General features: G+C 71.8%; 117 protein-coding genes and 1 tRNA gene (2 of these 118 only partly in view). 45 read left to right on the top strand and 73 right to left on the bottom strand.

All coding sequences use genetic code 11. The features are described from left to right. The 12 genes from BLT21_RS07545 to BLT21_RS07600 all read right to left on the bottom strand — a co-directional run. Positions 1–312 carry the 5' portion of a dipeptide ABC transporter ATP-binding protein gene (locus tag BLT21_RS07545; protein ID WP_091500834.1) on the bottom strand. The gene continues 1,362 nt to the left of window position 1, outside the view, so 312 of the gene's 1,674 nt are visible here — the first part of the coding sequence; it begins with the start codon at positions 310–312; its stop codon lies off the left edge, out of view. Then, positions 309–1,154, bottom strand: coding sequence for an ABC transporter permease (locus BLT21_RS07550; RefSeq protein WP_091500835.1), 846 nt, complete (start codon positions 1,152–1,154; stop codon positions 309–311). Before BLT21_RS07550 ends, BLT21_RS07545 begins: the two co-directional genes overlap by 4 nt. Beyond that, the gene (locus tag BLT21_RS07555; protein WP_091502139.1) at positions 1,151–2,203 is read right to left on the bottom strand and encodes an ABC transporter permease; all 1,053 of its coding nucleotides are present in this window, start codon (positions 2,201–2,203) and stop codon (positions 1,151–1,153) included. Before BLT21_RS07555 ends, BLT21_RS07550 begins: the two co-directional genes overlap by 4 nt. 55 nt (positions 2,204–2,258) lie before the next feature. Next, positions 2,259–3,914: a TIGR04028 family ABC transporter substrate-binding protein gene (locus tag BLT21_RS07560; protein ID WP_091500836.1), complete on the bottom strand. Its 1,656-nt coding sequence runs from the start codon at positions 3,912–3,914 to the stop codon at positions 2,259–2,261. 160 nt (positions 3,915–4,074) lie between these two features. After that, positions 4,075–6,456 (bottom strand): malto-oligosyltrehalose synthase, encoded by a 2,382-nt coding sequence (gene treY / locus BLT21_RS07565; RefSeq protein ID WP_091500837.1) that lies wholly within the window; start codon positions 6,454–6,456, stop codon positions 4,075–4,077. Continuing rightward, complete coding sequence (glgX, locus tag BLT21_RS07570) at positions 6,453–8,666, bottom strand: glycogen debranching protein GlgX (RefSeq protein WP_091500838.1); 2,214 nt, start codon at positions 8,664–8,666, stop codon at positions 6,453–6,455. The genes treY and glgX overlap by 4 nt, the downstream gene beginning before the upstream one ends. An 86-nt stretch (positions 8,667–8,752) precedes the next feature. Beyond that, positions 8,753–9,517: a hypothetical protein gene (locus BLT21_RS07575; RefSeq protein WP_143024953.1), complete on the bottom strand. Its 765-nt coding sequence runs from the start codon at positions 9,515–9,517 to the stop codon at positions 8,753–8,755. Continuing rightward, positions 9,514–10,143, bottom strand: a complete 630-nt coding sequence (locus BLT21_RS07580; protein WP_091500840.1) for a hypothetical protein — start codon at positions 10,141–10,143, stop codon at positions 9,514–9,516. The genes BLT21_RS07575 and BLT21_RS07580 overlap by 4 nt, the downstream gene beginning before the upstream one ends. Beyond that, entirely contained in the window at positions 10,140–10,757 is a 618-nt protein-coding gene (locus BLT21_RS07585) for a hypothetical protein (protein ID WP_091500841.1), read from the bottom strand. The genes BLT21_RS07580 and BLT21_RS07585 overlap by 4 nt, the downstream gene beginning before the upstream one ends. A gap of 43 nt (positions 10,758–10,800) precedes the next feature. Then, complete coding sequence (locus BLT21_RS07590; protein ID WP_091500842.1) at positions 10,801–12,045, bottom strand: hypothetical protein; 1,245 nt, start codon at positions 12,043–12,045, stop codon at positions 10,801–10,803. 10 nt (positions 12,046–12,055) lie between these two features. Beyond that, the gene (locus tag BLT21_RS07595) at positions 12,056–12,364 is read right to left on the bottom strand and encodes a hypothetical protein (RefSeq protein WP_091500843.1); all 309 of its coding nucleotides are present in this window, start codon (positions 12,362–12,364) and stop codon (positions 12,056–12,058) included. Positions 12,365–12,371: 7 nt separating this feature from the next. Further along, positions 12,372–12,659, bottom strand: coding sequence for a WXG100 family type VII secretion target (locus tag BLT21_RS07600; protein WP_091500844.1), 288 nt, complete (start codon positions 12,657–12,659; stop codon positions 12,372–12,374). Positions 12,660–12,952: 293 nt separating this feature from the next. On the opposite strand from BLT21_RS07600, the gene BLT21_RS07605 reads away from it, so the two are divergent. The 4 genes from BLT21_RS07605 to BLT21_RS07620 all read left to right on the top strand — a co-directional run bounded on the left by BLT21_RS07605 (position 12,953) and on the right by BLT21_RS07620 (position 15,937). Beyond that, positions 12,953–13,786 (top strand): hypothetical protein, encoded by an 834-nt coding sequence (locus tag BLT21_RS07605; protein ID WP_091500845.1) that lies wholly within the window; start codon positions 12,953–12,955, stop codon positions 13,784–13,786. Continuing rightward, positions 13,776–14,192 (top strand): phage holin family protein, encoded by a 417-nt coding sequence (locus BLT21_RS07610; protein WP_091500846.1) that lies wholly within the window; start codon positions 13,776–13,778, stop codon positions 14,190–14,192. Before BLT21_RS07605 ends, BLT21_RS07610 begins: the two co-directional genes overlap by 11 nt. Further along, entirely contained in the window at positions 14,189–14,764 is a 576-nt protein-coding gene (locus BLT21_RS07615) for a DUF3618 domain-containing protein (RefSeq protein WP_091500847.1), read from the top strand. The genes BLT21_RS07610 and BLT21_RS07615 overlap by 4 nt, the downstream gene beginning before the upstream one ends. A 129-nt stretch (positions 14,765–14,893) precedes the next feature. Then, positions 14,894–15,937: a YihY/virulence factor BrkB family protein gene (locus tag BLT21_RS07620; protein ID WP_091500848.1), complete on the top strand. Its 1,044-nt coding sequence runs from the start codon at positions 14,894–14,896 to the stop codon at positions 15,935–15,937. Positions 15,938–15,974: 37 nt separating this feature from the next. On the opposite strand, the gene BLT21_RS07625 is transcribed toward BLT21_RS07620, so the two are convergent. The 3 genes from BLT21_RS07625 to BLT21_RS15630 are packed head-to-tail and all read right to left on the bottom strand — an operon-like array spanning position 15,975 to position 17,488. Then, a complete protein-coding gene (locus tag BLT21_RS07625) occupies positions 15,975–16,445 on the bottom strand; it encodes a glutaminase (RefSeq protein ID WP_091500849.1) in 471 nt (156 codons plus the stop codon). Positions 16,446–16,454: 9 nt separating this feature from the next. Next, positions 16,455–17,351 (bottom strand): transposase, encoded by an 897-nt coding sequence (locus BLT21_RS15625; RefSeq protein ID WP_256335982.1) that lies wholly within the window; start codon positions 17,349–17,351, stop codon positions 16,455–16,457. Further along, on the bottom strand, positions 17,348–17,488 hold the full coding sequence (locus tag BLT21_RS15630; RefSeq protein ID WP_176786838.1) for a hypothetical protein: 141 nt from the start codon (positions 17,486–17,488) through the stop codon (positions 17,348–17,350). Before BLT21_RS15630 ends, BLT21_RS15625 begins: the two co-directional genes overlap by 4 nt. 89 nt (positions 17,489–17,577) lie before the next feature. Between BLT21_RS15630 and BLT21_RS07635 the strand changes: the two genes are divergently transcribed. Beyond that, positions 17,578–17,922, top strand: coding sequence for a DUF7882 family protein (locus BLT21_RS07635; protein ID WP_091502141.1), 345 nt, complete (start codon positions 17,578–17,580; stop codon positions 17,920–17,922). A 14-nt stretch (positions 17,923–17,936) separates the two neighbouring features. On the opposite strand, the gene BLT21_RS07640 is transcribed toward BLT21_RS07635, so the two are convergent. From BLT21_RS07640 to BLT21_RS07660, 5 genes are all read right to left on the bottom strand, one after another. Beyond that, on the bottom strand, positions 17,937–18,254 hold the full coding sequence (locus BLT21_RS07640) for a DUF7882 family protein (RefSeq protein ID WP_091500851.1): 318 nt from the start codon (positions 18,252–18,254) through the stop codon (positions 17,937–17,939). A 61-nt stretch (positions 18,255–18,315) separates the two neighbouring features. After that, a complete protein-coding gene (locus BLT21_RS07645) occupies positions 18,316–18,567 on the bottom strand; it encodes a hypothetical protein (RefSeq protein WP_143024954.1) in 252 nt (83 codons plus the stop codon). Between the two features lie 74 nt (positions 18,568–18,641). After that, positions 18,642–19,196 carry a MarR family winged helix-turn-helix transcriptional regulator gene (locus BLT21_RS07650; RefSeq protein WP_256335983.1) on the bottom strand — a complete coding sequence of 185 codons (555 nt, stop codon included), beginning with the start codon at positions 19,194–19,196 and terminating at the stop codon, positions 18,642–18,644. A 97-nt stretch (positions 19,197–19,293) separates the two neighbouring features. After that, positions 19,294–20,559, bottom strand: coding sequence for a Na+/H+ antiporter NhaA (gene nhaA, locus BLT21_RS07655; protein WP_091500853.1), 1,266 nt, complete (start codon positions 20,557–20,559; stop codon positions 19,294–19,296). A 78-nt stretch (positions 20,560–20,637) separates the two neighbouring features. Then, positions 20,638–21,948, bottom strand: a complete 1,311-nt coding sequence (locus BLT21_RS07660) for a hemolysin family protein (protein WP_091500854.1) — start codon at positions 21,946–21,948, stop codon at positions 20,638–20,640. Between the two features lie 215 nt (positions 21,949–22,163). On the opposite strand from BLT21_RS07660, the gene BLT21_RS07665 reads away from it, so the two are divergent. Next, positions 22,164–23,102: a hypothetical protein gene (locus BLT21_RS07665; protein ID WP_091500855.1), complete on the top strand. Its 939-nt coding sequence runs from the start codon at positions 22,164–22,166 to the stop codon at positions 23,100–23,102. Here BLT21_RS07665 and BLT21_RS07670 read toward each other — a convergent pair. Beyond that, positions 23,087–23,626 (bottom strand): YaeQ family protein, encoded by a 540-nt coding sequence (locus BLT21_RS07670; protein WP_091500856.1) that lies wholly within the window; start codon positions 23,624–23,626, stop codon positions 23,087–23,089. The two genes, BLT21_RS07665 and BLT21_RS07670, sit on opposite strands and share 16 nt — an antisense overlap. A 53-nt stretch (positions 23,627–23,679) precedes the next feature. Here BLT21_RS07670 and BLT21_RS07675 point away from each other — a divergent pair, with 53 nt between their 5' ends. After that, positions 23,680–24,525, top strand: a complete 846-nt coding sequence (locus BLT21_RS07675; RefSeq protein ID WP_091500857.1) for an NAD-dependent epimerase/dehydratase family protein — start codon at positions 23,680–23,682, stop codon at positions 24,523–24,525. 63 nt (positions 24,526–24,588) lie between these two features. On the opposite strand, the gene xylB is transcribed toward BLT21_RS07675, so the two are convergent. Then, positions 24,589–25,884 carry a xylulokinase gene (gene xylB / locus BLT21_RS07680; RefSeq protein ID WP_176786839.1) on the bottom strand — a complete coding sequence of 432 codons (1,296 nt, stop codon included), beginning with the start codon at positions 25,882–25,884 and terminating at the stop codon, positions 24,589–24,591. Positions 25,885–26,004: 120 nt separating this feature from the next. Beyond that, positions 26,005–27,192 (bottom strand): xylose isomerase, encoded by a 1,188-nt coding sequence (xylA, locus tag BLT21_RS07685; protein ID WP_091500858.1) that lies wholly within the window; start codon positions 27,190–27,192, stop codon positions 26,005–26,007. Between the two features lie 88 nt (positions 27,193–27,280). Here xylA and BLT21_RS07690 point away from each other — a divergent pair, with 88 nt between their 5' ends. The 4 genes from BLT21_RS07690 to BLT21_RS07705 are packed head-to-tail and all read left to right on the top strand — an operon-like array spanning position 27,281 to position 29,647. Beyond that, positions 27,281–28,489, top strand: a complete 1,209-nt coding sequence (locus tag BLT21_RS07690; RefSeq protein ID WP_256335984.1) for an ROK family protein — start codon at positions 27,281–27,283, stop codon at positions 28,487–28,489. Positions 28,490–28,548: 59 nt separating this feature from the next. After that, positions 28,549–28,905: a DUF6804 family protein gene (locus tag BLT21_RS07695; RefSeq protein ID WP_091500859.1), complete on the top strand. Its 357-nt coding sequence runs from the start codon at positions 28,549–28,551 to the stop codon at positions 28,903–28,905. After that, a complete protein-coding gene (locus tag BLT21_RS07700; protein ID WP_091500860.1) occupies positions 28,902–29,183 on the top strand; it encodes a hypothetical protein in 282 nt (93 codons plus the stop codon). Before BLT21_RS07695 ends, BLT21_RS07700 begins: the two co-directional genes overlap by 4 nt. Beyond that, the gene (locus BLT21_RS07705; RefSeq protein ID WP_091500861.1) at positions 29,180–29,647 is read left to right on the top strand and encodes a BLUF domain-containing protein; all 468 of its coding nucleotides are present in this window, start codon (positions 29,180–29,182) and stop codon (positions 29,645–29,647) included. The genes BLT21_RS07700 and BLT21_RS07705 overlap by 4 nt, the downstream gene beginning before the upstream one ends. Before the next feature lie 54 nt (positions 29,648–29,701). On the opposite strand, the gene BLT21_RS15940 is transcribed toward BLT21_RS07705, so the two are convergent. Next, positions 29,702–30,064 carry a DUF3072 domain-containing protein gene (locus tag BLT21_RS15940; RefSeq protein WP_143024979.1) on the bottom strand — a complete coding sequence of 121 codons (363 nt, stop codon included), beginning with the start codon at positions 30,062–30,064 and terminating at the stop codon, positions 29,702–29,704. A 220-nt stretch (positions 30,065–30,284) separates the two neighbouring features. Continuing rightward, entirely contained in the window at positions 30,285–30,893 is a 609-nt protein-coding gene (locus BLT21_RS07715; RefSeq protein WP_091500863.1) for a TetR/AcrR family transcriptional regulator, read from the bottom strand. A 69-nt stretch (positions 30,894–30,962) separates the two neighbouring features. Here BLT21_RS07715 and BLT21_RS07720 point away from each other — a divergent pair, with 69 nt between their 5' ends. Next, positions 30,963–32,270, top strand: a complete 1,308-nt coding sequence (locus BLT21_RS07720) for an MFS transporter (RefSeq protein ID WP_256335985.1) — start codon at positions 30,963–30,965, stop codon at positions 32,268–32,270. Between the two features lie 70 nt (positions 32,271–32,340). On the opposite strand, the gene BLT21_RS07725 is transcribed toward BLT21_RS07720, so the two are convergent. Continuing rightward, on the bottom strand, positions 32,341–33,870 hold the full coding sequence (locus tag BLT21_RS07725; protein ID WP_091500864.1) for a catalase: 1,530 nt from the start codon (positions 33,868–33,870) through the stop codon (positions 32,341–32,343). Beyond that, positions 33,831–34,322, bottom strand: coding sequence for a hypothetical protein (locus BLT21_RS07730; protein WP_091500865.1), 492 nt, complete (start codon positions 34,320–34,322; stop codon positions 33,831–33,833). The genes BLT21_RS07725 and BLT21_RS07730 overlap by 40 nt, the downstream gene beginning before the upstream one ends. Positions 34,323–34,480: 158 nt before the next feature. Between BLT21_RS07730 and BLT21_RS07735 the strand changes: the two genes are divergently transcribed. Then, entirely contained in the window at positions 34,481–35,743 is a 1,263-nt protein-coding gene (locus BLT21_RS07735) for a maltokinase N-terminal cap-like domain-containing protein (protein ID WP_091500866.1), read from the top strand. Positions 35,744–35,747: 4 nt separating this feature from the next. On the opposite strand, the gene treS is transcribed toward BLT21_RS07735, so the two are convergent. Then, positions 35,748–38,045, bottom strand: coding sequence for a maltose alpha-D-glucosyltransferase (gene treS, locus BLT21_RS07740; RefSeq protein ID WP_091500867.1), 2,298 nt, complete (start codon positions 38,043–38,045; stop codon positions 35,748–35,750). A gap of 175 nt (positions 38,046–38,220) precedes the next feature. Between treS and BLT21_RS07745 the strand changes: the two genes are divergently transcribed. Both BLT21_RS07745 and BLT21_RS07750 read left to right on the top strand, forming a co-directional pair. Beyond that, positions 38,221–39,060: a helix-turn-helix transcriptional regulator gene (locus BLT21_RS07745; RefSeq protein ID WP_091500868.1), complete on the top strand. Its 840-nt coding sequence runs from the start codon at positions 38,221–38,223 to the stop codon at positions 39,058–39,060. 130 nt (positions 39,061–39,190) lie between these two features. After that, positions 39,191–40,117: an SDR family oxidoreductase gene (locus BLT21_RS07750; protein ID WP_091500869.1), complete on the top strand. Its 927-nt coding sequence runs from the start codon at positions 39,191–39,193 to the stop codon at positions 40,115–40,117. A 34-nt stretch (positions 40,118–40,151) separates the two neighbouring features. Here the strand turns inward: BLT21_RS07750 and BLT21_RS07755 are convergent, their stop codons facing one another. Then, positions 40,152–41,048, bottom strand: coding sequence for an oxidoreductase (locus tag BLT21_RS07755; RefSeq protein WP_091500870.1), 897 nt, complete (start codon positions 41,046–41,048; stop codon positions 40,152–40,154). A 67-nt stretch (positions 41,049–41,115) separates the two neighbouring features. On the opposite strand from BLT21_RS07755, the gene BLT21_RS15830 reads away from it, so the two are divergent. Then, a complete protein-coding gene (locus BLT21_RS15830) occupies positions 41,116–41,244 on the top strand; it encodes a hypothetical protein (protein ID WP_256335986.1) in 129 nt (42 codons plus the stop codon). Positions 41,245–41,300: 56 nt separating this feature from the next. Here the strand turns inward: BLT21_RS15830 and BLT21_RS07760 are convergent. Continuing rightward, positions 41,301–41,391 (bottom strand) — tRNA-Ser (locus BLT21_RS07760). A 71-nt stretch (positions 41,392–41,462) separates the two neighbouring features. Here BLT21_RS07760 and BLT21_RS07765 point away from each other — a divergent pair. Then, a complete protein-coding gene (locus BLT21_RS07765; protein WP_091500871.1) occupies positions 41,463–42,830 on the top strand; it encodes an MFS transporter in 1,368 nt (455 codons plus the stop codon). Between the two features lie 2 nt (positions 42,831–42,832). On the opposite strand, the gene BLT21_RS07770 is transcribed toward BLT21_RS07765, so the two are convergent. Then, positions 42,833–43,684: a helix-turn-helix transcriptional regulator gene (locus BLT21_RS07770; protein WP_091500872.1), complete on the bottom strand. Its 852-nt coding sequence runs from the start codon at positions 43,682–43,684 to the stop codon at positions 42,833–42,835. 101 nt (positions 43,685–43,785) lie between these two features. Between BLT21_RS07770 and BLT21_RS07775 the strand changes: the two genes are divergently transcribed. From BLT21_RS07775 to radA, 3 genes are all read left to right on the top strand, one after another. After that, positions 43,786–44,553, top strand: coding sequence for an SDR family oxidoreductase (locus BLT21_RS07775; protein WP_091500873.1), 768 nt, complete (start codon positions 43,786–43,788; stop codon positions 44,551–44,553). A gap of 43 nt (positions 44,554–44,596) precedes the next feature. Further along, on the top strand, positions 44,597–45,553 hold the full coding sequence (locus tag BLT21_RS07780; protein ID WP_091500874.1) for an L-lactate dehydrogenase: 957 nt from the start codon (positions 44,597–44,599) through the stop codon (positions 45,551–45,553). A 160-nt stretch (positions 45,554–45,713) separates the two neighbouring features. Next, positions 45,714–47,078, top strand: coding sequence for a DNA repair protein RadA (gene radA / locus BLT21_RS07785; protein WP_091500875.1), 1,365 nt, complete (start codon positions 45,714–45,716; stop codon positions 47,076–47,078). A gap of 113 nt (positions 47,079–47,191) precedes the next feature. On the opposite strand, the gene BLT21_RS07790 is transcribed toward radA, so the two are convergent. From BLT21_RS07790 to BLT21_RS07800, 3 genes are all read right to left on the bottom strand, one after another. After that, on the bottom strand, positions 47,192–47,599 hold the full coding sequence (locus tag BLT21_RS07790; protein WP_091500876.1) for a dehydrogenase: 408 nt from the start codon (positions 47,597–47,599) through the stop codon (positions 47,192–47,194). A 302-nt stretch (positions 47,600–47,901) separates the two neighbouring features. Further along, positions 47,902–48,582: a hypothetical protein gene (locus BLT21_RS07795; RefSeq protein ID WP_176786840.1), complete on the bottom strand. Its 681-nt coding sequence runs from the start codon at positions 48,580–48,582 to the stop codon at positions 47,902–47,904. 45 nt (positions 48,583–48,627) lie between these two features. Continuing rightward, complete coding sequence (locus BLT21_RS07800) at positions 48,628–49,140, bottom strand: amino-acid N-acetyltransferase (protein ID WP_091500877.1); 513 nt, start codon at positions 49,138–49,140, stop codon at positions 48,628–48,630. A gap of 68 nt (positions 49,141–49,208) precedes the next feature. Between BLT21_RS07800 and BLT21_RS07805 the strand changes: the two genes are divergently transcribed. Together BLT21_RS07805 and BLT21_RS07810 are read left to right on the top strand one after the other, a co-directional pair. Beyond that, a complete protein-coding gene (locus BLT21_RS07805; RefSeq protein WP_091500878.1) occupies positions 49,209–51,728 on the top strand; it encodes a circularly permuted type 2 ATP-grasp protein in 2,520 nt (839 codons plus the stop codon). Continuing rightward, complete coding sequence (locus BLT21_RS07810) at positions 51,725–52,609, top strand: transglutaminase family protein (protein WP_091500879.1); 885 nt, start codon at positions 51,725–51,727, stop codon at positions 52,607–52,609. The genes BLT21_RS07805 and BLT21_RS07810 overlap by 4 nt, the downstream gene beginning before the upstream one ends. Before the next feature lie 351 nt (positions 52,610–52,960). On the opposite strand, the gene BLT21_RS07815 is transcribed toward BLT21_RS07810, so the two are convergent. The 3 genes from BLT21_RS07815 to BLT21_RS07825 form a co-directional block, all read right to left on the bottom strand. After that, on the bottom strand, positions 52,961–53,713 hold the full coding sequence (locus tag BLT21_RS07815) for a gamma-glutamyl-gamma-aminobutyrate hydrolase family protein (RefSeq protein WP_256335987.1): 753 nt from the start codon (positions 53,711–53,713) through the stop codon (positions 52,961–52,963). 159 nt (positions 53,714–53,872) lie between these two features. Continuing rightward, positions 53,873–54,403 (bottom strand): GNAT family N-acetyltransferase, encoded by a 531-nt coding sequence (locus BLT21_RS07820; protein ID WP_256335988.1) that lies wholly within the window; start codon positions 54,401–54,403, stop codon positions 53,873–53,875. Between the two features lie 124 nt (positions 54,404–54,527). After that, the gene (locus BLT21_RS07825; protein ID WP_091500881.1) at positions 54,528–57,053 is read right to left on the bottom strand and encodes an ATP-dependent Clp protease ATP-binding subunit; all 2,526 of its coding nucleotides are present in this window, start codon (positions 57,051–57,053) and stop codon (positions 54,528–54,530) included. A 173-nt stretch (positions 57,054–57,226) separates the two neighbouring features. Here BLT21_RS07825 and BLT21_RS07830 point away from each other — a divergent pair, with 173 nt between their 5' ends. The 4 genes from BLT21_RS07830 (at position 57,227) to BLT21_RS07845 (ending at position 59,245) form a co-directional block, all read left to right on the top strand. After that, positions 57,227–57,988, top strand: coding sequence for a hypothetical protein (locus tag BLT21_RS07830; RefSeq protein ID WP_091500882.1), 762 nt, complete (start codon positions 57,227–57,229; stop codon positions 57,986–57,988). Continuing rightward, on the top strand, positions 57,988–58,584 hold the full coding sequence (locus BLT21_RS07835) for a DUF2975 domain-containing protein (RefSeq protein WP_091500883.1): 597 nt from the start codon (positions 57,988–57,990) through the stop codon (positions 58,582–58,584). The genes BLT21_RS07830 and BLT21_RS07835 overlap by 1 nt, the downstream gene beginning before the upstream one ends. Then, positions 58,581–58,811, top strand: a complete 231-nt coding sequence (locus BLT21_RS07840; RefSeq protein WP_091500884.1) for a helix-turn-helix domain-containing protein — start codon at positions 58,581–58,583, stop codon at positions 58,809–58,811. The genes BLT21_RS07835 and BLT21_RS07840 overlap by 4 nt, the downstream gene beginning before the upstream one ends. Positions 58,812–58,999: 188 nt before the next feature. Next, positions 59,000–59,245 carry a hypothetical protein gene (locus tag BLT21_RS07845; RefSeq protein WP_143024955.1) on the top strand — a complete coding sequence of 82 codons (246 nt, stop codon included), beginning with the start codon at positions 59,000–59,002 and terminating at the stop codon, positions 59,243–59,245. A gap of 24 nt (positions 59,246–59,269) precedes the next feature. On the opposite strand, the gene BLT21_RS07850 is transcribed toward BLT21_RS07845, so the two are convergent. Both BLT21_RS07850 and BLT21_RS07855 read right to left on the bottom strand, forming a co-directional pair. After that, a complete protein-coding gene (locus BLT21_RS07850) occupies positions 59,270–60,154 on the bottom strand; it encodes an SDR family oxidoreductase (protein ID WP_091500886.1) in 885 nt (294 codons plus the stop codon). Positions 60,155–60,285: 131 nt separating this feature from the next. Further along, positions 60,286–61,038 (bottom strand): DeoR/GlpR family DNA-binding transcription regulator, encoded by a 753-nt coding sequence (locus BLT21_RS07855; protein WP_091500887.1) that lies wholly within the window; start codon positions 61,036–61,038, stop codon positions 60,286–60,288. A 45-nt stretch (positions 61,039–61,083) separates the two neighbouring features. Between BLT21_RS07855 and BLT21_RS07860 the strand changes: the two genes are divergently transcribed. The 3 genes from BLT21_RS07860 (at position 61,084) to BLT21_RS07870 (ending at position 63,091) form a co-directional block, all read left to right on the top strand. Continuing rightward, positions 61,084–61,485 (top strand): DUF4406 domain-containing protein, encoded by a 402-nt coding sequence (locus BLT21_RS07860; protein ID WP_176786841.1) that lies wholly within the window; start codon positions 61,084–61,086, stop codon positions 61,483–61,485. 49 nt (positions 61,486–61,534) lie between these two features. After that, entirely contained in the window at positions 61,535–62,047 is a 513-nt protein-coding gene (locus tag BLT21_RS07865) for a septum formation family protein (protein WP_176786842.1), read from the top strand. Positions 62,048–62,128: 81 nt separating this feature from the next. Then, the gene (locus tag BLT21_RS07870; protein ID WP_091500890.1) at positions 62,129–63,091 is read left to right on the top strand and encodes an NAD-dependent epimerase/dehydratase family protein; all 963 of its coding nucleotides are present in this window, start codon (positions 62,129–62,131) and stop codon (positions 63,089–63,091) included. Between the two features lie 57 nt (positions 63,092–63,148). On the opposite strand, the gene BLT21_RS07875 is transcribed toward BLT21_RS07870, so the two are convergent. Next, positions 63,149–63,565: an arsenate reductase ArsC gene (locus tag BLT21_RS07875; protein ID WP_091500891.1), complete on the bottom strand. Its 417-nt coding sequence runs from the start codon at positions 63,563–63,565 to the stop codon at positions 63,149–63,151. Between the two features lie 81 nt (positions 63,566–63,646). On the opposite strand from BLT21_RS07875, the gene BLT21_RS07880 reads away from it, so the two are divergent. The 6 genes from BLT21_RS07880 (at position 63,647) to BLT21_RS07905 (ending at position 67,472) form a co-directional block, all read left to right on the top strand. Then, on the top strand, positions 63,647–64,021 hold the full coding sequence (locus tag BLT21_RS07880) for a GntR family transcriptional regulator (RefSeq protein WP_256335989.1): 375 nt from the start codon (positions 63,647–63,649) through the stop codon (positions 64,019–64,021). Continuing rightward, a complete protein-coding gene (locus BLT21_RS07885) occupies positions 64,018–64,869 on the top strand; it encodes an ATP-binding cassette domain-containing protein (protein WP_091500893.1) in 852 nt (283 codons plus the stop codon). The genes BLT21_RS07880 and BLT21_RS07885 overlap by 4 nt, the downstream gene beginning before the upstream one ends. Further along, on the top strand, positions 64,866–65,516 hold the full coding sequence (locus BLT21_RS07890) for an ABC-2 transporter permease (RefSeq protein WP_091500894.1): 651 nt from the start codon (positions 64,866–64,868) through the stop codon (positions 65,514–65,516). Before BLT21_RS07885 ends, BLT21_RS07890 begins: the two co-directional genes overlap by 4 nt. Before the next feature lie 24 nt (positions 65,517–65,540). Next, positions 65,541–66,149 carry a pyridoxamine 5'-phosphate oxidase family protein gene (locus tag BLT21_RS07895; RefSeq protein ID WP_091500895.1) on the top strand — a complete coding sequence of 203 codons (609 nt, stop codon included), beginning with the start codon at positions 65,541–65,543 and terminating at the stop codon, positions 66,147–66,149. A gap of 5 nt (positions 66,150–66,154) precedes the next feature. Then, on the top strand, positions 66,155–66,697 hold the full coding sequence (locus tag BLT21_RS07900) for a putative immunity protein (RefSeq protein WP_091500896.1): 543 nt from the start codon (positions 66,155–66,157) through the stop codon (positions 66,695–66,697). Between the two features lie 127 nt (positions 66,698–66,824). After that, positions 66,825–67,472, top strand: coding sequence for a TetR/AcrR family transcriptional regulator (locus BLT21_RS07905; protein WP_091500897.1), 648 nt, complete (start codon positions 66,825–66,827; stop codon positions 67,470–67,472). Positions 67,473–67,580: 108 nt separating this feature from the next. Here the strand turns inward: BLT21_RS07905 and BLT21_RS07910 are convergent, their stop codons facing one another. The 5 genes from BLT21_RS07910 to murQ form a co-directional block, all read right to left on the bottom strand. Continuing rightward, on the bottom strand, positions 67,581–67,982 hold the full coding sequence (locus BLT21_RS07910; protein WP_091500898.1) for a VOC family protein: 402 nt from the start codon (positions 67,980–67,982) through the stop codon (positions 67,581–67,583). A 156-nt stretch (positions 67,983–68,138) separates the two neighbouring features. Beyond that, the gene (locus tag BLT21_RS07915) at positions 68,139–68,912 is read right to left on the bottom strand and encodes a phosphotransferase (protein ID WP_256335990.1); all 774 of its coding nucleotides are present in this window, start codon (positions 68,910–68,912) and stop codon (positions 68,139–68,141) included. Positions 68,913–69,017: 105 nt separating this feature from the next. Next, positions 69,018–70,100, bottom strand: a complete 1,083-nt coding sequence (locus BLT21_RS07920; RefSeq protein ID WP_091500899.1) for a MupG family TIM beta-alpha barrel fold protein — start codon at positions 70,098–70,100, stop codon at positions 69,018–69,020. A 16-nt stretch (positions 70,101–70,116) separates the two neighbouring features. Continuing rightward, positions 70,117–71,652 (bottom strand): PTS transporter subunit EIIC, encoded by a 1,536-nt coding sequence (locus BLT21_RS07925; protein ID WP_091500900.1) that lies wholly within the window; start codon positions 71,650–71,652, stop codon positions 70,117–70,119. A gap of 115 nt (positions 71,653–71,767) precedes the next feature. Then, a complete protein-coding gene (murQ, locus tag BLT21_RS07930; RefSeq protein WP_256335991.1) occupies positions 71,768–72,673 on the bottom strand; it encodes an N-acetylmuramic acid 6-phosphate etherase in 906 nt (301 codons plus the stop codon). A 102-nt stretch (positions 72,674–72,775) separates the two neighbouring features. On the opposite strand from murQ, the gene BLT21_RS07935 reads away from it, so the two are divergent. Beyond that, complete coding sequence (locus tag BLT21_RS07935) at positions 72,776–73,654, top strand: MurR/RpiR family transcriptional regulator (RefSeq protein ID WP_091500901.1); 879 nt, start codon at positions 72,776–72,778, stop codon at positions 73,652–73,654. A gap of 104 nt (positions 73,655–73,758) precedes the next feature. Here BLT21_RS07935 and BLT21_RS07940 read toward each other — a convergent pair whose 3' ends face one another. The 8 genes from BLT21_RS07940 to BLT21_RS07975 form a co-directional block, all read right to left on the bottom strand. After that, positions 73,759–75,288 (bottom strand): aldehyde dehydrogenase (NADP(+)), encoded by a 1,530-nt coding sequence (locus tag BLT21_RS07940; RefSeq protein ID WP_091500902.1) that lies wholly within the window; start codon positions 75,286–75,288, stop codon positions 73,759–73,761. Then, complete coding sequence (locus tag BLT21_RS07945) at positions 75,285–76,814, bottom strand: FAD-dependent oxidoreductase (RefSeq protein WP_091500903.1); 1,530 nt, start codon at positions 76,812–76,814, stop codon at positions 75,285–75,287. Before BLT21_RS07945 ends, BLT21_RS07940 begins: the two co-directional genes overlap by 4 nt. Continuing rightward, positions 76,811–77,143, bottom strand: a complete 333-nt coding sequence (locus BLT21_RS07950; protein WP_091500904.1) for a (2Fe-2S)-binding protein — start codon at positions 77,141–77,143, stop codon at positions 76,811–76,813. The genes BLT21_RS07945 and BLT21_RS07950 overlap by 4 nt, the downstream gene beginning before the upstream one ends. After that, positions 77,140–78,306, bottom strand: a complete 1,167-nt coding sequence (locus tag BLT21_RS07955) for an NAD(P)/FAD-dependent oxidoreductase (RefSeq protein ID WP_091500905.1) — start codon at positions 78,304–78,306, stop codon at positions 77,140–77,142. The genes BLT21_RS07950 and BLT21_RS07955 overlap by 4 nt, the downstream gene beginning before the upstream one ends. Continuing rightward, the gene (locus BLT21_RS07960; protein WP_091500906.1) at positions 78,303–79,013 is read right to left on the bottom strand and encodes a GntR family transcriptional regulator; all 711 of its coding nucleotides are present in this window, start codon (positions 79,011–79,013) and stop codon (positions 78,303–78,305) included. Before BLT21_RS07960 ends, BLT21_RS07955 begins: the two co-directional genes overlap by 4 nt. Next, positions 79,010–80,011 (bottom strand): proline racemase family protein, encoded by a 1,002-nt coding sequence (locus BLT21_RS07965; protein ID WP_091500907.1) that lies wholly within the window; start codon positions 80,009–80,011, stop codon positions 79,010–79,012. The genes BLT21_RS07960 and BLT21_RS07965 overlap by 4 nt, the downstream gene beginning before the upstream one ends. Before the next feature lie 64 nt (positions 80,012–80,075). Continuing rightward, positions 80,076–80,978 carry a dihydrodipicolinate synthase family protein gene (locus BLT21_RS07970; RefSeq protein WP_091500908.1) on the bottom strand — a complete coding sequence of 301 codons (903 nt, stop codon included), beginning with the start codon at positions 80,976–80,978 and terminating at the stop codon, positions 80,076–80,078. 136 nt (positions 80,979–81,114) lie between these two features. Then, positions 81,115–82,362 carry a serine hydrolase domain-containing protein gene (locus BLT21_RS07975; RefSeq protein ID WP_091500909.1) on the bottom strand — a complete coding sequence of 416 codons (1,248 nt, stop codon included), beginning with the start codon at positions 82,360–82,362 and terminating at the stop codon, positions 81,115–81,117. 77 nt (positions 82,363–82,439) lie between these two features. Between BLT21_RS07975 and BLT21_RS07980 the strand changes: the two genes are divergently transcribed. Both BLT21_RS07980 and BLT21_RS07985 read left to right on the top strand, forming a co-directional pair. Next, positions 82,440–82,748, top strand: a complete 309-nt coding sequence (locus BLT21_RS07980; RefSeq protein ID WP_091500910.1) for a DUF2470 domain-containing protein — start codon at positions 82,440–82,442, stop codon at positions 82,746–82,748. Between the two features lie 71 nt (positions 82,749–82,819). Next, entirely contained in the window at positions 82,820–83,485 is a 666-nt protein-coding gene (locus BLT21_RS07985) for a biliverdin-producing heme oxygenase (RefSeq protein WP_091500911.1), read from the top strand. A 125-nt stretch (positions 83,486–83,610) separates the two neighbouring features. Here the strand turns inward: BLT21_RS07985 and BLT21_RS07990 are convergent, their stop codons facing one another. After that, a complete protein-coding gene (locus BLT21_RS07990) occupies positions 83,611–84,990 on the bottom strand; it encodes an ATP-dependent DNA helicase (RefSeq protein ID WP_091500912.1) in 1,380 nt (459 codons plus the stop codon). A gap of 42 nt (positions 84,991–85,032) precedes the next feature. Here BLT21_RS07990 and BLT21_RS07995 point away from each other — a divergent pair, with 42 nt between their 5' ends. Further along, a complete protein-coding gene (locus BLT21_RS07995) occupies positions 85,033–86,181 on the top strand; it encodes a hypothetical protein (RefSeq protein ID WP_256335992.1) in 1,149 nt (382 codons plus the stop codon). Between the two features lie 6 nt (positions 86,182–86,187). Here BLT21_RS07995 and BLT21_RS08000 read toward each other — a convergent pair whose 3' ends face one another. The 6 genes from BLT21_RS08000 to BLT21_RS08020 form a co-directional block, all read right to left on the bottom strand. Then, complete coding sequence (locus BLT21_RS08000) at positions 86,188–88,161, bottom strand: bifunctional copper resistance protein CopD/cytochrome c oxidase assembly protein (RefSeq protein ID WP_091500913.1); 1,974 nt, start codon at positions 88,159–88,161, stop codon at positions 86,188–86,190. A 95-nt stretch (positions 88,162–88,256) separates the two neighbouring features. After that, positions 88,257–88,544, bottom strand: a complete 288-nt coding sequence (locus BLT21_RS08005; protein WP_036304753.1) for an HU family DNA-binding protein — start codon at positions 88,542–88,544, stop codon at positions 88,257–88,259. Positions 88,545–88,754: 210 nt separating this feature from the next. Then, complete coding sequence (locus BLT21_RS08010; protein ID WP_091500914.1) at positions 88,755–89,885, bottom strand: alpha/beta hydrolase; 1,131 nt, start codon at positions 89,883–89,885, stop codon at positions 88,755–88,757. 2 nt (positions 89,886–89,887) lie between these two features. After that, positions 89,888–90,016 carry a hypothetical protein gene (locus tag BLT21_RS15835; RefSeq protein WP_256335993.1) on the bottom strand — a complete coding sequence of 43 codons (129 nt, stop codon included), beginning with the start codon at positions 90,014–90,016 and terminating at the stop codon, positions 89,888–89,890. A gap of 315 nt (positions 90,017–90,331) precedes the next feature. Further along, positions 90,332–91,648 (bottom strand): SLC13 family permease, encoded by a 1,317-nt coding sequence (locus tag BLT21_RS08015; RefSeq protein WP_091500915.1) that lies wholly within the window; start codon positions 91,646–91,648, stop codon positions 90,332–90,334. Positions 91,649–91,754: 106 nt separating this feature from the next. Next, entirely contained in the window at positions 91,755–93,116 is a 1,362-nt protein-coding gene (locus tag BLT21_RS08020; RefSeq protein ID WP_091500916.1) for a homoserine dehydrogenase, read from the bottom strand. Positions 93,117–93,317: 201 nt separating this feature from the next. On the opposite strand from BLT21_RS08020, the gene otnK reads away from it, so the two are divergent. The 3 genes from otnK to BLT21_RS08035 are packed head-to-tail and all read left to right on the top strand — an operon-like array spanning position 93,318 to position 95,999. Further along, positions 93,318–94,550, top strand: coding sequence for a 3-oxo-tetronate kinase (otnK, locus tag BLT21_RS08025; protein ID WP_091500917.1), 1,233 nt, complete (start codon positions 93,318–93,320; stop codon positions 94,548–94,550). Continuing rightward, positions 94,547–95,194, top strand: coding sequence for a class II aldolase/adducin family protein (locus BLT21_RS08030; RefSeq protein WP_091500918.1), 648 nt, complete (start codon positions 94,547–94,549; stop codon positions 95,192–95,194). The genes otnK and BLT21_RS08030 overlap by 4 nt, the downstream gene beginning before the upstream one ends. Positions 95,195–95,219: 25 nt before the next feature. Then, positions 95,220–95,999: a DeoR/GlpR family DNA-binding transcription regulator gene (locus BLT21_RS08035; RefSeq protein ID WP_091500919.1), complete on the top strand. Its 780-nt coding sequence runs from the start codon at positions 95,220–95,222 to the stop codon at positions 95,997–95,999. Positions 96,000–96,658: 659 nt separating this feature from the next. Here the strand turns inward: BLT21_RS08035 and rpsN are convergent. Genes rpsN through rpmB form a run of 3 tightly spaced genes read right to left on the bottom strand, consistent with a single transcriptional unit; the run spans position 96,659 to position 97,375 of the window. After that, the gene (rpsN, locus tag BLT21_RS08040; RefSeq protein WP_023953697.1) at positions 96,659–96,964 is read right to left on the bottom strand and encodes a 30S ribosomal protein S14; all 306 of its coding nucleotides are present in this window, start codon (positions 96,962–96,964) and stop codon (positions 96,659–96,661) included. Positions 96,965–96,968: 4 nt separating this feature from the next. Further along, entirely contained in the window at positions 96,969–97,139 is a 171-nt protein-coding gene (gene rpmG, locus BLT21_RS08045) for a 50S ribosomal protein L33 (protein WP_005051772.1), read from the bottom strand. Next, positions 97,139–97,375 (bottom strand): 50S ribosomal protein L28, encoded by a 237-nt coding sequence (gene rpmB, locus BLT21_RS08050; protein WP_091500920.1) that lies wholly within the window; start codon positions 97,373–97,375, stop codon positions 97,139–97,141. The genes rpmG and rpmB overlap by 1 nt, the downstream gene beginning before the upstream one ends. Before the next feature lie 224 nt (positions 97,376–97,599). On the opposite strand from rpmB, the gene BLT21_RS08055 reads away from it, so the two are divergent. Continuing rightward, the gene (locus tag BLT21_RS08055; protein ID WP_091500921.1) at positions 97,600–100,719 is read left to right on the top strand and encodes a DEAD/DEAH box helicase family protein; all 3,120 of its coding nucleotides are present in this window, start codon (positions 97,600–97,602) and stop codon (positions 100,717–100,719) included. Between the two features lie 107 nt (positions 100,720–100,826). On the opposite strand, the gene BLT21_RS08060 is transcribed toward BLT21_RS08055, so the two are convergent. The 7 genes from BLT21_RS08060 to BLT21_RS08090 form a co-directional block, all read right to left on the bottom strand. Then, positions 100,827–101,510, bottom strand: a complete 684-nt coding sequence (locus BLT21_RS08060) for a DNA-3-methyladenine glycosylase (protein WP_091502161.1) — start codon at positions 101,508–101,510, stop codon at positions 100,827–100,829. 65 nt (positions 101,511–101,575) lie between these two features. Next, positions 101,576–103,006, bottom strand: a complete 1,431-nt coding sequence (locus BLT21_RS08065; RefSeq protein WP_091500922.1) for a hypothetical protein — start codon at positions 103,004–103,006, stop codon at positions 101,576–101,578. Beyond that, a complete protein-coding gene (locus tag BLT21_RS08070; RefSeq protein ID WP_371113431.1) occupies positions 102,996–103,898 on the bottom strand; it encodes a TIGR03943 family putative permease subunit in 903 nt (300 codons plus the stop codon). The genes BLT21_RS08065 and BLT21_RS08070 overlap by 11 nt, the downstream gene beginning before the upstream one ends. Before the next feature lie 13 nt (positions 103,899–103,911). Further along, on the bottom strand, positions 103,912–104,922 hold the full coding sequence (locus BLT21_RS08075) for a permease (RefSeq protein ID WP_091500923.1): 1,011 nt from the start codon (positions 104,920–104,922) through the stop codon (positions 103,912–103,914). Next, positions 104,909–105,325, bottom strand: coding sequence for a Fur family transcriptional regulator (locus BLT21_RS08080; protein ID WP_091500924.1), 417 nt, complete (start codon positions 105,323–105,325; stop codon positions 104,909–104,911). Before BLT21_RS08080 ends, BLT21_RS08075 begins: the two co-directional genes overlap by 14 nt. A 10-nt stretch (positions 105,326–105,335) precedes the next feature. Next, positions 105,336–106,217 carry a metal ABC transporter permease gene (locus BLT21_RS08085; protein WP_091500925.1) on the bottom strand — a complete coding sequence of 294 codons (882 nt, stop codon included), beginning with the start codon at positions 106,215–106,217 and terminating at the stop codon, positions 105,336–105,338. Continuing rightward, positions 106,214–107,068: a metal ABC transporter ATP-binding protein gene (locus BLT21_RS08090; RefSeq protein WP_091502164.1), complete on the bottom strand. Its 855-nt coding sequence runs from the start codon at positions 107,066–107,068 to the stop codon at positions 106,214–106,216. Before BLT21_RS08090 ends, BLT21_RS08085 begins: the two co-directional genes overlap by 4 nt. Positions 107,069–107,140: 72 nt before the next feature. Here BLT21_RS08090 and BLT21_RS08095 point away from each other — a divergent pair, with 72 nt between their 5' ends. Next, positions 107,141–107,986, top strand: a complete 846-nt coding sequence (locus BLT21_RS08095; protein ID WP_218125755.1) for a flagellin N-terminal helical domain-containing protein — start codon at positions 107,141–107,143, stop codon at positions 107,984–107,986. Positions 107,987–108,083: 97 nt separating this feature from the next. Beyond that, positions 108,084–109,160: a sugar-transfer associated ATP-grasp domain-containing protein gene (locus BLT21_RS08100; protein ID WP_091500927.1), complete on the top strand. Its 1,077-nt coding sequence runs from the start codon at positions 108,084–108,086 to the stop codon at positions 109,158–109,160. Between the two features lie 24 nt (positions 109,161–109,184). Here the strand turns inward: BLT21_RS08100 and BLT21_RS08105 are convergent, their stop codons facing one another. The 3 genes in view from BLT21_RS08105 to flgK are tightly spaced (at most 13 nt apart) and all read right to left on the bottom strand, a layout consistent with a single transcriptional unit that may run on beyond the window. After that, positions 109,185–109,553: a flagellar assembly protein FliW gene (locus BLT21_RS08105; protein WP_091500928.1), complete on the bottom strand. Its 369-nt coding sequence runs from the start codon at positions 109,551–109,553 to the stop codon at positions 109,185–109,187. Further along, complete coding sequence (gene flgL / locus BLT21_RS08110; RefSeq protein ID WP_091500929.1) at positions 109,550–110,431, bottom strand: flagellar hook-associated protein FlgL; 882 nt, start codon at positions 110,429–110,431, stop codon at positions 109,550–109,552. Before flgL ends, BLT21_RS08105 begins: the two co-directional genes overlap by 4 nt. 13 nt (positions 110,432–110,444) lie before the next feature. Further along, positions 110,445–111,091 carry the end of a flagellar hook-associated protein FlgK gene (gene flgK / locus BLT21_RS08115; protein WP_091500930.1) on the bottom strand. It continues 757 nt past the right edge of the window, so 647 of the gene's 1,404 nt are visible here — the last part of the coding sequence; its start codon lies beyond the right edge, outside the window; it ends in the stop codon at positions 110,445–110,447.

Consider the following 111,091-nt stretch of genomic DNA (forward strand, 5'->3'; position numbering starts at 1 on the left):
CTGCGGGATGAGGCCGATGCACCGGCCGCGGAGCTGCCGCCACCGGCGCTCGGAGAGTCCGACGAGATCGACCGGCCCGCCCTGCCGTTCGTCGAGCCGGATCGTTCCGCCCGCGACGCGGCCGTTGCCGGCGAGGAGACCGATCACCGACTGTGCGACGGACGACTTGCCCGAGCCCGACTCGCCCACCAGAGCGGTGACGCCCCCGGCCGTGACATCGAGAGAGACGCCGCGCACGGCGTCGACCGGCCCGCGACGGGTGCGGTACCGGACGGCCAGGTCGCGGATCTCGAGCAGCGGTCGCGCGCTCATTCGGCGCCTCCCTGGATGGCGTGGCTGAGGCGGTTGGTGGCCAGCACGACCACCGCCACGACGGCGCCGGGAAGCACGGTGAGCCACCAGGCCGTGGCCACGTAGTCGCGCCCTTCGGCGATCAGCAGACCCCACTCGGGCGTGGGCGGCGGTGCGCCGTAGCCGAGGAAGCCCAGCGTGGAGATCTGCAGGATCGCCGATCCGAGCTGCAGCGCGGCGAGCGCGAGGACCGGGGTCAGCGAATTGGGCAGGATGTGGCGGAAGAGCACGCCCGCCGCCGACGACCCCGAGCCGTAAGCGGCCTCGACGAAGTCGCTGACCCGCACGCTCACGACCTGCGAGCGGGCGAGGCGTGCGAAGACGGCGATGGACGTCACGCCCACCGCGATGGCCGCGTTGGTAGTGCCGAACCCGAGCAGGATCACGACGCTGAGCGAGAGCAGCAGTCCCGGGATCGCCAGCAGCACGTCGACGAACCGCATGAGCACGTCGTCGACGGCCCCGCCGGCCGCACCGGCGGTGACACCGATCGCGCTGCCGACGACAAGGCCGACGAGCACGGCGACGAGAGCGCCGATGATCGACTGCGAGGCGCCGTGCACGACGCGGGCGAAGACGTCGCGCCCGGTCGCATCCGTCCCGAACCAGTGCGCGGCACTCGGTGCCTGCAGCGAGGGCGCGACCGTCTCGGTCGGGCTCTGCCCGGTGAAGAGCCCGGGCGCGAGCGCCCACGCGAGGGCGATCAGCACGACGAAGGCGGGGATGAGGATGCCCGGCCTCAGGAGCGCGCGCCACCGCGGCGGCGCGACGAGGGCGGTGGGCGACGGGGCGAGCGCGGTCATCGTCCGGCTCCGTTCGGGAGGATGTCTGCGGGGGTGTCGGCTGCCGCCGTGGTGGCGCCGGTCGCGGCGCCGGCGGTGATCGCCGCGGCGGTCGACGACGGGCTGCGGCGCGCGCGACCGCCGCCCGTGCGCAGCCGCGCATCGAGCACGGGGTAGAGCAGGTCGACGATCAGGTTGATCGTGACGAAGGCGACCGTCGAGATGACGACGACCGCGAGCAGCACGGGGGTGTCGCGGGTCTGCACCGCCTGGGCGGTGAGCTGGCCGATGCCGGCGCGAGCGAAGACGGTCTCGGTCACGACCGCTCCGCCCACGAGCTCACCGAACAGCAGCCCGCCCATCGTGAGGGTGGGCAGGAGCGCGTTCCGGGCGACGTTGCGCCACAGCAGCCACGAGGTGCTGGCGCCGCGGGCGCGGACCACGGTGACGAAGGGCTGCTCGCGCACCTCGTCGATGCTGCGTGTCAGCACCTGGGCGAGGGGCGCGGCGATCGGGATCGCGAGCGTCAGCACGGGCAGCACGAGCGCCTGCACCGGGTCGGCGCCGATCGCCGGGATGAGCCCGAGCCGGAACGAGAAGACCTGGATCAGGATGATGCCGATCCAGAAGACCGGCAGTGAGACGAACAGCGGCGGGAGGCCACGGAACAGCCGTCGCAGCCAGCGGCCGGCACCGTACGTCGCGGTGAAGGCGATCGTCACGGCAAGCACGACCGCGACGGCGAGACCGAGCACGGCGAGCACGAGGGTCGGGGGCAGCGCCGTCGCGATGAGATCGGAGACGGCGGCGCCGCTGCTGACCGAGTATCCGAACTCGCCTGTCAGGAATCCCGCGATCGAGCGGACGTACTGCACGATGAGGGGCTGGTCGGCTCCGAGCGCCTCGCGGATGGCCTGCACCTGCTCGGCGGTGAGCCCGAGCTCGGGGTTCGCGTACCGCGCGATGACGGCGTCGCCCGGCAGCGCGGCCAGCAGCAGGTAGGCGACCGTGTAGGCGAGCACCAGCACGAGCAGCGCCTGCCCGATGCGGCGCAGCACGTAGGTCGTCATGGGCGCCGCCCCCGCAGCGGCGGCGCCCACCCGTCGGCTTCCGCGACGGTTCGCGTCACTGGGCGAGCCAGGTCTGCGAGAACGAGGGCCGTCCGACCGATTCGGTCGAGAACCCCTGCACCCGCGGTCCGACGCCGAACACCTGCGGCTCCTCGAAGATCGGCAGGATGTACGCGTTCTCGGCGAGGTAGCGCTGCGCCGCCGCCGACGCCTCCTGACGCTGCTCGGTCGTGGGCTCGGAGGCGATCGCCGCGAGCAGGCTGTCGAGCTCGGGGTCGCGGACCGAGCCGCTCGCCGGGTCGCGGTTGAGCAGCGTGTTGCGGTTGCCCGAGAAGTACTGCGACTTCAGCACATCGAAGTCGGCTCGTCCCACCATCGAGTGGTACACCTGGATCTGATCGATGTCGGCCGACGCGGCCGTCTGCGCGGCCTGGTCTCCCGAGAACAGCTCGACCTGCACGCCGATCTTCGCCAGCTGCTCCTGAATGAGCGTCACGACCTCGCGCGAGCGCGGCTGCGGGAGCGCCTCGTTGAAGGTCAGCACGAGCTTCTCGCCGTCCTTCTCGCGCACGCCGTCGGAGCCGAGCGACCAGCCCGCCTCGTCGAGCAGCTCGGTCGCCGCGTCGGGGTCATACGCGTAGGACTCCGAGGTGTCGATGTAGCCGAGCGCGGTGGTGGCGAGCGCGCCCGTGGCGAGCGGGTAGTTGTCGGTGAAGAGGGTGTCGATGATCTCCTGGCGGTCGATGCCGGCGATGAGCGCCTGTCGCACGCGGATGTCGGAGAGGCGGTCATCGCCGAAGCGGAAGCTCAGCCCGTTGTTGACGCCGTTCGTCGCCGACGCGACGAGCGACAGTCCCCCGGCGCCGAACTGCGCCTCGTCGGGCGCCTCGATCTGGCGGGCGATGTCGGCCTGCCCCGCCACCACCGTGCCGACGCGCACGCTGTCCTCGGCGGCCACGATGAACTCGACGCCGTCCAGTCGTGCGGCCCCCTGGTGCTCGAACGACTCCGGAGCCCAGTCGTAGTCGTCGCGCGACGTCAGGGTCGTCTTCGCGCCCAGGTCCTCGCCCGAGATGACGAACGGTCCGCTGCCGACGATGTCCTCGGCGTTGCCGGGGCCGAAGCCTTCGCTCGCGCGGTCGAGCGTGTCGTCCGAGAGCAGCCCGGAGTTGATCGTCGACACCGCCTGCGCGAAGCCCGGCGACGGGGCGGTGAAGTGGAAGGTGACGGTGTCGTCGCCCGTGACCTCGCCGCGGTCGTAGTTGTTGATGGCTTCCGAGACCGGCAGCGCGCGATCGGTGTCGCCCCGCCCGTATAGGTCGAGGTTCTTCACGACGTTCTCGGGAGTCAGCTCGCTGCCGTCCGAGTAGGTGACGTCGTCTCGGATCGTGAAGGTGTACTCGGTGGCGTCGTCGTTGACGGTGTACGCCGTGGCGATCCAGGGCTCGAGGTCGAGGGTCTCGGGGTCCTGGTACAGCAGACGATCGGTGATGTTGTTGACGATGCCGCCGTTGGGGTAGAACCCCGCGCTCGGCGGGTACAGCGTGGTCCAGGCCTGGGGCTCGAGGTACGTGAGCGTCCCGCCGTCCTGCGGTTCGCCGACCTCTCCGCCCGCGGCGCCGGGGTTCGTGCCGGCGGAGCAGCCGGCGATGAGCGCGACGGTGGCGACGGCGGATGCCGCCGCGAGGAGCGCACGGGCGGAGCGAGGCATGGGGTCTCCTGAAGATGCAGAGCGACGAGGGATGCCCTCACCCCACCATGTCCGACCCCGCCGCACGAAACGGGCCTTCACAGTGCGTAAACAAGCACCCGCGACGGCGGGCGGGCGCGGTCGCACCGCGGGCGCATCCGGCCCGCGGCGCGACGGCGTCTCAGTGCTCCTGCCGCGCGAGCAGAGCCACGGGGTACGTGTCGAGCAGGTCGGCCAGGCGCACGGCCCCGCCCTCCCAGACCCGGCCCGTGAGCTGCTCCACGTATCGTCCCGGTGCGACCAGCACGACGGTGTCGTTCCATCCACCGCGCGCGGCGAGACCGACGGGCAGTCGCGTCGCGACGGTGACGGCGCCGCCGCGGTCGAAGGCGACCGCGTGATCTGCGGCGGCGCCGACGACGGGCAGCGCGGCGTAGCGCGTGAACAGCTCGGGGTGGTCGCGACGCAGGCGCAGCGCCCGCGATACGACGAGCAGCTTCACCGCCCCCGAGTCGTCGATCTCGGGATGCCACCCGCCGTCGAGCTTGGCGAGCAGCTCCCGCCGCTCGGCGAAGTCGACGTCGCGCCGGTTGTCCGGGTCCACGAGCGACAGGTCCCAGAGTTCGGTCCCCTGATAGACGTCCGGCACGCCGGGCGCGGTCAGCTGCAGCAGCTTCGCGGCGAGGGAGTTCGATCGGCCGGGCCCGGTCAGCTCGCCGACGATCTCTTCGACGATCGAGCGCGCGTCGCCGGTCGCGGCATCCACGAGGGCGGTGATGCGCTTCTCGGCGTCCTCGTCGGGATCGGACCAGGAGGTGACGATGCCCCCCTCGCGCGACGCCTTCTCGGCGTAGTCGCGCAGGCGTTCGGGCGACGCGGGCCAGGCACCGACGACGGCCTGCCAGAGCAGGTCGTCGAGGCGACCGTCGCCCGTCGAGGCGACCGCCCGCAGGCGTCCGAGGGCGTCGCTCCAGCGCTCGGGCACCTCGGCGATCACCGAGAGCCGGGCACGGACGTCCTCGCTGCGCTTGGTGTCGTGCGTGCTGAGCGAGGTCAGAGCGTGCGGCCAGGTCGCGTGACGGTGCGCCTGCGCGCGGTGATAGCCCGCGACGTCGAGAGAGAAGACCCCCGGGTCGCCGCCCACCTCGGTGAGCGTGCCGAGTCGGGGGAAGCGGTAGAACGCGCTGTCCTCGACGCCCTTCGCCATGACCGGGCCGGTCGTCTGACCGAACCGGCGGCTGAGCTCCGTGCCCTCCGCGGTGACGAGCGGGGCGATCGCGGCGATAGCGGGGGCGAGATCCGGGCGCGAGGCGGAGGCCGCGGCGACCGCTTCGGCGACCAGCTCGTCACCGACGGGCGGGTAGACGCGGTACACCGAGAAGCTCGTCAGCAGCTCTGCGAAGGCGTCGCGGGCGACGTCATCCCCGAGCTCGTCTCGGACGCCCGCGGGCAGGCCCCGGACCAGGCGGCCGACCTCGGCCGCCTGGATGGTGTCGGCGACGGCACGCTTCGCGTCGTGCACGATGTCCGCGTACGACGCGGGGGTCCCGTCGCTCCGCAGGGTCGCGTCGAGCTCGTCGAGCCGGCTCTCGCCCGACGGATCGATCAGCACCCGGTCGATCTCGGCCATCGCGTCGTATCCGGTCGTCCCCGCCGTCGCCCACCAGGTGGGGAGCTCCTCGGGATGATCGGTCGCGGCGTGCTCGAGGATCTTCTCGACGACGACGTAGGCGCCGCCGGTCGCCGCGGCGAGCTGCTCGAGGTACCCGCCGGGGTCGGCGAGGCCGTCGGGGTGGTCGATCCGCAGGCCGTCGGCGAGTCCCTCGCGCAGCCAGCGCAGGATCTCGGCGTGGCTCGCCTCGAACACCTCGGGCACGTCGACGCGGACACCGGCGAGGGTGTTCACGGCGAAGAAGCGCCGGTAGTTGAGCTCGGTCGCGTCGTCGCGCCAGAAGGCGGCACGCCAGTGCTGCGCGGCGAGCACGGCGTCGACGGTGGCCGGGTCGGTCGTCGCGGCCGCGGGGGCGGTTCCGTCGGCGAGCGGCAGCACATGGTCGAAGTAGCGCGCCGCGCCCTCGGCCCCGTGGGCCTCGTCCGCGGCGGCCGGCGCGATCTCGATCTCGCCCGCCGCGACGGCCTCGCGCAGGGTCTTGCCGAGGATCGGCAGGCCGACCTTGCCGGCGCCGTGATCCCAGTCGATGTCGAACGCCGCGGCGTGCGCCGAGTCCCGGCCGTGCCGGAGCACGTCCCACCACCAGGGGTTCTCCGCCGCGACCGCGACGCCCTGGTGGTTCGGCACGATGTCGACGAGCACGCCGAGGCCCGCGTCCCGCGCGGCGGCCGAGAAGCGGACGAGCCCCTCAGGGCCGCCGCGGCGCGGGTCGACGACGGTCGGGTCGACGACGTCGTAGCCGTGGTCCGACCCCTCCGCCGCGGCGAGCAGCGGCGAGAGGTAGGCCCAGTCGACCCCGAGGTCGCGCAGGTAATCGGCGATGCCGGCGGCCGCCGCGAGGTTGAAGGCGGGCCGGATCTGCAGGCGGTAAGTCGAGATCGGCGCGGTCATCGGCCCGGCAGCTCGGGGGTCGGCGCCTCGGCGGGGATGATGTCGATCGGCGTCGTGTACGCCGCGAGCGATGCCGCGACCGAGTGGTCGACCTCGGCCTCGGGCTCGACGTACTCGCCCAGCACGACGAGCGACTTCGCCCCGACATGCAGCGCGTTCCCGCCCTCGAGCGGCTCGGTCCCGACGAGCTCGCCGCTCGTGTCGATCAGCACCTCCCAGCGGTCGGCGTACTGATCCGACGGCACGGTGAACTCGACCTCGTCGTCACCCGCGTTGAAGAGCACGAAGAAGTGGCCGTCGGAGATGTCCTCGCCGCGGCGGTCGCGCTCGCGGATGCCGTCGCCGTTGAGGAAGACGCCGACCGCCCGGCCGAAGCCGGAATCCCAGTCCTCGGGCTGCATGGCGGTGCCGTCGGGGCGCAGCCACACGATGTCGGGCACCGGCGACCCCTCCTCGCGGCGCACCGGGCGACCGTCGAAGAAGCGGCTCCGACGGAACGTCGGGTGCAGGCGACGCAGCCGCGCCAGGGCGGCGGTGAACTCGATGAGCGGCTGGTCGACCTGATCCCAGTGGATCCAGGTCAGCTCGTTGTCCTGGGCGTAGCCGTTGTTGTTGCCCTGCTGCGTGCGTCCCAGCTCGTCGCCGTGGCAGATCATCGGCACGCCCTGGCTGAGCAGGAGGGTCGCGAGGAAGTTGCGCTGCTGGCGTGCGCGCATGGTCAGCACGTTCGGGTCGTCGGTGGGTCCCTCGACGCCCATGTTGTTGGAGCGGTTGTGCGACTCGCCGTCGTTGCCGTCCTCGCCGTTGGCGTCGTTGTGCTTCTCGTTGTACGACACGAGGTCGCGCAGGGTGAAGCCGTCGTGCGCGGTGACGAAGTTGATGGATGCCACCGGCCACCGGCCGTCGTGCTCGTACAGGTCGGCCGACCCCGTGAGGCGCGAGGCGAACTCGCCCAGCGTCGAGGCCTCGCCGCGCCAGAAGTCGCGGACGGTGTCGCGATACTTGCCGTTCCACTCCGTCCACTGGGGAGGGAAGTTGCCGACCTGGTAGCCACCCGGACCGATGTCCCACGGCTCGGCGATGAGCTTGACCTGCGAGACGATCGGGTCCTGCTGCACGAGCTCGAAGAACGCCGACAGGCGGTCGACGTCGTAGAACTCGCGGGCGAGCGTCGCCGCGAGGTCGAACCGGAAACCGTCGACGTGCATCTCGGTGACCCAGTACCGCAGCGAGTCCATGATCAGCTGCAGCGCGTGCGGGTTGCCGACGTTGAGGCTGTTGCCCGTGCCGGTGTAGTCGGTGTAGTAGCGCTTGTCGTCGTCCTCGAGCCGGTAGTAGGCCTCGTTGTCGATGCCGCGCATCGACAGGGTCGGACCCATGTGGTTGCCCTCGGCGGTGTGGTTGTAGACGACGTCGAGGATGACCTCGATGCCGGCGGCGTGCAGCGCCTTCACCATGGCCTTGAACTCCTGCACCTGCTGACCGTGGTCGCCCGTGGCCGAGTAGGTGTTCTGCGGCGCGAAGAAGGCGATGGTGTTGTAGCCCCAGTAGTTCGAGAGCCCCTTCTCCTGCAGCGTCGAGTCATTGACGAACTGGTGGACCGGCATGAGCTCGAGCGCCGTGACGCCGATCTTCTTGAGGTGATCGATGACCGCGGGGTGCGCGATGCCCGCGTAGGAGCCGCGGATGTCCTCGGGGATGTCGGGGTGGAGCTTCGTCAGGCCCTTGACGTGGGCCTCGTAGATCACGCTCTCGGCGTAGGGGATCTTCGGCAGCCGGTCGCCCGCCCAGTCGAAGAACGGGTTGATGACGACGCCCTTCATCATGTGGGCGGCCGAGTCCTCCTCGTTGAACGAGTCGGGCTCGCCGAAGTCGTAGCCGAATACGGGCTGACCCCAGTCGACCTGCCCCTCGACGGCCTTCGCGTACGGGTCGAGCAGCAGTTTGCTCGGGTTGAACCGCTTGCCGTCGGCGGGGTCGTTCGGTCCGTGCACGCGGTAGCCGTAGCGCTGTCCCGGCTGCACGTTCGGCAGGTACGCGTGCCACACGAACGCGTCGACGTCGCGCAGCTCGACGCACGTCTCGGTGCCGTCCTCGTCGAAGAGGCACAGCTCGACCTTCTCAGCTCCCTCGCTGAACAGGGCGAAATTCGTCCCGTTCCCGTCATAGGTCGCTCCGAGCGGATAAGCGGAACCCGGCCAAGCCTGCATGTGATCTCCCCTGTTCGTGACGCTCACACTACTCAGGCGGAATGTCACGTCCCGGTGCCCTTGACAAGCGCTGCCGCGGAGTCCGTTCAGGCTCCGCGCGGCGCGAAGCGGGCGCCGAGCATGCCGGGCGGCGTCTGCCGGGCGTCCGCCGCGAGGGACTCCGGGATGCGGCCGGCCGTCTCGAGCTCGTCGATGGCGTCGCCGAGGTCGGCGAGGATGCGGGCGCGCGTGTCTTCGTCGAGCGCCGAGACGGCGGCGGCGAGCCGATCCACGGTTCGCTTCCAGCGCTCGGAGCCATCGGTCGGCTTCCGCCGGAAGATCACGAAGTACAGCGCGCCGACGACGAGATCGGCCGCGATGAATGCGACGCCCCCGGCGCCCTCGGCCTCGTTCTGGACCACCGCGAGGATCGCGGCGATCAGGGCCGCACCAGCCGCGAGCACGTGCACCCACCCGATAGCGTGCGCGGAACCGGCGTCGACGCGGCCGGCATCCCGCCCGGTCGTCACGAGTCCGGCACCGGCGACGACGGCTCCCGCTGCGAAGGCGAATCCGGCGGCCCCGACGGCCGCGACATCGGCCCGCCCGAACACCCAGCCGAGCAGCAGCGCGGCACCGACGACGGGCGCACCCAGCCCGACGAGGTTCCAGACCAGCAGGAGGACCGTGACCGCCGGGTTCCGACCCGAGTGGACGGCGAGCTCGCGGAACACCGACGTCGGTGCGAAGACGGCGATGACCCGCCGCACCGCGGGCGCCTCCTGCCACGCCCGCGCCTCGAGCCGCCACCAGTCGATCGGCTCCCAGGTGCGGCGCGACGCCGCGAAGCGCGCCGCAGGTCCCGCCGTCATGCCGTCCACTCCGGCCAGCTGCGTCCCGCGGTGTCGAGGGGCGACGCGATCCGCTCGGGGTCGAACGCCGCAGACAGATCGCCCGCGACGCCCTCGATGCGCAGAGTCGAGAGGAACACCTCGGTCAGCGCTGCGACCGCCGTCACCGCGGGCGCGGCGACCGGCGTGATGTCGATACGGATGGCGCGGCCGGGCGGTACGAAGAGCCATCGCACCGCACCGAGCGCAGGGTCCGCGCTCACCAGGACGGTGGATGAGACCCCCCGCCCGACGGCAAGGTCGGGGGTGATCCGGACGTGGGGCGGCAGCAGGGCGGCAGGACGGACGAAAGCCTCGACCTCCTCCGGTGCCGGCTCGCGGTCGGCGACGGCGATGCGGACCGCGGTCCAGACCCGCCATGACGGCGCGTAGAGCAGCACGCCCGCCGCACCCTCGTGCGAGATGCGCGCCTGCGCGCGTGCCGCGAAGTCCACGGCCCGCTCCGAGCGGACGGCGTCGGCGCCGTGTCTGCTCGCGGTGGCACCGACGGCCTCGCGCGCCCAGTCCGCGCGAGCCGCATCGCCCATCCGGTCACCGGGCAGCGGAACGACGAACTCCGGATCATCGACGTAGCGGACGGCGATCACGAACGAACCCAGGCGAAGGTCGCGACCGAGGCGTCGATCATGTCGATCCAGTCCGCGATGCGGGCATCCGTCTCCCGGTCGCGTTCGACCGGCTGAACAATGGTGGCCGTCAACTGGAGAGCGCTCGACCTGCCGGTGCCCGGAATCGGCGTGAGGTAGACGAGGGTGCGCGTATCGGCCTCATCGCCGTCGATGCGGGCCCGCTTGTGGTGCTCCCACCGGAGGAAATGGCGACTCCCGCCGAGCACTCGCGCGCCATGATTCTCGATCGCCTCGGCCACCCGCGCATCGAGTGGCGCCGATGGGGCCGAACGCTGCAGCGAACCGATGATCGTGACGGGGGCCAGCAGACCGGCAGGGGTGTCGGCTCCCGGCATGATCATGAACAGCGCGCCCTGCGCACGGGCCGAGGCGAATGCCTCCGTGACGAGAGGCCCCAATCGGGCGAACAGCACCGGCTGGTGGGCTGCCATGAGACGCTCGCGTGCGCGGGCGACGAGCTGCTGCTCGGTCTCCGGAGCCATCTCGTGCAGCTCCCAGCCCGGCGGACCCATCATGCGGAACGCCGGGATCGACGGCACCCGGCCGAGCAGTTCGTCCCGCAGCGACATCATGAGATCACCCTGCCACAGCCGAGCCGCGTGATCCGGGCCGGCCTCACCAGCGGAGATCGGCCAGGTTCAGGAACGATCCGGAACCGACGTCGATGATGTTCTCGCCATAGCTGAAGATGTTCGCGACGTTCCCGACGAAGCTGCCCGCCGCATCCGTTGCGTAAGCGGCCTGCTGCGGCATCGTGCCGAGCTCGCCGACGACCCGCCACATGTCATTGTCGAAACCCGTCACCAGGTCCGACATGAACTCGAAGCTGTTCCCCCCGAGCGACAGGAAGCCCGCCCCGCTGCCGCCCAGACCGCGCATGTTCGACACGAAGTCGGGGAGACCGCCACTGAGGCTGAGGCTCCACCGCGCGGCGTCGTCCGCCACCGACAAGCCACCGCGCGACAGTCCCGTCCACGCACGCATACCCGATCCGATGCCGCCGGAGGCGAACTCGCCCAGGGCGCCGAACGGGAAGACACCGAGGATCGCGAGGCCGACCTCGACGGGGCCCGCGTCGCCGCGGGTCGCCTGATAGATGGTCAGCACGAGCGATAGCACCCCGACGGCGAGGGCGAGCATGGCGACGATCGGCCCGCCGACGACGAGCGCAAGCACCGCGAGGACCATGCCTGCGATCGCGAGGACGTCGAGGACGAACGACACGAGTCCGTCGAGGTTGTCCCAGAAGGAATCCTGCACACCATCCTGCGTGGCACCGCGGATCCCCGACACCGCGGTCTCGAAGGCCGATTCCCACGCGTCGTAATCGGCATCGAACGCGTCGCCCGCCGCCTCCCACAGGTCGTAGGCGGCGTCACGGGCCGCGAGCGCGTCCGCGGCGTCTTCGTCGGCCCGCTGCTGCGCCGCGTCCGACTCGGCCGGGTCGACGGAAGGCGTGGAGTTCGACTGGTTCAGCCGCGCGTTCTCCGCCTCCACCGCCTGATCACGACGCGATTGCAGGGTCGCCCACGCATCGTCGGCGGCGGGCACGCTCGACTGCATCCGACCCTGCACGTCGCCCAGCGCGGTGCCGTAATCGCGGATGAAGGGGCCGACCGCCACATACAGGTCGGCGGCGCGTCCGAGCTCGCGATAGACCTCTTCGCCGGCCTCGCGCAGCTTGTCGATCGCGGAGCCCTCCATGTCGGCTCCGTCCGCCACGAGGCGGTCGAGCAGCGCCGCGGCGTCCGACATGGCGGAACCCAGGTTGACGACCTGAGTCCCTCGGGCGTTGATCAGCCCGGCGTTTCCGACGACCACCTCGACCGGTCGGCCGCGCGGGGAATCGTGCGTAGCCATCTGCCTGTCCCTACCCGGTTTCCTGCATCTGCGCCGCCATCTGCGCCGCCGACTCGAGATCGAAGTCCCCGAACCCCTCGAGGACCGTCTTGGCACGGTTGATCACCGACTCCAGCCCGTCGTTGAGCTTGCCCCGGCGATCGTCCCACTGGCTCTCGAACGTGTTCGCCTCGTCGCGGAGCTCTCCGCGATCGTACGGACGGTCGATATCGGAAGCGAGATCGCTCGCGCGCGTCGAAGCGTTGTCGAACTCCGTCTGCGTTGCGATCAGATTGGTGTACAGCGCGCCGATCTCGTCGTACGAGAGCCGAACCGACATCTCGGCGTCAGCTGCCGGCGAGCTGCTGGTCCAGGTCCTGGATCGCGCGCATCATGCCCAGCAGCGAGTCGGACATGTCGTTGATGCCATCGACCGCGTTCTTCAGACCCGTCGTCAGCTCCGAATACCCCTCACCGAACTTGCCCGACGCGTGCTGGGTCTTGAAGTCATCACCCAGCAACGTGTCCACCTGCGACTTCAGGGTGTCGAGCTGACCCTGAATGTCATCACGAGCCTGCGACAGCGAGTTCGCAACCTGCTCCATCTCCGCATAAGACGCACCGAAATCAGCCATGACGGCCCTCCTGAAAGTAGATGTCCCGACCCCCCTCCGGAGCCGACACAGAAAACCTATCCGCCCGAGTCCCACCAGGTCGATGGGGAGAACTCCCCACCCCGCTGCGCGACCCGACGGGAACGGCGCCGCACCCGGTGCGGTGACGACCGTTCGCGTCGGGTCGTCGCTCGTCGGGATACCCGCGCGCTCATCCCACAGCGCTTCGGCCTCGTCAAGCCCCGAGCCCGATCGCCCGGCGCAGGCGTTACATCGGCACCCCGCGGAAGCAAGCGGTACCGAAAGGAGAACCGATGTCGCAGAACTACGGTGAGCCGACGTCCGGCTCGCAGGCAGGATCAGGATCCGGCACGGCCGAGACGGCGAAGGCCGAGGCCGGCGAGGTCGCCGGAACGGCGAAGGCCGAGGCCGGCCACGTCGTCGACACGGCGAAGCACGAGGCGGCGACCGTCGCCTCCGAGGCCAAGTCGCAGGCGAAACAGGTCTACTCCCAGACGAAGCACGAGCTCACGGAGCAAGCCGCGTCGCAGCAGCAGCGGGTCGCGGATGGCCTGCGCTCGATCGGCGACGAGCTCGAGTCGCTCGCGCAGGGGTCCGAGAACCCCGGCATCGCGACGGACCTCGTCCGCCAGGTCTCGAGCCGCGTCAGCGGCGCCTCCGACTGGCTCTCCCAGCGCGACCCCGGATCGCTCGTGAGCGAGGTGAAGAGCTTCGCCCGTCGCAAGCCGGGCGTCTTCATCGCCGGCGCCCTCCTGGCCGGTGCCGTCGCCGGCCGGCTGACCCGTGCTCTCGCCGAGGGCGCGAAGGAGGAGCACGACGCCGCGTCCGGACCGAGCACATCCACCCCCGCCGATTCCCCGTCCGGGGTGCCTGCACGCCCGTCGGCACCCTCACCGGCCCCGGTCGGCGCACCGCTCGACGAGCCCTTCGGCGTGCCGGGCGCCGCAGCCACGGGCATCCCCGCCGCGCCGTCCGCACCCTCACCGGCCCCGGTCGGCGCACCGCTCGACGAACCCTTCGGAGGTCCCGACGCGGCCGAGCCCACACCGCTGTACGACACCTCGCGCGAGCGGAGCTCGGACGAGCCTTACACCGAAGGCCTCGGGGAGACGCGCGATGACCGATAACCCGACGCCGTCCGAGCAGCAGGCGGCCACGACGTCGCTCGGCGACCTGCTGGGCGAGGTGACGCGCGACCTGTCGGAGCTGATGCGCCAGGAGATCAACCTCGCGAAGGCCGAGCTGAAGGAGTCCGGCTCCCGGGCGGGAAAGGGCGCCGGAATGCTCGGCGGCGCCGGATACGCCGCACTCATGGCCGTCTTCTTCCTGTCGGTGGCCCTGTGGTGGGCGATCGGACAGCTCGTCGGCCTCGGCTGGTCGGCGGTGATCGTCGCCGTCATCTGGGGCATCGTCGCCGCCGTCCTGTTCGTCGCCGGACGCGGCCAGCTGAAGAAGGTCCAGGGCGCGCCGAAGACCGCGGAGACCCTGGGCAGGATCCCCGACGCACTCAAGAGAAATGAGGAGAACCGATGACCGATTCACCGGAAGCGATCCGCGCCGACATCGAGCGCAAGCGTCGCGAGCTGAGCCAGGACACCGACGCGCTCGTCGACAAGGTGACGCCGTCGAAGATCGCCCAGCGACAGACCGACAAGATCAAGGGTGCGCTGGGCTCGGTCCGCGACCGCGTCATGGGCGCCGCCGACGACGCAGGCTCATCGATCCACGGTGCCGGCTCGTCCGTCGCCGAGGGTGTGTCGGGAGCGGTGCACAAGGTGGGCGCCAAGGCAGAGGGCAACCCGCTCGCCGTCGGGCTCATGGCGTTCGCGGGCGGCCTGCTCGTCGCATCGCTCATCCCGGCGTCCGCCAAGGAGAAGGGGCTCGCCGCCGACGTCAAGGAGCAGGCGCAGCCGCTCGTCGACGAGGTGAAGAGCGTCGCGCAGCAGGTGGGGTCCGACCTGACGGAGCCGGCGCAGGAAGCCGTGGCCGCGGTCAAGGACAGTGCCACCGAAGCCGTGTCCCACGTCACGAGCGAGGCGCGGGGCGGCGTCGACAGCGTCACCGACCGCGCGCACGAGGCGCGCGACAACGTCAGCGGCACCTGACGATCCGCGGCGGCCACCGCCGCCGCACCCCGTGCACCGGGACGGCATCGCCCGCCTCCCGGTGCACGGTCGCGTCACCCTGCACCCACGCCCGAGCCGACCGCGGCGCATCCGACCCCGAGGAGAGACATGAGCCACCAGAGAACCGACGGCCCCGACGCCGAGCACCCCGCCAAGCCGGACTCGATCACCGACGTCGAGAAGCCGTCGTGGAAGCACGTGCTCAAGCGCACGATCCGCGAGTTCAGCCGCGACCAGAGCCCCGACCTGGCCGCCGGCCTCACCTACTATGCGGTGCTGTCGGCGTTCCCCGCGCTCCTCGCCATCTTCTCGCTGCTCGGCGTGATCGGACAAGGGCAGCAGGCGGCGGACGCCGTGCTCGACATCGTCGGCCAGGTCGCTCCCGGCGGCGCCGCCGACACGCTCCGCGGCCCGATCGAGGAGATCGCCACCTCGCCGGCGGCAGGATTCGCGCTCGTGTCGGGCGTCGTGCTGGCGCTGTGGTCGGCCTCAGGCTATGTGGGAGCGTTCAGCCGGGCCATGAACCGCATCTGGGAGATCGACGAAGGCCGCCCCTTCCTCAAGCTCAAGCCGCTGCAGCTGGGCGTCACCCTGCTCGCCGTCGCGCTCGTCGTGATCGCCCTCGTGCTGCTCGTCGTGTCGGGCCCGGTGGCGGAGGCCATCGGCGCCGCGATCGGCCTCGGGAGCACGGCGGTGCTCATCTGGCAGATCGCGAAGTGGCCCGTCCTCGCCTTCCTCGTCGTCGTCCTCGTCGCCGTGCTCTACTACTTCGGTCCCAACGCGAAGCAGCCGAAGTTCCGCTGGATCAGCTGGGGCGCCGTCATCGCCATCGTCGTGCTCGCCGTCGCAACCCTGGGCTTCGGCGTCTACGTCGCCAACTTCTCGAACTACGAGCGCACCTACGGGTCGTTCGCCGGCGTCATCATCTTCCTGCTCTGGCTGTGGATCACGAACCTGGCGCTGCTGTTCGGCGCCGAGTTCGACGCCGAGCTCGAACGAGGCCGCGAGCTGCAGGCCGGCATGCCGGCCGAGGAGAGCATCCAGCTGCCGCCCCGCGACACGACGCGCATCGAGAAGACGGCGAAGAAGGAGGAGGAGGAGCGCGCCGAGGCGCGGCGGCTCCGACAGACCGGCGGTCGATCCGACACCTGAGACCGCGCGACGCACCTACCGGTCGACCGGGCCCGGATCAGGGCAGCAGTGCGATCCGATCGTCGAGGTAGGCCGCCAGCGGCATCCGCGCGCCCGCGGCGAAGGTCACCGTCACGACGCCGTCGATGCGAGCGAGTGGGCCCGAGGCCCCGCCCGCGTCGACGGCGTCGACGTCGATCTGCGTCCAGTCGAGGTGGGCCACCTCTCCCTCGGCGAATCCCCCGCGGAACGCCGCCGCAGCGCGCTCCGACCGAGCGCGCTGCGCCTCGGCGGTGTACCCGCGGATCGCCTCGGCGCGCGCCCGCAGCAGCTCGCCCGTCGCGAAGACCTCCTCATCGGCGATCAGCAGCACGCCGAGGTGCCAGGCGTCGCCGACCGGCAGGATGCGGGTGGCGCGGCCGAATCCGAGCAGGCGGCGTCCCTCGCTCCGCACCCCGAGCCGCTCACGGGGCACCCCCGCCAGGCGCGCGCGGGCATCGGCGATGAGTTCGATCGCGGTGGGCGCCATGCCTCGATGCTATTGATCGCCGTCGCCGGCCGCGGCCACCTTGCGCTCCGCCGCCGCGAGCGCAGCGCGCGCGTCGCCGACCTCCCGGTCGAGCTCGTCGACCGTCGCGTCCGCGCTCTCGGCATCGGCCATGACACGAGCGAGATCGCGCCGGAGCTCCTCGGCGCGATCGTGCAGCCGATCAGCCCTCTCACGCGCCGACGCGCCTCGCTCCTCCGCACGCGTCAGCGCCCGGCGTGCGTCGCTCGCGGCACGCTGCGCCTCGCGCCGCTCCTTCTCGGCCACACGCCGGGCACGGCGCTCGGCGAGGTCGTCTCGTGCCGGTGGGGCGACCTCCTGCACTCCCGGGATGGAGCCCGCCACGCGATCGGCAAGATCTCCGGACTCGACCGAGCCCGCCTCGAGCGTCCGCACGAGGCGCCCCGAGGCGACGATCGCTCCCGCGACCGCGTCGACGATGGCGGCGTTGATCGTGCGCTCGACCTCGTCCCGCGCAGCGGGCGCGAGCGCGACGCCGGCCTCGGCGGCGAGGTCGGTCGCGCGGCGCGCAAGAGCCGCGACGAGGGCGCGCCGTCGCCCCCCGAGCCGAGCCAGTTCCGCGGCATCGAGGTCGTCCTGCGCCTCGCGCAGCGCGGCCGACAGGTCGAGCGCCTCGCGGAACGTCGCGTCGTGGCTGATGAGATTGACCGCCCACGCCGCGACCGTCGGCTTCCGCACCGTGCGGATCCGAGCGGCGAGACCCGGGTCGGCGTCCCCGGCGCGGCGGGTGCGCGCCGGGATGAACTCCCGGGGCGCGACGCTCAGCAGCTCTGCCGCGGCGGCGTCGAACTGGTCCCCGTCGGATGCCGGATCGTCCCGGGCCGGGTCGTCGAGTGCCATGCCGTCAGAGCCGCCGACAGTCGTCACCGGCGAGGCTTGCGTGCCCGCGGCATCAGTTCGCCGTCGACGACGTCGAAGGCAGGCAGGTCCGCGAAGATGTCATCGTCGAGCGAGCCGGGGCTCATCGGCTCGGATTCTTCCTCGGGTCGCGGATCGATGCTCATCGCCGTCCACTCTCGTCCGCGATCCACCGGGCGTCGAGGCCTTGACAACCGCATTCCGGTTCGCCTCGATGCGGTTTAGTGTGGGGACCGTGGGCACGATCTACTACGGAGACGGCGCATCGCCGATCCACATCGACGACCGCACGCTGGCGCACCTCAAGGTCGTCATCGCTACGAAGCTGCGGCGCGGCGAGAGCTTCACGCTCTCGTGGCGACACCCCGACGGCGAGCCTGCCGGACGCAGCACGGTGTGGCTGCACCCCTCCATCCCGTTGCGCTTCGTCTTCGACGATCCCGAGCCCACGACGCTCAGCCGCGAGTGGGTCGAGGAGATGGCGAACTCCGCCAACTCCTCCGGCGGCATCATGGTGATCACCGAGCACCTCGACGATCCCGGCGCCGTCTCACGAGCCGAGAACGACGCCACCGCCTGACGCGGCGGACGGAGTCAGCCGAGCTCGGGCGCGCCGTCGTCGACGGGCTCGGGCACGATGCTCAGCCCGGCCGGACCGCTCGCGACCTGCATGAGCTCTTCGACCCAGTGGCGGTTGATGCGCGGCTGCCGGCTGCCCGAGAAGTGGAACTGCAGCGGCACCGACGGGTGGATCCAATAGCTGCGACGCTCACCCCCGCGCGGCAGGTCGATGTCGAACATGAACGGCTCCGAGCGGCGCAACTTGTTCATGATCACGATGCGCAGATGCGCCAGAGTCCGGTCGTCGATCTCGACGGAGTTCCCCAGCGTGTCGTAGATGAATCGGCCCACGCTGCGAGCCTAACCCGCCGAAGGCGGTCCAGAATACGACGGACCGGGTGATCGTCGAACGTTATCCGTCGACCTCGGCGGACGCCTCGATCTCGAGCATCTCCGTGGCACCCTCTTCGACGCCGATCGGAACGACGATCGGGCGGCTGCCGCTGAAGGCGTCCCACTCGCGCAGGACGACACGCTCCACATCGACGACGGCGAGGGAGGGATGGGCCGCCGCGAGGCGCGCGACGACACCGGAGAACGATGTCACCACCTGTCCCTCGATGGCGAACCGCTCCTCACTGGGGGTCACCGGAAGCGAACACATGTTCCCATGCTGTCACGCGTTCGATCGCCTGACGAATGTCAATTCGCGGGCTTTCTCCGTTGACTAGCTACCCGTCAGGCGCGGTCGCTCCGCGCCTGCTCCGCGCGCGGGTCGGGCGCGTGTGCGTCGACCTCGTCGACGGCCCGCTGCAGACGGCCGAGGCAGGCGATGACCGCTCGCGCCTCCTCCGGTGTCATACCGTCGACCGCGGCGATCATGCGCTCGTGCATCCGTCCGAGCGTCTCGCGCACCTCGTCGTCGGACTTCTCGGTCGCGACGACATGGACGCTCCGACGATCGCTCGGGTGGGCCTGACGTGTCACGTGGCCGGACTTCTGCAATCGGTCGATCAGCGCGGTCGTCGAGGCGGTCGAGATGCCGAGGTAGCGCGAGAGCTCGGTCGGTCCGACGAGGCGTCCCTCGCCGTGCGCCTTGATGAGGTAACGCAGGACGAGCAGCTCGTTCTCGCCCATCGACATCGAGTCCCGCGTCCGGCGGCGCATGGCCGCCTCGGCCGCCCGATACAGACGGAAGGCCTGCAGGACGGCGATGCCGCGCTCGCGAGGGTTGCCCGGAACGTCCGCGTCCGACGGATACCAGTAATGCGTGGGCGTCGGGACATCGGGCACCCCGGCATCCTAAGACGCGTTCCGGAGGGTGCGCGAGCGGCACGCGGGGCATTGACACGCCCACAGGTCCGTGGGCGCGCGCCCCGAGCGCCCGCCGTCACCGATCGCGGTCGAACCCGAGCGCGGGACCCTCGCCGTCGATCGCGTCGGCCGGCGCCCCGTCGTCCGCCGCCGCACGGGCGCGCCGAGCGCTGCGAGCGAGCAGCGCGGCCGCCCCCGTGGCGGAGAGGAGGGTGCCCAGCAGCACGCCGAGACGAGCGCCGTCGGTGTGCACGCCGTCGGTGAACGAGAGACCCGTGATGAGCAGCGAGACGGTGAAGCCGATGCCGCAGAGCAGCCCGATGGGCAGCAGGTCGCGCATACCGACGCCGTCCGGCAGCCGCAGCGGCGTGAGGCGGGTCACGAGCGCGGTCGTCGCGAGTACGCCCACCGCCTTGCCGACGACGAGACCGACCACGATCGCGAGCACCACCGGCTGCGCGACGACGGCGATCGGATCGCTCGTGCCGACGACACCGACGCCTGCGGCGAAGAAGGCGAAGACGGGCAGGGCGATGCCCGAGGAGAACGGCCGCACGAGATCGTCGTACGTGTCGGTGCGCGCGACGCTCTCGCCCCGGAGCGGCCGGGCCGGCACGGCGAAGCCGAGCAGCACCCCCGCGATCGTCGCGTGGACGCCTGACGCGTGCAGGAATCCCCACACGACGAGGCCGAGGGGCAGCAGCACCCACCAGCGGGCCCACCGCTGCCGGACGACGACCGCGAAGACGGCGGCGGCTGCCAGGGCGACCGCGAGCGCCAGCACGTGGATGGTGGCGGTGTAGAAGACCGCGATGATCACGATGGCGAGCAGGTCGTCGACGACGGCGAGCGTCAGGAGGAAGGTGCGCAATCCCGGCGGCAGGCCTCGGCCGAAGATCGCCAGGACGGCCAGCGCGAAGGCGATGTCGGTCGCGGTGGGGATCGCCCAGCCGCGCAGCGCGCCCGTGTCGCCCGCGACGAGCACGACCGCGGTGAACAGGATGGCCGGCAGCATCATGCCGCCGACGGCCGCGAGCACGGGCACGGCGGCCTCGCGCGGGCGCCGCAGGCTGCCGGCGACGAACTCGTGCTTGAGCTCGACGCCCACGACGAAGAAGAAGAGCGCCAGCAGACCGTCGGCCGCCCAGGCCGACAGCGACAGATCCAGGTGGAGTGCGGCGGGACCGATCGTGAACTGCGACAGGGCCCGGTACGAGTCAGCGAGGGGCGAGTTGGCCCAGATCAGCGCGAGGGCGGCAGCCCCGAGGAGCAGCGCGCCGCCTGTCGTCTCTCGCGACAGCCACCGGCGCAGGCGGGCTCGGCGGGGAAGTGCGTCGTACATAGGATGAAGCCTCTCGTCCTCCGCCGGCGATCGCCGGCGGATGTGTCGACCAGACTTCCCGACGCACCTCCCGCCAGTTTAGCCGTCCGACGGCATCGACTCCGCGGGGTCCGCCGGCGCGCGCGACACGTGCAGCTCGGCGATGCGGCGCCGGTCGAGCCGCGTGACCTCGATCGTCGCACCGTCGACCTCGATCCGATCGCCCACGCGGGCGAGGCGCCCGAGCTGCTCGATGACGAAGCCTGCGACGGTGTCGGAGGTGCCACGGGGGATGGAGATGCCGGTAGCCTCCTCGAAGTCCTGCAGGTTGAGCCGGCCGTCGACGGCGCCGCCTTCGCCGGCCAGCGGATGCGGCATCGCCTCGGTGTCGTACTCGTCGACGATCTCGCCGACGACCTCCTCGACCAGATCCTCGAGCGTCACGATGCCGTCGGTGCCGCCGTACTCGTCGACGACGACCGCGATCTGGCTGCCCTCCGCCCGCATCGACGTGAGCGTCGGCAGCAGGCGCGCGGTCGAGGGGAGGTAGCGGATGGGCCGCACGATCGACTCGAGCGCCTGCGTGTCGTCGGTGCTCGCGGCGTCGAGCAGGTCGCGCACGTGCACGAAGCCGACGACGTCGTCGATCGTCTGGTCGATGATCGGATACCGCGAGTGCGGCAGGTCGCGCACCAGCGCGGCGGCCTCGCCCACGGTGTCGCGGCCGGGCAGCGACACGACTTCGGGGCGAGGGCGCATGACCTCGCTGAGCTGGCGGTCGCGGAGCGAGAGGACGTCGTCGAGGATGCGGCGTTCGTCCTCCGGCAGCCCCTCGTGGCTCGAGACGATGTCGCGCAGCTCCTCGTCGCTGAGCTCCTCGCCCGTCTTGTTCGGGTCACCGCCGAGCAGGCGGACGAGGGCGTTCGTCGAGATGGAGAGGAGCCAGATCACCGGCCGCATCAGCGTCGCGAAGCCGTTCAGCACCGGCGCCACCCCGTAGGCGAAAGCGGCGTTCCGCTGGATCGCGAGCCGCTTGGGCACGAGCTCGCCCAGCACGAGCGAGAGGTAGGCGATGATCAGGGTCAGCACGATCGTCGCGACCGTCGGCGCGGCGGCCTCGTTCAGCCCCCACGACACCAGGAGCGGCGCCAGCGACGGCGCGATCGACGACGCGCCGTAGGCGGCCGAGGCGAAACCGGCGACCGTGACGCCGATCTGCACGGCCGAGAGGAACCGGTTCGGGTTGCGCGCGAGCGACGCGACCTTCTCGCCGCGCTTGCCGCGCAGCGCGAGAGCATTCACCTGGCTCTCGCGCAGTGTCACGAGCGCCATCTCGGTCGCGGCGAACACGCCGCCGATGAGGACGAAGACGACGACGAGGGCGATGTTGAGGAGGAGATCGCCGTTCATCGGCCGACCTCGCTCTCGAGGCGGGACGCGCCCGGGGTCACCCGGGCGCTGGGACTGTCGGAGTCGGAGGCCGGTACGGCTCGATGCATCATTGCACAAAGCTAGCGGCATCCGCTCGGGATCCGCTGGACGATCGACGCGGCGCCGGGGCCGTGCTAGCACCCGACTTGTCGTCGGCGGGTCCCGGGCGCCGCCGCGTGTGCCACGATTCAAGGATGGACGAGGGTGTCACCGCCGAACTCCGGACGCTCCGGTCCCGCGCGTACGCGCCGGGCGGCGACATCGCCGCGGATCCCGCCGCGCTGGCCCGCTTGGCAGAGCTCGAGGAGCGCGAGCGCCGACGTCGGGTCGCCGCGGCCCACGATCCCGAACCGGAGCCGGAGCCCGCCCCGCCGTCGATCGTCGACGCCGTGCCGACGTTCGGCGCGCTGCGGGCGGACCGCCGGGCCGCGCGTCCGGACGACGCGGAACCGGAAGACGGAGCGGATGCCTCCCACGACGGCGACGGGGCGGCGGCATCCGATGACGACGACGCCGGATCTCGCGCACGTGCGAGGCGGCGGCCACCGCTGCGGGCGGTCCTCACGTGGGCGGGCTCTCTCGTGGCGGTCGCCGTCCTCGCCGTCGGGGTCACCGCGTTCGCGACGGCGCGCACCGCTCGGACGGCCACGGCGCTCCCCGCCGACGCGAACGTGACCCATGTCACGACCCTGTTGCCCACCGGGGCGCAGCTCCCGGCGTTCTTCGGGAGCTACGCGGACGAGCAGCAGGGGCAGTCGTTCGAACCCTTCCTGGGTCTCGCCGTGTTCCAGACCGACATCATCTGGGCACCCGACGACAACGCCAACACCTGCGTCTTCGTCACCCGGGTCTCCGATGTCGAATCGTCGACGAACGACTCCTGGACGGGTTTCATGAACCAGGGCTGCTCGGCGGGGGCGTTCCCGGCGGCCGTCTCGTTCGTCGTCCGAGAGGATCAGCCCGAGGAGCTCCTCGAGCGCTACCCCGTCGGTACCGCGATGCAGTTCGTGCTGACGGAAGCGGGTGTCGACGTGTTCGTCTCCGACGCGCCCGAACCGCCGCGATCGTCCGCGGCATCCACCGGCACGGCCACCGACGCCGCGGCCGGGGCGGCGGCTCAGCCCGCCGGCTGAGAGATCACGTCGGACTCCGCGGTCACGCCGTTGAGCTCGACGTACAGATGACGCTCGGTCACCGAGACCGTCACGGTGTTCCGACGATCCAGCGCCGACACGAGCGTGTCGATGAAACCGGGCTCGAAGCTGTGCAGCTGGATCTCCGACACGCGGTGGATCTTCTTCCCCGCCCAGACGGCTGCGACCGGGCCGGGGTTGCGCTGGGTGTAGACCGCCACGCGCTCGGCCTGCTTGCTTCCCGTGTGCAGTCGTGCGGCATCCGGGGCTCCCACCTCGATCCAGGCGAGGATCGTGCCCGTGAGGTCGCGGACGAGCACGGCGGGCTCGTCCTTCGCGGCGATGCCCTCGGTGAAGTCGATGCCCTCCTCGTACTCGAGGCAGTAGGCGAGCAGCCGCGTCAGCATGAACGCGTCGGTCTCGGAGGGGTGCCGGGCGACGCGGAGGGCGAACGACTCGTACACGCCTCGATCGACGTCGGCGAGTGTCGCATCGAATGTGTGGATCGTCGCCCCGGCAGCCATGAGGATCGAGCCTAGCCGCCCGGGGGTGCCCCGCCGTGTGCGACGCTGGGGTCATGCGGATCGCACTGACGGGATCATCCGGAAAACTGGGGACGGTCGTCGCTCGTGAGCTCACGGCGGCCGGCCACGAGGTCATCGGCTTCGACGTGGTGGGAGCCCGCGGCCCCGCCTTCGTGCAGATCGACCTCACCGACTACGGACAGGTCGTCGACGCGTTCGGAGCGGTGGGCGACCGCCACGACGGCGTCGACGCGATCGTGCACCTCGGCGCCGTCCCGGCCCCCGGCATCCGTCCCGACATCGCGACCTTCCACAACAACATGGCCGCGACCTTCAACGTCTTCCACGCGGCGACGCGCCTCGGCGTCGACCGCATCGTCTACGCCTCGAGCGAGACCGTGCAAGGACTCCCGTTCGACGTGCCGCCGCCGTACCTCCCGGTCGACGAGGAGTACCCCGCGCGCCCCGAGTCGGTGTACTCGCTCGTGAAGCACCTCGAAGAGCAGCTCGCGATCGAACTCGTGCGGTGGCACCCGGGCCTGTCGATCACCGCGCTGCGCTTCTCGAACGTCATGGTGCCCGAGGATTACGCCGAGTTCCCCTCGTTCGACCCCGATGCGACGTCGCGCAAGTGGAACGCGTGGAGCTACATCGACGCCCGCGACGGCGCTCAGGCCGTGCAGCGCGCGCTCGAGAACGCCCCCGCCGGGTTCGACCGGTTCCTCATCGCGGCGGCCGACACCGTCATGTCGCGTCCGAACGCCGAGCTCGTGGCCGAGGTCTTCCCCGACGTCGAGGTGCGCGGCGACCTCGGCACGAACACGTCGCTCTTCTCCACCGAGAAGGCCCGGCGCCTGCTCGGGTACGTGCCGACCCACTCCTGGCGCGATCACGTCTGACCCGGGCCGCACGGCTGAGCGTCGAGAACCGGCGCTGCGCGGGGAACGCGTCGCGCCGGCGGGTCAGAGTGCGGCGAGCACGCGTCGTGCCTGTTCTGCAGCTCCGAGCGCGACGTACTCGCCGGGCTCCGGCACCTCGACCTCGAGACCGAACACGAGCGGTGCGATGCGCTGAACCGCCGCCGAGCGCGCCCCGCCGCCGACGAGCAGCACTCGGCGCAGCGGCACGCCCTGCTCGCGCAGCGCGTCGAGGCCGGCGCCGAGGCCCGACAGCATCCCCTCGACGGCTGCGCGCGCGAGGTTGGCGCGGGTCGTCGATGCGAGGGTCATACCGGTGACGGATGCCGTGGCGTCGGGCAGGTTCGGCGTGCGCTCGCCCTCGAAGTAGGGCACGAGCGCGAGACCGCCCGCGCCGGGCTCGGCCGACAACGCCAGGCGTGACAGCTCGTCGTGATCGACCGCCAGCAGCACCGCGGTCGCATCGAGCACCCGGGCGGCGTTGAGCGTGCACACCAGGGGCAGATGGTGGCCGTCGGCCGACGCGAACCCCGCGACCGTGCCGGTCGGGTCGACCGTGGCGGTCTCGCTGACGGCGAAGACCGTGCCCGACGTGCCGATCGAGACGACGACGTCGCCCACGCCCGCACCGACGCCCAGGGCGGACGCGGCGTTGTCCCCGGCTCCGGGCGCGACGCGGCGCCCGTCGGCGTCGACCACCCATTCGTCGGCGGCGAGCACGCGTGGCAGCCGCGCGTCGTGACCGAGCGCTGCGACGAGCAGCTCGCGGTCGTACGCGCCGGTCGCCGCGCTCCAATAGCCGGTCCCCGATGCGTCGGACCGGTCGGTCACGAGCTCGTCGAGCCGCGCGTCCGCACCGGGGCCGAAGCCCCGCAGACGCCAGGTGAGCCAGTCGTGGGGCAGGGCGACCGCGGCCGTGCGGGCCGCGTTGGCGGGCTCGTGGTCGCGGAGCCACCGCAGCTTGCTGATCGTGAACGACGCGACCGGAACGAGCCCCGTGCGCTCGGCGAGCCGCTCGGCGCCGAACTCGGCCACGAGGTCGGCCGCCGCCCGGGCCGAGCGGGTGTCGTTCCACAGCAGCGCGTCGCGCACGACGGTGCCGCGCTCGTCGAGGGCGACCATGCCGTGCTGCTGGCCGCCGATCGACCAGGCTGCGACGTCGGCCATGCCGCCCGCCGCGTCGATGGCCGTCCGGAGCGCGGCCCACCACGCTTCCGGGTCGACGCTTGTGCCCGCCGGGTGCGCCGCGCGCCCCTCTCGCACGAGCTCACCCGTGTCGGCATCGACGATCACGACCTTGCACGCCTGCGTCGACGAGTCCACGCCCATGACCAGCACCATGCCGGCATCCTCTCTCTCACGGCATCCGCGAGACCTCACTCGCGCCCCGAGACCGTGGGGCGAACCCAGCGTCTCGGGGCGCGAGTGGGGTCTCGCGGTTCAGACGGCGGATGCCGCGGGTCAGCGGGCGCCGAGCAGGTGCTCGGTCGCGAGCTGCTGCAGGCGCACGAAGCCGAAGCCCTTGCCGCCCAGGTACGCGTCGGTGTCGAAGTCCTCGTATGCCGAGCGGTCGGCGACGAAGTCGTCGTACGTCTCGCCCGCGCCGAAGGTCGGCTGTGCGAGCTCGGCGACACGAGCCGCTTCGAGCGCCTCCTGCACCTCGGGGTCGGCGCGGAACGCCGCGGCCCGCTCCTTGAGCAGCAGGTAGGTGCGCATGTTCGCAGCGGCCGAGTCCCAGACCCCGGTCTCGTCCTCGGTGCGGCTCGGCTTGTAGTCGAAGTGGCGCGGGCCCTCGTAGGCCGGACCTCCGTTCGGGCCGCCGTTCTCGAGCAGATCGACGAGCGCGAACGCGTTGTGCAGATCACCGTGGCCGAACACGAGGTCCTGGTCGTATTTGATGCCGCGCTGACCGTTGAGATCGATGTGGAAGAGCTTGCCGTGGTACAGCGCCTGCGCGATGCCGGCGGCGAAGTTGAGCCCCGCCATCTGCTCGTGGCCGACCTCGGGGTTCAGGCCCACCAGCTCGGGCCGCTCGAGCGACTCGATGAAGGCGAGCGCGTGACCGACGGTCGGAAGCAGGATGTCGCCGCGCGGTTCATTCGGCTTCGGCTCGATCGCGAAGCGCAGGTCGTAGCCTTTCTCGACGACGTAGTCACCGAGGAAGTTCACGGCCTCGCGATAGCGTTCGAGCGCTTGCCGTACGTCCTTCGCCGAGTCGTACTCCGCGCCCTCGCGGCCGCCCCACATGACGAAGGTCTCGGCACCGAGTTCCGCACCGAGATCGATCTGGCGCAGCACCTTGCGGATCGCGAATCGGCGCACAGCCCGGTCGTTCGAGGTAAAGCCGCCGTCCTTGAAGACGGGAGCGCTGAAGAGGTTGGTCGTGACCATGGGGACCGTGAGCCCCGTGTCGGCCAGCGCGCCCTTCAGGCGGTCGATCTGGGTCTGGCGCTCGCTGTCGCTCGAGCCGAACGCGAACAGGTCGTCGTCGTGGAAGGTCAGACCGGCGGCCCCGAGCTCCGCGAGCTTCTCGACCGCGTGGACGACATCGAGCGGGGGGCGCGTGGGCCCGCCGAAGGGGTCGGTGCCGTTGTAGCCGATCGTCCAGAGTCCGAACGTGAACTTGTCGGCGGGGGTCGGGGTGCGCATGCGTGCTCCTTCGCGTCGATTGCTGCGCCCTCACTGTAGGTCTATTTGTCTTGTGCGTCAACAAACTGCGTTCTCGTAGGCTGTGCGCGTGAGTGTCGCGCCCGGAACCGCTGAGCTCGTCCGGCGCGCCAACCTCGCCCGGATGCTCGTCACCGTCCACCGGGACGGGCCCATCTCGCGGGCCGCCCTGACCGCGGAGCTCGCGCTCAACCGCTCCACGATCGGGGCCCTCACCGCGGAGCTCGCGCGCCTCGATCTCGTCACCGAGACGGCCGGCGCAGCCGAGGGCCGGATCGGACGCCCCTCCCCCGTCATCACCGCACGTCCCGACGTCGTCGCGGTGGCCGTGAACCCCGAGGTCGACGCCGTCACACTCGCCGCCGTCGGCCTCGATCGCCGCGTGCACGCGCGCCGTCGCGCGGTCACCACGGGACTCATCGGCCCCGATGCGCTGGCCGGGCTCGTCGCCGCGACGCTCCGCGAGTGGCGCGACGGGCCGCTCGCGTCGGCGCACCTCGTCGGCGTCGGCATCGCGGTGCCCGGACTCGTCGAGCCCGCGGCGGGCCTCGTGGTGCACGCCCCCCATCTGCGCTGGACCGACGCACCGCTCGCCGACCTCGTCGTCGCGGCGACCGGCGTCACGACCACGGTCGGGAACGACGCCTCGTACGGCGCCCACGCCGAGTATCTGTTCGGCGCGGCGCGCGGGGCGACCGACGTCATCTACCTCAACGGCGGAGCGAGCGGCATCGGCGGCGGGCTCGTCGTGGGTGGCGCCCTCGTCGGCGGCGCGCGGGGGCTCGCGGGCGAATTCGGCCACAATCCCGCGATCTTCGAGGACGCCGCGGACCGCCGCTCGGGCGACCGCGCCGCCCTCGAGGACGAGGTCAGCCAGCACCGCCTCGTCGCGTCGCTCGGGCTGCCCGGCGCCGACGACGCCGAGCTCCGCGACGCGGTGCACGCCACCACGAACCCCGCTGCGCTCGACGAGATGCGACGTCAGCGCCGCATCCTCGCCTCGGCGGTCGCGAGCGCCGTCAACGTCCTCGACCCCGAGGTCGTGGTGCTCGGCGGGTTCCTCGCCCCGCTCGTCGAGAGCGACGTCGAGGAGTTCGCCGCGGCGATCGCCCGCCAGACCATCTCGGGTGCGGCGCCGATCGTCCGCACGGCGGAGCTCGGCGACGACCGCCTGCTGGTCGGAGCCGCCGAGACGGCCTTCGCCGCGCTCCTCGCCGATCCGGTCGCGGCCATGACGGTTTCCGACGCCGCGTCAAGCATGGCGTCCGCGACGGACTGACCTCCTACGATCGAACGACCGCGACCCGTCGCGCCGCCCACCCCGAGAGAAACGTCCGCATGGCCTCCAGATCCGTCCGCCCCGCCGCGCAGCCGCAGCGCCAGCGCAACGCGCTCGCCCCCGGCATCCTGGGAGCGGCTGCGCTCATCGCCGGCATCCCGCTGATCGGCGGCGAGTTCGCCATGGCCGTCTCGTTCGTCGTCGCGATCCTCGCCCTGATCATCGCGTGGTTCGCTGTGCAGGCCCGACAGTGGTGGTGGGCGCTTCCGATGGTCGCCGTCGCCGTTCTGTGGAATCCCGTCGTCCCCGTCGCCCTCGACGACGCGGTCTGGGTCGCGGCCCACGTCGTCGGCGCGGCGACCTTCATCGCGGCGGGAGCCCTCGTCTGGGTGCCCCGCGCCGTGGTGGCACGATGACCGCCGTCGGCGGGCACGCGCCGGAGGCCGGGCGGCGCCCCGCGAGCGGCATCGTCTGGGCACGCGTGGAGGACGGCTTCCACGTCGGCAGCCGCACGGGCGAGTTCGTGGGCTACATCGACCGGCAGCCCGACGGCCGCTACCTCGCATACGACTCACGCTCACGCTGCGTCGGCTCGTTCCCCGAGCTCACCGCCGCGATGCGCGCGCTGGCCACCCCCGCTCCTGCCGACGGTCTCGACGACCCGCAGCCCATCGAACTCCGGGAGATCCGATGACACCGACATCCGATGGCCTGCTCTCGGTCCTCTACACGAGCAACGCGCGCACGCCGTTCGGCGACGACGAGCTGGCCGAGCTGCTCGCCCAGAGCCGCGCCTCGAATGCGGCGAAGGATCTGACCGGGATGCTGCTCTACCGCGGCGGACGGTTCGTGCAGGTGCTCGAAGGGCCGGAGAAGACCGTCCGCGACCTTGTCGCCGTGATCGGCCGCGACGACCGCCACTCCGACATGCGGGTGCTCATCGAGCAGCCGATCGTGAGCCGCGAGTTCAGCGACTGGACCATGGGCTACCAGCCCATCGCCGAGACGACGGGTGCCGCGCCCGCCGGGTTCCGCGACACCTTCGACGATCTCGAGAACGCCCACGACCCGAGCGCCACGCTCCGCGCAGCGCGTGAGCTCAGCCTGTGGTTCCGTGTCCGCTCGGCACGACCGCAGCCGAGCGCGGACGCCGACTGACCGGCATCCGCGCTCTGCACGACGGGTCGCCGGTGCGACCGGCCCGAGCGGGTGCTACTCGCCGCGGCCGGTCGCGCCCTGGAGCCGGTCGATGTGCTCGGATGCCTCGGCCTTGGTGAGGTTGCCGGGCAGCTCCTCCCCCGCCTCGCGCGCGAGGGTGTCGAGGTAGCTGCGCTGGGGGCCGGTCATGGGCTCATCGCCGGTGACCCAGTTCTCGGGGTCCTTGACCGGCGAGCCCTGGCCGCCCCCCTCGGTTCCGCCGAGCGTGTCGCCGTCGGACGGGCCCGCAGCGTCGTCGCCGGCCGCGGTCGGCGTCGGGGCGCCCGGTTCGCCGGGGGCGGGCGCCGTCGGCTCGGTGGGAACGGGAACGGTCGGCTCGGCCGGGGCGGGGAACGTCGGCTCGTCGGGCGTGGGGATGGTCTGATCGCTCATGACTCGACGCTAGGCGGAGAGGCGCGTGAAACCGACCCACTTGCGCCCGCGCGGAAAACCCCTCAACGAGGGCACCCGGTCCCGTGAGCGCCGTTCGGGCAGCGTCCCCGGGACCGGGTGTGCTTCGATCATCGATCCGCTCGCGCAAGGAAGGCGCAACAGGTCCACGGGTGAACCTCAAGAAATGCGCAAGATCGCCCGGCGCTCAGCGGTCGACGACCCGCCGCTCGATGGCGCTCCAGCCGTTCTCGAGTACGGCGAACCCGGCCGCGAGGGTCTTCTCGGGCTGATCGCTCTCGTTGACCATGGTCTGGATCTGCAGCACGAAGCGCGCGAAGACCCGCACCTCGGCGCTCGGCTCACCCGCGCCGAGCTCCGCGGCGATGGCGTCGGCGAGGGCGCCCTCGTGCCGCAGCCACATCCGCGCCGCGTAGTCGCGGAGCGAGGGCGTGCGGTTCAGGAAGTCCAGGAAGATGCGCATGACGTCGTCGCCGTGTTCGGCGGCGTTCGTCGACGCCTCACGGGCGTAGTAGTCATGGATGGCCTGCGAGACGGTGGCACCGGGCGTCCGATCGCGGACTGCCGCGACGAGACGGTCGCGCTGCTCGTCCTCCTCGTCGAAGACGAGCGCCTCTTTCTGGCTGAAGTGCGCGAACACCGTCGTCGGCGACACATCGGCGGCCTCGGCGATCTCGCGGATGCTGACCTCGTCGAAGCCCCGATCGAGGAACATCCGTGTCGCGACGTCGGAGATGCGCTTGCGGGTCGCCGCCTTTTTGCGCTCGCGGCGCCCCGGTGGCGCGGTGTCGGTCATGTGGTCGATCCTACGAGGCGGATCGTGAAAGTGTATTGACTACGAAACTGGTATCGCTACAGTTATGGCATGACTTCACTTTTCTCGCGTCTCCGCGGCGGAGACATCGACCGGCGCTGGGTGATGCTGATCGTGCTCACGATGCTCACCACGGCGGGCATGACCGTCGTGCTGCCGGTGCTGCCCTTCGTCGTCCTGCGCTACGTCACCGGCGAGGGCGATCTGGCTCTCTGGGTCGGCATCCTCGAAGCGGTCAACGGCCTCTGCGCATTCATCGCCGCCCCGTTCCTCGGCCGCCTCTCCGACCGTTTCGGCCGGCGCCCGGTCATCATCGTCGCGGCGTTCGGAGCCGCGTTGAGCATGTGCCTGTTCGGCATCGGCGGCGCCCTGTGGGTCCTGCTGCTCGCGCGCGTCATCCAAGGTGCGACGGCCGGGGACCTCCCCGCCCTGTTCGCGTACCTCGCAGACATCACCCCGCCCGAGAAGCGCGCCCAGCGGTTCGGTCTGCTGGGCGCGCTGTCGGGCGTCGGGACGATGGTCGGACCGGCCGTCGGCGGGCTGCTCGCATCGGTCAGCCTGACCCTGCCGGTGTTCGTCACTGCCGGCATCTCGTTCGCGATCGCGACCCTGAGCATCTTCCTGCTGCCCGAGAGCCTCGAGCCGCGGAACCGCATCGCGACGATCGCCCTGTCGGATTTGCATCCGTTCGCGGCCTTCCGCCGCGCGTTCGCGCGTCGTGAGCTGCGCGGCCTGCTGATCGGCTTCGCGCTCCTCGCCCTGCCGTTCGGTTTCTTCGTCAACAACTTCAGCGTCCTCGCGCTGGACTCCATCGCCTGGGGCCCGACCGCGATCGGGCTGCTCATCGCGGTCGTCGGCGTCATCGACATCCTCGTGCAGGGCGTGCTCCTGCGGTTCCTCCTCCCCCGGATGGGCGAGCGCGGGGTCATCGTCGCCGGCATCGCGGCCCAGGCGGCCGGCCTCGTCGCGCTGGCGATCGTCGCCGCCGCCGTCGCCCAGCCGTGGCTGTTCGTGCTCGGCTCACTGGCCCTCGCGGCCGGTCAGGGCGCGTCTCAGGCCACGCTCGACGGCGTGATGTCGAACGCCGTCGGACCCGATGAACAGGGCTGGCTGGGCGGCGTGACCCAGTCACTGATGGCCGCGATGGGAACGATCGCGCCGATCATCGCCGGCATCCTCTACGCCGGCGTCTCCCACGCCGCCCCGTACGCGCTCGGCGCGGTCCTCATGGCGATCGCCGCCGTCGTCGTGCTGCGGGCACGCATCGACGACGCGGCACGACCTCATGCCGCTTCCGAGACCCGCGACCACGACGCCGCGCCCTCATCCGCCGGCCAGCCGACCGGGACCCCCGCGTGACGCGGATCGGCCGCGGCCCGCAGCTGTCGCGGACCGCGGCCGATGTCGACGCCGACGAATGCCGGTCCTGTCAGATGCGTCCGGCCACGTCCGTGCCGACGAGGTCGCCGTCCGGGTTCGGCTCGCTCAGCTGCTCGCCCGGCGCGGCGGATCCCTCGAGCGACGGCAGGCCCTCGGCGACCCGGGCGCCCAGCTCGGCGTCGACGCTCTTCCAGTACTGCACCGCACGGTCGCGCACCTCGGCGCGGGTCACACCGCCGACATGGCCCACGATCGTCTCGACGAGGCGGTCGCGCTCCGCATCCGACATCACCTCGCGCACGAGCGTGCCGGCCTGGCCGAAGTCATCGTCCTCGGCGTGGAGCGTCGCGGCCGTGCGCAGCAGCTCGCCGTCGCTGTGCCAGCCGCCGTCGCCGGCGCGAGCCGGGTCGGCCGCGGGGCCGCCGACCGAGTTCGGCGCGTACACCGGGATCTCGGGCGGGTTGTACTCGTAGCGCATCGCGCCCTCCTTCGAGTACGAGTGCACCTCGGTGCGCGGCCTGTTCACCGGCAGCTGCTGGTAGTTCGTGCCGACCCGGTAGCGATGTGCGTCGGCGTAGCTGAAGATGCGCGCCTGCAGCATCTTGTCGGGGCTCCCGTCGATCCCCGGGACGAAGTTCGAGGGCTCGAAGGCCGCCTGCTCGATCTCCGCGAAGTAGTTGCCGGGGTTACGGTTCAGCTCCATCGTGCCGACCTCGACCTCGGGATAGTCGCTGTGCGGCCACACCTTGGTGAGATCGAACGGGTTGAACCGGTACGTCTTCGCGTCCTCGTAGGGCATGATCTGGACCTTGAGCGTCCAGGTCGGGTACTCCTGGCGCTCGATGGCCGCGTAGAGGTCGCGGATGTGGAAGTCGGCGTCCTGACCGGCGATCTGGTCGGCCTCGTCCTGGGTGAGGGTGCGATGCCCCTGGTCGGTGTGGAAGTGGTACTTCACCCAGAAGCGCTCACCGGCGGCGTTGATCCACTGGTACGTGTGCGAGCCGTAGCCGTTCATATGACGCCATGACGCCGGGATGCCGCGGTCGCCCATCAGCCATGTCACCTGGTGGGCGCTCTCGGGCGACAGAGTCCAGAAGTCCCACTGCATCGTGTTGTCGCGCAGGTGACTGCCCGGCAGGCGCTTCTGCGAACGGATGAAGTCGGGGAACTTGATGCCGTCCTTCACGAAGAACACGGGGGTGTTGTTGCCGACGAGGTCGTAGTTCCCCTCGGTCGTGTAGAACTTCAGCGAGAAGCCCCGCGGGTCGCGCCAGGTGTCGGGGCTGCCCTGCTCGCCCGCGACAGACGAGAAGCGGGCCAGCATCTCGGTCTCGACCCCGGGCTGGAACAGCGCGGCGCGCGTGTATGCCGAGACGTCTCCCGTCGTGCGGAAGGTGCCGAACGCTCCGCCGCCCTTCGCGTGCACGACGCGCTCGGGCACGCGTTCACGGTTGAACTGCGCCAGCTTCTCGATCAGGTAGTGGTCGGTGAGAGCGATCGAGCCGTCGGCTCCCACGCTCTGGGAGTGCTCGTCGCTGGCTACGGGAGCTCCGTTGTTCGCGGTCGTGGCATCGGCCATGATTCCTCCTCACGTCGCAGCCCCGGCGTGACGGGGCCGTCGTCGTCGCCACGGTACGTGCGCATATCGGTCGAATCATCCGCTTGACGCATCCGGCCGGGCGTGCCGATCGGATCGGCGAGCACGCGGCGCCGCGACCAGAACAGGTGCGGATGCTGCTGCGGCAATGAGGCGCGCGCGTTGGCGACCGTCACCGCGACGGAGGCGAGCAGCAGGATCACCACCACGATCCCAGCGAATGCGAGCACCCGCAGCGGACGCAGATGCCAGCCGCCCACGAGCTGGACCGCGACCAGTGCGGCCACGACGACGCTCAGCACGAGGCCCGCGGCGATGCGGATGCGACAGGGACGACGCACGGCGCGCCACTGCGCGGGGGTGATCCGAGGGTTGACGACGATGTCGGCGTCCCAGCGCCGCACACGTCTGCTCACCTTGTCGTGAAGGGACATGCTCTCTCCGCGGGCGGGCTGTTCGGGCGTCCCGCCCCGCCGGTCACTATCGGTCGCGTCCCTGCGATCGTGCGCTCCGGCAGGAATGAGCATTACGCCTCCGCCCCTCGCTCGTCCAGCCCTTTTCGCAGGATGTCCGGAACCGACAGAGTGGCACCGTGCGATTGACAGACGAGCTCGGCGCCTGGGTGGTGCGACAGCGGTGGTATGCCGGCAAGAGCCACGAGCCGCGGTTCCGCATCCTCGACGCGCAACCCGCCCCCGGCACCGCGACCCGGTACCTCCTCATGGACGACGCCGGCGCCCTCCCGACCCTCTACAACGTTCCGTTGTCACGGGTGTCCGCACCCGGCGATGCCGACGAGGTCGTCGCCCGCGACGGCGACGCCTTCCTGGTCGACGCAGCGCGCCACACCGGCTTCACGGTCGGCACGCTCGCGCAGATGGGCGTCGACGTCGAACGCGTGACGGGATCACGCGTGCTCACGGGCGAGCAGTCAAACACCTCGATCGTCTACGACGTCGACGGCGAGCCGACGATCATCCTCAAGCTCTTCCGCACACTGCACCACGGCGAGAATCCCGATGTCACCGTGCAGCGGGTGCTGAGCGACGCCGGATCGCCGTTCGTGCCGCGGTTCTTCGGCAGCCTCGACGCCGAATGGCCCGATGTGGGACGCGAGACGGGCGCGGCACGGGGCACCCTGGGGTTCGCGCAGGAGTTCCTCCGCGGAGTCCGTGACGGCTGGGCGGTCGCCCTCGAGGCTGCGCGCGAGAACCGTGACTTCACCGACGCCGCCCGCGACCTCGGCATCGCCGTGGCGGGCGTGCACGGCGCGCTCGGCGCAGCGCTCGAGACGACGGATGCCGCAGGCGACGAGGTCGCGGCCACCGGGTCGGCCTGGCGCCGGCGCCTGCGGATCGCCGCGACCGAGGTGCCCGCGGTGGCCGATCGCGTCGACGCGATCGCGGCGGTGTACGACGCCGCGCTCGCGCGCCCGTGGCCCCGGCTGCAGCGCATCCACGGCGACCTGCACCTCGGCCAGGTGCTCGCCGTGCCCGCCGGGGGCTGGCGCATCGTCGACTTCGAGGGCGAGCCGCTGCGGCCGATGGCCGAGCGCGCGATCCCCGATCTGCCGCCCCGCGACGTCGCCGGCATGCTGCGGTCGTTCGACTACGCCGGCGCCGTCGGCGACGGACCCGACGCGAGCGGCTGGGCCGCGGCCTGCCGCGCCGCCTTCGTCGAGGCGTACGCCGGGGCGCCGGGCGCGATCGACCTCGACCCGGTGCTGCTGCGCGCTCTCGTCCTCGACAAGGCCGTCTACGAGTCGATCTACGAGGCCCGCAACCGCCCCGACTGGCTGCCCGTGCCGCTCGCCGGCATCGACGCGGCTCTGGCCGGCCTGGCCGGCCCCGCCTGACCCGTCAGTCGTCGGCCGGCTCGGGCGCGTTCAGCAGCAGGAAGGTCGCGCCGTAGCCCGGCAGCGAGACGCTGAAGCTCTGCAGGTCGTCGACACGACCGATGACGTCCCGCGTCGCGGCGTCGACCACCTCGGACTGGGGGGCGAGGTGCTCCGATCGCACGGTTCCCTCGATCGGCTCGGCCGAGAAGTTCAGCACCGTGACCTGCGTGACCGCCTCGGCACGCGGGTCGCCGTCGTCGAGCCGGTGCACGAGCACGAGCATGCCGGAGTGCGCGACCTCGGGGATGTCGACCTGCGATGCCGACGCGATGCCGTGCGCGCGGCGCAGGTCGAGGATGCCCGAGAGACGCGAGGCGAACGACTCGGGGTCGTCGAGCTGCGCCGGCAGGGCACCGTAGAGGGCCCGTCCGCGCGGCATCCCCGACGCCGACCGCGTCGCGGTCGGGTCTGAGTCGAGCAGGTCGTGCGCGCCGCGCTCGATCCAGCGCGTGTCGCCCGCGCCCAGCAGGTCGGACACCTCGTCGGCGGGAACCGTGAGCATGCCCACGAGGTCCCAGCCCGAGAGGGCGAAGACCCCGGGCTGCCAGGCGTTGTAGGCGCACAGCAGCAGGTGCGCATCGCGGATACCCGGGATGTCGTCGTCGCCGATGTCGTCGAGCCGGGCGATCCCGCGCGATGCCGCGATGAGCGAGGTGGTCGTGCAGGCGATGCCGTTCTGCGTGAAGACGCGGTTGTAGTCGGCCGTGCCGGTGAGGTGCTCCGTGAGGTCCGCGCGCACCTCCTCGGCGAGCTCGCTGCCAGTGATCTCGCGCCCGCGGAAGCGGTATTCGTCGTCGCCGTGACGGGTCGCCCAGTGCACCAGCTCGTACGTGAGCTCGTCGTGGTTCTGCATCCCGTGCACGAGCTGCACCGGGTGCACCCCCAGCTCGAGCGACGAGGTCAGCGCCAGGCGCAGGAACTCCGTCTGCCCGGTGGCGAGGGCGTGGTGGTAGCCCGGGCGGCCGATGAAGTCGTACGACAGGTCGGCCCCGACCGCACCGGTGTCGCGGATGTCCTCGATCGTGAGGTTGAGCTCCTGGAAGGTGAAGCCGCCCACCTTGCGCACCATGCCCGCGATGATGTGGTTCGCCGCGTGCGAGAGCGGGTGCCCCTCCGACCAGGCCGGCAGGCCCTCGGCGCTCTTCTCGACGCCGAGGAACCCGTTCGCGTCGAGGCGCAGCGCGCTGGTGCCGAGCTCGCCGAGCGAGTGCAGGGCGTCGCCGATGACCAGACGCATCCCGGCGAACGTCGGGTCGAGCCAGTTGATCGAGGGCTGACCCTGCTTGAAGTAGTGGAGGTAGACCCAGCGACGCGTCACGCCGTCGGGCCCGAGGACGGGGGCGGTCGCGCTCCAGTTCGTCTCCTTCACGCCGGGCGTGTAGAAGATGACGCGCTGCAGGGCGCCGATGATGTACCCGCGCTCGGCGAGCTCGTGCTCGGTGGCGGGGTCGAGATTGACGCTGTCGTACCCCTCGGCGACGTCGGGCAGCAGGTGCCAGTCCTCCGGGGGGATGTCGACCATGTGGTAGATGCCGGGATAGTCCTTGAAGCCCATCTCGGCCAGCCGGAAGTCGGCTCCCTTGCCGGTGTGGCCGGGAACGATGTCGTCGATGACGCTGCCGCCGTGAGCGTCGGCGACGTCGCAGAGGGTGCGGAACTCCTCCTCGGTGCCGAACGCGGGGTCGATCGACGTGCTGATGCGGTCGAAGTGACCGTCGACACTGGGGGTCTCGCGCCAGTCGGTGATGCCGCCGGCCCGCTTGACCGGACCGGTGTGGATGGCGGTGATCCCGATGCGCTCGAACACCGACCACAGCGCGTCGTCGCCGAGGGCCGCGAGGAACGACTGCCCCGGGCGTGTGATGAGCGAGATCGGGTAGGCCGTGAACCAGACGTCGGTCGTCGCGATCGCGCGACGGGCATCGGGCCGCGCGTACGGGTTGCGCCACATCGCGGGCTGGCCCGAGAGCTGACGTGCGAGCACGTCGGCGTCCTTGAGCATCGACTGCCGCACGAGCCACTCGATGTACGACGGGTTGCTGCCGTTCGCCGTGCGCGGGTCGGTCATGTTGCGTCGCACGCTGCCGCCGCGGAACTGGTCGCGTGGGCGCAGGCGCCGCGGCCGCGCGGGATAGCGCTGCTCGTCGTAGCTGATCTCGGGCATGTCGAGATCCGTGTCGTCACCGCCCGATCCCGCCGCCCCCGGCAGGGTGATCGGGGCGGTGTACAGGTCCTCCGGCTGTTCGTGGTCGCGCGCCATGACTCAACGCTAGGGGCGCCGACTTCCCGGCGGGAAGGGCTGGTGCCCGAACGGGCGAAGCATTATGGGACGACGGACGGCGAGCCCCGAGGGGTGGACCGGCGGGTCCTGGCTGCGCGGACCCGCGACCGGTAGAACGGATGCCGCACCGCGCGACCCGGAAGGCGAACGACACATGATCGATCGAGAGACCCTCGCCGCGTTCTTGCGGATGCGACGCGAAGCGCTGCAGCCGTCGGATGTCGGACTGCTCCGCGGCCAGCGCCGCCGCACGCCCGGGCTGCGACGCGAGGAGGTCGCCGCACTCTGCAACATGTCGGCGGACTACTACGCGCGGCTCGAGCGGGGCACCGGTCCCCGGCCGTCCGAGCAGATGCTGGCGGCGATCGCCCAGGGACTGCATCTGACCCTCGGCGAGCGCGACCACCTCTTCCGCCTCGCCGGTCACGTGCCGCCCGCTCGGGGACCCGCGAGCGACCACGTGAGCCCGGGACTGCTGCGGATCCTCGACCGCCTGCACGACACGCCCGCCGAGATCGTGACGGAACTCGGCGAGACCCTGCGCCAGACTCCGCTGAGCATCGCGCTCGTCGGCGACGCGACCCGGCGCACCGGCGACGCCCGCAGCCTCGGGTACCGCTGGTTCACCGACCCGTCGTCGCGCGCGCCGTACGACGAGGCCGAGCACGACGTGCTCTCGCGCGTGTACGCCGGCGGTCTCCGCGAGATCGTGGCGCTGCGCGGCCCGTCGTCGCGGGCCGCCGCGCTCGCGGCGTCGCTCCGGGAGCGCAGCGCCGAGTTCCGCGTGCTGTGGGACGGGCAGCAGGTCGGAATCGCCCCGCCCGAGGTCAAGCGGTTCCGGCATCCCGAGGTCGGTGCGCTCGAGCTGCAGTGCCAGACGCTGCTCGACCCGGACCAGTCGCACCGCCTGCTGGTCTACACCGCGGCCCCCGGCAGCGAGAGCCACGAGAAGCTGCAGCTGCTGGCCGTCATCGGTGCCGGCGCCGAGGTCTGAGCCCCGCCGCGCGCACCACTCCAGGGGTGACTCGGCGATCAGTGGATGATCCGGCTCTGGATGCCGCGGGCGGCGGCGCCCACCATGGGTCGGGCGGGCCACGACGGCTCGTCCGAACGATGGAGGAACCATGACCCGCGCCACTGCTCCCCTCGCCGATCTGCACGGACGGCTCGCCGTCGTCACCGGGGCGACCGACGGCATCGGCCGGGTCATCGCGACCCGCCTGGCCGCCGCCGGCGCGGCCGTCGTGCTGCCTGCGCGGTCGCCGGCGAAGGCCGACGCGGCCATCGACGGCATCCGTCGGGCAGTGCCGGGCGCCGACGTCACCACGCGTCCGCTCGATCTCGCCTCGCTCGACTCGGTCGCCGGCTTCACCCGCGACCTCGTCGCCGAGGGCCGGCCCGTGAATGTGCTGGTCAACAACGCCGGCGTCATGAACCCCGGCTCGCGGCAGCCCACCGCCGAGGGCTTCGAGCTGCAGTGGGGCGTCAACCACCTCGGTCACGTCGCACTCACCCTCGGTCTGCTGCCGCTGTTGCGCGCGGGGGGAGCGCGGGTGACGCACCAGACGAGCGTCGCGGCACGCTCGGGCGGCCTGCACTGGGACGACGTGGACTGGCGGCACGACTACGACGACATGGCGGCGTACCGGCAGTCGAAGATCGCCGTCGCCCTCTTCGCCCGCGAGCTCGATGCCCGTAGCCGCGCCGGCGGGTGGGGCGTGTCGAGCAACATCGCGCATCCCGGGGTCAGCCCCACCAACCTGCTCGCGGCGCAGCCCGGCATGGGGCGCGCGAGCGCGAAACGCGAGCGATCGCTCATCGTGGCCCTGTCGCGCGTGGGACTCGCCGGCACCGTGGCGAGCGCTGCCGAGCCCGCCCTGCTCGCGGCCGCCGGTCTGGACTCGCGCGGCGACGAGTTCTATGGCCCGCGGCGCGTCATCGCGGGCGCTCCGCGTCGGCAGCAGTTCTGGGCTCCGTTCCGCGACCTGACCGACGGGCCCCGTCTGTGGGACGTGTCGACGGAGATGATCGGCGGGCGCTTCGCAGTCTGACGGGGGCGGACCCGGCGCAGCCGTCACCCGCAGGTCAGCCGGGACCGTCGCTCGCGGCGGCGAGCAGAGGAACGAGCACGTCGCTGACCGGGGTGGGGATGCCGTGCTCGCGGCCGCGCCGTCGGATGACTGCGTTGCGCACGTCCCATTCGAGGGGTCGTCCGGCCTCGCGATCGGCCAGGATCGAGGTGCCCATATCGTCGGGGAATCCTCGGAACCGCTGCAACACCCGATCGGGCTCGTCGTCGGGGAGTGCTGCGCGGCAGGCGCGTGCCACCGCGAGGCACTCCCGGAGGTAGGCGAGCGCCAGGTCGGCGACGTCGTCCCGCCGGAACATCCCCGCGCGGCGGCCCGTCAGCGCCATGAGACCCGCCGCGGCGTTCTGCAAAAGCTTGCGCCACGCGAGCGTCGTGAAGTCGTCGGCGATGGTGAACTCGCACGCCGTCGCCTCGAGGACACGGCCGACGCGCTCCGCGCCGCCCACCCGCGGGACGGTGAAGCGCGGCTCGCCGCGCAGGCGGACGCTGCCGTCGGGCCGTCGCTCCGCGGGGGACCACACGATCGCGGGCACCACATCCGAGCCCGCGACGAGCGGTTGCACGCTCTCGACCTGCTCCACTCCGTTCTGGAGGACGCAGACGACGGTCGCGGGCCCGCACAACGCGGACAGCCACGCCGCGGTCGCGGCCGTCTGCGTCGCCTTCACCGCGAGGAACACGACATCCGCCGCCCCCGGCGATCGAGCGGGATCGGTCAGCACCGGACCGGGCACCACGATCGCGCCGCGTTCGGTGTCGAGGCGCAGATCAGGACGCGGCGATCGTCCGGCGACGAGAACCGGGGTCCCGGCCTCGTGAAGCAGCGCGGCGACCACCGTGCCGATGGCGCCGGGACCGACCACCGCGGTCCTCATGGTGTGCGATGAGACCATGTCGGCACGCTATCGCGCGGCGGCACGGCCACGGCGAAGGGTGGGTGGGCGCTGATAGCGTGCGGCTATGAGACTGAGCTTCGTCGTCGGCGAGCGCGAGCACGAGAAGCGCCGCGCAGCCCTCTTCGCCGGCTTCCGTCCGCAGCCGGTCTCCGCCTACGTCGACGGCGTGCTGGTCGCGCAGCATCCCGGGTGAGCCGGGGACGGCCGACTCCGGGCAAGAAAAAACCCCCGATCACTCGGGGGTCTTTCTGGCGGTGACGGTGGGATTTGAACCCACGGTAGGGGGTTACCCTACACAACTTTTCGAGAGTTGCACCTTCGGCCGCTCGGACACGTCACCGCCGACCAGCTTACGACATCTCGGGCGATGCCGCGAACCACGGTGCTCACGGGCGGGCGTAGCGTGGGGGCGTGACGCGATCCTCGACCCCCCGCACGGCCCTCGTCGTCGCGATCGCGTCGCTCGCATCGTCCGCGGCCTTCCTCGACTCGACCATCGTCAACGTCGCCCTCCCTGCGATCGAGCGCGAGCTCGGCGGGGGCCTCGCGACCCAGCAGTGGGCGGTCGACGCCTACCTGCTGACGCTGTCGTCGCTGATCCTGCTCGCCGGTTCGGTCAGTGACTCCTACGGGCGCCTGCTCGTGCTGCGCATCGGCCTCATCGGATTCGGCCTCGCCTCGATCGCCGTCGGGCTCGCGCAGGACCCGTTGTTCCTCATCGCAGCCCGTGCCGCGCAGGGCGCGGCCGGCGCCTTCCTCGTACCCAGCTCGCTCGCGTTGATCACCTCGCTGCTCCGGGGGCACGAGCGCTCCCGCGCGATCGGGCTGTGGACCGCGTTCACGACGGGAGCCTCGCTCGTCGGCCCCCTGCTGGGCGGGCTGTTCGTCGATCTGCTGTCGTGGCGGTACGCGTTCCTCATCAACGTCCTGCCCGTCGCGGTCACCCTGTGGCTCGTGACCCGACTGCCCGGCTACGACGAGCGCCGCGCCGACGCCGGCATCGACTGGCTCGGCGCCCTGCTCTGCACGGCCGGCCTCGGCGGCATGGTCTTCGCCCTCATCGAGCAGCCGAACCTCGGCTGGGGCTCCCCCGCCATCTGGATGCCGCTGGCAGCCGGCGTCGTGATGTTCGCGGCGTTCCTGCAGCGGCAGCGCACCGCGCAGCATCCGATCCTGCCTCTCGCACTGTTCCGGGCACGCAACTACTGGACGGGCAACCTCGCGACCCTGTTCGTCTATGCCGCGCTGTCTCTGAACGGCTTCGTCGTCGGCGTCTACCTGCAGCAGGGCGCGGGTCTCAGCGCAACCCTCGCGGGGCTCGCGAGCCTGCCCACCACGGTGCTGCTGATCGCGCTCAGCCCTTGGGCCGGTTCGCTCGCCGAGCGGTTCGGCGGACGCCTCCTCATGACCGTGGGCCCCCTGGTCATGGCGGGCGGGGCGCTGCTGCTCCTCCTCGTCGACGACTCGTTCGACTACTGGTGGCAGGTGCTCCCCGGGCTCGTGGTGTTCGGCCTCGGCCTGGGAGCGACCGTCTCGCCGCTGACCGCGACGATCCTCGGGGCGATCGACGCCGAACGCTCCGGTATCGCCTCGGCGGTCAACAACGCCGTCGCCCGCGTCGCGGGTCTCGTGATCATCGCGTTCCTCGCGCCGATCGTCGGCGGCGCACTCGACCTCGACGGATTCCACCGGTCCGCCCTCGTCACCGCCGCACTCATGACGGCGGGCGGCATCATCGCGTTCACCGGCATCCGGCGCGAGCGTTCGACGACCGCCTGATCTCAGCTCGGCGAGCGCTCCGACGCGAGCGGTCCGAGCACCGCCAGCATCCGCATCTTCTCGGCCGCCTCCGAACCGGGCGCGGGCGTCAGGGTCAGCAGGGCCTGCGAGCGGTCCTCGGTGAAGAGCACCTGGCAGTCGACCTCGATCTCGCCGACCGCCGGATGCACGACGACCTTGTGGTCGGCGAAGCGCTCCGCGACCTCCTCGAGCTCCCAGAGACGTGCGAACTCCTCGCTGCGAGCACGCAGATCGGCGACGAGGCGCGCGGCCCGCGACCCCGGCCCGCCGCGGCCGGCCACCGCGCGCAGGTTCGCCACGATCGCCCGGCTCTGCCGATCGTGTTCGGACGCGGGATAGACCGCGCGCTCGGTCTCGGGACGCACGAACCAGCACCAGGCGCCGCTGCGCTCCGCCCCCGTACGCAGCTCGCGCGGCCCGAACAGAACCCGGGCGAGATCGTTCTGGGCGAGGGTCTCGTCGAGCTCGGTGATGACGAGCGCCGGGGTGTCGCCCAGCCGGTCGAGCACGCGCTGCAGGGCGGGCGCGATGTGGTCGGCCGCACCCGACCGCTCGGGCGGCGTATGCCCGGCGAGGCGGTGCAGATGGTCGCGCTCCGAGCGCGACAGCCGCAGCGCCCGCGTCAGCGACGCGAGCATCTGCAGGCTCGGCTGCGGCCCCCGCTCCTGCTCGAGGCGCGTGTAGTAGTCCACGCTCATCAGCGCGAGCTGCGCGACCTCCTCCCGGCGCAGCCCCGAGACCCGACGGCGGGCACCCGAGGGCAGTCCGACGTCCTCCGGGCTCAGCCGCTCTCGGCGAGTACGGAGGAAACGGGCGAGAGCGGCGCGGTCCACCTGTCCATTCTGGTCGGGACGGCCCGCCCGAACCAGGGACCGCCACTCCCCCGTTCGGGCATGCCTGGATACCCGGCGACGCCGCGACCAGACTCATCGGCATGGACATCACCGGACGCACCGTCTTCATCCCCGGCGCCACGAGCGGCATCGGCCGCGCGCTCGCCATCGCCCTCGCCGAACGCGGCAACACCGTCATCGTCGGCGGCCGCCGCCGCGAGCTTATCGACGACCTGCGCGCCGCGCACCCCGCCATCGACGGCGTCGAGATCGACACGTCGGATGCGGCGTCCATCGACCGAGCCGCCGCCGAGGTGCTCGAGCGGCATCCTGGGCTCGACGTGCTCATCACGATGGCGGGCGTCATGGCCGCCGAGGACTGGACCTCGCCGGCCGGCTTCGTCGAGACCGCGGAGCGCACCGTCACGACGAACCTGCTCGGCCCGATCCGCCTGATCGGCGCCTTCATCGAGCACCTGCTCACGCGTCCCGCTGCGACGATCATGACCGTCTCGTCGGGCCTGGCCTTCGCGCCGCTGCGCGTCACGCCGACGTACAACGCCACGAAGGCGGCGATCCACATGCTCAGCGAGTCCCTGCGTCTGCAATACGCGGACACGCCCGTCTCGATCGTCGAGCTCGTGCCCCCGGCCGTGCAGACCGACCTCATGCCCGGCCACGCGGAGAACCCCCACGCGCAGCCGCTCGACGACTACATCGCCGAAGTGGTCGCCATCCTCGAACGGGATGCCGATGTGCGTGAGGTGCTCGTCGAGCGGGTGACGTTCCTGCGCCACGGCGAGGCACGCGGCGACTACGCCGACGTCGTCCGCGCACTCAACGCGAGCGACCCGCACGCGCAGCGGTGAGGGGGCGCTGGCAGCTCATAACCTCCCCTGCCAGACTGAGGTCATGAGCGCGATCGAGAACTCCAAACTCACCGTCGTCGGCGCGGGCGCCGTCGGATCCAGCGTCGCTTACGCGGCCCTCATCCGGGGATCGGCCCGCCACGTGGCGCTGTACGACATCGCCACCGAGAAGACCGAGGCCGAGGTGCTCGACCTCGCCCACGGCGCCCAGTTCACGGGGTCGAGCGACATCATCGGCGGCTCCGACATCTCGGTCGCCGAGGGCTCGCACGTCGTCGTGATCACCGCGGGCGCCAAGCAGAAGCCGGGCCAGACGCGCACCGAGCTCGCCGGGGTCAACGCGGGCATCATCGCCTCGATGATGCCGAAGCTGCTCGAGGTCGCGCCCAACGCGACGTTCGTGATCGTCACGAACCCGTGCGACGTGCTGACGGTGCTCGCCCAGGAGGCGACCGACCTGCCGCCGGAGCGCATCTTCGCCTCGGGCACGGTGCTCGACACCTCGCGCCTGCGCTGGAAGATCGCCCGGCGCGCGGGCGTGTCGATCTCGAGCGTGCACGCCTACATCGTCGGAGAGCACGGCGACACCGAGTTCCCGCTCTGGTCGCACGCCACGATCGGCACCGTCCCGATCCTCGACTGGGTGCCGCTCGACGGGCAGCCGAAGTTCACCACCGAGGAGCTCGACCAGATCGCGATCGACGTGCGCGACGCCGCGTACAAGGTGATCCAGGGCAAGGGCGCGACGAACTACGCGATCGGCCTCTCGAGCGCCCGCATCGTCGAGGCGATCCTGCGCGACGAGGACGCGGTGCTGCCCGTGTCGACGGTGCTGCGCGACTTCCACGGCGTCGACGGCATGGCCCTGTCGGTGCCGTCGGTCGTCAACCGCCGCGGCGCCTTCCCCGTGCGGGAGATCGAGTTCTCGGAGCGCGAGCTCGAGCTGTTCCGCCACTCCGCCAGCGCGCTCGGCGAGGTCGCGGCCTCCCTGCGCGGCTGACGGCTCGCGCCCCGTGCTCGCAGCACGGGGCGATGACACGCGTGTCGGACCGGCGGGGCCGGTGTCGTCCCGGCTGACCGGGGATGCGGCATCCGCACCGCCGGCCCGACGTCGGTGGCGGCGAGCCGGCGATGTCGGGGGTCGCGCCTACCCTGGACGCATGGCCTCTCGTCGTCCCTCTCCCACCACGGCCTTCAAGTGCACCGAGTGCGGATGGACGACGGCGAAGTGGGTCGGCCGCTGCGGCGAATGCCAGCAGTGGGGCACCGTGGTCGAGGCGGCGACGCAGACCGGACTCACCTCGACCGTCACGGCCGTCAGCCCCGGCGCCGCGCGCGCGGCGCGGCCGATCACCGAGATCGACACGACCGAGGCCCCGCGGCGCTCGAGCGGGGTCGGTGAGTTCGACCGCGTGCTCGGCGGCGGCGTCGTCCCGGGGGCGGCGATCCTGTTGTCGGGCGAGCCCGGCGTCGGCAAGTCGACCCTCCTGCTCGAGGTCGCGGCGCAGTCGGCCCGCTCCGGCCGGCGCGTGCTCTACGTCAGCGCCGAGGAGTCGCTCGGCCAGGTGCGGCTGCGGGCCGAACGCACGGGCGCGCTGCACGACGCGCTCTACCTGGCGAGCGAGACCGACCTCGCGACCGTGCTCGGCCACGTCGACGAGGTGCGGCCCGAGCTGCTGATCGTCGACTCGGTGCAGACGGTGTCGTCGTCCCTCTCCGACGGGGTCGCAGGGCAGCCCAGTCAGGTGCGCGAGGTGGCGTCGACGCTGATCCGGGTGGCGAAGGAGCGCGATCTGCCCGTGCTCATCGTCGGCCACGTCACGAAAGACGGCTCGATCGCCGGACCACGCGTGCTCGAGCACCTCGTCGACGTCGTCTGCCAGTTCGAGGGCGACCGGCAGACCTCGCTGCGCTTCGTCCGGGCGTTGAAGAACCGCTTCGGCCCCACCGACGAGGTCGGATGCTTCGACATGACCGGCGACGGCATCGCCGAGGTGCCCGACCCGAGCGCCCTGTTCCTGGGGCACGGCGACCCCGTGCCCGGCACATGCGTCACGATCGCGCTCGAGGGGCGGCGGGCGCTGCCCGTCGAGGTCCAGGCGCTGACCCTCAAGACCGGCGCCCCCAACCCCCGCCGGGTGGTCAGCGGTGTCGACAGTGCGCGGGTCGCGATGATCCTCGCGGTGCTCGAGAAGCGCGGGGTCGCGGTCACGAGCGACCAGGACGTGTACGTCTCGACCGTCGGCGGGGTACGCCTCGTCGAGCCGGCGGCCGACCTCGCCATCGCCATCGCCGTCGCCGGTGCCGTCGGGGGCAAGGCGGTGTCGCGCCAGGTCGCCGCGTTCGGCGAGCTGAGTCTCGCCGGCGAGATCCGTCCCGTCACGCAGTCGAGCCAGCGTCAGTCCGAGGCCAAGCGGATGGGATACCGCGCAGTGGTCGACGCCTCGTCGCGCACGATCGGCGGCGCCATGCGCGACCTGCAGGTCCGCCAGCCCGCCGCATCCGCCACCGACGCGGGCTTCTGACCCGCCCGGTCGGCTCGCGCACCCGTTCACCTGGCAGCTCGCGCCCTGACGACGGCGTTGAAGCGGCGCGAAGCGCCAACTCAAGCTCGCAGCACCAGCGCCCGACCCGAAGCTCAGGCGTCGAGAGCAGCGATGACGTCGGCGGGTGCGGCCTGCATGGGATGCGGGCCCGCGATGTCGAAGAAGACGGTGGTGATCTCCGCTTCGTGCACGCCCAGGAACGCCCGCAGCCCGCCCGGCGACTGCAGGGCCACGTGGGAGGGCAGCGCCTCGGGCTTGTTCGCCGCGTCGCTGAACAGCAGAAGCGCGACGTCGCCGGAGTTCGGGTCGCGGTACGTCCAGATCTCGCCGACGTCACGCGGGTCGTCGCGGTCGCCGGCGCGCATGAGCGGGACCACGGTCGGTCCATGACGCAGCGCGAAGGCGAGAGCGGCCATGTCCTGCGTCTGCAGTGCATCCGCGAGCTGCGGGTTGCGGAACTCGGGCACCGGCTTCTTCGCGCCGCGCTTCTTTCCAGCCATCACCTCAGCCTAGAAGACGCGGGGCCGGCTCCCGCAGTCGCGTCCGCAGCTCGCGCAGTTCCGCGACAGACGAGAAGGGGCCCTCTCGAACTCTTCATTGGGGACTGAGGAAATCGAGAGGGCCCATCGCTCACCGGAGCTGGGGATCCGTCGTCGCGATTCTGGGGGGTTTCACGACATCTCACTGCTGGGGACAGCGGATATATCTCCGGGAGCTGACACAAGGTTACGACTGCGCTGGGCGCCTGTCGCCCCCTCACAAGTGAGAAAAGTCTCACCCTGCAGCATCCGCCGGTCGCGGCTCACTGCAGGACGAACTGACGCTCCTGCTGTGCGGCGAGGCCACCGATCTCGACGGCGAGGTTGAAGTAGCCGGCGGGTGCCGTGGGGCGGTCGCCGTCGCAGCTGTCGACCGACGAGCGTGTGCGATCCCAGGTGATCGGCGTCACGCTCGACACCGTCTGACCGGGATCGATCTGCACGACCTGATCGCTCGACTCGCTCTGGCAGTCCGTCGAGCGCCACCAGACGTCGGGTCCGCTCGAGACCGTCAGCTTCTGCGTCGCCGTGCCCACGTTGAGCAGGCACGCGGAGTCACCCGAGTTCGTGAGCGAGATCGACAGCTGCGGCAGCTGGCCGGCGTCGTACGTCTCCTGGTCGGTCACGGCCGACACCTGCACCGATCGCGCCGAGCACGCTTCGACCTCTTCGGCCTCCGCATCGGCCGGAGGCTGCGTCGCGCCCGATGACGCCGAGGGGGATGCCGCGTCGTCCGAGGCCGTCGCCGAGGGAGAAGCGGGCGCCGCCGGGGTATCGGTCGAGGCCGCGGGCTGCGGTTGCCCGGACGCGGCCGACCCTTCCCAGGGCCGCCAGAAGGCGAGCACGACGACCGCGACGACCACGAGCACCGCGAGGAGCAGCACGAGACGTCGGCGGCGGTAGACCGCGGGCGACGGTCGGCGGCGGGGCGGCGTGTCGGTCATGAGCCCAGGGTAGGCCGACGCCCGGATGCCGCCGGGGCGGCACGCCTACAGGTGCTTGAGCATCCGGGTGTTGCCCAGGGTGTTCGGCTTGACGTGGGCGAGATCGAGGAATTCCGCGATGCCCTCGTCGGGGCTGCGGAGCAGCTGCGAGTACACGTCGGCGTCGACGACCTGCTCACCGATCGCCTCGAACCCACGCCGCGCGAAGAAGTCAACCTCGAAGGTGAGGCAGAACAGCCGCGAGAGCCCCAGCTCGCGCGCGCCCTGCTCGAGCCGGTCGACGATCGCCCCGCCGACACCGCGATGCAGCCACTCGTCGACGACGATGAGCGTGCGCACCTCGCCCAGGTCCTCCCACATGACGTGCAGCGCGCCGCATCCGACGAGCTTGCCGTCAGCCTCGGCGACGACGAACTCCTGCACCGACTCGAAGAGCACGACCAGGTCCTTGCCGAGCAGGATGCGGCGCTGGACCCACGGCTCGAGCATCTCGCGGATGCCGCGGACGTCGCTCGCACGTGCAGGGCGGACGACGAAGGCCGGGGCGTCGGAGGTCACGCCTCAACGATAGTCCGCGCCGGTAGTGTTACCTCAGCCCGAGATCCCTCCCTCTTTGGAGTGCCGACGTGAGCGTGCTCCGCGATTACGCAGCCGCAGTGTCCCAGCCGACACTGCCGTTGGCGTCTCTTCCGGGCGGTCTCCCCGACCTCTCCCGCTACGACGAGGTCGTCGACGCCGACGGCGGGCTGCGACCGGCATGGCAGTCTCTCGCGGGTCTCGCGCTCGCGCTGACGCCCGCCGAGCTCGCCCGCGTCGAGGGCGAGATCACGCGTTTCCTCGCCGACGACGGCGTCACCTACGTCCGCCCCGACACCGGCGCGCAGCCGTGGCAGCTCGACCCCGTCCCTCTCGTGGTGGATGCCGCGAGCTGGGCGCGGCTCGAGACGGGGCTGGCGCAGCGCGCAGAACTGCTGAACGCGGTCCTGGCCGACCTCTACGGGCCGCAGACACTGCTGTCGACCGGCATCATCCCGGCGGCGGCGGTGCTGGGCCATTCGGGCTTCCTCCGTCCCGTCGCGCGCGAGAGCGGCACCGACCGGCATCCACTGCTGCTGTCGGGCACCGACCTCGGCCGCGATGCCGACGGCGAGTGGCGGGTGCTGGCCGACCGGGTGCAGGCACCCTCGGGGCTCGGCTTCGCGATGGAGAACCGCCGCGTCATCTCCCAAGTGCTGCCCGACCTGTACCAGCAGAGCGACCCGCACCGCATGGAGCCCTACTTCTCGGCCCTGCACGCGACCCTCGCCGCGTCGGCTCCCGAGGGCGTGGCCGAGCCCCGCGTCGTCGTCCTCACGCCGGGCCCGCACTCCGAGACCTCCTTCGACCAGGCCTTCCTCGCGCGAGGCCTCGGTCTGCCGCTCGTGCAGGGGAGCGACCTGGTGGTGCGCAGCGGTCGCGTGTGGATGAAGCCCACGGGCTGGCCACACCGGGAGCCGACGGAGCAGGTCGACGTCATCCTCCGCCGCGTCGACGCCGAGTGGTGCGACCCGCTCGAGCTGCGCTCCGACTCGCGGCTGGGCGTCGCCGGTCTCACCGAGGCGGTGCGGCGCGGCACGGTGCGCCTGGTCAACGGGCTCGGTGCCGGCGTACTCGAGAACCCCGCCCTGCTGCCCTACCTCCCCGCCGCGAGCGAGGCGCTGCTCGGCGAGCAGTTGCGACTGCCCGGGGTGCCGACCTGGTGGTGCGGCGACGCCGCCGCGCGCGCCGTCGTGCTCGAGCGACTGCGGGCGGACGATCCCGGCCTGCTCGTCCGCCCGATCGACGGCTCGCGCCGCGACCTCGCCGACCTGGATGCCGCGACCGTCGCCGCCCGGATCGCGGACGCCCCGCACCGCTACGTCGGCCAGGAGCTCCTGCCGCTCTCGCAGGCACCGGTCTGGGCGGGTGACAGCGCACGCGCTCGAGCCCTGGTCTTCCGGGCCTTCACCCTCCGGCACGGATCGGCCTACCGCCCGCTGCTCGGCGGGCTCGCGACGGTGCGCGAGAGCGCCGCGGCCGCCCCCACGACGAAGGACGTGTGGGTGCTCAAGGCCGCCGAGGGCGATGCCGACCAGGGGCTCACCGACATCGGGCCGCTGCCCGGCGGCCGGAGCGCGCCGAGCGTCGCGCCGCGCGCCCTCGACGACATGTTCTGGTCGGGTCGGTACGCCGAGCGCGCCGAGGACCTGCTGCGTCTCGTGCTGACGGCGCAGCAGCAGCTCGATCTCGCGGGGGCCGGACGCGCCACCCACACGAGCGCCCGCGTGCTGCGCGACGCCATCCACCGTCTCGCCGGACCGGGACCGGATGCCGCGGACGCGGACTTCCGGTCGCTGCTCCTCGACCCCGCGCGCACCGGCTCCACGGCACACGCCCTGGCTCGCCTGCGCGATGTCCTCGAGGGCGTCCGCGACCAGCTCTCGGGCGACACCTGGCGCGTCTTCGCCGGCATCGAACGCGCGTCGCGTGCCCTGCGCGCCTCACCGCACGCCCATCGGACCGCCGAATCCGCGGGACGCATGCTCACCGTCATCCTGTCGCTGCAGGGCGTCACGGCGAACATGATGCGCGACACCGGATGGCGCTTCATCGAAGCGGGCCGCTTCATCGAGCGCGCACTGCAGGTCACCCACCTGCTGCGTGTCGTCGTCGACCGCCGCGATATCCGCACCGAGCACGCCGTGCTCGAGGCCGTGCTGACCGCGTCCGAGAGCATCGTCACCCACCGCCGTCGCTTCCGCGGCGCGGTGCGGCTGGGAGACGTCCTCGACCTGCTGCTGCGCGACCCCGACAACCCGCGGTCGCTCGCGTTCTCGCTCGCCGAGCTGCGCACGCACCTGGCGGCGGCTCCCGCATCGACGGGATCGACGCGCCCCGAGCGTCTGGTCGACGAGCTCGAGAGGCTCATCGACGCTCTCGACACCGAGGCGCTGACCGATGCCGTCGACGGCATCCGTTCACCGCTCGAGGGGCTGCTCGACGACCTCACGGCGCAGCTGGAGCAGCTCGGCGACGCGATCGACGCCCTGCACTTCGAGAGCGGCCCGCCGCCGGTCGCGCTGTCGTCGCTGGCCCTCATCGAAGAGCTGATGGAGGCGCGCGCGTGAAGCAGTACCGGGTGTGGCACCGCACCGCCTACACGTACAGCGACCCCGTCGAGGACAGCGTCGGCACGTTCCACCTGACCCCGCGCGAGCTGGTGGGACAGCAGGTGCGCGCAGCGGACGTCGTGGTCTCACCCGGCCCCGGCGACCTGCGCCGCGAGGTCGACTACTTCGGCAACTGGTCGACCTACTTCCACGTGACCGAGCCCCACGAGGCGCTCACGATCGAGTCGTCGAGCGAGGTCGCCGTCGTCGCGCCGCAGTACGACGCCGACGCTCTCGCACTGCCGTGGGAGCTCGCCCGCCCGCTGCACCATCCCGACCAGGAGGGCGCGTGGCGGGCTGCCGAGTTCGCGATGCCGTCGCCGCGCGTGGCCCAGTCCGAGGCGACCGCGAAGTACGGTGCGCTCTCGCTCACCCCGGGACGCCCCATCGGCGAGGCAGCGACCGACCTGATGCACCGCATCTTCACCGACTTCGACTACGACGGCACGGCCACCACGGTCACCAGCACGGTCGCAGACGCCCTGGAGAAGCGGGCGGGGGTGTGCCAGGACTTCGCCCATGTCGCCCTCGCGTGCCTGCGCTCGCACGGCGTCGCCGCCCGCTACGTCTCGGGATACCTCGCGACCCAGCCCCCGCCCGGCAAGGAGCGCGTCTTCGGCGCCGACGCGTCGCACGCCTGGCTCGCCGTCTGGCTGCCCGGCACCGACGAATGGCTCGCGATCGACCCGACCAACGACCAGTGGGCCAACGACCGCTACGTCACCGTCGCCTGGGGCCGGGACTACGGCGACGTCTCGCCCGTCCGGGGCATCATCTTCACCGAGGCCAAGACCTCGACTCTGCGCGTCTCGGTCGACGTCGCCCCGCTCGAGCCCTGACCCGCCTCGCCCCCGAGCGGGGCGGGCCGGGGCGGGCCGGGCCGGCGGGCCCCGCCCCGCATCCCACAGACCGCGATGCAATGGATCGGATGCGACACCCCGACGCCCCGCCCGCCGCACCCGCGTGTCGGCCACGAACCCTTGCATCCCGGATGGGGAAGACGGCCCGGAGCTGCCCCGACCTGCGCCGCTCCCCCGGGCCGGCCCATCCCGCATCCCACAGATCGCGACGCAATGGATCGGATGCGACACCCCGACGCCCGGCCGGCCGCACCCGAGTGTCGGCCACGAACCCTTGCATCCCGGACCGCCCGGCACGCAGCGACCGGCGGGGCGACAGCCGGCCCCGGGTCAGCGGCGGCGAGCTGCGTACTCGGTCGCAGCGGCGACGAGGCCGAGGAAGAGGCGGCGGTCGGCGGCATCCTGCTCGGGGTGCCACTGCACTGCCACGAGGTACTCGTCGCCGGGGGCCTCGATCGCCTGCGGCAGGCCCTCGCGACTGCGGGCGGACACGACGAGATCCTCGCCGAGGCGGTCGATGCCCTGGTGGTGGTAGCTGCTCACCGTGAGAGAACCCGTGCCGATGAGCTCGGCCAACAGGGTTCCGCTCGACACCGTCACCTCGTTGCGAGCGAACACCCCGTTTCCGAGCTGATATCGGTCGGTGCCCAGGGCGTCGGGAAGATGCTGGTGCAGCGAACCGCCCGCGGCCACGTTGATCAGCTGCAGCCCGCGGCAGATGCCGAAGACCGGGATGCCCCTCTCGCGGGCGCCTCGCAACAGCGCGAGCTCCCAGTCGTCGCGGTCGGGCCGGGCCGGATCCGTGAGCGGATGCCGCTCGGCCCCGTAGAGCTCGGGTTGCACATCGAGCCCACCCGTGAGCACGAGACCGTCGAGGCCATCGAGCACGACCTCGGCGGCCGGCTGCGGGGACGGCTGCGGCGGCAGCAGTGTCGCCGCCCCGCCCGACGAGGTGACCCCGTCGAAGTACTGCTGCGGCAGGAAACTCGCCCGCACGTCCCAGACCCCCTGCCGGGTGCGCTCGAGGTAGGTCGTCAATCCGATGACGGGTCGGGGCGCCGTCGTGGCGTCGTCGCTGCTCACGCGCCGATCGTAGGGCCATCGTGTTTCGCGCCGATCACACGCCGCGGATCCCCCCGCGCACACTCCCCGGGAGGACGCACGCGCGTCCCGTCGACAGGTTCGAGCCCTCCGAACTCGCCGCAGGAGCGGCATCCTGGGCGCTCATCCTGTCGACGGGACTCAACGCACGGGATGCCGCAGGCAGACCAGTCGCTCGCGGGACTCCCACGAGGGCACGACGACGAATCCCTGCGAGCGGTAGAGCCCGAGCGCGTCGGCGCGCCAGTCCCAGACCGACAGCCGCAGACCGCCGGCGACCGACCGCTCGGCATGCTCGCGCGCGTGCGACATGAGCGCTGCCGCGACGCCCCGACGCCGCCCGGCGGGAGCGACCCAGAGGCGCTTCAGCTCGACGTCACCGTCGGCCGCCTGCAGCACCACCATCCCGACCGGGCCGTCCTCGCCGTCGGCGACGACGACCTCCGCACCCGCGAAGGCGGACGCCGGGTCGTCGATCTCAGCCTGATACCGCGCAGGCAGCTCGCTGCCGCCTGGTGCGACCCCGTGCTGCGCCTTCTCGTGTTCCGTCTGCAGGTGGTAGTCGCGCAGGAGACCGGATACGGCCGTCCAATCGACTCTCATCCTGTCGACGGCACCACCCGCGGCGCGATCGACGGCGCGAACGACGACGGTGTTCGGCTGCGGCTGCATATCGCCATTCTGCCCCCGGAACCCCGAGGACCCAGTCCCCGGGAACGCCGACCCCCGGGAACGCCGGAGGGGCGGATGCCGCAGCATCCGCCCCTCCGTGTGTCCGTCGCTCGCGCGATCCCGGTCAGTCGCCGCTCGCGGCGATGTCGGGGGTCGCGGCGATCTCGCCCGCGGCGCCGACGCCCACAGCGACCTTGCCCTCGCGGGGTGCCGTCTCGAACACGAACTTCGTTCCCTCGGTGTCGACCTTGACGTGGTCGCCCGCGTTGAGCTGGCCGTGCAGGATCTTCTCACTGAGCTGGTCCTCGACCTCGCGCTGCATCGCACGGCGCAGCGGCCGGGCGCCGAGCGTCGGGTCGAAACCGATCTCGATGAGGCGGTCCTTCGCGGAGTCCGAGAGCTCGACGGTCATGTCGCGGTCGAGCAGACGGTCGCTCAGGCGCTTCGTGAACAGGTCGACGATCTGGCGGAGCTCGGACTTGTTCAGCTGCGGGAAGACGATGACGTCGTCGACGCGGTTGAGGAACTCGGGCTTGAAGTGCCGCTTGAGCTCCTCGTCGACCTTGCCCTTCATCCGCTCGTAGCTGGTCTGCGCGTTGCCCTCGACCTGGAAGCCGACCGGACCACCGGCGATCGCCGACGAGCCGAGGTTCGTCGTCATGATGATCACGGTGTTCTTGAAGTCGACGATGCGGCCCTGACCGTCCGTCAGACGTCCCTCTTCGAGGATCTGCAGGAGCGAGTTGAAGATGTCGGGGTGGGCCTTCTCGATCTCGTCGAAGAGCACGACCGAGAACGGCTTGCGGCGCACCTTCTCGGTGAGCTGGCCACCCTCCTCGAACCCGACGAATCCGGGAGGGGCGCCGAACAGGCGCGAGACCGTGTGCTTCTCACCGAACTCCGACATGTCGAGCGAGATCAGCGCGCCCTCGTCGTCGAAGAGGAACTCGGCGAGCGCCTTGGCCAGCTCCGTCTTACCGACACCGGTCGGACCGGCGAAGATGAACGAGCCCGAGGGCCGCTTGGGGTCCTTCAGACCGGCCCGCTGGCGGCGGATGGTGCGCGAGAGGGCCGCGATGGCCTCTTCCTGGCCGACGACGCGCTGGTGCAGCGCCTTCTCCATGAAGACGAGACGGCTGGTCTCCTCCTCGGTCAGCTTGAACACCGGGATGCCGGTGGCCTGGGCGAGCACTTCGGCGATGAGGCCTTCGTCGACCACCGCGTGCGACGCCACGTCGCCCGAACGCCACTGCTTCTCGAGGCGCAGCCGCTCGGCGAGCAGCGACTTCTCCTCGTCGCGCAGCGACGCGGCCTTCTCGAAGTCCTGCTCCTCGCTCGCGCGCTCCTTGTCCTCGCGGACCTTCGCGATCTTCTCGTCGAACTCGCGAAGCTCCGGCGGCGACGACAGGATCGACAGGCGAAGACGGGCGCCGGCCTCGTCGATCAGGTCGATGGCCTTGTCGGGAAGGAAGCGGTCGCTCACGTACCGGTCGGCGAGGTTCGCCGCGGCGACGAGCGCGCCGTCGGTGATCTGCACCTTGTGGTGCGCCTCGTAGCGGTCGCGCAGACCCTTCAGGATGTTGATCGCGTGAGGGATGCTGGGCTCGCCGACCTGGATCGGCTGGAACCGGCGCTCGAGGGCGGCGTCCTTCTCGAAGTGCTTGCGGTACTCGTCGAGGGTCGTGGCGCCGATCGTCTGGAGCTCGCCGCGAGCGAGCAGCGGCTTGAGGATCGAGGCGGCGTCGATCGCGCCCTCGGCCGCACCGGCTCCGACGAGCGAGTGGATCTCGTCGATGAAGACGATGATGTCGCCGCGGGTGCGGATCTCCTTCGTGACCTTCTTCAGGCGCTCCTCGAAGTCACCGCGGTAGCGGGAACCGGCGATGAGCGAGCCGAGGTCGAGCGAGTAGACCTGCTTGTCCTTGAGCGTCTCGGGGACATCGCCCTTGACGATCGCCTGGGCGAGACCCTCGACGACGGCGGTCTTGCCGACGCCGGGCTCACCGATCAGCACGGGGTTGTTCTTGGAGCGGCGCGAGAGGATCTGCATGACCCGCTCGATCTCCTTCTCGCGGCCGATCACCGGGTCGAGCTTGTTGTCGCGCGCGGCCTGGGTGAGGTTGCGTCCGAACTGGTCGAGCACGGCCGATCCGCCCTGGGGCGCCTGCGCCTGTTCGCCCGCCCCGACGGTCGCGCCGGCGGGCTCCTTGCCCTGGTAGCCGCTGAGCAGCTGGATGACCTGCTGGCGGACCTTGTTCAGGTCGGCGCCGAGCTTGACCAGCACCTGAGCCGCGACGCCCTCGCCCTCGCGGATGAGGCCGAGCAGGATGTGCTCGGTGCCGATGTAGTTGTGTCCGAGCTGCAGCGCTTCGCGCAGCGACAGCTCGAGCACCTTCTTCGCACGCGGCGTGAACGGGATGTGACCGGTGGGCTGCTGCTGGCCCTGGCCGATGATGTCCTGGACCTGCTCGCGCACCGCGTCGAGCGAGATGCCCAGGCTCTCGAGGGCCTTGGCGGCAACGCCTTCTCCCTCGTGGATCAGACCGAGGAGGATGTGCTCGGTCCCGATGTAGTTGTGGTTGAGCATCTTCGCCTCTTCTTGGGCGAGCACGACCACGCGACGGGCACGATCCGTGAATCTCTCGAACATCGTCAGCCTCCTTCGAGCGCCGGGAGTCCGGGCGCTTACGAAAGAGAGTAACCAGGCGGGGATACGGGTATGCCCGTGTTCGCCGTCGGCATAGCGCCGCCGGGCTTGCATCCGGGAGCCGCGGAACATAACGTTTGTCGATAATAACGATGATCGATAAGTAGAGGATGCGGATGTCGAACGTCTGGGCGGTCGGTCAGATCGTCGTCGTCGCAGGGATCGCCCTCGCCATCGCCGCCGCGCTGTTCGCGACGGCCGCGGCCCGGGCCCGTCGGCGGGGCGACCCGTCTCCGGTGGTGAGTCTCGCGCTGACGCTGTCCGCGCTGTGGGCGGTGTTCAGCCTCCTCGGGGCGATCGTCTCGGTGGTCCAGAACCTCGCGGCCGACGCACCGCGGATGAGTGTCCCCGTCGCGCCGTTCTGGCCGGAGCTCCTCCCCGGCGTCGTCATCGACACCGGGCCGACGGCGCAGGTCGCCGGCGGCGGGTTCTCGGTCGCCGAGGTGGACGTCGCGGGGATCAGCCCGCTCGCGCGCGGTCTGTGGACGACCGGCCAGGCGCTGTGGTCGCTGATCCCCGCGGCGGTCGCCGCGCTCATCGCCGTCGCGTGCTTCCAGCTGCTCGCCGGACGCGCCTTCGATCGCATCATCGTGCGGATGACGATGGCGACGGCGGTGATCGTCGCGGCGGGCGGCACCGCGGCGCAGCTGCTCTCCGACATCTCGGGCAGCATGGCGTCCCGGGAACTCTTCGAACGGGTCAGCGCCCACTGGACCGACATCCCCGGCATCGAGGATCCGCTGGCTTGGTGGCCGTCAGCCACGCTCGACATCACCCTGCCGTTCTGGCCGATCGCCGCCGGCCTCGGCCTCGCGGCGCTCGCCGCCGTCTTCCGCTACGGTTCGCGGCTGCAGCGCGACACCCAGGGACTGGTGTGATGAGCTCGTCCGAGCCGGCCTCCTGGCGCACCGGGGCACTCGACCTCCTCCTCTACACGGTCGCCGTCGCCATCGGTGCCGTCGGCTGGGCCGCATTCCGGATCGCCCGGATCGCAGGCGCCACGGGCCCGCGGGTGAGCGTGCCCGCGACCGACATCGTGTCGTTCGGCGGCGAGGACGCGACGGCCTCCGGCTTCGTCGACGTGACCGTCCTCGCTCCCGCCACCGATGCGCTCGGGCGCACCTGGCTCATCCTGGCGACGCTTCTCGTCGCCGTCGCGATCGTCGTGGCGATGCGCTCGCTCATGCTCATCGCGCTCGCCGTCCGCCGCGGCGAGGTCTTCAGCAGGCGGACGACACGGGCCCTGACGACGATCGGCGCGGCCCTCACCGCGACCGCGTTCGGCTGGCCGGTCCTCGACGGGCTCGGCCGCGAGCGGGCGCTCGACTCGTTGGGGGTGCCGTTCGAACCGCTTCACGTGATGGACCTGATCCCGCTGGCACCGGTCTTCGTCGCCGCACTCGCCGCGGCCGTGCTCGCCACTGCCTTCGCGCACGGCGAGCGCCTGCGGCGCGACACGGAGGGACTGGTGTGAGCCCTGCGGACGACGAGGGCCCGAGCGGAGTCCACTGCCGGCTCGACGAACTGCTCGCCGAGCGAGGGATGACGCTCACGCGCCTCTCCGAGATCGTCGGCGTCTCGGTAGTCAACCTCTCCGTGCTCAAGAACGACCGTGCCCGCGCCATCCGCTACTCGACGCTCTCGGCGATCTGCCGGGCGCTCGACTGCGAGATCGGCGACCTCCTCGTGCGCGCCGACTGAACGGCGCGGACGGCCGGGCCGCGTGCGCCCGACGGACACGCAGGACGCGCGCGATGACACGCAAGTCGGCTGTCTCGCCCACGCGTTCCGATCGCACCGCGGCGACGGCCGAGCCTCCCCTGCGAGCCTCGGATCGGAGCTGTGCGCGTGGCTGCGCGCGCCCGCTCTCACGGAGAGAGGGGTGCCGCGTGCCGCACGAAGAAGCGCCCACGTCGCGAGTGACGTCGACGGAGCCGGGCCCACGGTGGATCACGACGGCGACCGCGGCCGTCTGGGGACTGACGATCATATTTCTCCGCCTGTCGACGTTCTGGCTGGGCCCCTCACTGCTCATCTGTCTCGTCATCGTCGGGGGCCTGATCCACCGTCGGCGCGAGCGGTTCCGCGACGACCGCCGATTCCGGACCTCGCGGGCGGACGACGCCCCGGCATGACCGTCCGCGCGACGGCGGTCGCCCTCAGCCGAGCAGACTGAACCCGCCATCGCTCGTGATGACCTGTCCGACCATCCATCGGCCCGCGGGGGTGCAGAGCCAGGCGATCAGCTCGGCGGGATCGGTCGGACGCCCGACACGACCGAAGGGCGTGCTCGCGAGGTAGGCATCGAGGGCATCGAGCGACCGGTCGGTCGTATCGGGGTCGAGGTAGCCGGTGTTCACCGGGCCCGGGTTGAGCGTGTTGAGGATCACACCCAGCTCGAGCAGCTCCGCCGCGACCGACGCCGTGACTCCGGCGAGCGCGGCCTTGCTCGTGGCGTATGCGATCTCGCCGATCATCGGCCCGTGGATCTGGCCCGAGGTCATCCATACGACGTGACCGCGCGGAGCATCGTACGGCTTGCCGCCGGCGATGCGGTCTCCCGGCCGACGGGGCGATGCAGGCACCGCGGTGAAGCGGCGCGCGAAAGCCGCGGTCAGCAGCAGCGTCGCCCGGGCGTTGACGTCCCAGAAGGCGTCGAGACGCGCGGGCGTCATGTCGAGGATGCTGCCGTCATCGCCGCTCTTGGCGTGGTTGCAGACGAGGATGTCGAGCCCGCCGCTCGCCTGGGCTGCGGCTTCGACGAGTTCCTCCGCGGCGGTGGGGGCGGAGAGATCGGCCGCGAGGTCGGTGAGCACCGCGTCGCCGACGAGGTGTTCGCGGAGGCCGGCGCGCACGGCGTCGAGGTCGTCGCCGCCCCAGGGGAGGTCGAGGTCGTGCGGGCGGTGGTGGTGGATGACGATGCCGGCTCCGAGACCGGCGAGCTTCGCGGCGACGGCGAAGCCGATGCCGCGGCGGCGCGAGACGCCGGTGACGAGGGCGGTCTTCCCGGTGAGGGGAAGCGCGTGGACGGCGGACGAGTTCATGGGCAAGCCTTTCGATCGCGTCGACGTCGACGCGCGGATGGGGATCGAGAGCGACTCACCGGCATTGCATGCGGCACAGCCTAGCGACGGCGGGCGATCACGTCACCCGATCGGATGCCGTGGGACTCGTCTCACGCGCGCAGCAGCGGCATCCCGGCCGCCTCGAGTGCTCGCAGGCCGCTCGCCGACGCGCCGGTGTCGACCACGACCCCCGTGACGGCGTCGACGGGCAGCACGGCGAACGGCGAGACCGCGCCGATCTTCTCCTCGCTGCCCAGGACGTACGTCTCCGCCGCCCGTTCGGCGAGAACGCGTTTCATCGCCGCCTCGTCCGCATCACCCGTCGTCAGTCCCGCCTCGGCGTGGATGCCGGTGACCCCCAGCAGGAACCGGTCGGCGCGCACCCGCTGGGCGGCCTCGACGGCGGCGGCCCCGCTCGCGACGGCGGAGTGCTTGAACAGGCGCCCTCCGATGATGATGACCTCCGCCGCGTGGTCGAGCAGTGCGGCCGCCACGGTGGGGCTGTGCGTGACGATCGTGCAGGCGAGTGAGGGGTCGAGGGCTCGCACCGTCGCGAGCGCGGTCGTCCCACCATCGATGATGACCGTGCTGCCGGGTTCGATGAGCCCCGCCGCGAAACGGGCGACCCGCTGCTTGCTCTCGGTGGCCACACTCTGCCGTGCGGCGTAGGCGACGACGGCGGGCGACGCGGGCACGGCCCCGCCGTAGACGCGCGTGGCCAGGCCGGCGGCGTCCAGCTCTCGCAGGTCGCGCCGGATGCTGTCCTCGGAGATGCCGAGCTCGGCGGCGAGCTCCTTGGCGACGATGCGGCCGTCGGCGCGGAGGCGCGCGAGCAGGAGATCTTTGCGGGCGGCGGCAAGCATTCCGACTCCTTCACGTTGTTGCACGTTTATGCATACTATCGAATCATGACTGACACACTCATGATCCTCATCGCCGGCCCGTACGCGTCGGGCACGGGCGGCGATCCGGCGCTCATGCGGCGCAACCTCGGCCGCCTCGAAGAGGCGGCCTGGCCGTTGTTCGCCGCCGGGCACATCCCCATGATCGGCGAATGGGTCGCACTCCCCGTGCTCTCGAGTGCGGGCGCGAGCGGCCCGACGGATCCCCTCGCCGAGCGCGTGATGTACCCCGTGGCGCACCGGCTGCTGCAGCGATGCGACGCGGTCCTGCGCCTCTCGGGCGAGTCCCGGGGAGCGGACCAGGACGTCGCGATCGCCCGAGAGCGCGGCATCCCCGTGTACACCGCGCTCGAGGACGTACCGGGGGTGTCTCATCATCCGCTCGACGCGCACGGAACATTCAGCTGAATCATCAGGATTTCCCAGGAACGGCGCGATCTGGATAGAGTCGTTCGACGTGAACATTGGTCGTCGCCTCCTCGCCCTGCCCGCCGCCGCCATCGCCGTCGCCCTTCTCGCGACCGGCTGCTCCACGCTGAACGCGTTCTCCGGAGGGGCCGAGGCCCCGGTCCGCGACGAGTCCGGCGCGATCGCCGAATCGAACGAGAGCACGGACGTCTTCGCCATCCGCGTCGGCGATTGCATGCTCTTCTCGGACTCGGACGCCACCGAGGTCACGGAGGCGCCCACCGTGCCCTGCTCGGACCCGCACGACCTCGAGGCGTTCTACGCCGAGGACATCACGGGCGACGATTTCCCCGGGATCGAGGGCGCGCAGGCACAGGCCGAGCAGGTCTGCGCCGACGCGTTCTCGACCTTCGTCGGCACGGCGTACGAGGAGTCGGTGCTCGACTTCAACTACTACGTCCCCACCGCTGGCAGCTGGGACGCGGGAGACCGCGAGATCCTCTGCCTCATCGGTGACCCGCAGGGCCAGGTGACCGGCACGCTCAAGGCCGCCGCGCGCTGACGTCCGAGCGCCCCACGAATCGCCTTCTGCCCGTAGCGGACGCCCGTCCGCTACGGGCAGTCGTCTGTGTTGACTGGACACATGCGACGCGTACTGGTCCTCGGAGGCACCGGCTGGCTGGGACGGACGGTGGTGGAGCGACTCGTCTCGGACGGCGACGACGTCACATGCCTCGCCCGCGGCGAGTCGGGCGGGGTGCCCGCCGGGGCGCGCCTGGTCGCGGTCGATCGGCGCTCGGACGACGCGTACGCTGCGGTCCACGGCGACTGGGACGAGGTCGTCGAGATCGCCTACGAGCCCGACCTGGTCGGCCCGGCACTCGACGCTCTGGCTGCCCGCGCCGCGCACTGGACGCTCATCTCGAGCGTTTCGGCCTACGCCGGCAACACCGAGCCCGGTGCCGGCGAGACCGCCGCCCTCGTCGAGCCCGAGGACCTCAGCCGCTACCCAGACGCGAAGGTCGCCGCCGAGAGGGCGAGCGCCCGTCGGCTCGGCGACCGCCTCCTGATCGCGCGCCCCGGGCTGATCGTCGGACCCGGCGACCCCAGCGACCGGTTCGGCTACTGGCCCGCCCGCTTCACCCGTCCGGGGCCGGTTCTGGCCCCCTCGACGACCGGGCGGCACGTGCAGGTCATCGATGTGGACGACCTCGCCACGTGGATCGCCGCCGCCGCACGCGACGACGTGACCGGCACGGTCAACGCGGTCGGCGCCATCGTGCCCATGCGCGACGCCTTCTGCTCGATCGCGGAGATCGCAGGGTTCGGCGGCGACGTCGTCGAGGTGTCCGATGACACGCTGCAGGCCCACGACGTGCGCTACTGGGCCGGCCCCCGCTCGCTGCCGCTCTGGCTCCCCTCTACCGAGATCGGCTTCGCGCAGCGGTCGGGCCGTCGCTTCCTCGAGACCGGCGGACACCTCACGCCCCTCGCGGACACCGCAGCCAAGGTCCTGTCCGACGAGATGTCGCGGGGCGTCGCACGCGATCGCCGATCGGGGTTGAGCCCGGTCGACGAGGCGGTCGTCCTCGCCTCGGCGCGCTGACCACGGCGACGACGATCCTGCCGCCCGCGTCGCTCGGCGGTCAGATCAGCGCGGCGGTCAGATCAGCTCGGCGACCAGCCGCCGGATGCGGTCGCGGATCTCGTCGCGGATGGGGCGGACCGCCGCGATGCCCTGACCTGCGGGATCGTCGAGCTTCCAGTCCTCGTAGCGCTTCCCCGGAAAGTAGGGGCATGCGTCGCCGCACCCCATCGTGATGACGACGTCGGACGCCTGCACAGCCTCGGTCGTCAGCACCTTCGGCTGCTCAGCGGTGATGTCGATGCCGAGTTCGGCCATGGCCTCGACCGCTACCGGGTTGATCCGCTCCGCGGGCATCGAGCCGGCGGAGCGGACCTCGATGCGATCGCCGGCGATCTCACGAAGGAAGCCGGCCGCCATCTGCGAGCGCCCCGCGTTGTGCACGCACACGAAGAGCACGGTCGGCGTCGCATCGGAGGGCAGCGCACCAGTCATGCGCCGATGATACTCGGCGCCCCTTCCCTTCCCGCTCACGAGCCGCTACTGTTATGGTGTGTATATACAGCAGGTGACACGTTGAGGATCGTCCTCTCCACCGACTCGTCGACACCGATCTACGAGCAGGTCAAGGGGCAGGTCCGCGCCGCGATCCTCGCGGGCGACGCTGCGCCGGGAACGACCCTGCCGTCGTTGCGACAGCTCGCGGCCGACCTCCGGGTCAGCGTCATCACGATCACCCGCGCATACAACGACCTCGTCGCGGAAGGACTCGTGCGCAACGAGCACGGCCGCGGCTTCGTCGTCCTCGACGTCGATCCGCAGAGGGCGACGGCGGCCCTCCGCGGCCGTGTCGACGCCGCGCTGCGGGAGCTCCTTGCCGCCGCGCGAGACGCCCGGCTGACATCCGACGACATCCACCGACTGATCGATGAGACCTGGAGGGACTCATGACAGACGACCTGGCACGACTCGACCGCATCCGCATCCACCGGCCGTCCTTCGAGGTCGCCGACGTCTCGCTGCGCCTCCCGCGCGGCAGCGTCGTCGGCCTCGTCGGACCGAACGGGGCGGGCAAGACCACCATCATCCGCGCGCTGCTCGGTCTCGTCGCCCTCGATGGCGGCACCGCAGAAGTGCTCGGACACCCCGCCGGCGCACCCGAGGCCCGGGTACGCACGGGCGTCGTGCTCGACCGGCCCACGGCGGCACCCGAGTGGCGCGTGGCGAGCATCGGACGACGGCTGGCCCCGTTCTACGCCGGCTGGGACGAGGCGCGCTTCGTCGACCTGCTCGACCGGCTGCACGTTCCGCGGGAGCGTCGCGTCGGCGACCTCTCGCGCGGTCAGGGCGTCAAGCTGGCCCTCGCGACCGCGCTGGCCCAGCATCCGCGCCTGCTCGTGCTCGACGAGCCGTCGAGCGGACTCGACCCCGCCTCGCGTCGGGAGATCGTCGACGTGATCCGCGAGTTCATGGTCTCGCCCGAGAACGCCACCCTGTTCTCCACCCACATCACCACCGACCTCGACGATCTGGCCGACGACCTGGTCGTCGTGGTCGACGGGCGGATCGCGCACCAGGGCACCCTGCCCGACACCCGCGACGAGTTCGCCGTGGCCCGCGGCGCGGGACCGGTGCCCCGGTCCGGGCTGATCGGACCTCAGACATCGGGCGCGCAGTGGTCGGGTCTGATCCGAGCCGCCGACACGGCGGACTTCGGCGCGGACGTCGTGATCGACTCCGCCAGCCTCGACGACATCGTCATCCATCTCGCCGCCGCGAACGAGAGGACCCCCGCATGAGCACCGTCGCCTTCACCCGCTTCGACCTGCAGACCTGGCTGCCCCGCAAGCAGAGCCTGCTGCCGCTCGCATTCATCATCGTCGTCGGGGTCGCCGTTCCGGTTCCGGGCACCGCCGTGCTCGCCGCAGCGTTCGTCACCTCCTTCATGATCTCCGCTCCGTTCCTGTCGGACGAACGCGGCGGTCTCGACACGCTCTACGGCATCCTCCCGATCTCGCGTGCGCGCGTCGTCGCCGGTCGGACGACTGCGCTCGTCATCTACTACGTCATCTGCTGCGTCGTCGCGATCGTGACGACGGTGGGCGTGGCCTCGGTTCGGGGCAATCCCCTTCCCGCGGGGCTCCTCGGGCTCGTCGCGGTCGCGCTGGCGGCCGGGTTCGCCTTCGTCGGGCTCGCGCTCGCCCTGCAGCTGCCGGTGCTGTTCCGCGTCGGCTACACCCGCGGGCGTCTGGTCGCCTACGCCCCCGCCCTGGTGGTCGCCGCGCTCCTCTGGCTCAACCAGCTCACCGGCGCGGTCGAGATCACCTCGGAACTGACCGTCCCGGTCGGTGCGGTGATCGCGACGGCGATCGGTGTCGGCCTCGGCGGGCTGCTCGTCGGAGCATTCCTCGCCGGGCGGGTGTACCGGGCTCGCGAGATCCGGTGACGTCGCATCCGACAGGATGAGGGTATGACCTCTGCTCTGGGCGATTGGCTGCGGTCGCAGCCGTCGCTGACCGGCTCGCCGCCCGCGTTCGACGTCTCCGCACTGCCCGCCTCGCCGGCGGCGCTCTTCGAGGCTTGGATCCGCGAGGCGGCGGCCGCGGGCGTTCCCGAGCCGCACGCGGCGACGCTCGCGACCGCCGACGCGGACGGCCGCCCCGACGCGCGCACCCTCATCCTCAAAGACCTCGACGATCGGGGATGGGCCTTCGCGAGCACGCGATCCTCGGCCAAGGGCGCGCAGCTCGCGGCCAACCCCGCCGCCGCTCTCGACTTCTGGTGGCAGCCCCTGATGCGGGCCGTGCGGGTGCGCGGTGCCGTCTCGGAGGCGACCGCGGCAGACACGGCCGCCGACCTCGCCGCCCGATCAGCGGAGGCTCGACGGGGCGTCGCTCCGGGCGACTGGGCCCTCTGGCGCATCGAGGCCGACCGAGTCGAGTTCTGGCAGGGTGCCGCAGATCGCCGGCACGTCCGCGTCGTCTACGAGCGCGACGGCGCCGCGTGGCGACACAGTCCCCTGCACCACCCGGAGGCTCCCGGCGACAGCCCCGGCATGGACCTCCGCGTGGGCGGCTGAGCGGCATGGCTTCCCCCCAGTCGCTCACCGAGCACGACCGCCGTCTCGTCGCGGCGTGGGCCGCGGACTGCGCCGATCACGTGCTGCCGCTCTTCGAGGCAGCGGCGCCGGACGACGACCGGCCCCGCGACGCGATCGCCCGGGCTCGCGCCTACGCCCGGGGCGAGCTCGACTCGGCGGGCGAGATCCGCCGACGGTTCGTTGCCGGGCGAGCCGCCACGACGGCGTCGGATGCTGCCGCGATCGCCGCGGCACGCTCCGCCGCTCAGGCTGCCGGCGTGGCGCATATGGGCGCCCACGCTCTCGGGGCGGCGGGCTACGCGGCCGCGGCGGCCGAGCTCGCACAGCCCGGTGCCCTTCGGGACGAGGTCGCGCGACAGATCGAACGGATGCCCCCGGACGTGCGCTCCGCCCTGGCTCTCCTCCCCCGCGTCGGCGAGCACCCGTCCGGGCCGCTCGCGGCGGGCGGGCTCCTGGCGCGCGGGGCCGTCGGCACCGCCATCCGGTCCCTCCAGGCCGCGATCGGCAGCACGGATCCGGAGGCATAGCCCGCCGCAAGCCCTGGTCACCCGCTCGCGATTCCCGGCGGCTGATCCCCGCGGTTCGGCCGCGGTGCCGACATCCGGTTCGCGAGGGCGGTCGACAGCGCACGCCGCGGGACGGGAGGATGAAAACATGCCGAGCGCAACAAAAACGCCCCGCACCACCGCCCGAGGTCCCTACGCGAAGAGCGCGCGCACGCGAACGCTCATCCTGGACGCCGCGTTCGCCGTCTTCGCGGGGGCGGGCTATCGCAGCGGGTCGCTGCGGGAGATCGCCGAGCGCGTCGACATGAGCGAGGCAGGGCTGCTCCACCACTTCCGCAACAAGGCCGAGCTGCTGCTCGCCGTGCTCGACCACCGCGACGAGCTCGCGCGCGCCCAGTTCGAGTTCGGTGCGCACTCGGGCCGCGAGTCGCTGGCGGACCTCGTCGCGCTCGCCGACTACAACGCCACGATCCCCGGGGTGATCGAGCTGTTCTGCACGCTCTCCGCGGAGTCGACCTCGCCGGACCATCCGGCGCACGACTACTTCCGCCGTCGCTACGAGCAGTCCCGGCAGATCGTCGTCGACGCGCTCTCGGTCATCGCCGCGGACGGCGGGCTGCGCACGGGGGTCGACATCGCCAGCGCCGCGGCGCGCTCCATCGCCGTGTGGGACGGCTTGCAGATCCAATGGCTGCTCGACCGTTCGACGCTCGACATGGCCGACGAACTGCGCGCCTGCTTCGACGAGTTCTTGCTCGACGCCCTCCCGGCCCCCCGTCGCACCCCCGACGCCTGACGGCCCCGCTATGGGGTCGACTCGCCAGATTCTGCGGGTGTGGGGGCTGATGGACCCGCCTTTCTTGGCGAGTCGACGGTGCGGTGCGGGGCGGGGCGGGGCGGCGGGTCAGGCGGGGGTGAAGCCGATGAGCCAGGTGAGGCCGAAGCGGTCGCGCACCTGGCCGTCGTAGTCACCCCACCCCCGGAGCTGCAGCGGGTCGACCACCGTGCCGCCCGCCGCGAGCGCGTCGAACCACGCGCGCGAGGTGGGCTCGTCGGCCGCGCCGAGCAGCGCGAGCAGGATGCCGGCCGGGCGCGGCGCGACGTCCTCGCCGGCGGCCGCGTCGGCGCCGAACAGGTCGACCGCGCCGCGCAGCTCTCCGTGCGCGATAAGGTCGGCGTCGCCGTCATCCCGCCCGAAATCGCTGAAGGTGTGGAGCTGCAGGTCGCCGCCGAAGACGGATCGGTAGAAGCGCAGGGCCTCGGCGGCGTCGCCGCCGAAGTGGACGTAGGGCACCGGTGCGGGCATGCCCGAACGCTACGCGCTGTCTCCCGGCGCCGCCAGCCTCCTCTGTCCCCCGTCGACTCGCCAGATCTTGTGGATGCGGGAGCCCGCGCATCCGCAGAACGTGGCGAGTCGACGATGGGGGCGGAGGCCCGGGGCGGAGGGCGGAGGCCGGGCGGGTCAGGACAGCGCTCGAGCCCAGGCGAGCCGATGCCGGTCCACGAAGTCGTGGACCGCGGCCCAGTATGCGCCGTGCCCCTCGACGAACATCGTCGCCCAGGGCTCGCGTCCGGCTCGATGCGAGGTCTCGAGCAGCGCGTGCATCGCGGCGACGCGCTCGGTCATCTCGTCGGGCAGCGCGCCGCGCAGTACGGCGGACGCGCCGTAGCCGTCGACGAAGGCGCGCAGGCGTCCGGCGGCGACGTCCACGTCATCGCCGGGGTCGCCGAGCGCGAAGGACTGCGCGGCGTACGCGAGGTCCCACACGCGCGTGCTCGGCGCCGCGGCATCCCAGTCGATGAAGACCCAGCGCTCGCCCAGCACGAGGTTCCACGGGGCGTGGTCGTTGTGACAGACCAGTTCGGCGCCCGGAGCGGCGATCGCGGTCTCCCACCGCGCGTCGTCCGCGGGGGTGAATTCGGCAGCGGCATCGTGGATGCGGCGCACCATCGCGCCGACCCGGTGCAGCTGCGCCCGGTCGAGGGGCCCCGCGTCGATCGCGAGCGGGCCGTCGACGAACTCCGTGACCTGCCGGCCCCGCTCGTCGCGGCCCCGCGGCTCCGGGGCGTCGATCCCCTGGACCCGGAGCGCGTCGACGAACGCGACGACGCTCGGGGTCGACGCCGTCCACGCCTTGCGCACCGTGTCTCCGACGCGGACGACGCTCCCGCTCGCGTTGCCGCCCGCGAGCTGCTCCTCGCCCGCTTCCCCCGGCACCCGCCGCTCGTTCTGCACCCGCCCGATGCTAGCCCCGACCCATCCGTCGACTCGCCACGAACTGCGGATGCCGGGCGCCCCAAACCAGCTATTCCTGGCGAGTCGACGCCGGCCGCGAGGCCCTCAGGCCTCGAAGGGGACGAGGCGCACGGTCTGACCGGGACGCAGGTCGTCGACGATGCCCCGATAGGGCGCGGCGACCTCGCCGATGCGAGCCTGCCCGGCGTCGAGAGGACGATCCGCTCGCATGAGGTGCACTTCGCCCCGATACCGCCCATAGGCCTCGAGGTCGACCTGCAGGCTGCCCCGCTCGCGCACATCCGCGTTGCGAACGCGCGACGGTCGGATGCCGCCGCGTGTCTCATCGAGCCGGAAGGATGCCGCCGCCTCCTCGACCCGCAGCCGCCAGGGCCGATCGAGCAGCACGGATGCCGCGGCGTCCAGCCCCACGACCGGCAGGGTCACCGCGCCGGTGCGCTCGAACTCGGCGATCCACGCAGCGTGGTCGTCGGCCACCGCACCCTCGGCGCAGACGACGACCGCCTCGGGGACGAGCCGCCGAAGCTGCAGGTACGAACGCCAGGCGTTGCGGTGCCGCTGCTCCTCGAGCGTCGGCAGGCCGAGGTGCAGGGGCGCGCGCCACTCGCGTTCGCCGGGGAGGAACGCGAGCACCGGCATCCCCCGATCGAGGAACAGCCGCGACTGCGCAACGAGGAACCGCTCGGTCAGTCCGGTCTCGGGCCGCGGATAGAAGTTGTGCCACCCGACGACCGGCAGCCCCGCGAGGTCGTCGAGGAACCGCTGGTCGACGGTGCTGGCGTTGACGGCGATGCGGCACCCCGACGCCTCGGCGACCTGACGGATCTCGTCGGCGTCGAACCCGTAGTCGAGCCGCAGCATCGTGACGCCGCGGCGAGCGAGCCAGCTCCACCCCTCGTCGCCCCCCGCGACGTGTTCGAGCGCGGCCGGCGAGACGTCGGCGCAGAACGTCAGTCGGTCGTCGTCGTGCGCCGCGCGCAGCACGTCGCCGAACGCTGCGAGCTCACCGGTGTCGACCATATGCAGCGACGTGAACAGCATCCGCCCGTCGACGGGGTCTCCGGAGCCCGCGGAACCGCCCGGCGCGGCCGCGGTCGTCGCGAGCACCTGATCGATGACGTCCCGCCGCGTCCGTGCGGCGTCGGTGGGATAGATCGAGAACAGCATCCGGCGGCTCCCTGTCTCAGCCGAGCCGCTCGACCATGTGCTCCTTGAACCCGAAGAACCAGGTCAGGACGAAGCCCATGATGTACGAGATGACGAGGCCCCCGACGTACCAGAGCCACGCACCGTCGGTGATGACGGCGGTCATCAGCACGCCCGAGAGGCCGAGCGCCCCGGCCCCGAAACCACCCGTCGCCTGGATGCCGAAGGCCACGAAGGCGCCGCCGAATCCGCCGCCGAGGCACGCGGTGATGAGGGGGTAGAACAGTGGCAGCGAGACGCCGTAGATGAGCGGCTCCCCGACCCCCAGCACTCCGATGGGTAGAGCGGCACGGATGATGTTCTTCAACCGGGTGCTCTTGGTCTTCAGGAAGATCGCGATCGCCATGCCGACCTCGCCCGCGCCCGCCATCGCGAGCACCGGCAGCAGCTCGGTGAAGCCGTGGTCCGTGATGAGCTGGGCGTGGATCGGCGTCAGCCCCTGGTGGATGCCGAGCATGACGAGCGGCAGGAACAGCGACGACAGCAGGTATCCGCCGACGACGCCACCGCGCTCGAGGGCGAAGTCGATGAGCAGCCAGTTGATGCCCTGCATGAGCAGACCGGAGATCGGCATGATCACGAAGATGCAGATGACGGCGCCGGCGAGCAGCGTCACGACCGGCACGACGAACAGGTCGGCCCAGGCCGGCACGCGCTTGCGGATCCACTTCTCGATCACGGTGAACAGCCAGGCCGTGACCATCACGCCGATGATGCCGCCGAGCGCGGGCTTGAGCTCGCCGAAGAGCGGGAGCACGAGCGGCTGCGCGGGCGTGACCGTGCCGTCGGCGGCGGTCGTCGCGGCGATCCCGGCAAGCGCCGGAAGGTACGAGATGGCACCCGCGATGAGGCCCAGCACGGGGGTGCCGCCGAACTCCTTCGCCGTGTTCAGTCCCACGATGAGGTTGAGCGAGGCGACCACGATCGTGCCGAGTGCCGCGAAGACGAGGAACCAGGCGTTGGTCGCGACGCTCGGGTCGATGAGCTTCCAGATGTTGCCGATGGCCACGACGAGTCCGCACGCGATGAACCCCGGGATGATGGGCACGAAGATGTTCGCGATGTGCCGGAAGAGCCCGTGAACGCGCGAGGTGTGCCGCGACTTCACCTTCTGCGTGTTCTGCTGCTGCAGCGTGCGCAGGTCGGTCGCCGCGTCGACGGGCTCGCCTGCGCCGGAAGCCCGCGCGCCCGCGGCCCGGCTCCCCGCCGCAGCTGCCGCGATGTCGGCGACCTCGTCCGCCGGGTCGTCCACGGGGGCCGCGGCGGGGGCGTCCACCACCTCGGCGAAGGCGTCGCGCAGGCGCTGAGCGTGACCGGGACCGACGACGACCTGCAGCTGCGGCCCGTCCACGACGCCCATGACGCCGGTGAGGCGCCGGAGCGCGGCGACATCCGCCTGCGACGGATCGTGCAGGTTGAGTCGCAGCCGCGTCATGCAGTTCGTGTACGAGGCGATGTTCTGCGATCCTCCGACGAGCGGCAGGATCTCCTGGCTGAGTTCGGGGTAGTCCACGGTGAGTCCTTCCGGCGGACGGGTCGGGTTCGGGATGACGCGGGTGCGGAGCGGGGTGGTGAAGTGGGGACCGGCTGGGTCGCGGCCGGGCGGGGCTGGGTAGGGGTCTGTGGCGTCAGGTGCGGGGGCGCACGGCCTCGCGGACGAAGCCGGCGCCGGCGATGAGGCGGTCGCGCGCGGTCTCGGCGTCGACGCCGCAGAGGATCGCGACGATCGCGGTCTTGGCGTGCCCGTCGGCGTCATCGAGGGCCCGGCGCGCGGTCTCGGCGTCGCAGTCGGTGGCCGCCTGCACGATGCGCCGGGCGCGGGCGACGAGCTTCTCGTTGCTGGGCCGGACATCGACCATGAGGTTGCCGTAGACCTTCCCGAGCCGCACCATCGTGGCCGTCGAGATCATGTTGAGCACGAGCTTCTGACTCGTCCCGGCTTTCAATCGCGTCGAGCCGGTCAGCACCTCGGGGCCGTTGTCGATCTCGATCGCGACATCCGCATGGCCGCTGATTTCGGCGTCCGGGCTGCACGAGATGGCGACGGTAGACGCGCCCGCCGCGCGTGCGTGGTCGAGCGCGCCCAGCACGTAGGGGGTGCGGCCGGACGCGGCGATCCCGACGACCACGTCGCGGTCGGTGAGCCCGATGGTGACGAGGTCGTCGACACCCAGCTGCCGAGAGTCCTCGGCACCCTCGACCGCGCGGAACATGGCCTGGTGCCCGCCGGCGAGGAGCCCCACGACCTGGTCGGGATCGGTGCCGAAGGTGGGCGGGCACTCGGCGGCATCGAGCACGCCGAGACGGCCGCTCGTTCCCGCGCCCAGGTAGACGAGTCGACCGCCGGACGAGATCGCGGCCACCGCGAGATCGACGGCTCGTGCGATCTGCGGGACGGCGACGGCAACGGCGACGGGGACACCGGCATCCTCGTCGTTCATGACACGGAGGATCTCGGTCACGGACATGGCGTCGAGGCCGCCGGTGAGCGGGTTGGCGGTCTCCGTCGCCGGCGTCGGATGCGCGGTGGTCACAGAAGCTCCTCGGGTCGTGGCACTTTCTTTCAGACACAGTGGACTTTGAGGAATCTTTTGTCAAGAGCTGTGGAAGACTGAATCGACTTCCCGAGGAGGCACATGGACGGCGACGTCCTCGAAGCGATCCGAGCGATCATCCCGCGCCTGCGCCCCGCCGAGGTCCAGGTCGCGCAGGCGGTACTCGACGACCCGTCGTCGGCGGTCAGCGCGACCGTCACGACTCTCGCGGAGCGCGCCTCCGTCTCGCAGGCGTCGGTCGTGCGGTTCGCCAAGAGCCTCGGCTTCGCGGGGTACCCGGCATTCCGGGTCGAGCTCGCGCAGGAGGTGTCTCGGCGAGCCGTCGAGCTCGAGCGCTCGAACATCGCCGAGGGCGAGCTGAACCCCTCGGACACCCCCGCCGAGATGGTCGCGAAGGTGGCGTTCCACGAGGCGCGGACGATCGAGCAGACCGGACGGATGCTCGACCTCGACGCCCTCGAGCGCATCGCTCACGCCATCGCGGAGAGCGACCGCGTCGTGACCTTCGGCGTCGGTGCCTCGGGGCTCGCGGCGGCCGATCTGGCGCAGAAGCTGCAGCGCATCGGCATCATGTGCCTGAGCTCGCACGACACCCACGTGCAGCTCGTCCACGCCGCACTGGCCGATGATCGCACCACCGCGATCGCGTTCTCGTTCAGCGGCGGGACGATCGACGTGCTGCACGCGGTCGAGGTCGCCGCGGGCGCCGGCGCCTTCACCGTCGCCATCACGAACGACACCGACTCCCCCCTCGCCCGTGCAGCATCCGCGACGCTGCGGACCCCGGCGCGCGAGGCGACGCTGCGGGCGGCGGCGCTCGCGAGCCGGATGGCGCAGCTCGCCGTCGCCGACTTCGTCTTCATCCGCGTCGCCCAGCTGCGCTACCCCGACCTCGATGCGGCGCTCAGCGCCACCCGCGCCGCCGTCGGCGCCCAGCACCTCGCCCCCCGCCCCCGCTAGCCCCCTCCGTCGACTCGCCAAGATCTGCGGATCCGGGCGTGCCGACATCCGCAGATCTTGGCGAGTCGACGGGACCCGGCGGGGACCGGCGGGGCCGGCGGGGGTCAGGGCTGGAGGACGCCGTCGATGCGGCGGGGGATGCCGAGGGGGTTGGCGTCCTGGAGAGCAGCGGGCAGCAGGACGTCGGGGACGTTCTGGTACGCGACGGGGCGCAGGAACCGGGTGATGGCGGCCGTTCCGACGGATGTCGCCCCCACCGCCGTCGTCGCGGGGTACGGGCCACCGTGCTGCTGCGCCCACGTCACGGACACCCCGGTCGGCCACTGGTTCCACAACACGCGCCCGGCCTTCGTCGCCAGCACGGGGAGCAGCTCGGCGGCGACCGCGTCGCCCTCGTCCCCGACGATCGTGGCGGTGAGCTGGCCGTCGAGCAGCTTCGCCACGGCCACGAGCTCCGACTCGTCGTCGTACTCGGCCACGAGCGCGGCGGGCCCGAACATCTCCGAGACGAGGGCGTCGGGGTCGGCCACGACGGCGGCGGCGGTCGTCCGCAGCAGCACCGGCGCCGGGTCCCCGGCATCCGCCCCCTCCGCATCCACGTGCACGGTCGGCGCGCCGTCCGCGCCCCGCGCCCCCACGAGCGGCCCCACGCCGTCGTGCGCGGCGGTGGCGTCGACCGAACGACGGAAGCCGGCGGCGATCGAGGAGTTCAGCAGCGGCGCCGGCGCCGGCAGCACCGTCGCGGTGAGCGCGTCGACGACAGCCGACCCCGCCGGCACGAGCAGCAGCCCCGGCTTGGTGCACAGCTGGCCCGCGCTGCCGGTGACGGAGGCGACGAACTGCTCCGCGATCTCCGTCGCGCGCGCCCGGGCCGCCCCCGGCGTCACGAAGGCCGGGTTGACGCTGCCGAGCTCGCCGTAGAACGGGATGGGCTCGGGACGTGACATCGCGATGTCGAAGAGCGCTCGCCCGCCGGCGATCGAGCCGGTGAACGCGGCGGCACGCACGTCGGGATGCCGCAGGGCGTGCACACCGGCGTCGATGCCGTGCACGACCGTGAAGATGCCCGCGGGTGCTCCCGCCGCGGCGAGGGACGCGGCGACGATCTCGCCGGTGAGGTCGGAGAGATGCGGGTGTCCGGGATGCGCTTTCAGGACGACCGCGTTGCCCGCCGCGAGTGCGCTGGCGGTGTCGCCGCCGGCCACGGAGAACGCGAACGGGAAGTTGCTCGCCGCGAAGACGAGGACCGTGCCGATGCCCTCGAGCTGACGCCGGATGTCGGGACGCGGCGCCCCCATGGGATAGTCGGCGACCGCGTGGTCGATGCGCGCGTCGAGCCACGAACCCTCGGCGAGCACGTCGGCGAACAGCCGCAGCTGGAATGTCGTGCGGGTCAGTTCGCCGCGCAGCCGCGCCTCGGTCAGGTGGGTCTCCCGACGCGCGAGGAGCACGAGGTCGTCCGCACGCGCATCGAGCCCCTCGGCCACGGCCCGCAGCGCCTCGCCGCGCACCGCGATCGTCGCCGCGCGCCAGGCGGTCGACGCATCGACGGCGAGGCCGAGGAAGGCGTCGAGCTCGGCGATCGGCGTGTCGGCGACGGGTGTCGCGGTGGTGGGGGCTGCTGCGGTGCTCATGAGCGTTCCTTCCGGGGAGACAGGTCTGCGGGGCCAGCGGGCTCCGCGAGCGCGGCGAGATCCGCGACGCGGACGGGTGTGCCGATGGGCCGACGGACGAGAGGCTCGACGTCGACCGCCCGTCGGGTCCGCCCGGTCTCGTGCGCGACGAGGCAGGAGAGCGCGAAGCCGCACACCCGCCCCTGGCACATGCCCATTCCCGGCCGTGCGGTCACGCGCACGTCCCGCGCGTCGTCGGCGGCGAGGTCGGTCACGGTGGCGCGGACCGCCGACAGCGGTACCTCCTCGCACCGGCAGACGAGGGTGTCGTCGCGAAGCCAGGTCGCCCACTGCTCGGGAACGGGACTCGCCCGGTGCATCCCGACGGCGAAGCTCCGACCGCGCGCGAGCCGCCGACGCAGCCGACGCGCCGTCGCGGCGGAAATCGCGAGCCCCGCGTCGACGGCCGCCGCGAGGGCGGCCAGCTCACCCTCGGCGCACGATTGCACGGCACCGCCGATGCCGGTCACCTCGCCGGCGGCGTACAGCCCGGTGACGCTCGTGCGCTGGTCGACGTCGACGACAGCCACGAGCGACCCGTCGACGTCGATGCGGGTCTCGGCGCCGGCACCCACCACGAGTTCGATCTGCGGGGTGAAGCCCCAGCCGAAGGCGACGAGGTCGACGTCGGCGGTGCGCTCCGTGCCCGGTCGCACCCGTCCGGCGCTGTCCACGCGTGCGATCGTCGCGCCGGTCACGCGGCCCTCCCCCGTGACCGCCGTCACCACGGTGCGGGTGCGCACCGGGATGCGGTGGCGGACGAACGCCGCCGCGTACCCGGCTCCCTCGACGAGCTTGCCCGGCTCCTGCAGCGCGCGCAGCGGCGTCACCGCCCAGCGCGACAGCGCATTGGCCTCGCAGACGGCGACGACCTCGACGCCCGCCCGCACGAGCCCTGCGGCGACCGCGAGAAGGAACGGCCCCGTCCCCGCGACGACGGCGCGGCGCCCGGCCGCGACCTGGTCGGCCTTGAGCATCGCCTGCACACCGCCCGCCGCCATGACGCCGGGGAGCGTCCACCCCGGCACCGGCAGCTGACGGTCGTAGGCGCCGGGCGCGAGGACCACCCGCTCGGCGCGGATCGCGCGATCGTCGACAGCCGCGGCATCCGCACCGGCGACCGCGGTCGTCCGCAGCAGGAACCCGGACCGCGCGTCGCCGTCCATCCGCCACACCTGCCTCCCGGCGCGGTGGACGATGCGTCCCGCGTCGATGTGTCGACGGAGCCGCTCCCGCAGCCCCCGGTAACGAGCCCAGTGGTGGTGCCCGGTGTGCTCGGGCTCGGCGAACGCGTCGAGGTGCCACTCGTCGGGGTGGCGCCAGTACTGCCCGCCCGTCTGGATTCCGGCGTCGACGAGCACGACCCGCAGACCGGCCTCCGCGGCGACCACGGCGGCGGAGAGCCCCGCCGGGCCGGCCCCGATGACCGCGAGGTCTGCGGGGACGCCGGCAGCGGCCGGCTCGACCGCCCCGTCCGCGACGCTCACGAGTCCGTCCCCTCGGGCGCCGGCCGCGGCGCCGACCTCGCCGTGGGCGCCGGGAGGGGCGCGTCGGGGTCGTCGCTGCGGACATCCTGCCCCGGCCGCGCGCGAGTGACGCAGGCGCGCTGCGAGCGCAGGCCGTCGACGCTGAGCAGACAGTCGTAGCAGACCCCGATGCCGCAGAAGAGGCCGCGCGGTTCACCGCCGCCGCGGGTCGTGCGCCACGACACGACGCCGGATGCCGCGAGCGCGCCGCCCACCGTCTGCCCGGGGCGGAACGGCACAGTCCGGCCGTCGAAGCGGAAGGCGTCCTCGCTCGCCGTGTCCGGGCTCATGCGGCGCCCCTCTCCGCGAATCGCTCGGGCCGGAACGCGTCGAGCGGAAGGTCGGTCGGCTCGCCGCGCAGCGCCTGCACGATGAGAGCGGCCGTGCCGACGGAGAGTCCGATGCCGGCGCCCTCGTGTCCGGCGGCGTGCCAGAGCCCGGGAAGGCGGGCGTCGGGACCGATGACCGGCAGGTGGTCCGGGCAATAGGGCCGGAATCCCGAGTACGTGCGCAGGATCTGCACGTCGGCCAGCACGGGGAAGAGTTCGGCGCCCGCGCGCGCCACGCGGCCGACGGCCTCGGTCGAGAATGACGTGTCGAAGCCGACCCGCTCCCGACTCGCCCCCATCAGGATCGTGCCGCTGGGCGTGCCCTCGACGACCGACGACACCTGCAGCGCAGCATCCGACGACGCGACGTTCTGGACGTAGTCGGCCGCGTACACCTTGTGCCGCACCGTCACCGGCACCGGCTCGGTCACCAGGACGAACCCCCGCCGCGGCAGCACGGGCAGCTCGAGCCCGGCGAGCGCGGCGATCTCACCCGCCCACGGTCCGGCGCAGTTCACGACGACGCCCGCGTCGATGACGCCCGCGCTCGAGTCGACACCGATCGCCCGGCCCGAGCGGGTGCGGATGCCGGTGACCGTCACCCCCGTCATCAGTCGTGCCCCGCGGACGCGGGCGAGTCGCAAGAGATGGTGCGCGGCGAGCACCGGCTGCACCTGGGCGTCCTCCGGGTAGAAGACCCCGCCCGCCATCGCGGGATTGAGGTACGGCTCGACGCCGTGGAGCGCCACGATGTCGGGGACGTCGTCGGCGCGGATGCCGAGCGAGCGCTGGTGGTCGGCGAGCGCGTCGAGGGCCGTCTTGCCGGCCTCGCTCGCGGCCACCACGAGCCCGCCTTTCGCCTCGAACTCCCAGAGCGCGGCGTGCTCGGCGAGGGGGCCGCGCCAGATCCGCTGCGAGTGCAGGGCCAGCTCGAGCTCGGGACCGACCTCCTTGTCGGAGACCAGGAGATTGCCCTCGCACCGGCTCGTCGTGCCGGCCGCGATCGTGCCGCGCTCGACGACCGTGACCGAGAACCCGGCGGCGGTCGCGGCCTGCGCGACGGCGGCGCCGACGATGCCGGCCCCGATCACGAGGACGTCGGGACGTCCGGGGCGATCCGTCACGCGCCGACGCCCCCGCCCGCGGGATCCGGGCGCGACGGCGCCCGACCCGACCAGTCGGTCAGGACGTGCTCGATGTGCCGGTGCACGAGGTCGCGAGCTGCTGCCGCATCGCCGGCTTCGATCGCGTCGAGCATCAGGTCGTGCTCGTGGGCCGAGGCGACGAGGCGCCCCTGCTCGTGCAGTCCCGCCAGTCCGAACAGGCGCGTCTGCGAGCGGAGGCCCGCGACGAGGTCGACGAGGCGGGCGTTGTGCGCGTACCGCAGCAGTGCGAGGTGGAAGTCGCTGTCGGCAGCGAGGTACTCGACGAGGTCGCCCGACTCCGCACCCGCGACGATGGCCGCGGCCTTGCGCCGGAGATCGGGCAGCGCCGAGGCCGGGACGCGCGGGGTCGCACGCTCGACGGCGGGCGGCTCGAGCATCAGGCGCAGCTCGGTCACTTCGCGCAGGTCGCTCTCGGAGACCTCGGTGACCTGGAAGCCGCGGTTGGGCATCGTGACGACGAGCCCCTCGCGGGCGAGATCGAGCATCGCCTCGCGGATCGGAGTGGCCGAGACGCCGAACTGCTCGCCCAGGCTCGGCGCGGAGTACACCCGACCCGGCTGCAGCTCGCCGCTGATGACGGCCGCGCGGAGCGCGCGGGTGACGGTCGCACGGATGCTGGGCTGCTTGTCGAGCCGCACGACGTTCCGGACCTCGGGCGCGCTCACAGGACGAACCCCTCCGGGAAGGGGTCGGACGGGTCGAGCATGTACTGGGCGGTGCCGGTCACCCACGCCCGGCCGGTGACGGTCGGCACGACGGCGGGGATGCCGGCGACCTCCGTCTCGTCGACCAGCCTGCCGGTGAACGAGGTGCCGATGTACGACTCGTTGACGAAGTCGGTGTGCAGCGCGAGCTCGCCGCGCGCGTGGAGCTGCGCCATGCGGGCGCTGGTGCCGGTGCCGCAGGGCGACCGATCGAACCACCCGGGGTGGATGGCCATCGCGTGCCGCGAGTGCCGCGCGGTCGATCCCGGCGCCTCGAGGTACACATGGTGACAGCCGCGGATGGTGTCGTCGATCGGATGCACGGGGCTGTCGGCCTCGTCGACCGCGGCCATGATGGCCAGCCCCGCGCGCAGCAGGTCGTCCTTGCGCCCGCGCTCGAACGGCAGGCCGAGCTCAGCGAGACGCACGAACGCGTAGAAGTTCCCACCGAAGGCCAGGTCGTAGGTCACCGGCCCGAAACCGGGGACATCGATCGAGCGGCCGAGCGCGACGACGAACGAGGGTACGTTGCGGATGGTCACCCGCTCCGCATGCCCGTTTGCCACCTCGACCTCGGCGACGACGAGTCCCGCCGGGGTGTCGAGGCGAATCGTGGTGACCGGTTCGACCACGGGCACCATGCCGGTCTCGACGAGCACCGTGGCGACGCCGATCGTGCCGTGTCCGCACATCGGCAGACAGCCGGACACCTCGATGTAGAGCACGCCGACGTCGGCGTCCGGCCGGGTGGGCGGTTGCAGGATCGCGCCGCTCATCGCGCTGTGACCGCGCGGCTCGTTCATCAGCAGCCGGCGCAGTCCGTCGTTCTCGGCCATGAACCGCTGTCGGCGCTCCTCCATCGTCGCGCCGGGCAGGGTGCCCACGCCGCCGACGATCACACGCGTCGGCATCCCCTCGGTGTGGGAGTCGACGGCATGGAAGACGCGCGTCGTTCGCATGCGGAGCCTCTCGGTCGTCGGGCGGGTGGTGCTGAGATCCCCGGGGGATCAGCGGGGCCGTCGGTCAGCGGTAGCCCTTGCTCAGCACGGCCTCGGTGTCGGCGATGATACGCGCGGCAACCTCGTCGGGTAGGGCGAGGCGCGGCGGACGCGTCGTGGTGCTGGCGAGGACTCCGGCCACCTGCTGCGAGAGCTTGATGGCCTGGACGAACCAGGTCTTCGAGTCCCAGCGCAGCAGCGGGTGCAGGTCGCGGTAGATCTCCCGCGCGCGTACCCAGTCGCTCGGATCGTCGGAGGTCGACAGGGTGTACAGCTCGACCGTCGCCGCGGGAATGGCATTGGGATAGCCCGCGACCCAGCCGACGGCCCCCGTGAGGCCGAGCTCGAACACGACGTCGTCCGACCCGATCGAGATGTCGAGTCCCGGGGCGAGCTCGCGGATCTCGTACGCGTGTCGGACGTCGCCCGAGAACTCCTTGACCGAGACGATGAGGCCCTCGTCGAACAGGCGGGCCAGCAGATCGGGGCGCAGGTCGACCTTCGTGTCGATCGGGTTGTTGTACGCGAGGATCGGAAGGCCCACGGCCGCGACGCGGCGGTAGTGATCGACGACCTCGTCATCGCTCGCGCGGTAGGCGTTGGGCGGCAGGAGCATCACGGCGGGAGCTCCGTTCTCGGCGGCGTGCTCCGTGAAGCGCACGCTCTCGAGGGCGCCGTACGCTCCGACCCCGGGGATGACGGCGGAGCCCGGCGCGGCCTCGACGGCGGTGAGGAACACGCGCTTGCGCTCATCCTCGGTGAGCGTCTGGTACTCGCCGAGCGAGCCGTTCGGGATGATGCCGGTGACACCGTTGCGCGTCGCGAAGCCGACGAGTTCGGCGTAGGCGTCGTAGTCGACGGACAGGTCGTCGTGGAAGGGCAGCGTCGTCGCGAGGTTGACGCCGTGCCAGGGCTTGCGGTCGGTCATGGGTCGGTCTCCGATCGGTCGTGCGGGGCAGTCGAGCGGTCGAGCGGTGGAGCCTATGAAGAGGTGCAATGTGCAATTGTACTGACGGATGTCGAGAAGCGCAGCATCCGGGGCGATGCGCGCGCGACGGGTGGCGTCAGGGCACGGGGCAGATGGCGACGGACGCGAGGTCGCCGTCCATCTGCTCGGGCGTCCAGGGCAGGCCGGAGGGCGGTGCCGTCTCACCGGCGACCGCGGGAGCTTTCGACGCGATGGCCGCGAGTTGCCAGCCGAGCACGCGGATCGCCTCGGCGGAGGCACGGGAGTTGTTGAGCACGGCGACGACGGTGAGGCCGGTGTCGCGGTCGGCGAAGGCGACCGTCTGGTAGCCCGGCACCGCCCCGTACTGCCCGACGAGCGTTCCGGCCTGGAAGGTGCCGCCGTCGACGGTGTACCAGGTGGGGACCCCCTCGCCCACGGGGATCGGTGAGCCGAACCGGTCGTCGCCGTCGAACGGGCGCAGACCCGTCGCGAGCGCCCGGACGTACCGCCCCAGGTCGCCTGCGGTCGTCACGGCACCGGCAGCGGTGAAGCCCGCCGACGGTGAGAGCGAAGTGAGGTCGACCGCCGTCGCGCAGTCCGGCGCGCCCTCCGGGGTGAGCACCGACTGGGTGCCGCTCAGACCGACCTCGGCGGTGCGCAGCGGCAGCGACGACTCGGTCATCTCGAGCGGCGCGAACACGTAGCGCTGGAAGAGCTCCGCGGCGGTGTCGCCGGACGCACGCTCGAGCGCCATGCCGAGCAGCACGTACCCGGCGTCGGAGTTGACGAAGGTGCCGGCGCCGGTCGGCGGCGACGCGGCGAGCCCGTACGCGAGCAGCTCGTGCGGCGCCCACGGGCGCGTCGGATTCGCCTCCCATCGCGCCTGCAGCCGGGGCTGATACGAGCCGAGACCCGTCGTGCTGTCGCAGAGCTGCTCGAGGGTCACGACGGGGGTCGCGGGGAAGCCGACGATCCAGGTCGTGACCGGGTCGTCGAGGTCGACGATGCCGTCGTCCGCCATCCCGTAGAGGACGTCGCACGTCATCGCACGCGTGACCGGTCCCGCTTTGAAGGCGTCGGTCGTGGTCACCGCGGAGCCGTCGGGATTCGTGCCGAACGCCTGCACCCACTCCCCCGACCAGGGCACCCAGACACCGGCGATCGCGCCGGCGGAGCCGGTCAGAGCCATCGCGCGCTCGACGGCGGCGACGAGCTGCGCCTGCGTGTCGCCACCGAGGTCAGCCTCGACCTGCGGCGGCGCCGAGACGGTGTCGATCGCGCTGGGAGCACACGCGGAGAGCCCGAGCGCGAGGGTCAGCGCGGCGGCGATTCCCGCGCTCCGACGGCGTCGACTCGCACGCATCCTTCAGCCACCCCCTGATGTATGCCTCAAGTGAATCACACCGCTCTGCCGCATCCCGCGAACCTAGGGTGGGACGCATGACACACGCTTTCGACGCCGATGCCGTTTCCGGGGTGCTGGGCCACATGAACGCCGATCACCGCGACGACAATCTGCTCATCGTGCGCGCGTTCGGCGAGCCGGACGCCGCGTCCGCGACGATGACCTCCTTCGACGGCGATGGCGGCGACTGGCAGGCCACGCGTGCCGACGGCGGCATTCGCGAGGTCCGCGTCGCCTGGCCCGGAGGCGCCATCTCCGAGCGCCGCGAGGTGCGTCGCGAGATCGTCGCGCTCTACGACGCGGCCTGCGAACGGCTCGGCGTCGAGCCTCGACCGCACGACTAGGCGTTACGAATTCGTTAGGAGGTCGCCGAAAAACCTTCAGGTTAGCTGTACCTAAGTGCTACTGTCGGGCCATGTCCGAACCGATCCCGTTCTCGACCGCTCTCCGTGAGCGCTCCAGCTCTGCGCACTCCGGCAGCGAAGGCGCCGGCTTCATGACCGACCTCATGCGCGGAAAGGGCACCCGCGACGACTACGTCGCCCTCGTCGCGCAGCACTGGTTCATCTACGAGGCCCTGGAGCATGCGGCATCCCGCATGTTGATGGACCCGGTCGCCGCCACGTTCATCAGCGACAAGCTCACCCGCCTGCCCGCGCTCGAGATCGATCTCGAGTTCCTGATCGGTCCCGACTGGCGCGAGCGGATCGCACCCCTGCCGACGACGGAGCGCTACGTCGCCCGCATCCGCGAGGTCGCGGCGACGTGGCCCGGCGGTTTCGTGGCCCACCACTACACGCGCTACCTCGGCGACCTGTCGGGCGGGCTCTTCATCGGCAAGCTGATGGCGCGTCAGTTCGGCTTCGAGACCAACGGCATCGGCTTCTACCTGTTCGGCGACATCGCCGACCCGGCAGCCTTCAAGGATCGCTACCGCGCCCAGCTCGACGCGGCCCCCTGGGACGAGGCCGAGCAGCAGCGGGTGATCGACGAGGTGCTCGTCGCCTACCAGTTCAACACCGACCTGTTCGCCGACCTCGCCGCCGCCAAGGCCCGCGGGCACGCCTCGGTCGTCGCCTGAGCGGACCCCGTGCCACGCGATGCCCCGTCGCGCCCAGCCCACCCCTTCCCGCCGCCCCCTCGGGCGCCGCGCGCGTAGCGGGTGGGTTCGGCGCTGCCGGGTCGACTCGGCGACGGCGGACGAGGTCACATGCCGGCGGCGCGGACCGCGGCCATGAAGCGCCGCACGTCGTTGTCGACCAGGATGTCGCTCGGCCGGAGCGGCCGCGACAGGTAGAGGCCGTCGAGCGAGGTCAGGCGCGACAGCGCGACATAGGTCTGTCCGGGCGCGAACGCGCCCGACCCGAGGTCGACGACGGCCCGGTCGTACGTCTTGCCCTGCGACTTGTGGATCGTGACGGCCCACGCGAGCCGCAGCGGGAACTGGGTGAACTCCGCGACGATCTCACGGGTCAGCTTGCGCGACGCCGGGTCGTACGCGTACCGGAACCTCTCCCAGACCGCGGGCTCGACGTCGTGCTCCTCGCCGTCGAGCTCGACCCGCACCGACGAGCCGGCGATGCGGGTGACCGTCCCGATCGAGCCGTTCACCCAGCGCGGCCCGTCAGCCGCGTAGCCGGCCACGTCGTTGCGCAGGAACATCACCTGCGCGCCGACCTTGAGCTGCAGCTCGGGATCGGCCGGGTACGACGTCTCGCCGCGCCCGAAGTCGCCGCTGACATCGGCCTTCGCCGTCTGCACCGGCCCCGTGAGCGCGTCGAGGTGACGCTGGTTGATGCGGTTGACCGCGTCGTTGCGGGTCGCGAGCGTGATCACGGGCGGCTCGTCGCCGGTCGGCGGGGGCGGCGTCCGGGCGCCCGCGGCGTTGAGCGCGGCGGCGATGTCCGCCGTGACGACGCCGTAGCGCACGGCGTTGAGCATGTCCTTGAAGCCCGGATCGGCCTGGCGGTGGATCTCGCCGAGCTCGGCGATGTGCAGCGGCGCCCCGACCCGCCCGAGGTCGAGCAGACCGTCCGACCGGATGGCGCCGGCATCCGCCTTCGGCCCGGCCCACACCTGGGCGTCGAAGAACCAGAACGACCGGTAGTGGTCGCGGATGTACTTGAGCTCGTCGCCCCGCGGGGGCACGGGCGAGAGCTGATACGGGTCGCCGAACATCACGACCTGCACCCCGCCGAACGCATCGGACCGCCGTCGCCGCGCCTGGCGCAGCGACCGGTCGATCGCGTCCATGACGTCGGCGTTGACCATGGAGATCTCATCGATGACGAGCGTGTCGATCGCGTTGAGGATGCGGCGGGTCGGCTCGGACTGCTCGAGCTCGCTGTCTGCGACGAGTCCGATCGGCAGCCGGAAGAGCGAGTGGATCGTCTGCCCCTCGACGTTGAGCGCCGCGACGCCCGTGGGTGCGCAGATGGCGATCTGCTTGTCGGTATTCCAGGCGAGGTGCTGCAGGAGCGTGGACTTGCCGGTTCCGGCGCGACCCGTCACGAAAACGTGGTCGCGGGTGCTCTCGATCCGACGGAACAACGCCTCCTGCTCGGCGGAGAGAGGCGGCAAGGTCACCGATTCATGGTAGCCACAGGCGAGCCTTCCTAGACTTGTGCTGTGCACGAGGCGCAGACGACGCAGGATGCCGCGGTCGGCGGCGAGCCGTCGGGCGCGCCCGACGCCGCGCGACGCACCCCGCGACGTCCCGGTCGCCGCACCCGGCGGAGCGAGCGCGGGCGCCGCCGTCTCGCGCTCGACCTCACGGCGATCGGTATCCTCAGCGTGCTCGCCCTCGGTGCGCTCGGCGTCGGTGGCGTCGCCGTGTACCGCGCCCTGTACAGCCCCGCCGCGTTCGTGGAGCGGTACCTCGCGCTGCTGAGCTCGGGCAGCGCCGCCGACGCCCTGCTCCTGCCCGGCGTCGCGATGGACTCCGGCGAGCTCGCCGCCGCCGACCTGCCCTCGACGACGTCGGAGGTGCTGCTGCGCCGTGCGGCCCTGGCGCCGCTGTCGGAGGTGTCGGTCATCGGCGAGCGGGTGCGCGGCGACATCACCGAGATCACCGTCACGTACCTCGCCAACGGGCATCGCGGTCGCACGCAGTTCGACGTCGAGCAGGACGGCTGGGTCGGGGTCGCACCCGCCTGGCGCTTCGCGCACAGTCCCCTGTCGGCGATCGACCTCACCGTGCGGGGCGCCACGCGCTTCTCGGTGAACGGCTTCGAGCTCGACACCCGTCAGGTCGCCCCGGAGGGGACGGATGCCGACCCGCTCGTGCCCGTGTCGATGCTCGTCTTCTCGCCGGGTGCCTACTCGATCTCGGTCGACACCGCGACGGCCACCTCACCGGGCGTCGCGGTGCTCTCCGACGCGCCGCAGAAGGCCGTCCCCGTCGACCTGCAGACGCAGCCCACGCAGGAGTTCGTCGACGTTGTCCAGGAGCGCGTCGACGACTTCCTCGCCTCGTGCGCGACGCAGCAGGTGCTGCAGCCCACCGGCTGTCCCTTCGGATACTTCGTCCGCAACCGGGTCGAGGGCGCGCCGCAGTGGTCGATCGCGCAGAACCCCGAGATCGAGGTCGTGCCGGACGGGGCACAGTGGGCGATCCCGAGCACCCGCGCCGTCGCACACATCGACGTCGACATCCGCTCGCTCTACGACGGCCGCCTGAACGAGGTGTCGGAGGACGTCGAGTTCTTCCTGACCGGATCGATCACGATCCTGCCCGACGGCACGGCATCCATCCAGGTCTCGGCCGACCAGGACTGACCCGCGTCAGCTGCGGGCGGCGTCGCGCCGGGCGAGCTCCGCGAGACGCTCGTTGTACTGGTCGAGCTCGGTGTCGCCGGCACGGTCGACCTGTCGATCGCGACGGCGCTGCATCCGGTCGTCGGAGCGGCTCCACTGGATGGCGACCGTGATGGCGAGGATCAGGGTGGGGATCTCGCCCACCGACCAGGCGACGCCGCCGCCGATGTACTGGTCCTCGAGCGGGGTCGCCCCCCACGTCCGGCCCATCGAGCCGAACCACTCCGCAGCGAAGAGCCCCGACGACATCATGATCGCGATGCCGAAGAAGGCGTGCATGGCCATCACGGCGATGAGCGTGAGCAGGCGGAAGGGGTACGGCATCCGATACGGAACCGGATCGATGCCGATGAGCGACAGCACGAACAGGTAGCCCGAGATGAGGAAGTGCACGACCATCCACTCGTGCCCGATGTGGTCGTAGAGCGACCACCGGAAGAGGTCGGTGTAGTAGAAGACCCAGAGCGAGCCGATGAACATGATCGACGCGAACGCCGGATGCGTCACGACCCGCGAGAAGGGGGTGTGCACCGCCCACAGGATCCATTCGCGTCCGCCGCGCGAGCCGTCGTCGCGCTTGCGGATCGCCCTCGCCGCGAGGGTCACCGGTGCGCCCGCGACGAGGCACAGCGGGATCGCCATCGACAGCAGCATGTGCCCCACCATGTGCAGGCTGAACAGGTAGTCCTGGTACGCGTTGATGGGGCCGCAGGTGACCCAGAGCAGCAGGAGCAGACCGAAGACCCACAGGGCGGTGCGGTAGACCGGCCAGCGGTCGCCGCGGCGCCGCAGCCGCAGCACGCCCGCCAGATAGAAGAACAGGCCGAACCCGGCGACGAACACCCACAGCAGGTCGACGTCCCACATGGTGAACCAGCGGTCGATCGTCAACTCGGGCGGCAGGACGGTGCCTGTGAGCACCTGCGCCGGCGTCTGCTCCTCGGGCAGGGTGGTGTCGACCGGCGGCGGGGTGCGGGCGAGCGCCGCGGCGGCCCCGCTCGCGATGCCCATGAACACGATCTCGACCGTGACGAGCAGCCAGAAGATGCGGGCCGCCCCACTCGAGGCGAGCTTCGCGATGAGACGGCCGCGGTAAAGGGCGCCGAGCACCCCCATCCCGATCAGCGCGATGACCTTGACCAGCAGCAGCGCGCCGTACGGCGACAGCAGGTTCTCGGGCGAGACGACCGCCACCGCCGCCCGGACGCTGCCCGACACCGCGACGACGACGAACGCGGCGAGGGCGATGCTCGAGTAGCGCGAGACGACCGAGACCATGTCGGCACGGTCGACGACCGGGCGGATGACCACGAGCAGCAGCAGCCCCCCGAGCCACACCGCCGCCGCCACGATGTGCAGCGCGAGGGCGGTCACGGCGATGTTGTGGTTCGCCTCTGCACCCGAATGGCCCTGCGTCGCCATCGGGACGAGGGATGCCGCCGCCAAGATGCCGACGATCAGCGTCGAGGTCCAGCCGCGCACCGCGAAGGTGAGCACGGTGAGCACGGCGCCGGCGATCGTCGTGAGCAGCCACGCGCGCCCCGCCTCGGTGTCGACGAGGAAGCGCCCCAGCTGCTGTCCGAACTCGACGCCGGCGCTCGGCGCGGCGCCGAAGAGGTTGAGGAAGGTGAAGAACGCCGTCGCGGCGCTCGCGACGGTGAAGACCGCCGCCGAGATCGAGGCGGTGTCGAGGGCCGTGTCGAAGGGGCGCTCGCCGGCTCGCAGCGCGAAGAGCGCGACGACGAGGGACCCGACCATTCCCGCGGCCGCGAGATTGACGACGAGCTTGATGATCGGAAGGCCCCAACGCACGACCGGGCCGGGATCGAGCAGCTGCAGCGGAGCAGCTCCGCCGCCGGCCGCGAGGCCGATGAGGACGACGATGAGAGCCGACACAGCGAGGATCGCCGGTCCGGCGAGGCGCTGCGCTCGGGATTCCACCCGACAAGCCTACGGCGGTCGCGGGACCGCGGGCACAGGCGGGAACGACGGAGGGGGATGCCGTACGGCATCCCCCTCCGGTGAATCGTCGTCGATTACTTGACGGCGGCCTTCAGCTTCGAGCCGGCGGTCACCTTGACGCGCTTGCCTGCGGCGATCTTGATCTCTTCGCCGGTCTGCGGGTTGCGGCCGGTGCGAGCGGCGGTGTCGACCTGCTCGAAGGCGATCCAGCCCGGGATCGAGACCTTGCTGCCCTTGGCGACGGCCTCGGAGACGGTCGTGAAGAGCGAGTCGAGCACGCCCGAGACGGCGGCCTGGCTCTGACCGGTGGCGCTGGCGATGCTCGCGACGAGCTCGGTCTTGGTGATGGACTTGTCAGCCATAGGGTTGTCCTCCAGACGGCGGACGACGGACGCGCCGCCGACAGCGTGGGTGGTTCCCGGGGACTCGCGTCCCGCGGTTGGTCGTTCGACCGGTCCCGAATATACGCGGATTCCGCGGAATTTCGCGGATTTACCGGCTTCCAGGGGCGCTTTCACCCGGCGTGTCGCCCGTTTTCGGGGCGCATGGGACGAATGTGACGCCTGCGCGGCTCAGATCCGTCGCAGCGCGGCGACGACCTCGGCCTCCCAGCGGCGGGCGGCGGGCAGGGCTCCGACGAAGATCGGGGTGTCGTGCGTGACGCCGAGATACCGCGTCGCGCTCGCCTCGACTCCGGCCCGACGCAGCCTCGCGGCATAGGCAGCCCCGTCGCCGCGCAACGGGTCGTACTCGGCCGTGAGGATCACCGCGGGCGGCAGGTCGGCGAGCGAGTCGGCGCGCATCGGTGACGCGTACGATTCGTGCGCCCGCGATCGGTCGCCGAGGTACGTGCGCGCGACCGAGACCAGCTCGCGCACCGCGATGAACGCCGGGACGCCGAGCGCGTACGTCGCGCGCAGATCGATGTGGCGCCCCGTCAGGTCGGTCACGGGCACCTCGAGGATCTGCACCGCGACCGGCAGCCGAGCGCGGTCGCGGTTCATGAGCGTGAGGACCGCGGCGATGTTGCCGCCCGCCGACGAGCCCGAGATGCCCACGCGCCGGGGGTCGATGCCCAGCACCCCCGCCTCGTCGTGGAGCCACACCCACGCGGCGTAGGCCTGCTCGATCTGCGTCGGGTAGCGATGCTCGGGGGCGAGGGCGTAGTCGACGGCGACGAGGACGACGCCGGATGCCTCGGCCCGGCGCCGACAGGCCGCATCCGCCGTCGGGTAGTCGATGCCGCCGATGCGGAACGCGCCGCCGCCGAGGACGAGGCAGGCGGGTGCGGGCTCGCCGTCGACGACGGAGCTCGGCCGGTAGACGCGCACCCGCACCTCCGGGTAACCGGGCACCGGAACGCGGTGCTCGGTCGTCGCGATCGCGGGGCCCGGCGTGCCGACCGTGCGCAGCTCCTGGCGGTCCCACGACAGCGCCGCTTTGCGGTGGCGCTGCCGCGGGGTCAGCTGCCGCGCGGCGGTCGGCTTCGCGGGGGTGGGGGTGGACGGCGTCGGGGCGGGGGCGGCGGTCCCGGGCACGCCGTCCGCGGCGGGGGCTCGTGCCGGCACCGGCCGGGGCGCCTCCGGTCGCGTGGCGCGCGGCATCCGTTCGGCCACGGCCGACGTCACCGACCGCCACGCCTGACGCAGGAGGTACCGGCGGTGGGTGCGCAGCCGCTCGGCGAAGAACGGGTCGAGCGGCATCGTCAGTCCCCCGTCGCCTCGTCGCCGCGGCGGTCGAGTTCGTCGAGCCGCCGCAGCTTCGACCACGGCACGAGGGCGATCCACATGACCGACGCGATCGCGCCGCCCATGATCATCGAGCTGATGTCCATGCCCCGACGCTATTGCCGAACACCGCCGCGGCGCATCCCCGTGCGCGGGACGGTCCACTCCGTGTAGGGCACGGGTCGCCGGGTGTCGGGTGCCGGTCTCGGGCGGGCGGCGGTCTCGGGCGGGTTCTGTCCCGTCGACAGGTTCAGCGCGGACCAGGTCGGCAGGCGCGGCCCGCACACGACCCTGAACCTGTGGGCGGCACGGCCTCGGTCCGCGATAACCGCACACGGCGCCGGTCGGATGGCGGCAGACGGACGCGGCCCCCGTCCCGGCGAGGCCGAGCGGGGGCCGCGGAGGCGGATCCGGTGCCGGAGTCAGGCCCCCAGGAAGGGTACGACGAACAGCAGGATGGTGATCGCCGGGCCGATGAGCACCATCGACAGACCCCAGATCATGAGGTGCCGGTACAGGCGGGGCCGATCCTCCTCGGGACCCGAAGCGACGATCGTCGCGCCCGTCGTGCCGAAAGGCGCGCAGTCGACGAGAGACGCCGAGATCGCCAGGGCGTAGATGAACCCCGTCATCTCGAGCCCGCCGCCCGGCACGAGCAGCGGCACGGCGAGCGGGACGAGCGCACCGATGATGCCGATGGTCGATGCGAACGCCGAGACGAGAGCGGCGATGACGCAGAGCACCACGGCGGCGATGATCGGCACGCTGACCGACCGCGCAGCCTCGCCGAGCTGGTCGATGGCGCCCAGGCGGGTCAGGACGCCCACGTAGGTGATGATTCCGCCCAGCAGCAGGATGGTTCCCCAGTCGACCTTGCCGAGCGCTTCGCGTCCGACCTTCGGGTTGATGAAGGCGAGCAGCACGGCGAGCGTCAGCGCGACCGCGCCGAGGTTGAGGTCGACGTCGTTGATCGTCAGGGTGAAGAAGGCGACCACGAGGACCGGGATCGAGATGAGCGTCATCAGCTGGTAGCCGGTGAGCTTGGTCGTCTCGGTGCGGGTGAGGACTCCCGTTCCGCCGGCGCTGCCGAGGGGGCCGGTGTCGCCCGCTGCGCGCTTCGCCTTCGCAGCCCGGCCGCGGGCGATGAGCTCGCGCCCGCCGAACATGAAGAACGCCACGAGCACGACGAGGGCGTTGACCCCGATCGACAGGGCGAACATCAGACCCGCGTTGTACGGGATCTCCGCGGCGTTGGCGACGGTCATGACGGTGATGCCGACGATGCTCGTGGGGGCGAGCGCGCCGCCGACGATCGCAGAGCTCATGACGATGCCCATCATCGTCGTGTGGATGCGGTGCTTGTGCGCGAGGCTCATCGCGATCGGCACGATGGTGAAGGCCGCGTGCGACGTGCCGAGGCACGCGACGAGCGTGCCGACGACCAGCATCGCCCACGGGATCAGGGCGACGCGGTCGCCGATGAGGCGCACCGACCGGTCGACGAGCCAGTCGACCGCACCGACCGTACGCGCGATACCGAACAGGTAGGTGATCCCGAGGAGGATCAGCAGCGCGTCGACGGGGAACCCCCCGAGGACGTCGTCGAGCGGCTCGCCCACGACCAGCACGCCGACGAGGACGGCGGCCACGAGCGCGAGCGCGCCCATGTGCACGTTGCGGATGGCCGAGATGGCGAAAACGGCGACCAGGACGATGAGGGCGATGATCTCCACGTTCACGCGGACATCCCTCCCTCGCGCGCAGGGTCGGTCAGGTCACGGTGCATCGTCGTTGATCTCCAGGTCGTCGGAATCGGATTGCGGGCGGAATCGGGGGCGGTACGCGTCAGTGTCCGAGAGCGAGCCCGGCGCGGTAGGCGGCGAGGGCGGCGACGGGGACATCGTCGAGGTCGCCGAGCGTCACGAGGGCTCCGGCTGCGACGTCGCGGCGCAGGCGCGCACCCGAGAGCAGGTAGTACGGCGCGATCTCACCGGCATCCGGGGCCACGATGACGGGCGAGACGCCCGAGATCTCATGGTGGTGTCCTTCGACGCGGAAGGCCGTGCCCGCGCCGAGGTCGCCGGTCGCTCGGGCTGCGAGCACCGTGTGCTGGCGCGGAGCGGGGGTCGCGGCGGTGCCGTCGACGGCAGCAGCCACGGTCATCGGCGTCTCGACGCCCATGAAGTGATAGGGCCAGAAGATGCACGCGTATCGGCCGTTCCGGCTGACCACGTGTCCCTTGCCCCGCAGGGTCGCCCAGGTGACGTCGTCGCCCGTGCGGACGATCGCGAAGACGCCGCCCGCGAAGCTCGCCTCGCCGGGAAGACGGAGCATCGAGAACACGTCGACGACGCCGGTCGAAGCGAGGATGCCGCCGTCCGCGAGCTCGGCGTACACGTCGGCGAGCTCGTCCGGACGCGCTACGGGATAGTGCATCGACTCGCGGTCAGCGGCGGCGCCCGTGTACAGCGACACGACGTTCATCTCGCACGCGTCTGCCGCGGCGGCGCGCTTGAGCTCCGACACCGCGTCGGCTCGCGCCGCGAGCGTCGCCGCGGTGTCGGCACCGAGGTCGAGCAGCCCGGCGAGCGCGGGCGCCTCGATCTGCACGCCGTTCTGGTCGACGATGCCCGACTCCGGGTCGAAGACGAGGTCGTACTCGCCCGACTTCCCGAGCGCGACGATGTCGAATCCGACGGCGAGCACCCACGCGACGAGCCGGATCAGGTTGGCGGGCTGGTCACCGTCTCCGGGCAGGTAGCGCAGGCCCCGCTCGTGCGCCTTGGCGCTCAGGGCGACACCGGCGACCGACTCGATCTCCTTGCTGACCATGACGACGTGGGTGCCGGAATCGAGGGCGGCGTCGGCGTACGCGTACCCCGCCTCGATGCGGCCGGTCGCTTCGACGAGGACATCGGCGTGCTCCCAGGAGAGGTGGGCGCCGTCGCCGACGACCGCGACCTTGCCCGATTCGACGGCGGCGGCGGTCTCGGCGACGGACGTCGCGCGGACCAGGTCGTCGTCACCGACACCGAGGTCGCGCAGCATCCGGACCACGCCGTCGACGTCGGGGTCGATCAGCTGGGCGGCCGTCATGTCGGGGAGCCGCCGCAGCTGGTCGAGCAGGGTGCGCCCGTATCCGCCGTTCGCCCCCGTGAGGGCGATGCGGATGGCGGAGGTGCGGCGGGGTGCCGGGCTCTGGATCACCGTTGTTCCTGGTTTCGTCGTCGAGAGTGGTCGAGGATCCGGTGCGGACCTCGGGGAGCGCCTGCAACTGTAATCGTTTCTCACAGATTGTCAAAAATGTTCCCAAATAGTCACATAGACTGAAGGAGATCCCCCATCCCGGACGATCGCCGCTCCGTTCCCGACCCCGCGGACCGGACCACCCCGACGAAGAGGTTCCCCATGCTTATCGGCGCCATCGCCGACGACTTCACCGGCGCGACCGATCTCGCGACGACCCTGCGAGAGCGCGGCATGCGCACCGCTGTCGTCATCGAAGACCTCCCGGTCGGGCCGGAGCGCCTCGACGGACTCGACGCCGTCGTCGTCGCACTCAAGACGCGGACGGCTCCCGTGAGCGCAGCCGTCGCTGCGTCCCAGCGCGCCGTCGACCGGCTGCTCGACGCCGGCGCCGAGCGTCTCTACGTGAAGTACTGCTCGACGTTCGACTCCACCGACGAGGGGAACATCGGCCCCGTCCTCGACGCCGTCCTCCGCCGCGTCGACGCCGACCGCACCGTCGTCGTGCCCGCGTTCCCCGCCAACGGACGGACCGTCCGCGACGGCCTGCTCTACGTCGGCGACGACCTGCTCGAGAACTCCTCGATGCGCCACCACCCGCTGACGCCGATGACGCGCTCGCGCCTCCGCGACATCCTCGCGCCGCAGACGCGGGCGGCCATCACCGAGATACCGCTCGGCACCGTGCGCGCGGGGACGAACGCGCTGCGCGCGGCCATCGACGGCGCCGCACCGGGTTATCTGATCGTCGACGCCGTCACCGATGCCGACCTCGCGGCCATCGCCGCCGCCTCCGCGCACCTGCGGGTGCTGTCGGGCGGGGCCGCGCTCGCAGCGGGAATCGAAGGACCCGCGGATGCCGCGCCCCGCAGCCTCGAGCCGGTCGGTCCCGGCCGCCTCGTCGTATGCGGCTCGGCATCGAGCACCACGCGAGCGCAGATCGCGCACGCCCATGCCGCCGGCTGCGCGCTGCGACAGGTCGACCTCGACCGGGCGCTCGACCACCCGCAGGACGAAATCGACGGCATCGTCGCCTGGGTGCGGTCATTGCCCGCCGACGACCTGCCCGTCGTCTACTCGGTCGCCGAGCTGAGCGACATCCGCGTCGGCGCCGCCGAGGTCTCGGCAGCGGTGGAGGACGTACTCGCGAGAGTCGCCGCAGAGCTGGTCGCGGGCGACACCGCGCACCGGATCATCGTCGCGGGCGGCGAGACGAGCGGAGCGGTCGTGCAGCGGCTCGACGTCTCGCTGCTCGACATCGGCCCCCAGCTCGCCCCCGGCGTCTGCTGGAGCGGGGCGACGACGGGTAGCGGACGGCGCGTCGCGCTCGCTCTCAAGAGCGGCAACTTCGGCGCGACCGACCTGTTCACCGCAGCCTGGGAGGCACTAGCGTGACCGCGATCGACGACCTCATCGCCGCCGGCCGCGCGCTCGTCGACGCGGGGCTGAGCCCGGGCAGCTCCGGCAACGTGAGCGTGCGCGCGGGCGACCGCATCCTGATGTCGGGCACGGGAACGCGCCTCGGCGCGCTGCAGCCCGCAGACATCGCCGAGCTCTCACCCGAAGGGGCGCACCTCAGCGGGGCGCGCCCGTCTAAAGAGGTGTCGCTGCACGTCGCGCTCTATGCCAAGAACCCGACGCATCGGGCCGTGGTGCACGTCCATTCGCCCTCGGCCGTAGCACTGTCGTGCCTCGAGCCGTGGTCGGCGCACAGCGCGATCCCGCCACTGACCCCCTACGCGCTGATGCGGGTGGGGCAGACCCCGCTACTCAGCTTCGTCGCGCCGGGCGATCCCGCGATGGGCGCGCTCATCACCGACAGCCCGTATACGTTCCGCGCCGCCCTGCTCGCCAATCACGGTGCTGTCATCAGCGGCGAGGACGCCGCGACCGCGGTCGACAGTACCGTCGAACTCGAGGAGGCCTGCCGTATCGCGCTCCTCACCGAGGGCAAGCCGCGTCGCCTCATCCCCGCCCACGACATCGCCGCGATCACGGAGCGCTGGGGCATGCCGTGGACAGACCCCGCGGATCAGTAGGCTGAACGCGACGGAAAGGGCGCCGATGACGGACGCGGCTCCGATGATCCCCGACCAGCGGCGGGCGACCATCGTCCAGCACCTGCACCGCGAACGCGTGCTCAGCTTCCGGCAGCTCAGTGACCTGCTCGGAGTGAGCCAGATGACGGTCCGCCGGGATGTCTCGGCACTCGAGGAGCAAGGACTCGCGCACGCGACGACGGGAGGGGTCAAGCTCGCGCCGCGGTTGCTCTCCGAGCCGACGCGCGCCGAGAAGGCCGCGACCGATGTTGCGGAGAAGTCCGCGATCGCGCAGGCCGCGGCGGCGCTCGTCCGCGACACGATGACGGTGTACCTCGACGCGGGGACGACCGTGCAGGCCATGCGGCCACACCTCGACCACGTCGTCGACCTCACGGTGGTGACCAACGACCTCGCGACCGTGCAGACCTTCATCGACCACCCCAGCGTCGACCTGATCTGCGTCGGCGGCCGCGTCGATAAGACCAACCTGTCGACGATCGGTCGCCTCACGCGACTCTCGCTCACGGAGCTCTCGCTCGACCTCGCCTTCATCTCGTCGAGCTCGTGGGACCTGAGCCACGGAATCACGACCCCCGTCGAGGCGAAGATCGAGGCGAAGCGCGCGGCGGTCGAGTCGGCCGAACGGTCGGTGCTGATGGCCGACAGCTCCAAGTACGGACGGTTCGCCAAGTACCGCGCACTTCGACTCGACGAGCTCGACAGCGTCATCACCGACGCCAACCTGCCGCCAGCCGCAGCCGATGATCTCGCCGCCGCGGGCGTCGACCTCGTCCGCGCCTGAACATCCCCGGGCGCCGGCCGCCGGCCGCGCGGGGTAGCGACTGCTTGCCGATCACGTGGCGCGTGCCGGCCACAGGCTGAGCGGTGCCTACCAGCTGAATCCGGGCAGGCGAGAGCTGCCGAACCTGTGGAAGGCACGGCTCCAACCCCCGGCGGCCGTGCACCCTCGGGTGAGGACGAGGTCGACCACCCGTCGCGGTCGTGCGGGCGCCGCGGGGCGTAGCCGCCGGTGCCCGGTTCTTGCCGTCCCGCGTACAGGTTCAGCCGTGGCAACGAGCCCGGAACGGGTCCGGCGACGCCGCACAGCCTGTCGACGGCACCACCCCGCCTCCGACAACGACGCCCGTTCAGAGCAAGGCAGGTCCGGGCCGGGCGGGCCCAGCGGGCGGCCGGCAGGGCGGGCCTAGCGGCCGGGCGGCCGGCAGGGCGGGCGGGCGTGGGACCGCCGGCGCCGGGCGTCACCGTCCCGCGTACAGGTTGAGCGATGGCAACGAGCCCGAAACGGGTCCGCCGAGGCCGCCCAGCCTGTCGACGGCACGCAATCGGCACGGATGCGGGCTGGCGCCGGGATGCGGGCTGGCGCCGGGGTGCGGGCGGGAACGACGAAGCCCCCGCCCCGACGAATCGGGGCGGGGGCTTCAGCGCTGTGTTGCAGGCCGCTTACCAGCTGGACTTGGTCACACCGGGCAGCTCGCCCTTGTGTGCCATGTCGCGGAAGCGGACGCGGGAGATGCCGAACTTCGAGAGGTGGCCACGGGGGCGACCGTCGATGGCGTCGCGCTTGCGGACGCGGACCGGCGACGCGTTGCGCGGCAGCTTCTGCAGGCCGACGCGGGCGGCCTCGCGGGCCTCGTCGGTGGCGTTCGGGTCGACGAGGGTCTTCTTCAGCTCGGCACGCTTCTCGGCGTAGCGGGCGACGACCTCTTCACGCTGGTTGTTGCGCGCGATCTTGCTCTTCTTAGCCATGAGATCAGCGCTCCTCTCGGAATTCGACGTGCTTGCGGATCACCGGGTCGTACTTCTTGAGCACGATGCGGTCGGGGTTGTTGCGACGGTTCTTACGCGTCACGTAGGTGTACCCCGTACCAGCGGTCGAACGGAGCTTGATGATCGGACGGACGTCCTGCGCCTTCTTCGCCATTAGAGCTTCACACCCTTCGCGATCAGGCCCTTCACGACCGACTCGATGCCGCGGGCGTCGATGACCTTGATGCCCTTAGCCGAGACGTTCAGCGTGATCTTGCGACCAAGCGAAGGAACGTAGTAGGTCTTCTTCTGCACGTTCGGGTCGAAGCGGCGCTTCGTCCGGCGGTGCGAGTGCGAGATGTTGTGACCGAAGCCGGGAACTGCTCCAGTCACCTGGCACACTGCTGCCATAGTGATTCTCCTTAGTACCGTGACACCGGACGGTGCCACCCAAGATCCCTTGTCTGCACCCACGCCTCACCCGGCCGTTTCGGGCCGGTGATGGGGAATGGGTACGTACTGCGTGCTGGAGTGCGCGCAGACAAACAGTCAGTCTAGCACGGGGCGGCGTGTCGCCTTGACCGGCGGCAGTCCCTGACGGATGCCGGCCCCTCCGGGTCTGCCATACTGCCCCTATGTCGCCGGAGGTCGAGGCGCCCCTACGGCGATGGCGATTCACCGGGCGGTTGCGGCACTATCAGGCCGACGTCCTCGACCGGGTCGACGTCGGTCGGGCCGATCCGCTGCACATCGTCGCGCCGCCGGGCTCCGGCAAGACGCTGCTCGGCCTCCTGCTCGCGGCGCGCCGCGGCGGCCGGGCGCTCGTGCTCGCTCCGACGAAGACGATCCGCGACCAGTGGGCTGAGGCGGCCGCGGCGATGGCGGTCGAGCCCGCCGAGGTCTCGACCGACGGTGCGCACCCGGCGGCGCTGACGGCACTGACCTACCAGGCGCTCAGCGTCCTCGACGGCGACAATCCCCTCGCGGCGCTCGCCCGCGAACGCTGGCAGAGCGAGCTCGAGGCCGACGGCAGGTCGCCGGATGCGGCATCCGCCTGGCTCGACGCGCTGCGCACGGGCAACCCGCGCGCCTACGCCGCGGGGATCTCCCGACGGTCGCGCACGGTGCGACGCCGCATCGCGCAGGTGGATCCGGAGGCTCTCGAGCGCGCGCTGCATCCGAACGCCCGCGCGCTCATCGACCGTCTCGTCGCGCACGGGGTGGAGACGATCGTGCTCGACGAGTGCCATCACCTGCTCGACCATTGGGCCCTCGTGGTGGCGGCTCTCGTCGGGCGGCTCCGCGCCGACGGGCGGGTGCCGCTCGTGATCGGTCTGACGGCGACGCTCCCGTCGCCCGACGACGGGGCCGCCTACGACAACTACAGCTCGCTGCTCGGCGATGTGGATCACGAAGTGCCGGTTCCCGCGGTCGTGCGCGAGGGGAACCTCGCTCCGTATCGCGAGTACGTCCGATTCGTCGAGCCGACCGCCGACGAGCACGCCTTCCTGTCGGGGGCGGCCGTGGGGCTCGCCGTGCTCGTGCGCGCGACGTTCGAGCGCGGTGAGGGAGCGGACCATCTCATCGCGATGCTGCAGCCGCCTCTGCCCGACGCGGGCGCAGACGCCGACGCCGGAGCGGATGCCGACGCGGATGCGGATGCGGATGCCGACGCCTCGTCGCCGGCACTGGTGCCGCCACCCGCGCGTCGCACGACGGGGATCGCGTCGGAGACCGGGGATGACGTCGACGTCCGCCTGTCGCTCGCGTTCGCCGCCGACTTCGCGGGCGCGGAGGCCGCGGCCGCGATGCTCGCGACGGCGCATCCGCAGCATCCGCTCGTCGCGCACCTGCCGGCGGTCGCGCGGCGATCACCGACGACCGAGGAGTCGCTGCGGCTGCTGGGGCGCTTCGCGCTCGACCGCGTGCTGCCCGACGCGTCGGCCGCGGAACGATGGGAACGCATCCGCTCGGCGCTGGCCGACTTCGGGTTCTCGCTCACCGATCGCGGACTCCGCCGCACGCGCGATCCCATCGACACGATGCTGGCGTCGTCGCTCGCGAAGGATCACGCCCTGTGCGACATCCTCCGCCGCGAACGCGACCGGATCGGCGCGCGCCTGCGCGCCCTCGTCGTGACCGACTTCAGCGAGCACGGCAACCGGCACGGCGGACTCGTCGGACGGGCCGGTGCACTGCGGACCTTCTCGGTGCTCTCGTCGGATGCCGCGACCGCCGACCTGCGCGGCGCGCTGGTCACCGGCTCCACGACCCGGGTGGCGACACGGCACGCGGGCTCGCTGATGCCGGCGTGGTCCGCTGCCCTGGGCTGCGACGTGGCGATCGCACCGGTGCCGGATGAGCCCGGGGTGTCGGAGATCTCCGCCGCGGGGATCGGTGCTGCGAGGTTCGTGCGCGCGGCGGCGGTGCTGCTGACCCGCGGAGAGCTCGACGTGGTCGTCGGCACGCGCGGACTGTTCGGCGAGGGCTGGGACTGCCCCACGGTCAACACGCTCGTCGATCTGACGTCGGTTGCCACGGCCCCCGCGACGCAGCAGCTGCGCGGTCGGGCGCTGCGCCTCGACCCCGCCTGGCCCGAGAAGGTCGCGCACATCTGGACGGTCACGGCGTTGCTGCCCGCGTCCTCACCGCTCGACGCCGCGCCCGATCTGTCCCGGCTCCGCCGCAAGCACGAGCGGCTGTGGGGCGTGCACCGCGACGACCCGGCGCGCATCGTGCGCGGCCTGCCCGGGGCGCTGACCGGCGAGCAGCGGCGTCTGATGTCGACGGGCGAGCGACCGGCGGCGGATGCGCTCGACGCCCTGACCGCCGTGGACGCGCGCAAACGCACGCGCGAGCTGTGGCGGGTCGGCGATGCGTACGACGACCGGGAGTCCGTGGGCTCCCTCGTCTCGCGGCGAGCGGGCGCACCGGTGTTCCGCACCCGTCGGCGGGCGGATGCGGCCCTCGCGGTCGCCACCGGCGTGGCGGGTGCCGTCGCCTCCGGGGCGCTCGCGCTTCTGATCGCGGCGGCCGCGGGAGGGGCGGGGACGGCGAGCGTCGTGGTCGGCCTGCTCGCGCTCGTGGGTGCGGGCGTGATCGGGACGCCCGTCGCGCGCACCTGGTTGAGATCGCGACGGTCCCAGGCTCGGGCACCCGAGCTGTACCGCCGCATCGCGGTCGTGGTGACGGCCGCCCTGCACCGAGCGGGCCGGATCGGCGCCGGGGCGCGGCCGGAAGTGGTCGTCGGACCGGACGGCGGTGCCGCGACCGGGGGCGGGGCCGGAAGCCGGGTCGGGGCCAGAAGCCCCCGCGGTACGGAGCCGGACATGCCCGCAGCGGCGGGCCGAGCGGGCGCGGAGCGGACGGTGACGGGGCCGGAGCGGTTCGACATCCGCCTGACAGACGCCTCGTTGGAGGAGCAGCGCGTGTTCGCGGCGGCGATGGCGGAGCTGCTCGGGCCCGTGCGCACGCCGCGGTTCCTCCTGCAGGTCGATGCCGGAGGCTCATCACCGTTCGTCCGGTGGGTGCTGGCCCGTTCGGGCACGACGGCGCGGGCGCAGTTCCTGGCCGTGCCCGCGGCGTTCGGGTTCGCCTCGGCACGTCTGCGCGCGTTCGCAGCCGATTGGGAACGCGAGATCGGACCGTGCGTCCTGCACGTCGTCGACCGCCCCGCGTCGCTCGCTCTGCTCGCCGAGGCCCGCCGCGCCGGTGCGGTCGACGGCGACCTCTCCGTCATCGAGGGCTGGGACTGACGCGAAGGTCCCGCCGAGCGGCGCGCGAGCCGACGCGAACGGCATCCAATCCGACGCTGAAGCGACCATTCGCGTCGGGTCGGCGGGCCGCGGGGTGCCCAGCCGGCTCAGTCCGTCGCGGCAGCCGCGTCGGCGGCGCCTCGTCCCCATCGGAAGGGCGAGACGGTCGGGTCGCCCGCGATCCAGAATCGCCACGGGAACGCCGCGGTACCGGCGACGCCCGCGACCCCCACGCGCGGCCCCGTCGCGATGTTCCGCTCGGGCTCGGGCTCGTCACGCAGCAGCAGGCGCGCGACCGCGCCCGCGTGCTCCCGGCCCGTGACGGCGTCGATGCCGTCGTGCGCGGGATACCGCAGCCCGAGCGCCTCGCCGAGACGGCCCGGGCCGCGCGCGAGGTCACGGGTCGAGCGCGCCGCGCGCCGTCGGACCTCGGCGACATCCGCACCCTCGACGATCTCCGCGGCGCGCAGCAGCACCCCGCCGGCGACGCCCTCGGGGCCGCAGACGACGTTGACGCACGAATGGATGCCGTGACTGAGGTAGACGTACAGGTGACCGGGCTCGCCCCACATGGTCGCGTTGCGGGCGGTCCGTCCCATCCGCGCGTGCGAGCCGGGGTCGGGAAGGTCGCCGGTGTCGCGGCCGTGATAGGCCTCGACCTCGGTCAGCCGCGCGACGACCCGCTCGCCCGCCACCTCGACCGCGAGCAGCGCGCCGAGCAGGCGCGGCGCGACCGCGACGGGCAGCGCCGCCAGCTCCGCGCGAGCCGCCGCGTGGAAACCCGCGGGCACGCCCTCCCCGACGTCGCCCGCCCCCGTGTCCGTCCCCGCGCCGGTACTCGCGCTCCCACCGGGCCTCACGGCCGCGGGGCGCTCTGACACCACGAGATGTCGAACCCGCGCAGCACCGACACCTCCTCGCCGGTGTCGAGGTCGATGACGTGCGTCTGCACCCGCTCGGGAAGCGGCAGCAGGTAGGCGTCGTACGGGTTCGAGACCGCGTCGGGTGCGACCAGGAACGCGGCGTACCGGCTGCTCGGCGACACGCACGTGTGGAGGAGCAGGTCGTCCGGAGAGACGGTGAAGACTTCGCGCGTCGCACCGTCCGCATCAACCACCGCCGCCGCGGTCGACAGGACGGTGAACCCGTCGACCCGCGAGAGCACGCGCACCGTCTCGTCGGCGTTCCCCGGCAGAGCCGTCACCGACTGCGTCTCGCCCGCTGCCGCATCCGCGACGCTCAGCGGGCGCTCCTCGGCCGTCGCGAGGTCGATCGCCACGAGTCCGCCCGCGCGCTGCACGATCGCCTCGGACGAGCCCCGCGCGATGCCGTCGATCGTGATCGCGTTGCCGAGCGAGACCGGCTCGCCGCCGGACGCCGACACGAGCGTCAGAGCGCTGTCGAAACCGAGCAGCAGCACGGCATCCGTCCCCGGCACGAACCGCCAGTCGTCGACGCGCGGATCACCGCCGGCGAACTGCAGCTGGTCGGGATCGTCCTGGGCGCGCGCGTCAGCGAGCGATGCCGTGAAGAGCGCGCTCTCGAGCCCGCCTCCCGCCCCGATCGCGGCATCGGTGAACGTGTAGCCGATGAGGTCGCCCCGGTCGGCGGACTGCAGGTTGGTGACGAAACCCCGACCCGGCAGCGGGAGCTCACGCGCGTCCGCGCCCGCGCGATCGGTCACGACGAGCGTCGAGATCCCCTCGTCGTCGGCGGTCACGACGGCGAGGTGCGTCGAGGTCGCCCGGAAGTCCTCGATGTGCGGGTCGGTGAAGACCGGCACCGCGCTCTCGCCGTCGAGCCCGGTTCGGAAGATCGTGTCCTCGTCGCCGCCCCGCTCCAGGATGAACGTCTCGATGGCGGGAGTCGAGAACGACTCCTCGATCGTCGCCGCAGGGCCTCCGCCGAGGCCCTGCACCCCGTCGATGCGCACGGTGTAGTCCGTCGCGTCGCGCAGCGGCAGGGTGAACCGGATGCCGATCTGCCGACCCGAGGTGTCGACGGTGAAATCGGCGGCCGGCTCGATGTGCACCTGCGAAGGATCCACCTCGACGAGCGACTGCGTCGTCGTGACGATCATGCGGGAGCCCGCCGACTCGATCCCGGCCCGCGGATCGACGTTCGTCGCGGTCGCCCGCGGCCCCTGCACGGTCGTCAGCGCGCCGCTCGCGCCACCCACGAGCGCGAGGGCGGCCACGACCGCGGCCATCGCGACGACGAACCGACGCGAACGTCGATCCCGGCTGCGGCCGCGGCGCGAGCCTGCCGGCGTGCGGTCAGTACTCATAGGGGTCCTCGGGCTCGCCGACGGACTGCACCCCGGTCGCCTCGACGACGAGCGCGCCGTCGCGGTCGCGGATGACGCCCGCGACCGTCACCCACTCGCCCGTCTCCGGGATGTCGGTCGTCTCGCCGATCGGGATGCTGGCCGGCTGCGCGTCGATGACGCAGTGCGTGATGACCAGCCGCGTGAGTCCGAACCCGCCCGAGCTCGACGGGGTGACGAAGCCCGTGAGACTGATCTCGTCGCCCTCGAAGGCCTCGGGGTTCGTCGCCGTCGCGAACACGCTCGCCCACTCGCCGACGCCGAACGAGGCGGTGTCGCCCGTCGTCGCGAGGGCGACCGTGTCTGCGCCCTGGAACAGCGGAGGCGTGCCGGTGTCGCGCGACATCGCGAGCTCGGCCGACAGCGTCGCGGGCGGCGTGACGAGCACGACCGCGACGATGCCCGTCGCGAGCAGGCCCCCGGAACCGGCCGCGGCCGTTCCGAGGGCGAGTCGCCAGTCGGGGCGCGGTCGGACCGCCGCGACGGCCGCCCCCGGCGACGCCGTGTCGGCGGCGAGCACCGCGGCGCGGGCTGCCCGGCGCGACATCGGTGCGTCGTCCGCGGGGGCGTGCTCGTGCGCGGGGGCGCGCTCGTGCGCCCGCTCGTGCGCGTGGCCCCGACGGTGCGCGACGCCGTGGTCGTGGAGGTCGCCGTGATCGTGACCGTGATCGGCCTCCGCGCCCAGGGGAAGCGCGAAGCTCACGACGGTCCCGATGAGCGCGAGCACCGACATCCCGACGGCGAACCAGGCCGACTCGGGGTTGATGTACAGACCGATCCGGCCGGTGACGGCCAGCGTGACGGTCACGGCGGCGAGCGCCGCGGCCAAGCCGACCCCGAACAGGCGACTCACCAGGGCGGAAGACCTAGGCAAGGAGATTCACCATCCCTCCGAGGGCGATCGCGAAGAGCACCACGATGACCACCAGGCCGACGAGCACCCGCGACCGGAAGGTCGTGCGCATGAGCGCGAGCATCTTCACGTCGACGAGCGGCCCGACCAGCAGGAATGCAACGATCGAGCCCGGGGTGAACGTCGAGGCAAACGAGAGGGCGAAGAACGAGTCGACGTTCGAGCAGATCGACACGATCATCGCCAGCAGGATCATCGCGAGGATCGACAGCGCCGGGTTCGACCCGATCGCGAGCAGGGTGTCGCGGGGTACGAGCACCTGCACGGCGCCCGCCACCGCCGAGCCGAGGATCAGCGCGGGCATGACCGCACGCAGCTCGACGACGAACTGCGCGAGGCTCCGTCGCCCCTTGCCCCCCGGGTCCTCGGCGGCGAGCTCGCACGCGGCGAGGAACCGGTCGGTGAGCAGCCCGTCGGGGTCGGGGTGACGCGAGTACAGCCACCCGATGAGGTTCGCGACGGCGTAGCCGCCCAGCAGCCGCGCGATGAGGATGCCGTCGTCGAAGCCGAACGCCTGATGGGTCGTGATGATCACGATGGGGTTCACGATGGGCGCGGCGATGAGGAAGGTCATCGTCTCGGGAACCGAGAAGCCGCGGATCATCAGACCGCGGGCGAAGGGCAGGTTGCCGCACTCGCACACGGGGATGAGCATGCCGAGCAGCGACAGCACGGCGCGGCGGGCCCAGGCGCGGCGCGGCATCCAGCGTTCGATGACCCCCGGCGGCACCCACACCTGCACGATGATCGAGAGAAGCACCCCGAGCATCACGAACGGCAGCGACTCGATGAGCACGCTGAGCCCCAGGGTGACGCCGTCCTGCGCGCGGGTGGGCAGCGACGGCCCCGGCGTCAGGGTCGCGATCGCGACGAGTGCGGCGACGACGGCCGTGCCGATCCCGAGCGCGACGGCGGTGCGCGTCGCGGGCGAGGGCGCGAGCCGTGCGGTCTTAGGCCCCGCCACGCTTGTCTTCGGCTCGGGCCGCCGAACACGCGGCGCACAGCCCGAAGATGTCGACGACGTGCTCAGCCTGCGTGAAGCCGTTGGCGGCGGCGGTGCGGTGGGCCCATTCCTCGACGTCCGAGGCCTGGATCTCGACGGTCAGCCCGCACGAGCGGCAGATCAGGTGGTGGTGGTGGCCCTCGCTCGAGCACGCACGGTAGATGGCCTCGCCGTCGGGACTCTGCAGCTGGTCGGCCTCGCCCGAGGCCGCGAGGGTCGCGAGGGCGCGGTAGACGGTGGCGAGTCCGATGCCGGTGTTGTCGTCGCGGAGCGAGGCGTGCAGGTCCTGCGCCGACACGAAGCCGCGGGCATCGGACAGCGCGGTGCGCACGCGCTCGCGCTGCCAGGTGTTCCGCTGAGCCATGGCGGCGAGTCTACTCGGCGGTCCTCGGCATCGGCTGGGTGCGCAGCACCCGGCCACGGCGGGCGCCGACGATGCGGCATACGAGGTAGATGAGGAAGGAGATCGTCGTGATGTAGGGACTCACGGGCAGGGTCCCCGCGACCGCCAGGAGGATGCCGCCGACCGCCGAGACCACACCGAACAGCGCCGCGAGCAGCGGCACGGCGAGCGGACCGGTCGCGACCCGCACGGCCGCGGCCGCCGGCGTCACGAGCAGCGCCATCACGAGCAACGCGCCGATGATGTGCACCGCGACGGCGACGACGAGACCGAGCAGCAGCATGAAGCCGAGCGAGACCGCGACGGTGGGAACACCCCGGGCGGCGGCGGACTGGGGATCGAGCGAGTCGAAGCGCAACGGCCGCCAGATGAGCAGCAGCGCGACGAGCACGAAGGCGCCGATGCCGATGAGCCAGCTCAGCTGACCCGACTGCACCGACACGATCTGCCCGGTCAGCAGGCTGAACCGGTTCGCACTCCGACCGTCGTACAGCGACAGGAACAGGATGCCGAGCCCCAGACCGAACGGCATGAGCACGCCGATGATCGAGTTGCGGTCGCGGGCGCGCGACCCGAGCCAGCCGATGAGGGCGGCGGCGATCATGGATCCGACGATCGATCCGGTCACGACGTCGACGCCGATCAGCAGCGCGGCCGCCGCCCCGGCGAACGAGAGCTCGCTGATGCCGTGCACCGCGAAGGCCATGTCGCGCTGCAGCACGAAGACGCCGATGAGGCCGCCGACGAGGCCGAGCACCGCACCCGCCCACACCGAGTTCTGCACGAGCGCGAGGATGTCGCCGTAGACGGGCAGCCCCCCGAACATCGCGTCCCAGACGTCGGGCCAGTTCATGCGTGGTCTCCGTGGTCGTGGTGGTGGTGCGACGCATCGGCGTCCGGGGCGCCGACGACGACCAGCCGGTCGCCCGCCCGCAGCACGAAGACCGGGGCGCCGTAGAGGTCGGTGAGCACCGGCGAGGTCAGCACCTCTTTCGGGGTGCCGAGCGTGAAGCGCCCGTTGGCGATGTACAGGATGCGGTCGACCTTGCCGAGCACGGGGTTGATGTCGTGGGTCACGAGCAGCACCGCCGCACCGGAGCGGCGGTGTCGGTCGATGAGTCCGACGACCGCCTGCTGGTTCGCGAGGTCGAGACTCGTCAGCGGCTCGTCGCACAGCAGCAGCTTCGGGTCGTCGGCGAGGGCCTGTCCGACGCGCAGGCGCTGCTGCTCGCCGCCCGAGAGCACCCCGACCGGCCGATCGGCGAAAGCGGTCGCACCGACCCCGTCGAGCAGCCCCGCGATGCGCTCACGGTCGCGGCGGCGCGGCAGGGGCAGCCCGAAGCGGTGCCCGTCGACGCCGAGCGAGACGAGGTCGCGGGCCCGCAGCGCGGTGTCGCGCGGCAGGGGGCGCGCCTGCGGCAGATACCCGATCGACCGGTTGCCCTTGTGCTTCACCGGACGCCCGAGCGCCGTGATCGACCCCTCGCTCAGCCGCTCGAGTCCGAGGATCGCGCGCAGCAGCGTCGTCTTGCCCGAACCGCTCGGACCGAGGACGGCGATGAGCTCGCCCGGCTCGACGGTGAGATCGAGTCCGCTCCACAGCTCGCGTCCGGAACGGCGCAGGGCGGCACCACGGATCTCGAGCAGGCTCACCGGGTCAGCGTACCCGCCTAACCGATGCCCCGAAGCGGCCGATAGAGGCATCCAGGAGTCCACGGACGGACTCCGGGAGCCCAGGACGGGCTCCCGCTCATCCCAATCACGGAGGAATGAATCATGGGAATGCAGATCGCCACCAACGTGGGCGCGCTCAACGCGTACCGCAACCTGTCCAGCACGCAGAACGACGTGTCGAAGTCGCTCGAGAAGCTCTCGAGCGGTCTGCGCATCAACCGCGCTGCGGACGACGCCGCCGGTCTCGCCATCTCGGAGGGACTGAAGTCGCAGGTCAACGGCATGAACGTCGCATCGCGCAACGCCCAGGACGGCATCTCGGTCATCCAGACCGCGGAAGGCGCCCTGACGGAGGTCCACTCGATCCTCCAGCGCATGCGCGACCTGGCGGTCCAGGGCGGTAACGGCTCGAACAACGAGGACTCCCGCGCCGCGATCACCAAGGAGGCCGGCGAGCTCAGCCTCGAGCTGCGCCGTATCGCCGAGTCGACGAACTTCAACGGCATCGACCTGCTCAAGGGCGGCACGCTGACGTTCCAGGTCGGCGCGGGCGGCACCGACAACGACGCGATCACGATCGACCTGGCCGATGTCGCGACCGCTGTCGGCGACCTCGCCTCGGCGGACGGCGCCGCGGTCGGAACCGGCTTCGCCGTCACCGACAACGAGACCGCGCGCACCACCATCGACACGATCGACACCGCGATCACCGCCATCTCGACCGCCCGGTCGAGCCTCGGTGCATCGCAGAACCGCTTCGAGTCGGCCATCAACACGCTGAACGTGTCGGCGGAGAACCTGTCGGCGGCCAACAGCCGCATCCGCGACACCGACATGGCGGCCGAGATGGTCAAGTACACCGCCGCGAACATCCTGTCGCAGGCGGGCACCGCCATGCTCGCGCAGGCGAACCAGGCCAACCAGGGCGTGCTCCAGCTGCTCCGGTAAGCCGTGCGACGGTGGGTCCCGTGTCATCCGGCGCGGGACCCATCGCCGTCGCGGGCGTACCGCGGGAACGCGCCTCCGAGAACCGACGAGGAACCCGATGACATCCCCCCGAACCCTGACCCCCGCGCTCCCGTTCCTGTGGGAGCGAGCACGGCGCGTCAACCCGAGCAGCCTCGTCGCGCGGGCGCGACGGGCCGGGCGGCGGCACGGGCGGAGCACTGTCGGCGTCGTCGTCGACATGCTGTGGCAGGCGGGCGTGCGCGGCGTCGGGTTCCAGGACTACGTCGACTACGACTTCGCGATGCTCACCCGCGCCGAGCGCGCGACCTACATGACGAGCCCCGTGTCGCACCGGTTCGCGGTGCGGTTCGACGACCCCGCCTATCGGCACCTCTTCCACGACAAGGTCGCCTTCAACGGCACCTTCGCGGAGTACCTGCAGCGCGAATGGATGGTCGTGACCGACGGCAACGCCGCCGAGGTCCGCGCCTTCGCCCTGCGCCACGGCACCGTCGTGACGAAGGAGCCGCTCGGCCGGGCCGGTCTCGGCGTGCACCGTTACCGGGCCGACGACGTCACCGACTGGGCACGGTTCCACCGCGGCCTCCTCGAACGCGGCGAGACCCTCGTCGAAGAGGTCATCCGCCAGCACGACGATCTCGCCGCCCTCTGCGCCGGAACCGTCAACACGACCCGTGTGACGACCTACTTCGACGGCGAGCGCACGCACGTCCTCGCCATGGCCCAGAAGTTCGGCCGCGGCGCCGTCAGCGACCAGAACGCGTTCGGCGGGTTCTACGCGATGCTCGACGAGACCGGACGGGCGACGGGCGACGGCTACGACTCGAACGACCGCGTGTATCCCACGCATCCCGACAGCGGTATTCGCATCGCCGACTTCCGCCTGCCCCTGCTCGACGAGGTGCTCGACTTCGTCGACCGCCTGGCCCGCGTCGTGCCGCAGGTGCGCTACGTCGGCTGGGACATCGCGGTGTCGCCCACGGGTCCCGTGCTCGTCGAGGGCAACTGGGCCGCCGGGGTCTACGAGAACAAGCCCAGTGCCACCGGCATCCGCACGGGGCACAAGCAGCGCTACCTCGCGGCGATCGAGACGGATGCGGCGACACCCGGCGTGGGCGCGCGCACATCGTCCCCCGTCGCCGCCGTCGCCTGAGCGCCGCAGGCTCGAACGGATCGATCAGGCCAGCACGGCCCGCACCGGCAGATCCTGCCCCTCGAGGATGACCTGCGCCGCGACACCGGTGCGACGGTTGATCACGACGGGCGCGAGCAGGTTGACGCCGATGCCCTCGTCGGTCATCCGCGCCACGACGAGCACGCGGGCGTCCTCGGGTCCGGCGAGACCGAGGTCGGCGACGTGTCCGTCCGAGATCACGGGGGCGTAATCGTCGACGACGACCGACGGGTCGAGGGCGAACAGCCGCACCGCGGGATCGGTCGCCGCCGTCAGGGCGTAGAGACCGCCGGCGCCCTCGATCTCGTCGAGCGAGAACGACGTGTGCGGCGCCAGCCCGGGCGGGGGCGTCACGAACTCGAGCGCGCTCACCGGAGGAAGTCCATCAGCGTCGGCTGCACGACCCGCGCCGTCACGGCGAGCGCGGACTGGTAGACGAGCTCCTGCGACTTCAGCGCCACGAGCACCTCGACCGTGTCGATGTCCTCGACCGCGGCGCGCTGCGCTTCGAGGGACACCGTCGCGTCGGCCGCCGCGTCTTTGGCTCGCATGATCTGATTCTGCCTCGCCCCCACCGTGCCCTGCACCCCCAGCATCGCGTTCATGTGCCCGTCGATCTGATCGAGCCGGCCCCGCACCTCGCCGCCGGCGCGCAGATCGGCGGCGATCGACCCGATCAGGGCGAAAACCGAGTCGTCGCCCGAGCCGAAGACCTCGGCGCCGTTCGCATCGACGCGCACCGTCTCGCCGTCGGCGACGCGGCGGCGCACCTCGCCGCCCGGCGTACCGGCGAAAGCGAAGTCGGCGCCGAACGCGCTGCCCGAGGTCGTGCCCGCGAACACGGATCGACCGAGGAGCGTGGTGTTCGCCTGCGCGAGCAGCTCATCGGCGATGCTCTCGAGCTCGAGTGCGATCGCCTCGCGTGCGTTCGCGTCGAGCGCGCCCGAGTTGGCGCCCCGCACCGTGAGGTCGCGGGCCCGGCCGAGCAGCGACGTCGAAGCCGAGATCGCGTTGTCGACCGTCGTGACCCAGGTGAGCCCGTCGTCGATGTTCCGCGCGTACTGCGTGTTGCGGTGCTGGGCGGCGTGCAGCTGCAGCGCGGCGGCCGCGGCCGCGGGGTCGTCGGAGGGAGCCGTGAACGCCCGCTGCGAGGTCGCCTGGTTCTGCAGCCGGGACAGGTCGCTCAGGCCGGACTGCAGGTTGCGCAGGGCGGACTGCGCGAGGGACTGCGACGTGACTCGGGTGATCATGGCGCTCCGGGTGTCAGCGGCCGACGAGGCCGGTGCGGTTGATGAGGATGTCGAGGGCTTCGTCGACGGCGGTCAGTACGCGCGCGGCCGCCTGATAGGCGGTCTGGTAGGTGAGCAGGCTCAGGGTCTCCTCGTCGTTGTCGACGCCCGCGACCGACTGCTGGGCGGCGACCGCGGCGACCGCCGTCGTCTCGGCGCGCGCGGCCCGACCCGACTCGGCCGCGGTGGCGACGGCCAGCCGCGACACGACGTCGCTCCACAGGGCGTCGGGCGAGTCCGTGCGCTTGCCGATGCCGGAGAGAGCGTCCGCGTTGCCGCCGTCGAGCTCGCCGCCGCCGGGGGCCGCGACGGCCAGCTGGTCGCGTCCGGACGGCACCACGCTCAGCCCGAGCGCGGCGGGCGTGTCGGCGCTCAGCGCGAAGAAGTCGCCGCCCGCACCGCCGGAGGCCGTGACGCCCGCCCGGTGCTGGGCGTTGACGGACGCGGCGAGCGAAGCGGCCACGTCGTTGTACGAAGCCGCGAGGCCCGCGAGAACGCCGCCCGCCTCGGCGGGCGCCAGCACCGACAGCGTGCCCGCGAGCTCGCCGCTCGAGATGCCGACCGGCGGCCCCCCGGGGGTGCGCCAGGCCACGGTCACCGGCTCGCCGGCGTCGAGGGAGC

Source organism: Microbacterium sp. cf332 (genome assembly GCF_900102175.1).
Classification (GTDB): domain Bacteria; phylum Actinomycetota; class Actinomycetes; order Actinomycetales; family Microbacteriaceae; genus Microbacterium.

Coding starts and splice junctions, on each gene's coding strand:
- BLT21_RS07700 (WP_091500860.1), top strand. CDS start 28,902: ATGACCGCCGTCGGCGGGCACGCGCCGGAGGCCGGGCGGCGCCCCGCG.
- BLT21_RS07620 (WP_091500848.1), top strand. CDS start 14,894: ATGAGCCACCAGAGAACCGACGGCCCCGACGCCGAGCACCCCGCCAAG.
- BLT21_RS07835 (WP_091500883.1), top strand. CDS start 57,988: ATGAGCTCGTCCGAGCCGGCCTCCTGGCGCACCGGGGCACTCGACCTC.
- BLT21_RS07900 (WP_091500896.1), top strand. CDS start 66,155: ATGGCTTCCCCCCAGTCGCTCACCGAGCACGACCGCCGTCTCGTCGCG.
- BLT21_RS07595 (WP_091500843.1), bottom strand. CDS start 12,364: ATGTCGGTTCGGCTCTCGTACGACGAGATCGGCGCGCTGTACACCAAT.
- BLT21_RS07790 (WP_091500876.1), bottom strand. CDS start 47,599: ATGGCTGGAAAGAAGCGCGGCGCGAAGAAGCCGGTGCCCGAGTTCCGC.
- xylA (WP_091500858.1), bottom strand. CDS start 27,192: ATGCGCACCCCGACCCCCGCCGACAAGTTCACGTTCGGACTCTGGACG.
- BLT21_RS15830 (WP_256335986.1), top strand. CDS start 41,116: ATGAGACTGAGCTTCGTCGTCGGCGAGCGCGAGCACGAGAAGCGCCGC.
- BLT21_RS07745 (WP_091500868.1), top strand. CDS start 38,221: ATGATCGATCGAGAGACCCTCGCCGCGTTCTTGCGGATGCGACGCGAA.
- BLT21_RS07935 (WP_091500901.1), top strand. CDS start 72,776: ATGGACGGCGACGTCCTCGAAGCGATCCGAGCGATCATCCCGCGCCTG.
- BLT21_RS07550 (WP_091500835.1), bottom strand. CDS start 1,154: ATGACCGCGCTCGCCCCGTCGCCCACCGCCCTCGTCGCGCCGCCGCGG.
- BLT21_RS07965 (WP_091500907.1), bottom strand. CDS start 80,011: ATGCGAACGACGCGCGTCTTCCATGCCGTCGACTCCCACACCGAGGGG.
- BLT21_RS07780 (WP_091500874.1), top strand. CDS start 44,597: ATGAGCGCGATCGAGAACTCCAAACTCACCGTCGTCGGCGCGGGCGCC.
- BLT21_RS07600 (WP_091500844.1), bottom strand. CDS start 12,659: ATGGCTGATTTCGGTGCGTCTTATGCGGAGATGGAGCAGGTTGCGAAC.
- BLT21_RS07585 (WP_091500841.1), bottom strand. CDS start 10,757: ATGATGTCGCTGCGGGACGAACTGCTCGGCCGGGTGCCGTCGATCCCG.
- nhaA (WP_091500853.1), bottom strand. CDS start 20,559: ATGTACGACGCACTTCCCCGCCGAGCCCGCCTGCGCCGGTGGCTGTCG.
- BLT21_RS07695 (WP_091500859.1), top strand. CDS start 28,549: ATGGCCTCCAGATCCGTCCGCCCCGCCGCGCAGCCGCAGCGCCAGCGC.
- radA (WP_091500875.1), top strand. CDS start 45,714: ATGGCCTCTCGTCGTCCCTCTCCCACCACGGCCTTCAAGTGCACCGAG.
- BLT21_RS08055 (WP_091500921.1), top strand. CDS start 97,600: ATGTCGCCGGAGGTCGAGGCGCCCCTACGGCGATGGCGATTCACCGGG.
- BLT21_RS07705 (WP_091500861.1), top strand. CDS start 29,180: ATGACACCGACATCCGATGGCCTGCTCTCGGTCCTCTACACGAGCAAC.
- BLT21_RS07555 (WP_091502139.1), bottom strand. CDS start 2,203: ATGACGACCTACGTGCTGCGCCGCATCGGGCAGGCGCTGCTCGTGCTG.
- BLT21_RS08080 (WP_091500924.1), bottom strand. CDS start 105,325: ATGGCTCAGCGGAACACCTGGCAGCGCGAGCGCGTGCGCACCGCGCTG.
- rpsN (WP_023953697.1), bottom strand. CDS start 96,964: ATGGCTAAGAAGAGCAAGATCGCGCGCAACAACCAGCGTGAAGAGGTC.
- otnK (WP_091500917.1), top strand. CDS start 93,318: ATGCTTATCGGCGCCATCGCCGACGACTTCACCGGCGCGACCGATCTC.
- BLT21_RS07910 (WP_091500898.1), bottom strand. CDS start 67,982: ATGCCCGCACCGGTGCCCTACGTCCACTTCGGCGGCGACGCCGCCGAG.
- BLT21_RS07750 (WP_091500869.1), top strand. CDS start 39,191: ATGACCCGCGCCACTGCTCCCCTCGCCGATCTGCACGGACGGCTCGCC.
- BLT21_RS07860 (WP_176786841.1), top strand. CDS start 61,084: ATGACTGACACACTCATGATCCTCATCGCCGGCCCGTACGCGTCGGGC.
- BLT21_RS07830 (WP_091500882.1), top strand. CDS start 57,227: ATGTCGAACGTCTGGGCGGTCGGTCAGATCGTCGTCGTCGCAGGGATC.
- BLT21_RS07850 (WP_091500886.1), bottom strand. CDS start 60,154: ATGAACTCGTCCGCCGTCCACGCGCTTCCCCTCACCGGGAAGACCGCC.
- BLT21_RS07870 (WP_091500890.1), top strand. CDS start 62,129: ATGCGACGCGTACTGGTCCTCGGAGGCACCGGCTGGCTGGGACGGACG.
- BLT21_RS07895 (WP_091500895.1), top strand. CDS start 65,541: ATGACCTCTGCTCTGGGCGATTGGCTGCGGTCGCAGCCGTCGCTGACC.
- BLT21_RS07905 (WP_091500897.1), top strand. CDS start 66,825: ATGCCGAGCGCAACAAAAACGCCCCGCACCACCGCCCGAGGTCCCTAC.
- BLT21_RS07975 (WP_091500909.1), bottom strand. CDS start 82,362: ATGCGTGCGAGTCGACGCCGTCGGAGCGCGGGAATCGCCGCCGCGCTG.
- BLT21_RS08100 (WP_091500927.1), top strand. CDS start 108,084: ATGACATCCCCCCGAACCCTGACCCCCGCGCTCCCGTTCCTGTGGGAG.
- BLT21_RS07890 (WP_091500894.1), top strand. CDS start 64,866: ATGAGCACCGTCGCCTTCACCCGCTTCGACCTGCAGACCTGGCTGCCC.
- BLT21_RS07820 (WP_256335988.1), bottom strand. CDS start 54,403: ATGCAGCCGCAGCCGAACACCGTCGTCGTTCGCGCCGTCGATCGCGCC.
- BLT21_RS07615 (WP_091500847.1), top strand. CDS start 14,189: ATGACCGATTCACCGGAAGCGATCCGCGCCGACATCGAGCGCAAGCGT.
- BLT21_RS07560 (WP_091500836.1), bottom strand. CDS start 3,914: ATGCCTCGCTCCGCCCGTGCGCTCCTCGCGGCGGCATCCGCCGTCGCC.
- BLT21_RS07575 (WP_143024953.1), bottom strand. CDS start 9,517: ATGACGGCGGGACCTGCGGCGCGCTTCGCGGCGTCGCGCCGCACCTGG.
- BLT21_RS08005 (WP_036304753.1), bottom strand. CDS start 88,544: ATGGCTGACAAGTCCATCACCAAGACCGAGCTCGTCGCGAGCATCGCC.
- BLT21_RS08065 (WP_091500922.1), bottom strand. CDS start 103,006: ATGAGTACTGACCGCACGCCGGCAGGCTCGCGCCGCGGCCGCAGCCGG.
- BLT21_RS07730 (WP_091500865.1), bottom strand. CDS start 34,322: ATGTCCCTTCACGACAAGGTGAGCAGACGTGTGCGGCGCTGGGACGCC.
- BLT21_RS07755 (WP_091500870.1), bottom strand. CDS start 41,048: ATGGTCTCATCGCACACCATGAGGACCGCGGTGGTCGGTCCCGGCGCC.
- flgL (WP_091500929.1), bottom strand. CDS start 110,431: ATGATCACCCGAGTCACGTCGCAGTCCCTCGCGCAGTCCGCCCTGCGC.
- BLT21_RS07825 (WP_091500881.1), bottom strand. CDS start 57,053: ATGTTCGAGAGATTCACGGATCGTGCCCGTCGCGTGGTCGTGCTCGCC.
- BLT21_RS07645 (WP_143024954.1), bottom strand. CDS start 18,567: ATGTGTTCGCTTCCGGTGACCCCCAGTGAGGAGCGGTTCGCCATCGAG.
- BLT21_RS07605 (WP_091500845.1), top strand. CDS start 12,953: ATGTCGCAGAACTACGGTGAGCCGACGTCCGGCTCGCAGGCAGGATCA.
- rpmB (WP_091500920.1), bottom strand. CDS start 97,375: ATGGCAGCAGTGTGCCAGGTGACTGGAGCAGTTCCCGGCTTCGGTCAC.
- BLT21_RS07875 (WP_091500891.1), bottom strand. CDS start 63,565: ATGACTGGTGCGCTGCCCTCCGATGCGACGCCGACCGTGCTCTTCGTG.
- treS (WP_091500867.1), bottom strand. CDS start 38,045: ATGGCGCGCGACCACGAACAGCCGGAGGACCTGTACACCGCCCCGATC.
- BLT21_RS07675 (WP_091500857.1), top strand. CDS start 23,680: ATGCGGATCGCACTGACGGGATCATCCGGAAAACTGGGGACGGTCGTC.
- BLT21_RS08095 (WP_218125755.1), top strand. CDS start 107,141: ATGGGAATGCAGATCGCCACCAACGTGGGCGCGCTCAACGCGTACCGC.
- BLT21_RS07590 (WP_091500842.1), bottom strand. CDS start 12,045: ATGGCTACGCACGATTCCCCGCGCGGCCGACCGGTCGAGGTGGTCGTC.
- BLT21_RS07610 (WP_091500846.1), top strand. CDS start 13,776: ATGACCGATAACCCGACGCCGTCCGAGCAGCAGGCGGCCACGACGTCG.
- BLT21_RS07940 (WP_091500902.1), bottom strand. CDS start 75,288: ATGAGCACCGCAGCAGCCCCCACCACCGCGACACCCGTCGCCGACACG.
- BLT21_RS07795 (WP_176786840.1), bottom strand. CDS start 48,582: ATGACCGACACGCCGCCCCGCCGCCGACCGTCGCCCGCGGTCTACCGC.
- BLT21_RS07625 (WP_091500849.1), bottom strand. CDS start 16,445: ATGGCGCCCACCGCGATCGAACTCATCGCCGATGCCCGCGCGCGCCTG.
- treY (WP_091500837.1), bottom strand. CDS start 6,456: ATGACCGCGCCGATCTCGACTTACCGCCTGCAGATCCGGCCCGCCTTC.
- BLT21_RS07775 (WP_091500873.1), top strand. CDS start 43,786: ATGGACATCACCGGACGCACCGTCTTCATCCCCGGCGCCACGAGCGGC.
- glgX (WP_091500838.1), bottom strand. CDS start 8,666: ATGCAGGCTTGGCCGGGTTCCGCTTATCCGCTCGGAGCGACCTATGAC.
- rpmG (WP_005051772.1), bottom strand. CDS start 97,139: ATGGCGAAGAAGGCGCAGGACGTCCGTCCGATCATCAAGCTCCGTTCG.
- xylB (WP_176786839.1), bottom strand. CDS start 25,884: ATGGTGCTGGTCATGGGCGTGGACTCGTCGACGCAGGCGTGCAAGGTC.
- BLT21_RS15630 (WP_176786838.1), bottom strand. CDS start 17,488: ATGAGCATCGATCCGCGACCCGAGGAAGAATCCGAGCCGATGAGCCCC.
- BLT21_RS15835 (WP_256335993.1), bottom strand. CDS start 90,016: ATGGACATCAGCTCGATGATCATGGGCGGCGCGATCGCGTCGGTCATG.
- BLT21_RS08035 (WP_091500919.1), top strand. CDS start 95,220: ATGACGGACGCGGCTCCGATGATCCCCGACCAGCGGCGGGCGACCATC.
- BLT21_RS07855 (WP_091500887.1), bottom strand. CDS start 61,038: ATGCTTGCCGCCGCCCGCAAAGATCTCCTGCTCGCGCGCCTCCGCGCC.
- BLT21_RS07725 (WP_091500864.1), bottom strand. CDS start 33,870: ATGGCCGATGCCACGACCGCGAACAACGGAGCTCCCGTAGCCAGCGAC.
- BLT21_RS08085 (WP_091500925.1), bottom strand. CDS start 106,217: ATGAACTGGCCCGACGTCTGGGACGCGATGTTCGGGGGGCTGCCCGTC.
- BLT21_RS07665 (WP_091500855.1), top strand. CDS start 22,164: ATGGACGAGGGTGTCACCGCCGAACTCCGGACGCTCCGGTCCCGCGCG.
- BLT21_RS07950 (WP_091500904.1), bottom strand. CDS start 77,143: ATGAGCCCGGACACGGCGAGCGAGGACGCCTTCCGCTTCGACGGCCGG.
- BLT21_RS07660 (WP_091500854.1), bottom strand. CDS start 21,948: ATGAACGGCGATCTCCTCCTCAACATCGCCCTCGTCGTCGTCTTCGTC.
- BLT21_RS08090 (WP_091502164.1), bottom strand. CDS start 107,068: ATGCCTCTATCGGCCGCTTCGGGGCATCGGTTAGGCGGGTACGCTGAC.
- BLT21_RS07985 (WP_091500911.1), top strand. CDS start 82,820: ATGTCCGAACCGATCCCGTTCTCGACCGCTCTCCGTGAGCGCTCCAGC.
- BLT21_RS08010 (WP_091500914.1), bottom strand. CDS start 89,885: ATGCCGCTCGACCCGTTCTTCGCCGAGCGGCTGCGCACCCACCGCCGG.
- BLT21_RS07720 (WP_256335985.1), top strand. CDS start 30,963: ATGACTTCACTTTTCTCGCGTCTCCGCGGCGGAGACATCGACCGGCGC.
- BLT21_RS07980 (WP_091500910.1), top strand. CDS start 82,440: ATGACACACGCTTTCGACGCCGATGCCGTTTCCGGGGTGCTGGGCCAC.
- BLT21_RS07970 (WP_091500908.1), bottom strand. CDS start 80,978: ATGACCGACCGCAAGCCCTGGCACGGCGTCAACCTCGCGACGACGCTG.
- BLT21_RS07715 (WP_091500863.1), bottom strand. CDS start 30,893: ATGACCGACACCGCGCCACCGGGGCGCCGCGAGCGCAAAAAGGCGGCG.
- BLT21_RS07920 (WP_091500899.1), bottom strand. CDS start 70,100: ATGCTGTTCTCGATCTATCCCACCGACGCCGCACGGACGCGGCGGGAC.
- BLT21_RS07885 (WP_091500893.1), top strand. CDS start 64,018: ATGACAGACGACCTGGCACGACTCGACCGCATCCGCATCCACCGGCCG.
- BLT21_RS07670 (WP_091500856.1), bottom strand. CDS start 23,626: ATGGCTGCCGGGGCGACGATCCACACATTCGATGCGACACTCGCCGAC.